Here is a 115,343-nt window from a genome sequence, read left to right on the forward strand (position 1 = left end):
AGGGAGCTTAGCTCAGCTGGTTCAGAGCATCTGCCTTACAAGCAGAGGGTCACTGGTTCGAATCCAGTAGCTCCCACACTACACACAAACAAGAAGGTCCTGCAGAAATGCGGGACCTTTTTGCGTTATAGCTGTTACCGGAACGGAGATGATGCCGCCTCCGCTCCGGTAGTTATTACTTCTTAAATATCCGCTTCACCGCTTTACCCAGTTTATTCAGGTTGGCAATCTGCTCCTGTATAGGCGCCAGCGTCAGATCTTCTGATTGCAGGCCCGCTTCCAGCGATTCAAACTCCCTTTGCTCCGGATACAGCAGGATCACATTATTATCTTTGAAATGACGCTCTAATTTCGCAGGAATGCCATCCATATAGGCATGATACGAGAGGGTACTTTTACGGGCTGTTACCACCACTACGAGATCATCCCGTGTGATTTCTCTCGACAGCACCAGGAAATCTTCTATGGTATCAAACTGACGGAAACTCAGGTCTACACTCATCTTGGTCTGCTCTGCAAAACCGGCGGTAATGGTTTGTGTTTTCTCATTACAGAACACGAGCAATCTTGCGCCCGCCTGCTTGGCCAGCATAAACATTTTCTGCATGTAGTGAAGGAAGCCCAGTTCATATTCCGCATTGGGCGGCATTACCAGCACCATCTTTTTGGTGGTATTCAGCGGTGAATGGAAGTTACAGACATATACTGTTTCCCATACCCGTTGTAATACGTTATCGAGCGTAGTACCGAAGATGCTGCCCAGCCAGCGGTCGGTGGTACTGGTTTTATCGGTCCAGCCCAGTATCACATCGCTGATCAGCAGTTCTTTGGTAGCGCGGGTGATACCATCGGATACGTTGAGATCTACGCGCGTTACCACCTGCACATTGCTTTCCGTAGCAGCGGCATGGATCACGGCTTTTTCCAGCATCTTGTTGTTGAGATGTATTTTTTCTTTGGCCTCTGCGTTATCCTGTACTACAGCCAGCGGATAAATGGGCGTAGGAGCGTGGTGATCCTTGATCATCACGGCAAAGTCGAGCAACGCTTCTATACGGTCGGGGTTAGAAACCGGCACCAGGATGCGTTCCGGCTGATCCGGTACTTCCGGTTTGTTTTGTGCTTCCTGTATGGCCATTCTTCTGCCGGCATTTTCGGTTACGAAAGAACTCACCAGGCAGGTAATCAGTATGAGGATCACGGTACCATTCAATACAAACTTATCCACAATACCCATGTTATACCCAATGAGGATCACCGCAATGGTGGCTGCCGCATGGGCGCTGCTCAGCCCGAAGATTACTTTCCGCTGATCTGCGCTGTATTTGAAAATCAACTGGGTAAACAGTGCTGCCAGCCATTTGCTGCACAGTGCCATGAGTGTGAGGGCGGCAGCAATATACCTGGCTTTGGGATCCTTATCGAGCAGTACATTCAGGTCTACCAGCATTCCCACACTGATCAGGAAAAAGGGAATGAAGATGGCGTTGCCGACAAATTCGATACGGTTCATCAGTGGCGAAGTATGCGGAATGAGCTGGTTCAGTGCCAGTCCGGCGAGAAACGCTCCAATGATACCTTCTACCCCGGCCAGTTCTGCCAGAAATGCGGAGGCAAATACCAATGCCAGCACAAAAATGAAATGCGAAGTTTTATCGTCCTTTATTTTCTTGAAAAACCACCTGCCAAGCATGGGCATCAGCCAGAGGATGATAGCGGCAAAAATGGCCAGGGAAATGCCAAGACGCACCCAGAAATAAGTATCCAGGTTGCCGGCCTGTGCGCCGGTAATAATGGCCAGGATTAACAACACGGCGGTATCGGTGATAATGGTACCACCCACAGCGACTGTTACGGCTTCATTTTTCGTGATACCCAGTCGGCTGGCCAGCGGATAGGCCACCAGCGTGTGTGTGGCAAACATGCTGGATACCAGTAGCGTGGCCATGAAATTGAATTGCAGCACATAGGTACAGATTGCAAACCCCATCGCCAGCGGAATAAAAAAAGTAAAGGCTCCGAAAACCATGCTCCGGTAGCGGTTCTTGAAAAATTCCGTCATATCCAGTTCCAGCCCCGCCAAAAACATAATATATAAAAGTCCTGCCTTGGCAAACAGGTCTATACTCTCTTTCTGAATGATCTGCAGCCCGTGATCGCCTATCAGCATCCCGGCAATGATCAGCCCTATGATGCTGGGTATCCGCAGCTTGCGCAACAGGATGGGCGCCAGCAGGATGATAAACAGCAACAGGGCAAAGATCGGCACCGGATCTTTCAGCGGTAAATTCGTATCCATCAATAAAACCAGTCCTTTCATTATAACCATTTTAAATCAGTAGCTCTCTGCTAAATATGGATAAATTAACGAATAATCCATGTAATTTTGCGTAAAGCTTTAATTAAAGATGAGCGATCGTACAAGTACAAAAGGATTACCGGAAGAGGAGATAGATGTGCTGGTGGCGGAAGATGAACAGTTTCCGTTTAGCCTGGTAGTCTGGAACGATGAAGTGAATACATTTGACTGGGTGATTTCTTCGCTCATGGAAGTTTGCGGGCATACCCATGAACAGGCCGAACAGTGCGCACTGATCATTCATTTTAACGGAAAGTATGCCGTAAAACAGGGCGAATACCTGAAACTGCGTCCCCTGTGTGAAGCCCTGCAGGAAAGAGGACTGAGTGCCACAATTGAAGAAATGGCAGGTAGCTGATTTCTCATATGCCCGTTTTTCGTCTTAACAAACAACTGATTTTTCCTCCTGTACAGCTTTCTGAGCCGGACGGACTCCTCGCGGTTGGCGGTGACCTGTCTGTAGAAAGACTGCTGCTGGCCTATCGTTCCGGCATTTTTCCCTGGTACGATGAGCCGCCTATCCTCTGGTGGAGCCCCGACCCCCGCTTTGTACTTTTTCCCGATGAACTGAAAGTATCTGCCAGCATGAAACAGGTGCTGCGTAAAAAGCAGTTCCGCATTACCTTCAATGAAGATTTTGCCGGTGTTATTGCCCGTTGCAGCAGCATTCCCAGAGCCGGACAGGCAGGCACCTGGATTACCCCGGAGATGCAGGAAGCCTATATCCGTTTGCATAAAGCCGGCTATGCCATGTCGGTAGAATGCTGGCAGGAAGATGAACTGGTTGGGGGCCTCTATGGCGTGAAAACAGGCGCCTTCTTTTTCGGAGAATCGATGTTTGCGACCGTGAGCAATGCTTCCAAAGCCGCTTTCATCACGTTTGTACAGACTTATGCACATGAGCTGGAAATGATCGACTGCCAGGTGCATACCGAACATCTGGCCTCGCTGGGCGCCGCATTTATTACCCGTGAAGAATTTCTGGAGATCATCGGTTTTTCGTAACTTACTTCCCTTCTTATTAACTCCAATTTCTGATTCTTAAATTTATCCACGATGAAAAAGCTAACGCTTTTGCTAATGGTTGCTGTCCTTTCGGGCATCACCGCGTTCCGTCCTGTTCCCCAAGCTACGCAGGAAGACAGAACCCTTCTCATCACTCAATTGCAGCAAACAAGAGATGCCCTCCTGAAAGATGTACAGGGGCTCACCGACGCACAGCTGGAATATAAACCCGCAGCAGACCGCTGGTCTGTTATAGAATGCGTGGAACATATTACGCTGATAGAAAAGGCGATCACAGAAGGGGAGCAGCACCTGGTGCAGCAACCTGCCAACCCGGAAAGGAAAAAGGATATTAAAGCTACGGATGAACAGATCCTGAAAAATGTGGAAGACCGCAGCCACAAAGTAAAAGCGCCCGAATATGGCGTGCCCAAACACACTTATGGTTCCAATGCGGAAACCATCAAAGCCTTTACAGATCAACGGGATAAACTGATTGCGTATGTAACGGATACGAAAGATGAACTGCGGGCGCATATCATGGATCATCCTGCACTCGGTCCTGTAGATGCGTACCAGTTGTTATTGCTGGATGCAGCACATACCAACCGGCATACACAGCAGCTGGAGGAAGTAAAAGCAGATCCCGGTTTCCCTAAATAGTTATCTGAGCTCCCAGTCTATCAGCTGGTTGTGCCATTCCTGGCGGAAAGGAGTGGTTACCTTGATGTAATTATCGGTGTAACCCTCCATCATGCCGTCTTTGCCCAGTGATTCAAACAACACTTTCCTGGTTTGATCCAGGTGTTGTTCATTGAAGAACTGTTGTTTTTTATGGCTGAGGTTACGCAGCATTTTGTTGCGTTCATTCCGTATGTGAACAGGCACTACCGGCTTGATATCCAGGGCAGCGGTATTTGCTCTTTCAGAATAGGTGAACACATGGAGATAGGACACATCCAGTTCATGCAGGAAGTTATAGGTTTCCTGGAAATGCGCATCGCTTTCTCCGGGGAAGCCTACGATCACATCCACGCCGATAGCGCAATGTGGCATAAACTGTTTGATGAGGGCTACTTTTTCAGCATACAGTTCACGACGGTAACGGCGGCGCATAAGCCCCAGGATTTCGTTACTGCCGCTTTGCAGCGGAATATGGAAATGAGGCATAAACCTGCGGCTGTTGGCCACAAATTCAATGATCTCATTGGTGAGCAGGTTTGGTTCTATGGAAGAAATACGATAGCGGGAGATGCCTTCTACCTTATCTAATTCCTGTGCCAGTTCAAAAAACGTTTCTTCTCTTTTCTTACCCCCTTCAAAGCCTTTTCCAAAGTCACCCAGGTTTACGCCGGTGAGTACAATTTCTTTCACACCGGTGGCAGCCAGGTCATTGGCGTGTTTTACCACGTTTTCAACACTATCGCTGCGGCTTTTACCCCTGGCCATGGGAATGGTACAGAAAGCACAGGTATAGTCGCAGCCGTCCTGCACTTTAAGGAAGGTACGGGTGCGGTCGTTTAAAGAATAGGAAGCATGGAAACTATTGACATCCTCAATATCGCAGGAGCAGATTTTGGCGCTGTCTCCTTTGGTGAGTGTTTTGAGGTGTTCTGCGATGTTGAATTTTTCAGCAGCACCGAGTACCAGGTCCACCCCTTCAATGGAGGCAATTTCCTGTGGTTTGAGCTGCGCATAACAGCCGGTAATGACTACCATGCTGCCGGGCGCCCGGCGTTGGATACGGCGTACCAGCATACGGCACTCCTTATCGGCATTGTCTGTTACAGAACAGGTGTTGATCACATACACATCTGCCGTTCCGTCGAAATCCGTTTTTACAAATCCATCCTGTTCCAGCAACCTGCTTATTGAGGAGGTCTCTGAAAAATTCAGCTTACAGCCGAGTGTATGAAATGCTACTGTTTTTACCTGTTCCATAAAGGGAGGCAAAGGTAGGAACTTTTTATGTCATAGTTGGGTAAGGAATTTTTGACTATTTTGCGCCGCGTTCTATGGTTTTATGAAATCAATGCAAAAATATCTCCCGGTGCTGTTGTTATCCATCTTGTTGCTGGCCGGTTGGCAGCAAAAGTGGTGGAAAAGTGCGCCTGTGCCGTCTTCCCCTGGCAGCAGGCCTGTGTTGGCCCCCGGCAGTAACGTCAGTGATAGTGGGGTTATCAACAACGCGGTTATTAACCGGCATTCCCATTTGGAATATACAAAACATGCCATCTGTCGGATGGGGTGCCGTCAGGTGACAACCGCCGAAGTAGAAGAAATTCTGGCAGCAGGCAAAATAAATATGGAGAAGTCCAACCCGGCAGATCGTCCCTGTCCTACCTATGCGCTGGAAGGCTATTCCAGTGAAGGCCAGCACCTGCGTGTGGTTTTTGCCCCCTGCGATGCCAACAATGCCAAGGTGATCACCTGTATAGACCTGGACAAAGACTGGAGCTGTCATTGCGATTAACAAAAGCTGCAGGCGATGGTCGGCCACCAGCGCCCTTGCGATTAATCCACGTCCTGTTCCGTATAATTAGTAATTTTCTTCGTAGTTTTCCGCCAGATTAAACCTTCAGAGGCGTTTATGAATTTTTTATTGAAACCGTTGCGTGTTATTTATGTGATATACGCCGCTGCTACTTTCCTGGGCATTATGTTCCTGATATTGCCGCCTATTTTCCTGGCCTCTTTACTGGGCCGGCAAAAAGGGGGAAACATTATATTTTATTTCCTGCGTTTCTGGGCACATACCTGGTTCCCGCTGGTAGGCATGTGGGTAACCCGCAAATATGAGTGCGAACGTGATGAAGAACCCTGTATCTATGTGGTAAACCATCGCTCCTATCTTGATGCCGCCATTGCCGTAAAAGTAATGCGCCTGCCTTTCCGCCCGCTGGGTAAGGTGGAGATGTCTAAAATACCTTTCTTCGGATTTATCTATAAAAACTCTGTGGTGCCGGTAGACCGCTCCAGCGCAGCCGCCAGGGCCCGCAGTGTCAGGGAAATGATGACTGCCCTCAAAGCAGGAATTTCTATCCTGGTATTCCCCGAAGGCACTACCAACGAAAGCGATCAGCCGTTGCGTCCCTTCCATAACGGTGCATTCCGGATGGCCATCGAATTACAAAAGCCCATTAAGCCGGTACTTTACCTGGATGCAGGCCACCGCTTACCTCATAAAGGGCCGATGCATATTTCACCCGGTAAATGCCGCGTAGTATTTCTGCCTCCCATTCCTGTTACAGGACTGACCCTCGATGATATCAATACCCTGAAACAACGGGTGTTTGATGTGATGGACACCGAATTACGTAAATATCATAAATATCCAACCCTGCAGCCCATAGGATGAAGTACGCAGATGTAATATTGCCATTGGCGTTACCTAAAAACTATACTTACGCGGTTCCCGAAAATATGTCTGCCCTGCAGGTGGGTAGCCGGGTAGCTGTACAATTAGGAAAACAAAAAAAGTATGCCGGTATCGTGAAAGCCATTCACGAGCAGGCCCCCCCGTATAAAACAAAGCCACTGCTGGATATGCTGGATGCTGATCCAATCGTATATCCGACTCAGTTAGCCTTCTGGACCTGGGTAGCGGCTTACTATATGTGTACGGAAGGAGAAGTGCTCAATGCCGCTCTTCCCGCTCACCTCAAGCTTTCCAGCGAAACATTGCTGCTTTTTAACGATGCCTTTGGCGATGATTTCACCGCACTTGATGATGATGAATACCTCATCGCGGAAGCCCTGCATATCCGCAAGGAACTGCGCATCGAAGAGGTACAGATGATCCTCGATAAATCAGAAGTATACTCTGTTATCAAAAAACTGATCGAGAAAAAAGTATTGCTGGTATACGAAGAGCTGAAAGAAGTATACCGGGAGAAGCAGGAAAATTATGTGCAATTACACGCCGATTATCACGAAGAATCTCAATTGGCTGCACTCTTCAATGATATGGGCCGCGCACCCAAACAAATGGAACTGCTGCTGGCCTACCTGCACCTGCAAAAAACGCAGGGTGAAGTATTGCAAAAGGAACTGCTGAAAAAATCCGGCGCCACCACTGCGCAACTGAAAGGACTGGTAGATAAGAATATCCTCTGGGTGGAGAAACGCACGGTAGACCGCATTCCTACCGGTAAAGTAGATACACAGATCGATTTCAACCTGAGCCCGGCCCAGCAAACCGCACTCGGAGAAGTACAGACCCATTTTAAAGATAAACAGGTAACCCTGCTCCACGGCGTTACTGCCAGCGGCAAAACACAGGTATATGTGAAGATGATGGAAGAATGCCTGGCCAGCGGAAAACAGGTATTGTATCTGTTGCCGGAAATAGGCCTCACGGCTCAGATCATCCGCCGGCTGCAGAAACATTTCGGCGCCAGCATCGGCATCTACCATTCCCGCTTTAACAACAACGAGCGCGTGGAAATATGGAACAAGGTAAAAACCGGCGAGATACAGATTATACTGGGCGCCCGTTCCAGCCTGCTGCTACCTTTCCGCGACCTGGGACTCATTATCCTGGATGAAGAGCACGATGCCTCCTATAAACAACAGGATCCCGCTCCCCGTTATCATGCCCGGGATGCAGCAATTTATTACGCGGGCCTCTTTAAAGCAAAAGTACTGCTGGGTTCTGCCACTCCTTCCCTGGAATCGTATTTTAACGCCCAACAGGGAAAATACGGACTGGTAGAACTGAATGAACGCTTCGGCGGCGTAGAAATGCCCGCTATTGAAGTGGTGGATATCAAAAAGGAAATGGCGGAAAAAACGATGGACGGTCATTTCACCTCCGCACTTAAAGCCGCTATTACGCAGAGTATGGCAGACGGTAAACAGGTGATCCTGTTCCAGAACCGCCGTGGCTATGCGCCTTTCCTGCTTTGCACCACCTGCGGCTGGATACCGCATTGCAAGCAATGCGATGTATCACTCACGTATCACAAAAACCAGGATAAGCTGCACTGCCATTACTGTGGTACCCGCTATCCCTATGTGCATACCTGCGCTGCCTGCGGCTCACAGACGATTGAACCCAAAAGTTTTGGTACGGAAAAAATAGAAGATGACCTGCAGGTGGCTTTTCCCGAAGCCCGTATTGCCCGCATGGACGTGGATACCGTCAGGAATAAAGACAGCCATAATAAACTGATCCAGCTGCTGGAAGAGCGTAACATCGATATTCTCGTAGGTACCCAGATGGTAGTAAAAGGACTGGATTTTGAAAATGTGAATCTTGTCGGCATCCTGAGCGCCGACAACTTGCTGGGCTTCCCCGATTTCAGGGTTAATGAAAGAGCCTTCCAGATGATGGAACAGGTAAGTGGTCGTGCCGGTCGTAAACATGGAATGGGGAAGGTGCTTATTCAGGCCAGCAATACCCGGCATCCGGTGTTGCACTACGTAATGGCGCATGATTATAAAGCCATGTTTGAAGCAGAAATAGCAGAGCGGCAGGTATTCGGTTATCCGCCATTTTTCCGCCTGTTGAAATTAACCATCCGTCATAAAAACCAGCAGGTGGCAGAACAAGCCGCGCAAATTCTTGCCAGCTGGCTGCAACCACATATAGGCGCACAACTGGTAGGCCCCGCCGCGCCACTCGTGGCCCGGGTACGTAACAACTACCTGCAGGAAATGCTGATTAAATTACCCCGGGAGGCCCGGTTAATTACCCATATCAAACGCGTTTTGATGGAGTTCATCATCCAGCTGAAAACGGAAAAAAGATTCCGTTCGGTAGTGATTATTCCGGATGTTGATGGCGTGTAGCCATGAACGTTACTTGAAATACGGGTCTCTATTTTGACAGGATCAGCTGCTGTTGCTGCAACACATGAATCCTTTTTAACAGTTCCGCGAATACGGCTTTGCTGGCGCCGGTATAGTCCGTTTGTTTATACCACTCCAGTACGAAAATGCGTAATTCATTTCCGTCCTGTTCACAGCGCATCTTAAAGCCTAATGCAGGATCGTTACTCTTATCGATGATTTCTGCCGTAAAATCTTCTTTATTGACTACTTTAAAACCAGCAGGTATGGGTACAATAATCCGTTTTTCCTGGTAGTAAGGAAAAGTAACCTGTATGGGCAGATCGCCCGGAGGAACGGTTGCATCTGTAGGCATATTCCCGCCCAGTAAAGGACCCACATGAATAATGATGCTATTGCTGGTATTTTCTACGGAAGATGTGGTGAGCAAGGTGCTGGTCAATACCACGGGCTTATCCAGCGTGCGGTTATTGAACACCTCGTTTTCCACTTTTACGTTAGTCGGTTTTCTCATGCCGGGTTCAAACGGGAGAATGGCATTGAATACCTTGAGCTTGCCTTCCGGCGTACTACCGGTACTACTAAACGCTGTTTTCAGCGCTGAACCCGGGTAGCCGCCAAAAGATTGTTTCACCTCCCAGGTGGGATCGGTAACAGACCGGAGGGTAGCTTCTGTGGTAATATTACTTAAGGTATAAGCCGGTAAAGGGGTTTGAATAAAATCGGTCAGCACTTTGCTGGTGCCGTCTACCAGTGTATCGCGGCAGCGTAAAGCCGGGATGGCTGCCCACAGGGATGGATAGCAAGGAAAACGTGTATCCATTTCCGTTGGTGCCAGCGCCTGTTGCAGTGACGGGAAATACAGCAACACATGCGAAGGCAATTGCGGATATAATATCTGCGGATCCATCAGGATGCTATCGCGGGAAGTAGTGAATAACACCTGTGTGGGAATTCCCAGGATGTAATAGGCGCCGCTTATGAACCGGGTCATACCCTGTTTGTCTGCCCGTTTGGTGCGCAGGATGAACGAAATATCGGATGTTTCGCCACCCTCCGAAGGTCCGGTGAGCACGTAATTTGATTTTACATACTGCTCTACCAGGTAAATCATCTGCGGCAACGGTAAACGTTGTGAAGTAAAGGGCCATTGCCTTACTTCTTTCTCCAGTTGTTTGTATTCGTTTTTGGAGATAGCCACAATAGGGATATATCTTTGATCTCCAAACTGCTGCCAGCTTAAACGTGCGGTATCTTTTCCTTCAATAGCCTGTTTGAGACCAAAATCAATCCGCTTCAGCTGCGGCAGATAAAAATACAGGTCGTTGTTTTCCAGCGGTGGTATATTTTGCTGGTGCAGGCTGTAATATCGTCTGTCGCTGACGCTGCTGTCGGTCAGTGCGGCTAAACCCGGACTGGCTTTAAGGGTAAACTCCATAGCTTTAGGTGCCACCAGTAAAAAGGTAGCGTTGCTGGTAGGAATACCGGATTGGAAGTATTCCGTACCGCCATAGTCGAACAGTATTTTCAGGTTCAGTTCATATTCTATTTCGCAACCCGCCTGCAACACCAGGTTATTGGCCACAATTGCTTTGCGGTCATCATTCATGTCTATCATCCGCACCTGGTCATTAAGCGCCGTTACTTCTCCGTTTGGATGAATGAGACGGATCCGCATGCTCCGCAATGCTTCATTGGGTTCAATAGCCATCACGAGCCGGGTAAGACTATCGGCTGCGCGTTGGGTATTGATTCTTATAATTTTATACAGCGTTTTATAATGGGAAATGCTTTGTGCCCTTTCGCGGGTACCAATATTAAAATCGCGTACCACCCGGTAATCCAGGATCGTATACGGTTCGTTGGCAGATGGAATGGAATGCAGCTGGGGCACGTCTTTCCATACATCAGGAAAGTAGTTGTTTACCTGTGCCTGTATAGATAACGGTAAGGTTGCAATACCTGCAACAGCCAGAAGAAGGAGCCATTTTTTCATACGCGCTAAAGATAAGACGCAATTCCGGATTTTTAAGAGACGCCCATGCGCTGGATGGCATCTGATTCGAATATACTTACTCCTTCATCATGTTCTTTTGCCGCTATTATCATGGCATTGGCAACGGTTGCTGCTTTGATGCCCCGGTATTTTTTCCATCTCCCCTGTAACAGAAAATAAAATAGCTGGATAAGATATTTTCCCAGCCATTCGCCCAGTCTGAATTCCTTACGCGATCCGATGAGCACAGAGGGACGAAAGATGCTTACGCTGTGAAATCCGGCAGCCTGTACGGCGAGTTCCGTTTCTCCTTTGGTACGCAGGTAAAAGTTGCGGGATTGAGGATTAGCACCGATGGACGACATCAGCAGAAATTGTGTAACCCCCTGTTCTTTTGCGATCCGGGCGCATTTCACCGCGATACCGTAATCTACTGCCCTGAAACTTTCCTGGCTGCCGGCTTTTTTGATGGTGGTACCGATACAGCAAAAGAGAACATCTCCCTGTAGTACCGGAGCCAGGCTGTCGTCATCCTCAAAGTCCACGATAATGCTTTCCAGCTTGGGCCTGGGATGTGCCCAGGGCTGGCGGATCAGTATTTTCACTTTGCTGAAGGCGGGGTCCTGCAGCAAAGCTGCTACCAGGTGGGTACCTGTTAGCCCTGTTGCACCTATAACAATCGCGGTTTTATTCATGAAACTGGATTTCTAAATGATTTGCGGCTATCTTTGCTCACCATAAATTTAAGTTATTATGCAGGTATCAGAAAATGTTCTGCTCAAATCATATAATACTTTTGGTATCGCTGCTACTGCACGTTATTTCGCGACTTTTTCCTCTGCAGAAGAACTGAAAGGGTTTACGGAAGAACAGCATAACAGCGGCCTCCCACAGATGATCCTGGGTGGAGGCAGCAACATCCTCTTTACACAGGACTTCAATGGCTGGCTGTTAAAAAATGAGATCAAAGGTATCACCATTACCGGTGAGGATAACGATTACGTATATGTGAAAGCGGGCGCCGGTGAGAACTGGCATGGGTTTGTACAACACTGCATCGGCCTGAACCTGGCCGGCCTGGAAAACCTCTCGCTGATTCCCGGCAATGTAGGCGCCAGCCCTATGCAGAATATCGGCGCCTACGGTGTGGAAATCAAAGATGTTTTTCATGAGCTGGAAGCCCTGCATCTGAAAGACCACAGCATTGTTACGTTCAATAACGCCGATTGCCATTTTGGTTACCGGGAAAGTGTTTTCAAAAAAGAATACCGGCAACAGTTTGCCATCTTATCTGTAACCTACCGCCTGCGTAAACAACCGCTGTTTAATACCAGCTATGGCGCTATTAACGAGGAACTGCAACGGATGAACGTACAGGAATTGTCGATACAGGCCATCAGCCAGGCAGTGATCAATATCCGTTCTTCCAAACTGCCGGATCCGGCGCAGATCGGCAATGCAGGCAGCTTCTTTAAAAATCCCACTATCGCGAAAGTTGCCTATGAATCACTGCACGCGGCTTTCCCGCAACTGGTGGCTTATCCTGTAGCGAATGAACAGTATAAACTGGCAGCAGGCTGGCTCATTGAGCAATGCGGCTGGAAAGGCTACCGCAAAGGCGATGCCGGCGTACATGCCAAACAGGCGCTGGTATTGGTGAATTATGGAAATGCGAAAGGAAGCGACATTTACAATTTGTCGCAGGAAGTAATGGACAGTGTGAAAGAGAAATTTGGCGTAGAACTGGAAAGAGAAGTGAATATTGTATAACATCTTTAGCGGTGACTGTGTTTCAGTCACCGCTAAAGATGACTCAGGCATTGTTCTTTATATGCCCAATAATTTTTTCCGCATGATCGCGTGAGTTTTCAATAAACCACACATGTGTGTTCATCCCGCCACATACCACGCCGGCTAAGTAAATGCGCGGCATATTGGTTTCCATGGTAATGGGATTATAAGCGGGCAACCGCAGGTTATCGTCCGACAAAGCAATCCCTGCTTTCTCCAGTAAAGAAAAGTTAGGCTGATATCCCGTCATGGCAATTACAAAATCGTTAGCAATGGTAATAGCGCCGTTGGGCGTATCAATATCCACTTCCCGCTCGCGGATAGCGGTGAGGGAAGAATTAAACCATGCTTTGACAGATCCTTCCTTGATGCGGTTTTCAATATCCGGTTTTACCCAGTATTTCACACGCGAACCAATGTCGGCCTGGCGGATCACCATGGTTACCCGGGCGCCTTTGCGATAGGTTTCCAGCGCGGCGTCCACGGCAGAATTATGCGCGCCTATCACCACTACATCCTGGGTGGCGTAGAAGTGAGGATCTTTATAGTAATGGGTTACTTTCGGCAGGTTTTCACCTGGTATCTGCAGCAGGTTGGGAATGTCGTAAAAGCCGGTGGCAATTACCACATGACGGGCGTGATACAAGCCTTTGGTAGTGGTGACCGTATATTCGCCGGCGTTAGGTGTTACCTGTGTTACTTCTTCAAAAAGCTTTACATTCAGTTCGTGGGAGATAGCCACTCTTCTGTAGTATTCCAGCGCTTCCGGCCGCGTGGGTTTCGGATTGATAGATACAAAAGGAACATTACCAATTTCCAGTCTCTCTGAAGTAGAAAAAAAGGTCATGTACAACGGGTAGTTGTACAGGGAATTTACCACACAACCTTTTTCGATGATAACATAACTAAGCCCGGCTCTTTTGGCTTCCAGTGCACAGGCCAGGCCAATAGGGCCTCCACCTACAATCAATACATCAAACGCAGCATTCATACAATCAGGTTTTAATTACAGCGCTGCCATATAATCCAGCAGGCGGTGCATGGTTTCGTTATTTTGTGTCAGCAGGTTCAGGTGCTGATGAATTTTTTCTTCGCTCTGTACAAAGTTGCCACCGGCCATGATATCGCTTGCGCAATGTGTGAGCATGCCTTGCAGGCTTTCCGGTGTCAGTTCCATATGAAACTGTAATCCGATAACCCGGTCGCCGTAAATGAATGCCTGGTGGCTACAGGCTGCGGAAGCCGCAAAACGTGTAGCACCGGCCGGTACATCAAATGTGTCGCCATGAAAGTGAAAGGTGCTGAAATGCGATGGAAACACGGTTTGCAGCGGGGCGGCCTGTTCCTGGAAGCTCGCATCCAGTGGGAACCAGCCGATCTCTTTTTGCGTATGCGGGTACACGTTAGCGTCCAGTGCGGCCGCGATCAGTTGTGATCCGAGGCAGATGCCCAATACTTTTTTCTTTTGCTGAATCGCTTCCCGGATCAGGGCAATTTCTGTGGACATCCATGGATGATGATCCTGCTCATATACCGCCATGGGACCACCCATGATGATGAGCCAGTCGGCATCCTCCAGCCCGGTAGTATCTGTGCTTTCATACCAGTGGGTATGCGTGAGGGAGTGTCCCTGACGGGCTGCCCAGTCTGCAATGCAGCTCAGGCCTTCAAAGGGGACATGCTGGAAATAATGAATATGCATATGCGGCGCGCTAAATGACACACCGAAGATACGCCTGCTATTTCACTTCTGCTCTTACTACGCGGAAATATTCATAGCCTTTCATCTGCCGGCTTTTTGCGCCGAAATACTTTGCGCGGTAATCTGCTGCACCACCATCATAATGAAGTTGCAGCTGATGGGATTCGAGATAGGCATGCAGTTCCGCCGGGCACATGCCAAAGTCCCAGTTCTCGCCGGCACGGCGTAACAAACGATTGATCCGAACAAAGCCATGAAATGCGGTTGGGTTTTCCAGTACAGCTTTCTCTGCATAGGTGAAGATGATCTGTGTACCGGGACGGAATTTTTTTACGTGATGAAAAATCGTTTCTCCCTGTTGCGCTTCTGCCAGGGTAGTGAGTCCTTCCCAAAGAAATAAGGTCTTGTAATGCTCACCATAAAAGAGGTCGGGGAATACATCGGAAATCTGCTGCTGATTCATATCCACCTGTACGTAGTCTACGTGGATAACCGGCAGTCCTACTACTTTGGAAAGTATTTTCTGTTTGCTGCGCTGTAATACCGGGTGATCCATTTCTACATAATGCAGGGGAACGCCTGCATTTAGCCGGTGTGGCCGGGTATCATAACTGGCATTCAGAATGATGACCTGGTTAATTCCCTGCGATCTGACCGCATGCAGGATCATGTCGTCGATGAGTTTTGTTCTTGCTACTGCGGCTGTGAAAGAACCCGGCCAACGGAACTGGATACAGCCGGTTACTATTTTCCGGATAAAGGAAATGCTGCATGCTGCTATCACGGTCTGGTAAAATCCGGAGAGGAAAGCCGCCGCAAACGGATCAGGAAACAGGCGTTCGTTCTCCGGTTTTGTGTTTTCTATAGCACGGAAAGCAGCCATATAGGTGCCGGATTTTTTGGCAGGGAACCGGCTCATGGATTACGTGTAGTCATGGGAGTGATAATGATAATCTGGTTATTTTGGTCGTATTGCCTGATCTGTGACCAAATATATGTAAAAATGAGAATAAGATTATCATGGGGTTTTCCCCGGTATACTACACGAAACAACAGATGGCCAGCAGGGTGCCTACACTGATTAATACCCAGAGCAAAACGCCGTGTATCAAAGGTTTGCGGCCGATACCCCGCAATGCTTCCCGGCTAAGATGGGTACCTATCAGGAACAGGGTAAGGGATAAACCGGTTTTGGCGCTTTTTACGAAAAGCGGGCCTATTGTCTGAAACAAGGGGACCCAGGTATTGAGCAACATGGCGAGGATGAACACACCGATAAACCAGGGGATCTTTATTTTTCCGGTATCTGTTTTAAAGAGCAGGGTGGTGATAAAGGCAACCGGCACAATCCACAGGGCGCGGGAAAGCTTTACAGTAGTAGCGATCTGCAGGGCTTCTTCACCATATTTATTAGCGGCTCCGATTACAGAGCTGGTGTCGTGAATCGCGATAGCGCTCCACAAACCAAATTGTTGCTGGGATAAATGCAAGCCATGTCCTATGGCCGGAAAAATAAACAGGGCGAGGGCATTGAGGAGGAAGATAATGCCGAGGGCCACGGATACCTGTTTTTCTCCGGCTTTCATCACCGGGGCAATGGCAGCGATGGCACTACCGCCGCAGATGGCGGTACCGCAGGAAATGAGGTGCGCTGTTTTTTTATCGATACCCAGCAGTCTGCCCAGCACGGCGCCGGTTAACAGGGTGCCGGCAATAGCCGTGATGGTAAAGAGGAACCCCTCGCTGCCGGCTTTCATGGCTGCGTGTACATTCATGCCGAAGCCCATGCCTATGATGGAGCCTTGCAGCAGCCAGTGGGTGATACGTGGCGTTACTGCCGGGAAAGGGTTGCCGCTGGTCTGTGCCAGTGCAAAACCCAGCAGCAGCGCTACAGGGGGCGTTACTATTGGCAGCAGCGTGATGGCGGCAGCGGTGAGGAATATAATTTTTTGTGTATTCTCTGGTAGCAAAACGGCACTTGTCTTCTCTTGTTGCATACGAATCGGTTTGTAATTGGATAACAAAGGTCCGATCCGTAGCCCCGGAAGTCAAATGGTGATAAGTGATCCGTGATAACTAAAAGTTATGCGCTTAATCAACAGAGAGAATGAACTTGTTGAATTTCTTTGCGAAGTCTTCTTTCAGGCTGTTATCGATGCCATGGAGATAGTTGACGGTAAATCCGCGCTGGAGGCGGCGTGGTGTGCCATCCTGTACCTGAACGGGGCGGGCATGGAGTACGCCGATCAGTTGTTTGCCCTGGAAGACAAGGGCCAGCCGGTACAAGGGGCTGGGATCATCAATGCCGCTTTCATAGTTGAAATAGAGCACATAGGGTTTGAGGGTGGTTTCTTCTTCCAGTTTGAAATTGTGGATAAAGGGTTCCATATCAGCGGTGCTCCGGCCGGTATGCTGTTTCAGGTAGCTGCTTAAAGCGGTTTCTATTACGGTGCCGCTGCGGATGCTCTTTTTCTCCGTATAGCCGTCAATGGTAGCCCACATCCTTTCGCCGTTGGTGGACACGGGGAACTTCATGTCACGTTGTAATACACCGGCATCTACGCCATTGACTTTTATTTTGCGGCCTTTATGAAAAATGGGCTTGCTGTATTCTTCTTTTGTAATATCAAAATCCACGCTTACCGGGTACCAGTCTTTTTTAACGGGTGCACAGCGCAAAGGAATATAGTCGAGTAAAGAAACGATGGGATCTCCGCCGGGCGCTGTCATTACGGTAGCTGCGCCATTAATGCGTTCACCTACAACGGGAGCGGTAGTACGGGGTGTTTTAGCGGTAGTTTTTGCCGGGGAATTTTTGCTTTCGCGTTTGGCGACGTCTTCTTCGTTATCGTATTTGCTTGTTTTGTTTTTCAGATCGCACGATACCAGTAATACTGCCAGGATCAGGCAGGATAAATGTTTGTTGAGATGCATATGGTAAAATTACTGTTTTATGGGAAATGGAAGGACTCCGGCTTCCACCCATGCTGCATCTGCACAAAGATTGGGCCTAGAATTCAGCGTATATAACGCTGTCGGCTATCTGCAGGCGGTGAATCTGTTTCATACTGGAAAACGGATCGAGGGGTGACCAGTCCTGTACGGTGTACAGCTGTACGTTTTTACCGGACAGTTGTTGTTCCAGGTTAGTAAAGGAGAGCGTAGTACTGTTTTTACGGGAGATATAATAAATCCGTGGATCATCTTTCAAATGGATCATAATACCCGGGGGACCCTTTTTGATTTGCTGCACCATGCCACTGGTGGGTACACAGTTTTTCTTATTTGCCTTGCGGGCAGAAGGAATACCGGAAATGAGCAATACCAGTATCAGTGTAGCGGCCAGCAATAATGCTGCAGGGCCTTTTTGGTTGGCTTGTTTTTTCATAATCCGTTGGCGTAAGTAGGTTTGGCGTTGGTATAGTAAGTCCAATTTACGAAATAAATACATAAAAAAAGCAGGCTGTAAGCCTGCTTATATTCAGAGTATTATTTTCCCTTTTTGTCGTCGTTCCCTTCGTCTTCTTCCCATTCGTCGCTGTCTTCCCAGTCTTCATCTTCTTCCCAGTCCTCGTCATCGCCGTCCTCGTCTATAAGCAGACTTTGTTCAGAGCCGGGTTCCACGTTGTTTTCGCGCCAGTGGGTCACTATTTCGTCGGCTTTTTGTTGTACCGGGCTAAAGTCGCTGATGGTAGCGCCTTCGAAGTCAATTTCCACATCGGGCAGGGCTTTAATGGCATTAAAGCAGTCCTGCAGGAGGCTGATATTGACGGGAGCGTTGCGCAATGCACTGTATGATAACCTGATAGCATCGAAGGGACCGCCGTTATGAAATACTTCTTCTCCATTGATCATGGGAAAAAGCCATACCAGCACGTCGTCGCCCGACTCTTCGCTGTTGAGGATACCAAAAAAATCATCGAGTTGTTCAAAACCCAATGGCGCCAGTTGCGCGAATGCTTTGTTCCTGGCAGGAAATTTAGGATGCTCTTCTCCTGTAATTAAGAATAATTCACCGAACCTGGGCTTCTCTTTTGCAGCAAACCTGAAGTCAATGAGGATATCGTTTTCCATTGATGGCTATTCTGTTTTCTACTGTAATTTAATAGTTTAATCGGAAGGTATTGAAAAAATATTCTACTGGATAACAGCTGCAGCGATTCTGCGGTAGGCGTGCAGGTATTTATTCAGGCGGGCAATATCTTTTTCTTTTACGTCTGTCATACGCCTGATATCCATATTATCGGTCAGATCATTGAGTTTAACCATACAGGCCAGGCGGTTCTGGAGGGTACGGTCTACAAAGTGCTCATAATCTTCGTCTTCATCCAGTTTGGTTACACAGTAAAGGGCTGCCAGCAGTTGTGGCGCGAGGCCTTCCTGTTCGAGGGCTTCAAAGGTCCAGTCAGTATCTTCTACAATATCATGCAGTACACCTACTATCTTTTCTTCTTCGGTACGGCCCATTTGCATCACACGGAGTACATGCCCTATATAGGGTTGTCCGTATTTGTCTACCTGGCCTTTATGGGCATCAGTAGCTATTTCGATCGCTCTGCTCAGATTCATGGTAAAAAAGAAGGGGACTGCGATGATACTCACAGTCCCCCGGTTGATAATTTATTTACATAAAGTGATAACGTACGAATGCTTCCATCGCGGCGTATTTCTGTAAGCCTAAGCGGTCATACATATCTGCGGTGTTGGCGTTGCGGTCTTCAGCACGTTGCCAGAACTCGCGGAGATCGGTACCCTGGAAAGGCACCACATCTTTCTGACTCTGGTGGATGAAGATGCCGAGGCGTTTCTGCATTACCTGGTCAGGGCTCATTGGCACTGCCATTTCAATCTCATGCATTTCCCACTCCTGCCATGCACCTTTGTACAGCCATACCCAGCAATCTTTTGCCCATGGTTCTGATTTCACAATGTCCAGTGCAGCGAAGATCACGTCCAGGCACACTTTGTGGGTACCATGCGGATCGGCGAGGTCACCGGCGCAGAAGATCTGCTGTGGTTGCAGTTTGCGCAGTAATTCAACAGTCAGTGCCACATCTTCAGGACCCATTGGTTTCTTTTCCACCAGGCCGGTTTCATAGAAAGGCAGGTTCTGGAAATGGGCGTTTTCTTCCGGAATACCTACATAACGGCAGGTAGCTTTGGCTTCGCAACGACGGATCAGACCTTTAATAGCGCGGATTTCAGGTGTATCTTTCTGGCTGGGTTTCTTGGTACGGATGAAAGCTTTTGCTTCGTCCAGTATCATGGAACTTTTGCTCTTGTCGATGTCGAACATACCTTCAAAGCCTACGGCAAAGTCGATGAAACGCAGCAGGAACTCGTCTGTTACGGCGATGTTGCCGGAAGTCTGGTAAGCTACGTGTACATCATGCCCTTGTTCGTGTAAACGGATAAAGGTACCACCCATAGAGATGATATCATCATCAGGATGCGGAGAGAAGATCAGCGCACGCTTTTTAGCGGGTTCTGAACGTTCCGGATGGTTCGGTAACTGCGGACCAGGTTTACCGCCAGGCCAGCCGGTAATGGTATCACGGATCGCATTGAATTCTTCGATATTCAGCTCATACGCAGAACCATATTGTACGATCAGGTCGTTCAAACCATTTTCGTTATAGTCTTTATCGGTGAGCATCAGGATGGGCTTATTCAGCTTCAGCGCCAGGCTGCATACTGCTTTGCGGATCAGACCTGGTGTCCATTCGCAATCGCCGGTGAGCCATGGTTCGTTGAAACGGGTCAGCTCAGCAGCTGCCTGCTCATCGATGATAAATTTGCAGTTAGGATGCTGTTGCAGCAGGGAAGCAGGCACCTGGTCGGTACTGTGTCCTTCCACAGAGCGGCGAACGATCTTTGATTTGTGGGAACCCCAGGCCATCAGTAAGATACGTTTTGCTTTGAAGATGCTGCTCAGGCCCATGGTAATCGCCAGACGGGGCACCTGGCTCATATTTGGGAATTCGTACGCATTGGCCAGACGGGTGCTGTTGTCCAATGTAACGAGACGGGTATGAGAGTTCATATTGGCGCCTGGTTCATTGAAGCCGATATGGCCGTTGTTACCGATACCCAGTACCTGGATATCAATACCACCTAATTCTTCAATGCGTTTGTCGTAGGCTTCGCAATATTTTTTGATCTGATCTTTCGGGATGGTACCATCCGGAATGTTGTACTGTCCTTCCGGGATATCCACGTGATTGAACAGGTGTTCTTTCATAAAGCGGTTGTAGCTCTGTAAAGCATCCGGCTCTATAGGGTAATATTCATCCAGGTTAAATGTGATGACATTCTTGAAGCTGAGTCCTTCTTCTTTGTGCAGACGTACCAGTTCTGCGTACAGATATTTAGGGGTGGAGCCGGTGGCCAGTCCTAAAATACAATTTTGTCCGGCAGCCTGCCTTTCGCGGATCAGCGCGGCAATTTCCTGTGCTACTGCTTTGGAACCCTCTTTGGCAGAAGGATGAATTTCCACAGCAATTTGTTCAAAGCTGTCGATCAGTTCGATTTCCTGATGATTAATCGTCATTTGTAAACGTTTTTGATTAGATGCGGTTTAAAAACGAGCCGGAAAATTAAAGAATTTACTGCTAATGCACATTATTATTTAGCAATATTTAAATTATATTTCTTTAGCTTGTAGTGAACCATTTAATATTCGATCTCGTTAATATGTTTAGCATACAGCGGTTGAAGGCCGTATCATATATTTTGGTGTAGGAGTCATAAAAATGAAAACCGTTCCGCAATTTGCCGGGACGGTTTTCTCTTTTTTACTCTATAATAAATTCATCTGCAAACAACCAGGCGCCATTGCCGGCTCCAGCTGCACCCGCAGGGATCTTACCAAAATTCTGCAGCTGCACTTTTACAAAGCGGCCACGAACCGATTGCAGTTTACCTCTTACCTTGTTAATTCCCTGTTGTGCAAAAGTATTTTGCTTAAATATTTCTTTATAGGTTTTTCCGTCGTCGGATACTGAAAACACCACCTGCTTCGGCGGATAGATCCAGTCGCCCTTTACATTGATCGTATTAATACCAACGCCGTGAATATCCTGTATACTATCCAGTTCTACTATTGCTTCCATGTCTGTTCCTTTAAAGCCAAACCACTCGCTGTCGTTATAGGCGGCATTTCCTTCCACGCCATTTACCAGGGCAAAGTTGGATTCCGGCCGGTGGCTGGCATCCGCTATGGAAGCCATGGTCACCTTTTTGCCTAATCCTTTGTGATACACGAATGCCTGGCTGTATTCGTTACCAAAAGGCTTTCCGTCCTGGAATACCTGCGCACGGAGGGTGCCGGTGCGGGTAACAGAAACGGGCGCCGTGTAAGGAGTCGCAGAAGGGGTAGGAGCAGTACTATCCGTGGTGAAAAATATTTTGCCACCACTCAGTTTACTGTTTAATACCACATCCACGCCGCCTTTACCATTATCGGTTACTTTGCCGGTTACTTCAAATACATGTTTGGCGTAGTTTACTTTTTTGAGGTCCAGTCTTTTTACATGTACTTTCAAACGGTCTACAAAGTTGTCGTAATTGCGCTTGTCTTTCGGAGACCATAACACTTCTGACAATGCGCAGGCACGGGGATATACCATGTATTCCATGTAGTCGTTGTTACCAATGTATTCTGACCACAGATTGGCCTGTGCGCCTTTGATGTATTTCGCTTCGTCGGCGCTCAGTTCTGTTGGCACCGGCTCGTAGGAATATACTTTGCTGACCGGCAGGAATCCGCCGATGGCCAGTGGTTCGTTCGCACCCCTGGACTGATAATGATCAAAGTAGCAGAATTCGCCTGGTGTCATGATCACATCATGTTTTTGTTTGGCGGCGGCAATGCCTCCTTCAATTCCTCTCCAGCTCATAACAGTGGCGTTGGGAGCCAGACCGCCTTCCAGGATTTCATCCCAGCCTATGATCTGCCGGCCTTTGCTGTTCAGATATTTTTCCATGCGCTGAATGAAGTAACTCTGCAGGGCATGTTCATCTTTCAATCCTTCCTGTTTCATGCGCAGCTGGCACTTCGGACATTTCTCCCAGCGCACTTTCGGCGATTCATCGCCACCGATGTGGATATATTTGCTGGGAAACAGTTCCATTACTTCATCCAGTACATCCTGCAGGAAAAGGTATACGCTGTCGTTGCCGGCGCAGTATACGTCGTCATAAACGCCCCAGCGGGTGCCTACTTCGTAAGGGCCACCGGTACAACCCAGGTTTGGATAAGCGGTGAGTGCAGCGAGGGAGTGACCCGGCATTTCAATCTCAGGGATCACGGTAATAAAATGATCTGCCGCATATTTCACCACTTCTTTTACCTGCTCCTGTGTATAATAGCCACCATAGGGCTTGCCATCATATTTGTTGTCGGCATAGCGACCTGCCATGGTTTCCTTTCTTTTGGAAGCCACTTCCTGCAGGCGGGGATACTTTTTAATTTCTATCCGCCAGCCCTGGTCTTCTGTGAGATGCCAGTGAAAAGTATTCAGCTTGTGCATCGCCATCAGGTCGATATACTTTTTTATAAAATCGACGGAGAAGAAGTGACGGCCCACATCCAGGTGAAGACCACGGTAAGCGAAGCGGGGGGCATCGGTGATGTTAACACCGGGTACATACATCGCTTTTGCTTTTTCTACTGGCAGCAGCTGGATCAGTGTCTGCACGCCATAGAAGGTACCGGCGCCGCTATTGCCTTTGATGGTAATGTTATCGTGACCGGCAGTTAGCGTGTAGCCTTCTGCGTTAGCTGTGTCTTTACCTGTTTCCAGTATAATCACATTCTTATCGCCCTGGTCTTTTACCGCCAGTTCGTAGCCGGTGAGTTCTTTCAGCCACGCGTTGAATAAGGCGGCGGTTTTTTTATCGTTATCATTGGTGGCAACGATCACAGTTTGCTTATCCAGTAAAAAGGAATCGGCTGTTTCGCTGACGCTGGCAGGCATAGGAATGATGCTCACGCTGCCTTTGGGAGCGGTGGTCTGTTGAGAGCCGGAGCAGCTCCACAGGCCACCTGCAGCCATCAGTAAGCACAGGTGAATTACTCTTTTCATTGTCATATAAAGGATTGTTTTTTTCGCTTTTGCTTATTAACAACAGGGTGCCGGCAATTACCGGCACCCTGTTGTTAATAACTTATTTCATTTCAAGTTCGCATAGTACCGGACGGTGGTCCGAAGCCACTGTTTCTTCAATGATGCGGGCGCCGGTAACAGTCCACCGGTGCCTGGGCGCTACCAGGATATAGTCCAGTTTTATTGTTGGTGAATCAGAAGGAAAGGTAGGTCCCATTCCATGAGTGGCGTCGGTAAATATTTGCTTCAGCACATTCACTTCTTTCGAGGAGGGAATGGCATTGAAATCGCCCGCCATAATCACGGGTGTGGACGTATTCCGGAAATAGTCTGCCAGTGCGTTTGCCTGTGCAATGCGGTCTGCCGGTTTTTTACCTGCATCCAGGTGTGTAGTAACAAACTGCAATGAGCTGTCTCCGGGAAGTTTGATGGTTACGATGCCTGCCGCCCTGGCTTCATTTCCTTTTCCGGAAGGCAAAGGCAGGGTGGTGGTGCTGCTGATGGGAAAACGCGAAAGGATACCGGTACCATAGCCGCCGCCTTCCAGGTCGATGGCTTTCACGAAATAGGTATACATGCCTGTGATGGATGCCAGTTCTTTCAGCTGATCTGATTGCTGGGTGCGGGAAGTGACGCTGTCTACTTCCTGCAGGGCTACCAGGTCAGGATTGGTGGCCAGTATTACATTGGCGATTCCTTTCAGGTCAAGCGCCTGTTTCATGTTTTCCCCATGGTGAATGTTGTACGTTAATACTTTTACTTTCTGTGTTTGTGCACAAAGTGAAAAGCTGGTAAAACATACCACCGTAATAAGCAGCATTTTTTTCATATCCATATCATTTAAACGCGTCCTTCACTGGTCTTCCGATCCAAACCTGCGGTGTTTTCAGACCAAAGATCCAGGCCAGCGTAGCAGCGGTGTCATAGGTCATCACGCTACTGCTGATCTCTTTGTTTTTTGCCACACCAGGGCCACGTATGATCCAGGGAATCTGCATTTCTTCCATGGTTTTGCCGCCATGTCCTTTCTTGATACCGCCATGATCCGCAGTGAGCAGGATAATAGTGTTATCCCACATGCCGGCGTCTTTTACTGCCTGCAGAATTTTTCCCAGTAACACATCATTCTTGGCTACCTGGTCGAAGTAAGGTTGAATATTATGACCAATATTATGCCCGGTTCCATCAGGCTCATCAAAATGGATGAACAGGAAATCCGGTTTCTTTTCTTTGATATAGGCTACAGAAGCGGCGGTAGCAAGACTATCATTGTCGTGTGTACCCAGGTCTTTATTTACCGCAGCTTTTGGGAAAAGGTAACCGATACCATCCCAGCTGTAAATAACGCCTATTTCTGCTTTTGGTTTTTGTTCACGCAACAGGGTATAGATCGAGGGGAACATGCCATATTGATCCAGTTCACGGGAAGGTAATTCCGGCTTCCTGCTGTCCCACTCTGTATAACCGTGTATTTCCGGACCGGCGCCCATCACCATGGAAGCCCAGTTTACAGCACTTGAAGAAGGCAGTACGCTGCGGGCTTTCAGGGTCCACGCACCGTCGTGCATCATTTGTTTCATGTTGGGGTTATCCACATGTGGAAAACAGTAGGCACCAAAGCCATCCATGCCAATCAGGATAACGTGCTTTACCCCTTTGACCTGTGCTTGCGCGAGGAATCCGCCAAGCAACAAGCCTGTTGCAATGATCAGTTTTTTCATTTCGTTGTTCACTTTGTAGGCCGGCCAGTTGCCGCCTTTTATTAATAATGGGTGTAAATGGAATTCTAGCTAAACATGAAGAGGCTAAGATAGTAATGTTTTTTCGCCTATTTCACGGATTAATATGACTTCTTTTTTTTGTGTGGCAGAGATGCCATACTCAGGTACGCCAGGAATGCCGCCCATACTCACATTGGGATTTCTGTAGATCATCCCGCTTTCTTCATAGGCTTTGGCAGAGGTATGGAATTCAGTGACGCCGGTGCTGGTAATTAATTGGGCAATATTGTTGGCACGAACACCCGAGCCAGCCATGATGGCGATGCGGCCATCGGCTCTTTCTACCAGTTCTTTCAGCAGGGAAGCGCCTTCCAGGGCAGTGTTGCGTGCGCCGGAAGTGAGGATACGCTCACACCCGATTGCAATAATATCTTCCAGTGCTTCAAACGGATTATCCGTCATATCGAAGGCACGGTGAAAGGTAACGCCCATGGGCCATGCCAGGTCTACCAGTGTTTTGCAGCGTGCTTTATCTACCCGGCCATCCGGTGTGAGAATCCCTATAACTACACCATTACAACCCAGTTGTTTGCAAAATTCAATATCACGTTTCATCACTTCAAATTCCAGGTCGGAATAGAGGAAGTCGCCGCCACGTGGACGGATAATAGGGTAGAGGTCTATTTTTACTTTTTCCCTGGCAATGGCAATGGTGCCATAACTGGGCGTGGTACCACCTTCCAGCAGGTTGTCACACAGTTCTATCCGGTTGGCGCCCCCTTCTGCGGCAGCAATGCAGGAGGCTACGGATGCAGCACATATTTCGAGGGTGAATGACATAGCGAATAGTTTTTTATAGTAGTAGTCATCCGCCGTTAACGGTGTATAGTCAACGGCGGTTCAACTAAAAATGATGTTTTCCGTCAATTAAAATATTGCTGGTGTCGCTGGTACACACGGCATAGCTAAAGCCTTTCTGGAGGCAATATGCGCCGTGTTCTCCTTTTTTATTGAGGGCAAGGAAGCCTACCTGGATTTCTTTTGCTTTGGAAGGACTGCGTTTTACGATGCGGTCTACCGCTTCTTTACAGGCTTTTTCCGGTGGGTAGCCCTGACGCATCAGTTCTACTACGAGGTGGCTGCCTACAATTTTAATCACTTCTTCTCCTACACCGGTGCTGGTGGCAGCGCCAATTTCATTATCTACATATAACCCTGCGCCGATAATGGGAGAATCGCCGAGGCGGCCATGCAGTTTAAAAGCCATACCGCTGGTAGTGCAGGCGCCGGACAAATTGCCGTCGGCATCCATGGCTACCATCCCGATGGTATCGTGGTTATACACATTTCCCGGCAGCATCAGCGGATTGAATGCAGTAGCGCCGTTGGTGGGTGTGTAAGATTTATTTTCTATGTTGATGATCGGTTTGTATTCCGATGTTTTTAGCCATTCTTTCCAGGCTTTTTCTGATTCCGGTGTCAGCAGGTTTTCTTTTTCAAAACCGTTGGCCAGTGCAAACTGCAGGGCGCCATCGCCTACCAGCATCACATGTGGTGTTTTTTCCATCACCATACGGGCTACAGAAATAGCATGGGTGACGTGTTCCAGCGCACCAACGGAGCCACAGTTGCCATGTTCGTCCATGATACAGGCATCCAGGGTAACACGGCCATCGCGGTCAGGATAACCCGAGAAACCCACCGTGTGGTTGTTGGGATCGGCTTCGGGTACTCTTACACCTGCTTCTACAGCATCCAGTGCGCGACCGCCTTTTTTCAGGATCTCCCAGGCGGCTGCATTGGCAGCGCGGCCAAAATCCCATGTAGACACTACAATCGGCTTTCCTTTTACAGGTCCACGTTTGCCCTGGGAACGTGCAGGCGTTCCGGTTACTCCATCCAAAGAGAAAACAGCGGCACTGAGGGCCGCTGTTTTCAGGAATGATCTTCTATTACTCATATAAAGTAGTTTGTACTTTTCAACCTTTACCTAGTCCTTCATTTCCCAGGCCAGTGCGCTGGCACCCAGGATCGCCGCATCGCTTTCTTTCAGTTCGGAGAACAGCAATTTAACTTTATTCTGGAAAATAGGCAGCAGGTTTTGTTCCATATGCTCCCGCACCGGTTTCATGATAAGATCTCCTGCTTTGGTCAGACCACCGAACAGCACAATGGCTTCGGGGCTGGAGAACATCACGAAATTGGCCAGGGCTTCACCGAGTATTTTACCGGTGAACTCATATACTTCCATGGCCAGCGGATCGCCTTTCATGGCAGCTTCGTAGATGAGTTTGGAGTTGATCTCTTCTTTGGAATGCTCCCGCATGATGCTCGGGGTATCCGGACGTTCTGCCAGGAATTCCAGGGCTGTATTGGTTACACCGGTAGCAGAAGCATAGGCTTCCAGCGATCCGTGTGCACCGGTGCCCGCATGATGACGGCCACCCGGAATAACAATACAGTGACCCAGTTCACCGGCAAACCCATCATGACCATAGATAAGCTGGCCGTTGGCAACAATACCGCTTCCTACGCCTGTACCCAGGGTGATCACGATAAAGTCTTTCATACCACGTGCCGCACCGTAGATCAGTTCTCCCAAAGCCGCTGCGTTGGCGTCGTTGGTGAGTACAGTCGGTAAACCGAACTTCTGCTCCAGCAGGCTGGCTAAGGGTATTACCCCTTTCCAGCGCAGGTTTGGCGCATATTCTATGTTACCGGTATAGTAGTTGCCGTTAGGCGCGCCTACACCGATTCCTTTTATATTTTCAATACCACCGGCCTTTTCAATCAGCTCAGTTAAGTGACCATGCAATTCATCGAGGAAACCGTTTACTTCCTCATGCTGGTTGGTCAACATACGACCATCACCTATAATATTACCTCTGCGATCTACAATACCAAATTTGGTGTTCGTACCTCCGATATCAATGCCCACCACTAACTGCTGACTCATAATCAATTCCTTGAGATTTTAAAATGGTTTTAACTCTAAATGCGAAGAACGCGAGATAAGCAAAGCACAGCGCCGGAATAATGTAAGAGGCGTGAATACCAATGCTTGCGATGTCTGCCAGACCACCCTGCACAGGAGGAATCAGCGAGCCACCGAGGATCATCATTACCAGGAATGCAGAACCCTGACCGGTGTACTTGCCAAGACCGGCAATAGATAATGCAAAAATACTAGGCCACATAACAGAGCAGAATAAACCACCGCTGATAAAGGCGAAAGTAGCCAGCTGACCACTTGTAAATAATCCGATCAGTACAGATGCCACACCCAGTAAACCGAAGATGGTGAGGGTTTTGGCAGGTTTGTCCTGGCCGGCAAAGAAACCAACGATCTGTACAGCGATACAGATAGCATATGGATATAACACGCTGATATCATTACCCTTGATGCTGTTGGCGCCGAGAATTACGCCATAGGCTACAAAAGGAACGATTACGCAGAGAATGTTACGCGTTGTTTTGGATACGTTGAATACGCTGATGGCACCTGTCCAGCGGCCAATCATCATACTGCCCCAGAACAGGGATACATAAGGATCCAGTTCAGATTCTGCCAGACCTTTCACGGTCAGGAAGCCAGGATGTTTCAGCAGGGCGCCGAGGTTACTGGCAATGGATACTTCCACCCCTACATAAATAAAGATGGCGAGCATACCCAGGATCAGCTGCGGATATTTCATCGCACCCCATCCTTCACTGTTGCCGGCAGATGCCGTTTTAGTATAGAACAGGATACCGATAATACCCACGATACCAGCGATAAACATCGGTAATTCAAATTTCAGTATCAGACCCATGAGGATCAGTACGAACATGAACGTGATACCCAGTAATGACCTGGTAGCTTTTGGAGAAGATTCAAAACCTTCTGTATCCTGGCTTTCCGGCATCTTCACAAAAGCAAAAATGGCAGCAGCAATCAGGAACAGGGCAATTAGCAGGAAATACAAGGTGTTGATCTTGCTGATATCGGTGCTTACTTCGCCGCCTTTGATATTACCGAACAGCAACATGCTCACGATAATGGGCCCGATGGTAGTACCGAAAGAGTTGATACCACCAGCCAGGTTCAGGCGGTGAGTACCTTTGGCAGGATCTCCCAGTAAAATAGCAAATGGATTGGCAGCGGTTTGCTGCAGTGAAAAACCTAAGGCCACAATAAATAAGGCCATCAGGATAAGGGCAAAATAACCGAAAGTAACCGTTTGTTTAAAGTCTGTATCCAATACCGTAACCACCTTTTCCAGGTTGGCTTTGGTGAAGATGGCCGCATACTGGTGATGCTCTTCATCTTTTGTGAATCCGCCGGAAACTGCGGAAATCAGCTGAGGATTGGTCGTATACTTTTCAGCAGATTCATTGTTGCTGATCAGTAATGAATAAGTTTCAGGATCCTTCTCACGGCGGATTTTTACCTGCCTGTCAGAAGTCTGTAATTGCTGCTCTACCTGGAAACCGCTGATGTCGGCAATGGTTTCTTTAATAGGAACAATCTTTTCCTTATTTACACATGGAATCATAATTACTGATCCCAGCACGGAGATCAATAAACCGTAAATAATACCCTTCTTGTACCCGATCTTGTTAAGAATGTCCACTTTCCTTGCAGTGGAGGCCAGGTAAAGAATCAGTGAACCAATGAAATAGGCACTGTAAAAGGAGAAGTCAATCAGTTGTGACTCCAGTTGGGTAAGGTTGAAATGTGATTTACAGAAAGGGATAAAGATACTGTTGGATGCAGCCAGAAACCCCCAGAAAAAGAAAACCAGAATAAGCACAAAGAACGAAGGATGGGTGCTTTGTGCGCTTTGTTTAGATTGCTGAGTCATAAACGTGTTAAGTTACGGTGAAATTTTGCCGGTTAAATGTATAATTATTTTTTTAAAAATTTTTAAAAAGTCAAATTAATCTTGCAATTTAGTAATTAGATAAAACGTTTTAGCAAAAATAATTGCGAAATATACAAGAAATATAAGAGAAGTTTAATTATGTTCGTGCTTATCAAAAAAAATAATTCTGACAGCTTATGTCCAACCAAACAGTAACAATGAATGTACCTTCCAAACAGGCCGGGTATGCGCAATCAATGGCCATCATCGGCATATTGTTTTTCGTATTCGGTTTTGTTACCTGGCTCAATGGAACACTGATCCAGTTTTTCCAGATCGTGTGTGAACTGAATGTTTCACAGGCGCTGCTGGTTACCATGGCCTTCTACATGGCCTATTTTTTCCTCTCTATTCCCTCTTCCTTCATTCTGAACAAGACAGGATTTAAAAACGGGATGGCTTTAGGACTCCTCATCATCGCCATCGGTTCCCTGGTTTTTATCCCTGCTGCCAACGCACGTAGCTTCGCCATGTTCCTGACCGGCCTGTTTATCCAGGGCGCAGGATTGTCCCTGTTGCAAACCGCTTCTAATCCTTACGCCAGTATTATCGGACCAAAAGAAAGTGCCGCCAAACGTATCAGTATCCTCGGGATCTGTAACAAAAGCGCCGGCGCCCTGGCTCCGTTGATCCTCAGCTCTATTGTACTGAAAGGTGCAGATAAACTGGAAAAGGATATTGCAGCAGCAGTTGATGCCGTGCAGAAAAATGCTTTACTCGATAGCCTGGCTTCCCGTGTTATCGGACCTTATGTGGCTATCGCTATTATATTAACCATCCTGGCGTTCCTCCTGAAACGCTCTTCTTTACCTGAAATTGATACCAATACGGAAGATGCGGCTACTGCAGCAGCTACTACCGGTAAAACAAGCGTATTCCAGTTTCCGCAACTGGTGCTGGGTGTACTCTGCATCTTCGTATATGTGGGTGTGGAAGTAATGGCCGGCGACGTGATCGGTCAATATGGTAAAGCGCTCGGTATGAGTGTGGACGATACCAAATACTTCACCACCTTTACCCTGGTAGCAATGCTGGCAGGATATGTAATAGGTATTGCCACCATCCCGAAATTTATTACCGGAAAGAAAGGCCTGCAGATTTCTGCCATCCTCGGCATACTGTTCACCGTAGCCGCTTATGCTACTACCGGTTTCTCTTCTGTAACTTTCATCGCCCTGCTCGGCCTGGCAAATGCCCTGATGTGGCCTGCGATTTTCCCGATGGCCATCGACGGACTCGGTCGTTTTACCAAGATCGGTTCCGCCTTGCTGGTAATGGGTATTGCCGGTGGTGGTGTGATTCCACAGATCTACAGCGGTATGTTTGACCAGCATAGCATGTTCAGCTTCCTGTACAGCAGCAGCATCGATTTCAGACATGCGTTCCTGTACTGCATGGTGCCCTGCTATGTATACATCCTGTTTTATGCCCTTGTTGGGGATAAGTTAGGTAAGAAATAAATAAATATCTGTATCATAAAAGAGGAGGGCTGACCATATGGTCGGCCCTCCTCTTTTATGAATACAGGAAAAATGCCCTGATGTTAACTTCCCGCTTTTTGCACCTTTTTTGCCGTCCCCTTTTTATTTCTAAATCATTTTTATATTTTTAGGTGTAAATTTTACGTTTAATAGCCTTTTAATGATACAAGAAACCAGGGAGCAGTTTATCCACTTATTTGAAAAAGAGCCACTGATGGTGGTTTCCCCAGGAAGAATCAATCTGATTGGTGAACATACGGATTATAATGATGGTTTTGTTTTACCCGCCGCTATCGATAAAAAGATTGTATACGCCGTGGCATTGAACAACACACAGCAATGTAATGCCCATGCCGTTTTTACGAATGAAACAGTATCCTTCCAGCTCAATGATGTAAAACCAACCCCGGGATGGATCAATTATCTCATGGGAGTAGTGAACCAGTTGCAGGAGCGTGGTTTACCGGTAGAAGGATTTGACTGCGTAGTGACCGGCGATATTCCTGTTGGCGCCGGCATGTCCTCTTCCGCTGCGGTGGAAGGTGGCCTGGTAATGGCGTTGGACCGGATTTTCGGCTACGGACTCGATCGTATGGAAATGGCCCTCATCGGCCAGAAGGCGGAGCATACCTTCCCTGGTGTAAAATGTGGTATCATGGACCAGTTTGCCAACCTGCATGGTAAAAAGGACCAGGTAATGCGGCTCGATTGCCGCAGCCTGGAATTTGAATATTTCCCTTTTAAGTTCCCTGATTATAAAATAGTACTGTGCAATTCCATGGTGCATCACTCCCTGGCTTCCTCCGAATATAATGTACGCAGACAGCAATGCGAGGAAGGCGTAAAAGCCATCCAGGCCAATCATCCTACGGTGAAATCCTTGCGGGATGCGGATATGGGCATGCTGAATGAAGTGCGCTCACAGCTCTCTGGCAAAGTATATGACCGTTGTCATTATGTGATTGAAGAAATACAGCGGGTGCAGGATGCCACTGCCTTGCTGAAGAAAGGCGACCTGCAGGCCTTCGGTGAACTGATGTATGCTACCCACGAAGGGCTCAGCAAGCTGTATGAAGTGAGTTGCCCTGAACTGGATTTCCTGGTGTCACTGGCACGGGAGAGAGCAGAAGTGGCCGGCGCCCGCGTGATGGGCGGTGGTTTCGGCGGTTGCACCATCAACCTGGTAAAAGCGGATAAGGTAGACGAGTATGTGGCTTTTATCAAATCAAGATACCAGGACCAATACGGCAAGGAGCCGGAAGTATATGTGACGGTGATCGAAGATGGCGTATCTGTGATAGATGAAGTCATCCCTGCATAAAAACAGTCATCATCTCTTTATATAAAAAAAGCAGCGGAAATTTTCCGCTGCTTTTTTTATAGCTAACATCGTTATGATTAGTACTGGTCGTCCAGTGCAAAGATCGGTGTTCTGTTCATCCAGCGGCCACGGGTGAAGTCCGGAATGAACTGCACGCTGCCACTTTCTGCTACAGATTGCTCACTCAGGGGAGTGATGGCATACCAGGTAGCCATGTCGTAAACGTCCAGTGGGTATGGTGTACCGCGCTTGATACACTCCAGGAAGGAGTTGAGTACAAACCAGTCCATACCGCCGTGACCAGCACCTGCAGCATCATTGGCATACTTCTTCCACAGCGGGTGATCGTATTTACCAAAGTAGCTGTTGGGATCTTTAAAGTCGCCGGTTTTTTCCCACTCGTCGTATTTACTTTTCTTCTCTACGTAAACAGATTCCTGGTCATCCATCCACAAACCGTTGGTACCCTGTACGCGGAAGTTCAGGGAGTAAGGGCGTGGAGAGTTGGTATCGTGCGACAACATAATGGTTTCACCATTGTTGGTTTTGATCAGGGTAGACACGATATCGCCCAGTTTGAATTCTACTTTCGCGTTCGGATGGTTTTCACCACCGTTATCCACGATGTATTTATGCAGGCCACGGGATTTGGTAGCCACTGAAGTCAGCGACAGCAAACGGTTACCTCTGTTGATATTGATCATGTTGTTGATCGGACCCAGACCATGGGAAGGGTAGAGATCAGCGTTGCGGTGAACAGAGTGATTGGTTCTCCATTTGGCTTCAGACAGCGCTTTTTCACCAAATTCAACCCCACCACCGTAATATTGCTTGCCGTTGTTGAACTTCACGGCACGCAGATCGTGCTGGTAGCCACCCTGCAGGTGCGTGAGTTCGCCGAACAGACCCTGGCGCACCATGTTCAGTACGGCCATTACATCTCTCCGGTAACACACGTTTTCCATACCAAATACAGGGATACCAGTTTCTTCACTGGTATTTACCAGTTCCCAGCATTCCTGGATATCGGAAGCACCACATACTTCCACGGCGGGTGTTTTACCTGCTTTCATACAGGCCACGGCCATGATGGTATGCCATTCCCAGGGAGTAGCAATGATCACTGCGTCAATGTCGTCACGTTTCAGCATGTTGCGGAAATCTTCCGGACCATTGGTATACTCGGCTACTTTCTTTTTGCCGCCATATACTTTTTCGATCATGGCTCTCACCTTTGGCAGGGTGTAGGCCGTGTCCGGGTCAGCGAAAGCAACTACTTCCGCGTCTTCACGATGGAGACAGAAATTCAGGTGACCAAGTCCACGGGCGCCAACGCCAATCAGACCAATTCTAACTTTGGGTTTCTTCTCGTTAGCAAATAATTTGGCAGAGGAGCCGAGCATAGAAATACCTACGCCAGCTGCTACCGTGTTTTTCAGAAAACTTCTGCGATGCAGTGGTTGTTTATTCATTGTTCAAAGTTTATGCGTATACTGTTATACGTCTTAGGAGGCTCTAAATTTATAAAATTTGATCTATCAAAAGCAACCTAATTTGTAATAATCTTACATTTTTGTGATAAACGGTGTATAATCAGGGGGGCATTTAGCAAGATAAAAATGACAGGAGCCGCTTCTGATGCGGTCAGATCGATTTTCCCCCGGTTAAAGTGAATATTCAATTAGCAATAGACAATTTGGGATTGAATCCTTTTAATTATTGGCTCTATCTTCGCTGACATCTGTAATCAGTAACTTTTATTTCCGGCAATGAAAAAAAACACGTTACTCCTCGCGGGGCTGCTTGGCTTCAATATGGCTATGGCCCAGGACATCAAGCCTTACGGCGCCTTACCATCCAAAGCACAGGTAGCATGGAATGATATGGAATATTATATGTTCATTCATTTCGGCCCTAATACCTTTACCAACAAGGAATGGGGACATGGGGATGAAGACCCGAAAGTATTTAACCCTACTCACCTCGATGCCCGTCAGTGGGCGCGTACCGCCAAGGCGGCTGGTATGAAGGGTATTGTAATCACGGCCAAACACCACGACGGTTTCTGTCTGTGGCCAAGTAAATACAGCACCCACACCGTTCGGGAAAGCGCCTGGAAAAATGGCAAAGGCGATGTGCTCGCAGAGTTATCAGCCGCCTGTAAGGAATACGGCCTTAAGTTCGGCGTATACCTTTCTCCGTGGGACCGCAACCATCCGGAATATGGCAAAGAAGGGTATAACCAGGTGTTCGCTAACACACTCAATGAAGTGTTATCTGGATACGGACCTGTATTTGAACAGTGGTTCGACGGCGCCAACGGCGGTAATATCAAGCAACCGTATGATTGGAACCTGTTTCACAGCGTAGTATATAAAAACCAGCCCAACGCAGTTATTTTCAGCGATGTAGGTCCGGGTTGCCGCTGGGTAGGCAATGAAAATGGCATTGCCGGTACCACTAACTGGAGCACCCTCAATGTAAAAGGATTCGGACCAGGCGTAGCAGCACCAGCTACCAAAGTCCTCAATGAAGGTAATGAGGATGGCGAACAATGGATCCCTGCCGAGTGCGACGTATCCATCCGGCCAGGATGGTTCTACAGCCCTGAAACAAATGACAAGGTGAAGTCGGTTTCTTCCCTGCTCGATATTTACTACGGTTCTGTAGGCCGTAATGGTAACCTGATCCTCAACGTGCCGGTAGACCGTGACGGATTGATCCATCCCAACGACTCTACCCGCCTGATGGAACTGCGCCGGGTGCTGGATGCCTCTTTTAAAGATAACCTGGCAAAGAAGGCGGTGGTAACGGCAACGAATACACGTAACGGCAATGCGGCGGTGAAGGTTGCTCATCTCAATGATGGTACCAACACTACCTACTGGGCTACCGGCGACGATGCCACTACTGCTACTATCACACTTACTTTCAAACAGTCGGTTACCTTTAACCGTATTGTGCTGCAGGAATACATCGCACTGGGACAACGGGTAAAAGCCTTTAGTGTAGAAGTGCTGGAAAAGGGCGCCTGGAAGGAGATAGCGAAAGAAACCACTATCGGGCATAAACGCATTTTACGATTGAGCGATTATACCGCCACACAGGTGCGGATCAATATACTGGATGCCAAGGCGGCGCCGGTGATCAGCGAAGTGCAGTTGTACAAAGCGCCGGGATTGCTGACTACACCGCAGATTACGCGTAAGGCAAACGGACAGGTGATCATCAGCAGTGAGTCGACCGACCCGGTGATCCACTACACCCTGGATGGAAGCGAACCAACGTTGAAATCACCGCAGTACACATCTACCGGAAAAGAAATACTCCTCCCGCAGGGCGGCCTGGTAAAAGCCAAAGCCTTCCTGAAAGGAACCGGCAGTGAAACCACCAAAGCCAGTTTCGACGTAGCGCCCGCCAAATGGACAATCGTTTCCGCCGGTGAAGCTGCCAAAGATCACGACGCTGTAAACGCGATCGACGGTGATAATGCTACCTTGTATGTAACAAAGGATAAAGCTTATCCACATGAGCTGATAGTAGATCTGGGTGAAACACTTTCTTTGAAAGGCTTTACCTACACTCCGGCCGGCGAACGGGGCATTATTTACGACTATGAGTTTTACACCAGCGCAGATGGCAAGAGCTGGGGTACGCCCGCTGCCAGCGGACAGTTTGCCAATATTAAAAACAGTCCTGTGCTGCAAACAGTTCCTTTCAAAGCAAGGAGTGCCCGCTACATCCGCTTCGTTGCCGTATCGCCGGCAGACGAAAAGCAGGTGGCTGCCGCTATTGCTGAACTGGGTGTGGTGACACGGTAACAATACAAGGCGGGCAAATATCCCGCACTGCCAGGCTGACCATCCTGTCCGGATGACACCATTAAGCGGGAAGCTGGTTCAGCCGGTGGCTATATCTAATAAATAAGGGAGATAAGAATGGATATTCCATTTTTATCTCCCTTATTTATTATATTATAATTTAATGTCTTTGGTCTGTCAGAATCAAGGTAATCCAGCTGCTTTTACAGCTGTTTACCCGCTAATCTTTTAATTATCAGTATAAAAAATGACAATATATAATTAGTCGGATCTTTACAATCAGTTTAATCCCGGGAAAGCCGCCCTTCGCGTTTGTTAAAATTCTGTCTTCCCCAAAAAAAATTCGACCATTTAAATGGATATTATTATAACTTTGCGGATAATCTAAAACTAAAGACAATATTTATAACAATTTAACGCTGAACTGAAGTTGGAAAAAACCGCAACTCATACCAACATTTCTGCATATCATCCCGCTTTAAACGAAGGGGTATATTCTGTTGGGTTCAATGTCTTTAGATTTCTTTCCCGACGACCTAGAATTTGATAGCGCTTGTCTAAATATAACCGCTATCGCACCGTGATTCCCCAATCCTCCGGTGATCTTTTCCATTAATGGAATTTCAAGTTAGTTTATTGATTCACGATTTCAATTTAAAAAGTTGGAAAATCAACATATCATCGTTAGGGTAGCCACTCCTGACGATATTCACTATTCAAATATCATCACCGACGAGATGGAGTCATCTGCAAAGGCAAGAGGAACCGGCATTGCGAAGCGTTCCCCTGACTATGTAGAGCTGAAAATGAAAGAGGGTAAGGCCGTGATCGCGCTTACTGAAAAGGGTGATTGGGTAGGCTTCTGCTATATCGAGGCCTGGGGTCATGAGAAATTTGTGGCGAATTCAGGGCTGATCGTTAACCCTGCCTTCAGAGGACATGGTGTAGCCAAGTCGATTAAGCATAGAATATTTGAGTTGTCCAGGGAGAAATATCCCGACGCCAAGATCTTTGGTTTAACAACTGGTCTTGCTGTAATGAAGATCAACTCCGAACTGGGTTACGAACCGGTAACCTATTCCGAACTTACCGACGACGAGGAATTCTGGAAGGGCTGCAGAAGCTGTGTAAACTTCGATATCCTCACCGCCAAAAACAGGAAGAACTGCCTGTGTACCGCCATGCTGTACAATCCGCTGGAGAAACTGAAAGAAGCAGAAGAAAAAGCGATGGCTGACAAAGCCGCCGCAGAAGCAGCGCAGCCGGCACCACAGCCACAGCTCTCCGTAAATGCCAGCGGACACATTCATCACGCCAGACGCCGCCGGAGATTTAAAGGAAATATAAAGCTCTATGAGCGATGGTTACGTTTTAAAAGATTTGTTTTGCTGAAAAGCAAAAAAGAAGGTGGCGCCACCGGATCTAAAAAGAAATTTTTCCTGTTCTGACTACAGGGTTGTCAATATTGTTATCTGGATTTATAAAAAAAGATGTCATAATGAAAAAAGTAGTACTGGGATTTAGCGGAGGACTTGATACTTCCTATTGCGTTAAATATCTGACCGAAGAAAAAGGATATGAAGTGCATTCAGTGATCGTTAACACTGGTGGTTTTTCTGAAGAAGAACTGCAGGAAATAGAAAAGCGCGCTTACAGCCTGGGCGTTAAAAGTCATAAAACTGTTAATGCGATACGTTCTTATTATGATGGCGTTATCAAATACCTCATCTTCGGAAATGTACTGAAGAATAATACCTACCCGCTGAGCGTAAGTGCAGAGCGTATGAGCCAGGCACTGGCCATCGCGGAATATGTGAAGGAAGTGGGAGCAGACGCCGTAGCACATGGTAGCACCGGCGCCGGCAACGACCAGGTTCGTTTCGATATGGTTTTCCATATCATGATCCCGGGCGTAGAAATCATCACCCCGATCCGTGACCTGAAACTGAGCCGTGAAGAAGAAATTTCTTACCTGAGATCCAAAGGTGTGGAAGTAAACTTTGAAAAAGCCATGTACTCTATCAATAAGGGTATGTGGGGTACTTCCGTAGGTGGTAAAGAAACCCTGACTTCCAATGGTATGCTGCCGGAGGCCGCATGGCCTACCCAGCTCACCAAAAAAGAAGAAGAGCAGGTGAAATTAACTTTTGAAAAAGGAGAGCTGACTGGCGTAAACGATAAAACTTTCGGTCACCCGTCTGAAGCCATTCAATATTTACAAACCATTGCTGGTCCGTTCGCTATTGGCCGCGATATCCACGTAGGTGATACCATCATCGGTATCAAAGGACGTGTAGGATTTGAAGCTGCTGCACCGATGGTGATCATCAAAGCGCATCATGCCCTGGAAAAACATGTATTAACAAAATGGCAGCTGAGCTGGAAAGACCAACTGGCACAGTTCTACGGTAACTACATGCACGAAGGACAGATCATGGATCCGGTAATGCGCGACATCGAAGCCTTCCTGCAGAATACCCAGGAGAATGTTTCCGGTGAAGTATTCGTTACCCTCATGCCATATCGTTTCCAGGTAACTGGTATCAGTTCCCCTTACGATCTGATGAGCAGCAAGTTTGGCAAATACGGTGAAATGAACACCGGCTGGAGCGGAGATGATGTAAGAGGATTCAGCAAGATTTTTGGTAACCAGACAATGATCTGGCATCAGGTTAAAAATTCTATCTAAATCAGCAGGCAATGGCAAATGATAAAAAGATAAAAGCAGGAATTGTAGGCGGGGCAGGTTATACAGGCGGTGAAATGATCCGGCTTTTATTAAATCACCCGGATGTTACTATTTCGTTTGTACATAGCCGTAGTAATGCGGGTAATCCGTTATACGCAGTGCATGCCGATTTGCTGGGTGAAACAGAACAACTGTTTACCGGCGAACTGAGCAACGATATTGATGTGATGTTCCTCTGCCTGGGTCACGGAGAATCCAAAAAATTCCTGGAAGCCACCGATGTAGCGGCACATGTGAAAGTGATTGACCTGAGCCAGGATTTTCGTTTAGGCGAAACCGTAAAAGACAGAGCTTTTGTATACGGCTTACCGGAAATGCAACGGGAGTTGATTAAATCCGCGCAGAACATCGCCAATCCCGGCTGTTTTGCTACCGGTATTCAACTCGGACTGCTGCCACTGGCCAAAGCCGGTTTGCTGAAAGAAGTACATACCACCGGTATTACCGGCTCCACCGGAGCGGGACAAAGCCTGCAGGCTACTTCCCACTTCACCTGGAGAGCCAATAATATTTCCACCTATAAAGTGCTCAATCACCAGCACCTGAAAGAAATACGACGAAGCCTGCAGCTGTTGCAGCCAGGCTACCAGGGAGACGTAAACTTTGTACCCGTACGCGGCGATTATCCAAGAGGAATCTGGGTAACCTCGTACCTGCAAAGCGACTTATCTCTGGAAGACGCTGTAAAGCTGTATAAAGACTTTTACGCCGGTCATCCGTTTACGCATGTGAGCGACAAACAGATCGACCTGAAGCAGGTAGTAAACACCAATAAGTGTTTGATTCAACTGGAAAAAACAGGCGATAAACTTGTCATCCATTCCATTGAAGACAACCTGCTGAAAGGCGCTTCCGGTCAGGCTGTGCAGAATATGAATCTCATGTGCGGACTGGAAGAAACGGCAGGACTGAAACTGAAGTCCATCGTGTTCTAAGTGATTCTTTCATCTTTTTAATTTGAGCCAACATGAAACTGTTTGACGTATATCCCGTTAACGATATCATTATAGATAAAGCCTTTGGTTCCCACGTGTGGGACGACAAGGGTACACAATACCTGGATCTGTATGGCGGTCACGCCGTGATCTCCATCGGTCATACGCATCCGCATTATGTAAAACGCCTCACCGATCAGCTGCATAAAGTAGGCTTTTATTCCAATTCTGTGAAGATGCCTTTACAGGAAGAACTGGCCGCTTTGCTGGGCAAGGTGTCTGGTAAGGAAGACTACCAGCTGTTCCTCTGCAACTCCGGTGCAGAAGCCAATGAAAATGCACTGAAGCTGGCCTCGTTCTACAATGGAAGGAAGAAGGTAATTGCCTTTAAGAAAGCATTTCATGGCAGAACTTCCCTGGCAGTAGCAGCTACCGATAATCCAAAGATCGTGGCGCCGGTAAATGAAACAGATAACGTGGTTTTTTTACCATGGGAAGATGAAGCCGCACTGGAACAGGCTTTCCAGCAGCATGAAGTTTCTTCTGTAATCATTGAAGGTATTCAGGGCGTAGGTGGTATCAACGTAGCCAGCGAATCTTTTCTGCGGAAAATCAGAAGTCTCTGCGACACCCACAACGCTGTGTTCATCGCAGATTCCGTACAGTGTGGTTATGGCAGAAGCGGTAAATTCTATTCACATGATTTTGCCGGTGTAAATGCAGATATCTACAGCATGGCAAAAGGAATGGGTAATGGTTTCCCGATCGGCGCTATTATCATTGCACCGAAGTTCCATGCGGTATACGGCATGCTGGGTACCACTTTTGGTGGTAATCACCTGGCTTGTGCTGCTGCACTCGCGGTACTGGAAACTATCCAGGCCGAGAACCTGGTGGAGAATGCCGCTAAAATAGGCGGTTATCTCATGGAGCAGTTACGGACTTTTGATAAAGTAAAAGAAGTAAGAGGCCGTGGTCTGATGATCGGCATCGATCTCCCGGAAGAATTATCCTTTGTGAAAAAAGAACTGTTGCACACGCATAAGATCTTCACCGGTGAAGCAAAACCAAACGTGATCCGTTTGCTGCCTTCCCTGGCGCTGACCCAGGCACATGCTGATCAGTTCCTGGAAGCATTCGGAAAAGCAATCAATAAATAAGTAAACAACCGTCAATGACAGGTAGTGTGCCTTTACATCTTTCCACTACCTGTTTAAAGCCTATAATCGAAATGAAACAATTTATTTCTACAGCAGATGTTCCCAGTGTCCCGCGGTTAGTGGACATTGCGTTGAACTACAAGAAAGATCCTTTCAGGGACAAGGAATTAGGGAAGAATAAAACAGTGGGAATGATATTCCTGAATCCCAGTTTGCGAACACGCTTAAGTACACAGGTAGCAGCAAAGAACCTCGGTATGGAAGCCATCGTATTTAACATTGATAAGGAAGGCTGGGCGCTGGAAATGAATGATGGGGCTATCATGAATGGTAACACCACTGAACACGTAAAAGAAGCAGCGGCGGTAATGGGACAGTATTTCGATATCCTGGCCATCCGCACTTTTCCGGGTTTGAAGAATAAAGAAGAAGATTATACCGAGAAATATATTAACCAGTTCATCAAGTATGCCGGTGTACCGGTAGTAAGCCTGGAAAGCGCTACCCTGCACCCTTTGCAGAGCTTAACAGACGTGATCACTATCAAGGAAAACTGGCCGCACGCCCGTAAACCTAAAGTGGTACTCACCTGGGCGCCTCACGTAAAGGCTTTGCCACAGGCGGTTCCCAACTCCTTTGCACAATGGATGAACGCATGGGGAGAAACTGATTTTGTGATCACACATCCGGAAGGCTACGAACTGGATGAGAAATTTTCCGGCAACGCACACATTGAGTACGACCAGGATAAAGCCTTGCAGGATGCGGATTTTGTGTATGTGAAAAACTGGTCTTCCTACAAGGATTACGGCAAGATCACCTGCACGGATCCTTCCTGGATGTTTACCAATGAGAAACTGGCGCTGACCAATTCTGCCAAAGTGATGCACTGCCTGCCTGTTAGAAGGAATGTAGTGATTGCAGACGAAGTACTGGATGGACCCAACGCCATCGTTATCCCGGAAGCGGGTAATCGGGTATGGGCTGCCCAGGCGGTTTTGAGTGAAATACTGAAAGGATAATGATGATCGACTTATTTATCATAAAAGTAGGCGGAAACGTCATCGATAACCCGGCATTGCTGCAAAGCTTCCTTGAGAAGTTTGCAGCAATTCCCGGTAAAAAGATTCTCATCCACGGCGGCGGTAAAATCGCTACCCGTATCGGTGATAAACTGGGGATCGAATCGAAATACGTAGATGGACGACGCATCACCGATGCAGATACCATCGACGTGGTAACCATGGTATACGGCGGTTTGGTAAACAAGCAACTGGTGGCCAAATTGCAGTCTCATGGCTGCAATGCGATCGGCTTAACCGGCGCTGATGCCAACATCATTCCCGCAGTAAAAAGACCGGTGAAAGAAATTGACTACGGATTTGTGGGCGATGTATATACGGAGAAACTGCATACCGGTCCGCTGAAAGCGTTACTGGATACTGGTGTTACACCGGTATTTGCACCGCTTACCCATGATGGGAATGGACAGATCCTGAATACCAATGCAGATACCATTGCGTCTTCCCTGGCCATTGCTTTATCCGAACACTACAGCGTGCGCCTGATCTATTGTTTTGAAAAGAAAGGTGTATTGCGTGATTCGGCAGATGATAACGCTGTGATCAATCTCATCAACAAAGAAATTTACCAGCAACTGCTGGCAGAAAAAATATTGACAGACGGGATCCTGCCCAAACTGCAGAATGCTTTCGGGGCAATCGATAATGGCGTAAAAGAAGTGCTGATAGGACATGCAGACGATGTGTTGAGTAATACAACTCCGAAAGTGGCAGGCACCCTAATATGCTAACCTATGTGGAACGAAAAACTATATGATGTGGCGGTGGCCCTGCTGAAACAGATGATCGCCACCCCTTCATTAAGCCGCGAAGAAGACGGCACCGCGCAACTGATCAGTGAATTCCTGACGGCCATGGATATTCCGCATGAGCGGCATCTCAATAATATCTGGGCCCTCAATAAACATTACGATCCCTCCAAACGTAATATACTCCTGAACTCCCATCATGATACCGTAAAACCTAATCCGCAATATACCCGCGATCCTTTTAGTCCGGATGTGGAAGACGGAAAGCTGTACGGCCTCGGTAGCAATGATGCGGGTGGTTGCCTGGTAAGCCTGATTGCGACGTTCCTGCATTTTTATCACCGGAGCGATCTGAGTTATAATATTATTTTGTCTGCTACCGCAGAAGAAGAAATCAGCGGCTCCAACGGCGTGGAAAGCATTTTATCGAAGCTGCCTGCCATCGAATTTGCCATCGTGGGAGAGCCCACGCTCACCCAGCTGGCGATCGCGGAAAAGGGCCTGATGGTACTGGATTGTACCAGCTATGGCAAAGCCGGTCATGCTGCACGTGAAGAGGGCGAAAATGCCCTGTATAAAGCATTGCCCGATCTGAACTGGTTTAAAGACTTCCGCTTCCCGAAAGTATCGGAAACACTGGGCCCGGTGAAGATGAGCGCCACGGTGATCAACACCTCCAATAAAGCACATAACGTAGTGCCGGCCGACTGCTCCTTCGTGGTAGACGTGCGCGCTACGGATCAATATACACTCGAGGAACTGCTGGAAATTATCAAAGCCAATGTATCCTGCGAAGTAAAGCCAAGGTCAATGCGTATGCGGCCTTCCTTTATCCCGATGGATCATCCGTTTGTACTGGCAGGCGTGAGCGTGGGTAAAACCTGCTATGGATCGCCTACCACTTCCGACCAGGCGCTGATTCCCGCTACCTCGGTAAAAATGGGGCCTGGCGATTCCGCCCGCTCCCATACCGCAGATGAATATATCCATCTGCACGAAATTAAAGACGGTATCCAGAGTTATATCCAGTTACTTGAAATGATCCAGTAATATGAATTTTGAGCCTGTTTTGGAAAATAAGCGCGTTTTGCTGCAACCTTTGCAGCTGGAACATGTGGATGCACTACTGCCGGTGGCATTGGATCCTTCCCTGTGGACGGTACAGCTGACGAAGCTGGAAACCCGGGAGGATCTGGAAAAATATATCCGGAAAGCATTGGCCGACCGGGAAGCCGGAGTGTCCATGCCTTTTGCGATCTTCGATAAAGAGGCGAACCGCTTTGCTGGGTCCACCCGTTATATGGAGATGGTATTGCCCCATAAACGCGTTGAAATCGGCTCTACCTGGATTACCCCTGCACTGCATGGTTCGGGGCTGAATAAAGCCATGAAATTCGCCATGCTGCAACATGCTTTCGAAGTGATGGAGCTGAACCGTGTCGAATTCAAAACAGACGAACTGAATACGCAGTCGCGTAATGCCATTCTCAGCCTCGGTTGTACCCAGGAAGGCATTTTCCGCCGGCATATGATCACCAGCACAGGAAGAGTACGCAACACCGTTTATTTCAGTCTTGTGAAAGAAGAGTGGCCGGAAGTAAAGCAACGTGTTTTTGGTAAATATGATTTTTAATTTCGCGCCGGCAACCGGCGTGGAAAAACTATAGTATTATGAAATTGTGGCAAAAAGATAAAGCCTCCTTAGCGGCGGTGGAACAGTTCACCGTAGGAAAAGACCGTGAAATGGACGCCTTCCTGGCCCCGTTTGATGTGCTGGGTTCTATGGCACATATCACCATGCTGCAAAGTATAGGATTGCTGGAAGCGGAAGAACTGACGATCTTAAAAAAAGAACTGAAAAATATCTACCAGGAAATCCAGGAAGGCAACTTCAAACTGGAAGATGATGTGGAAGATATTCACTCACAGGTAGAACTGCTGCTCACCCGCCGTTTGGGTGAAGTTGGCAAAAAAATCCACAGCGGCCGTTCCCGCAACGACCAGGTTTTAGTAGATCTGAAACTCTTCCTGCGTCATGAGTTACAGACCATGACAGAAGAAGTACTGGCCCTGTTCCATTTGTTACAACAGAAAAGCGAGGAATATAAAGCACACCTGATACCGGGTTACACCCATCTGCAAATCGCCATGCCATCCTCTTTCGGATTATGGTTCGGCGCTTATGCAGAGAGCCTGGTAGACGACCTCACCATGTTGCAGGGCGCTTATAAAGTAGTGAACAAAAACCCGCTCGGCTCTGCTGCCGGTTATGGTTCTTCGTTTCCCCTCGACCGTGAGTTGACCACCGCACTGCTGGGTTTTGATTCCCTCAATTACAACGTGGTATACGCACAGATGGGACGCGGTAAAACGGAAAAAATCGTCTCTTTTGCACTGGCAGGCATCGCGTCTACCATCGCAAAAATGGCCATGGACGCCTGTATGTTTATGAACCAGAATTTTGGCTTCATCAGTTTCCCTGATGAACTGACCACCGGTTCCAGTATCATGCCGCATAAAAAGAACCCGGATGTATGGGAACTGATCCGCTCTCATGGCAATAAATTACAGGCATTGCCCAATGAAATTGCGATGATGATCACTAACCTGCCATCCGGCTACCACCGTGATCTGCAGCTGCTGAAAGAAAACTTATTCCCCGCCTTCCAGACACTGAAAGATTGTATCCGCATGAGCCGCCTGATGCTGGAAAATATCCGCATCAAGGAAAATATCCTCAACGATGAGAAGTACCAATATCTCTTCAGCGTGGAAGTGGTGAATAACCTGGTACTCCAGGGCACCCCATTCCGGGAGGCTTATAAAAAAGTAGGTATGGATATCGAAAACGGTACCTTCTCTCCTGATAAGGACGTGAAACATACACATGCCGGAAGTATCGGTAACTTATGTACCGAACAGATTGCAGGCCAGATGGATGCGGTGGTGAAAGGTTTTCCTTTTGAAGCGGTGGATAAAGCACTGGAGAAATTGCTGAACAGCTAATATCATTATAGTAAAAAGAAAAAGGGTGATTGACTTTACAAAAGTCAATCACCCTTTTTCTTTTTATCTCCGGTAACTATAAACCGATCGTAATTCCTGCAAAGAAATTAATACCCGCCATTGGGTAATAATAACTGTAGTACGTCATTTTATTATTGTCGGTATCAAAACTGCTGTAAGTACTTCCATTCGGGGTGTACTTTACATCGAAAATATTATTCACCATAAATTGTAACCCGAGCTCACGGAATAACGGTTGCGGCACAACGTAATTGACGCGCAGGTTATTCACGAAGTATGGATCCAGGCTGCCTGCTTTATTGGAGGTATTGTCCATATACTGGCGGCTCACATATTTACCCAGTACGTCTACGTTCAGGTTCTTTATTGGTTTCACGGTCAACGTGAAACCACCCACGAAAGCAGGAGAGAAGGAGATATCTGTTTTATTGAATACTATGGTATGTTCGTGTTCTACTGCATCATAGCTCACTGCGTGATAGTCCAGTACTTTGTTCTGGCTCAGCGCCGCATTGGCGGCTAAACTCGCGATGCTGCCCAGTTTCACGGTACCATTTACTTCTACGCCCATGCGGTAACTTTTCGGGATGTTGGTGCGCACATAAGCGCCTACATCGGTGAGTTTACCGGTTTGCACAAGTTGGTTTTTGTAATTCATGTAATACACATTCGCCTGGATAGCGGCGATATTGTTATTCCAGGAATAACCTGCTTCCACATCGCGTAATATTTCCGGTTTAGGTTCCGCTACGCCATAGTTGCTTTCAAAGTCAACCCGGTTAGGTTCTTTATGCGCAATGGCGATGGAAGCAAATACGCGGTTGGTAGGATTCAGCTGATAGGAAATACCTGCTTTAGGATTTACGAAATTGTAATTCTTATGTGCAATGTATGTTGGTGCAGCTTCGAAGCCATCCATATTGTACATGATGTTACGGTATTGTACATCCGCGAAAATGCTCAGTGCAGTAGTGAGTTTATACTCTCCTTTCCAGTAGATATTGAAATCATTCTTGGCAGCCGGATAGCGATAGTATTCCTGGTCTTTATCGATGCCTGTTTGTGCCCAGATGATTTTGCCGTAGTGGTCGCCGGTATAGCGGTTCCAGCCGCCGCCCAGGCTCCAGTTGAATTTGTCGCCGGTACGGTTGATGGAAAATACGGAACCATAGAAGTAATTATCCAGCCACAGCTGGCGTACGAGATCAGTAGTGGCTAATGTATCGCCGTTGGTAATGGGGCCGATTAAACCGTAATCCTTGAACGCCTGGTTGTGTTTATATTGTTCGTAGTAGCCGCGCCCGCGTGTGAGATGCAGGGCTACGTTGAAATTGAGATGCGGATTAATTTCCTGGTTCAGGAACAGCTGGTAGTGATCCTGTTGATAATTATCTGTTTCGTTATTGTAAGGCGTACCAGATTTATCTGTTCCGGCAGAATTGTAGGTGCGGTCTGTTTCCAGGAGGTCCTGTGGCACACCGTTCCAGGCCTGGTAGGTTTTTTCTTTTCCGGAGAACACATTCAGCCTTATCGCTGTTTTTTTAGCGATATAGGCGGCGGATGTATAGAAAGAGCGGAGGTCGGAAGTGGCGCGGTCGATATAGCCGTCTGATGAAACTTTGGAGAGGCGTGCATCGATGGTGAAGTGATCATTGATGAGGCCGGAACCTGCTTTCACAGTATGTTTCCAGCTATTGAAAGAGCCGTAGCTGTTGCTGATTTCACCGTATGCTTTTTCGTTGAATTCGTTGGTGCTGAGGTTCAGCGTGGCACCAAATGCACCTGCGCCATTGGTGGAAGTGCCTACGCCGCGTTGCAGTTGTACACTGCTTAAGGAAGAGGCGATGTCCGGCATATTCACAAAGAAGGTGCCTTGTGATTCTGCGTCATTTATCGGGATACCGTTTACTGTGACATTGATACGGGTGATATCGGAACCGCGTACGCGCATGCCGGTATAGCCGATGCCGGTGCCGGCGTCTGAGTTGGTTACCACGCCTGGCTGCTGATCCAGCAGGATCGGCAGGTCCTGTCCGAGGTTCTGTTTTTTGATGTCTGCGGCAGTTAAAGTGGTATTCACAAATGGTGAATTTTTACCTGCACGGAGACTGCTGATTTCCACTGGTTTTACAAGCAGGGCCGTCGTTTCCAGTGAAATATCAGTTTGTTGGGTACCGTTGTGTGCACTGATGGAAGTGTTAAACGTTTTGAAACCGATAAAGCTGGCAGTTAAGGTATAGGTTCCCTTTTTAGGGAGAGGAATACGGTAGTGTCCTTTACGGTCGGTGAGTGCACCGGTTTGGTTGACAGAGATGGTAACTCCTTCCATTGGCTGGCCGCTGGTTTTATCGGTAACGGTACCGGTAACCACGGACTGTGCATGTAAAGCGCCCGCTATTGCTAGCAGCACTAATAACATTAGCTGTTTCATTTTAAATATCCTGTTTTCTGTTAGTTCATTCCTAACCAGCATTACCTGGTCCAGGTTCATTGGGTGTGATCTCAGCCTGAAAGTAAGGCACCCCATGTATTGCGTTATTGCAAAGGTATACTTGTCTCTTTTAATAAACAGAAATAATTTTTCCGGTAGCAGGAAATTTGCTAATTTCCGTAGATACTTCTCTCAGTCATCTTTTATAAATTTTTAATCATTTAAATCTTTATTTCTGATGATCAAACTTCAGTTTATCGGGCATCTTGGCCGCGATGTAGTGAAAAAAGAAGTCAACGGTACCACCGTGTACAATTTTCCGGTAGCGGTAAATGAGCGTTTCAAAAACGCGCAGGGCATACTGGAAGAAAGGACCACCTGGGTGGACTGCGCACTCTGGGACAAGGGAAACGTGGCGCCTTATTTATTGCAGGGAGTGATGGTGTATGTAGAAGGGGCTCCAAAAGTGGAGGCCTATGTAAGTACCACCACCGGTGCAATGGGATGTGCGTTAAGAGTCCGGGTGTTTTCGTTACAGTTACTCAGCCGTAAGGAAGAGGAAAAACGGAAAGCAACGGTCGCAGAAGTGCCCGTACCAGAGGCAGAGCTTGTTCAGGAACAGCCCGCTGACGATCTTCCATTCTAACAATGTATGAAGCATTCCAATATGAAAGCCAACCGTTTACGGTTGGCTTTTTATGTTTTTTCTAAAAAAGATTTGGAGCGAATCAAAATAATTGTATCTTTGCACCCTCATTGCGAGGTAGAGCAGAGGTAGCTCGTCGGGCTCATAACCCGAAGGTCAGTGGTTCGAATCCGCTCCTCGCTACAAAATAGTACGTCAGCGTACATAAAAAAATTAAGAGCCGAAGAAATTCGGCTTTTTTTATTTCGGTAAGTTTGAGTTGTGAACAACAACATCACCAGGTTTAATTGTCATCATGCATAAGGCAGGTTTTGTAAATATTTTTGGTAAGCCCAATGCGGGAAAAAGCACGTTGCTCAACGCCATCATCGGCGAGAAGCTGGCTATTATTTCCCCCAAAGTGCAAACCACGCGGCATCGTATCACCGGGGTATTAACAGACCCGGCGTATCAGATCGTTTTTTCTGATACACCAGGTATTATTGATCCCAAATACAAGCTGCATGAGAAAATGATGGGTGCGGTAAAATCGGCCCTTGAAGATGCAGATGTGGCATTGCTGATCATGGATTCGAAAGAATCTATGGAAGAAAACCTGGAACTGTTTGATTCACTGAAACTGAAAGTACCGATCATCCTCATCCTGAATAAAATGGATAATATCCTGAAAGAGGATATGGAGGTGTTGATAGAACGCGCCAAAGCCTGGGGCAAAGCAGCAGCGGTGGTGCCGGTGTCTGCTATGCAGAAAAAAGGTATAAAGGAACTGCTGGCAGAAATAGTGGCCCTGTTACCTAACGGCAATCCGTTCTATCCGGATGATACACTAACGGATAAGTCTACACGCTTTTTAGTGGCAGAAATGATCCGTGAAAAAGTGTTCCAGCTATTTGAAGAAGAAATTCCTTATCATACTACCGTAATTGTAACACAATTCCAGGAGAAGGAAACACTGACAAAAATTACTGCGGAAATAATCGTCACCCGGGACACCCAGAAAGGAATTATTCTGGGAGAAAAGGGCAAATCCATCCGTGAGCTGGGCACTTTAGCCCGGCAGGAAATAGAGAAATTTATTGAGCGGAAAGTATTCCTGGAACTGTTCGTAAAAGTACGCGGCAAATGGCGCGACAACGATACTTTCCTGAAGGAATACGGATATTAATCATTGAAAAATTCCTGGATGTATTATCCAGGTTAGTACGACAAAATATAATAATAAAATGGCAGGATTTACAGTAGCTATAGTGGGTCGCCCTAACGTAGGCAAGTCAACGTTGTTCAATCGTTTACTGGAACAACGCAAGGCCATCGTGGATGACCAGAGCGGTGTAACCCGTGATCGTCAATACGGTATTGCCGACTGGAATGGCAAAACTTTTAACGTAATTGATACCGGCGGATTTGTATCCAACAGCGATGATGTATTTGAGCGGGAGATCCGTAAACAGGCCAAAGTGGCCATGGAAGAAGCCAATGTGATCATCTTCATGTGTGATGTAACCACTGGCATCACCGACCTGGATGCAGATGTGGCAAACATTCTGCGCCGTACCTCCAAACCGGTTTTCCTCGCAGTCAATAAAGTAGATAACAGCCAGCGCCAGCTGGAAGCCACAGAATTTTACAGCCTGGGCTTTGAACATATTCACTTCCTGTCTTCCATGACCGGCAGCGGTACTGGCGAATTACTGGATGATGTAGTCAGCTACATCACACCGGATATGGAAGATGCAACATTGGAAACTGATATTCCAAAGATTGCGATCATCGGTCAGCCGAACGTGGGAAAATCTTCCCTGTTGAATGCACTCGTTGGTGTAGAGCGTAATATCGTTTCTGATATTGCCGGTACTACCCGCGATACCATTCACACCCGTTACAATATGTTCCAGAAAGATTTCATGCTGATAGATACCGCTGGTATCCGTCGTAAAACGAAAGTGCATGAAGACCTGGAATTTTATTCTGTGATCCGTGCCATCAAAGCGGTGGATGAATCAGATGTGGTGATGTTGCTGCTCGATGCAGAAAAAGGTATCACTGCACAGGATCTCAGCATTTTCAGTCTTGCTGCACGTAAAGGAAAAGGGGTAGTAGTACTGGTGAACAAATGGGATCTCGTAGAAAAGCAGACCAACACGGCGCGTGACTACGAGAAACAACTGAAAGAACGCCTGGCGCCATTCTCCGATGTGCCTATCATCTTTACTTCCGTAACAGAAAAGCAACGTATTTTCAAAGCCATTGAAACGGCGCTGGAAGTATATGACAACCGTCAACGCAGGATCCAGACTTCCGTACTGAATGATGTATTGCTGAAAGCAATTGAAGCATACCATCCTCCGGTAGTAAGAGGTATTCCTATCCGTATCAAATACGTAACACAGATTCCTACACATACACCAGCTTTTGCGTTTTTCTGTAATCTTCCGGATGATGTGAAAACACCATACCGTAACTACCTTGAAAATCAGATCCGTACGAAATTTAATTTCACAGGTGTACCGTTGAAGATCTTCTTCCGTAAAAAATAAATAATAGACCGAAAAGAAGGATTCAGATTTTGTATTTTATAAATTTTGCATACCTTTGCGGCGGTTTTAAAAAATAAAACAACTTAAAAATGAAAAAATTATTCGTATTCGCTGTTGCTGCCGGTATGTTCTTCGTTGCTTGTAACGGTGGTAGCACTCCTGCTACTGATTCCGTTGCTACTGCACCAGTAGACACTATGAACGCTGCTCCAGCTGCAACTGCTCCAGTTGATTCTGCTGCTCACGTTGATTCTGCTGCTACTGTAGCTCCTGCTGCTGATTCTGCTGCTGCAACTCCAGCTAAGTAAGAGTATTATAACACATAATATATCTTTCTTGCAAGAAATTAAAAAGGCCATCGCATATGCGGTGGCCTTTTTGATGTATAATGATCTTACAGATTAATCTTCCAGTATACTCGCCAGGTTCATTAACTCATCCTGTTTGTACGCATCTTTATCATCCCGGAAACATTTGGCCAGTTCTTCCAGCAGAAATTGCACAATACGTTTATTGGATTGCGGTTTAAAGTAGGAGGGAACCGATGGTACAGACACTCTTTTCAGGTAGGTATCCACATCCTGCTGGGTATAGATTTGCCCCTGTATAGGATCTATAAAAAACAGGATCCGGTGATCATCCGGTGATACCGGTGTGGAAAAATCGATGTAGCTGTCGAAATACGCCAGGATAAACTGACGGGGTATATTCACCGCATACACCGGTAAATCCAGCATGGCACAAAGGCTCTGGTAGATGATCCCGTTGGTAACAGGATTACCTTTTTTGGATTCTACCACCTGGTTAATAAAAAACTGATTTTTACGCTGGTAGGAAACCTCTTCGCCTTTCAGGCCGAAGTAGTTATAGATCATGCTGTTGAGCACATTGATCTGTTCCAGTGGTGTCAGGTAGTTATTGAGTTCCAGCCAGATATTGCGTTTAATACGGTCTATCTCTGCAATGATCTGTGCATCCATTAAATCAGGGAACTGGTACCTGGCCGCCAGGATGGCGCCCTGCATCAGGTCCTGCGTTTCTGAAAGTCCCCATACACGCAACGCTGCCTGTAAATCCTGGTAATGTACCCGATGTATCAGCAGTTCTATCCTTTCCTGGATAGACTCGTCTATTGTATTCTCCCACAAATTCTCCAGGTTCGGGATGATATCTTTACCGTACAGCAATATCTTACTGGCAACCGTATCAAATACCTCCAGATCCGGATCATCCAACAGGTGGAACAAAGCGTTTATTTCTCTGTTTTCGTTCATACCATTATTATGATCATGTGGCAATCATCAAATAATGTGATCCTGTTGGCAAATTAAATAATAAGCATATCAATCACACTGCAGTTATTATCATTGCCTCCATTTTTCAGCATATTCTTACCACTGCGTTATTCGGCTTTCTTCTTCCTCGGTGGCGCCTTTTTCTTTGGTGGATTGGCTTTGACGTCTTCTATGATCGCCTTGGCTTCTTCTACCGTTAAATCAGCCGCGTTATCAATTTTTTCTTTCGGTATTTTATAGTTCTTCAGACCTTGCTTGATGTAAGGACCATACGGGCCTTTCAATATCTGGATCTTTTCCTTTTCAAATATTTTGATGGTGCGTTCGTCCTTTGCAGTACGTTTCTCTGCAATCAACGGCGCTACTTCGTCCAGTTCCACGGTATAAGGGTCCATTTCCTTTTTCAGGGAATAGAACTTCTTATCATGCTGTGCATACGGACCAAAACGGCCAATGTTCACAATCACATCTGTATCCTCAAACTGGCCCAGGTTACGCGGCAGTTTAAACAGTTCCATCGCTTCGTCCATGGTGATGGTTTCGATGCTCTGTGTAGCCTTTAATTTGGCAAACCGCGGCTTCTCTTCATCTTCCACACTGCCTATCTGGATCATCGGACCATAACGGCCCATTCTCGCTACAATAGGTTTACCGGAAGCAGCATCCACACCCAGCGGACGTTCTCCTTTTACACGCTCTGCATTTTCCAGGGTGTTTTCCACATCTTTATGGAAAGGAGAATAGAATTCACTGATCATGGTATTCCACACTTTTTTACCGCTGGCAATTTCATCAAACTCTTCTTCAATCTTGGCGGTAAAGCCGTAGTCCATCACGTTATTGAAATACTGGTTCAGGAAGTCGGTCACAATCATACCCAGATCTGTCGGGAACAGTTTGGATTTCTCTGCGCCGGTATTCTCTGCATCCGTTAATTTGGTGATCTTATCTGCTTTAAGGGTCAGGATGCGGAAATCTCTTTTCACGCCTTCCTTATCTCTTTTTTCTACGTAGTTACGTTTCTGAATAGTAGTAATGGTGGGTGCGTAGGTAGATGGACGGCCGATGCCCAGCTCTTCCAGTTTCTTCACCAGGCTGGCTTCCGTATAACGCGGCGCCGGGCGGGAGAATCTTTCAGTAGCTTTCATTTCCTTCAGATCCAGGGATTGTTTTACAGCCAGTGGCGGTAAAGAACCTTCCTGCTCTTCGGTTTCGTCTTCATCATCATGGCTCTCCATATATACTTTCAGGAAGCCATCGAATTTCAGTACTTCTCCACTGGCGCTCAGCTCTTCATGGTTGGTAGAGATATCGATCTTAGCGATGGTTTTTTCCAGTTCCGCATCAGCCATCTGACTGGCTATGGTGCGTTTCCAGATCAGTTCGTACAGTTTGCGGGTATCGCTGTCATCTACCGTGGTGTTTTCCATGTAGGTAGGACGGATGGCCTCATGCGCTTCCTGTGCGGACTCATTTTTATTCTTGAACTTCCGGTGCTGGTGGTATTTATCACCAAAACTGGTTTTAATAGCTTTTTCGATTTCACTTACTGCGGTATCGGAGAGGTTGACGGAATCCGTACGCATGTAGGTGATATTACCGCTTTCATACAGCTTCTGGGCCAGCAACATCGTTTTGGAAACACTGTAGCCCAGTTTACGGCTGGCTTCCTGTTGCAGGGTGGAAGTGGTGAAAGGCGCTGCGGGCGATTTCTTACCCGGTTTTACCTGTATATCTTTTACGGTATAGGCGGCTCCTACGCATTGTTCCAGGAACTTCTCCGCGTCTTCGGCGGTTTTGAACTTACCAGGACCATCTGCTTTAAAGGAAATGCTCTTACCATTTATGTCTTTACCAGTGAAATAAGCTTCTACCTTAAAGGTGCTGACAGAGCTGAAATTGTTGATTTCCCTTTCTCTTTCAACGATCAGCCTTACTGCTACCGATTGTACGCGGCCGGCAGACAGGGAGTTACGCATGCTCATCTTACGCCACAGTACCGGGGAAATTTCAAAACCCACGATACGGTCCAGTATACGGCGCGCCTGCTGGGCGTTTACCCGGTCCATATCCAGTTTGCGTGGATGCTGTACCGCGTTTTCGATGGCAGGCTTGGTAATTTCGTGAAATACGATTCTTTTGGTAGTCTTGGGATCCAGGTTCAACACCTCACACAGATGCCAGGAAATAGCCTCCCCCTCACGGTCCTCATCCGTTGCCAGCCATACCTCATCGGTATCCTTCGCCAGCTTCTTCAGTTCCTTTACTACCTTTTCCTTGTCTTCCGGGATCACATACTTAGGCTTGAAGTTATTCGCTATGTCTATCCCCATGTCATCCTTCTCCAGATCACGGATGTGACCGAAGCAGGACTTGACTTCGAAGTCTTTGCCCAATATTTTTTCGATGGTCTTGGCTTTCGCCGGGGACTCAACTATAACTAAATTTTTTGCCATGTATGCTTCTTTAATATGCTGCTAAATACGCAAAATTCTGTAAAATAATTACTTCAATGAATTTCGCAATAATATAAAATTATATTGATATTGGTCAGTTTGCCTAAAATAGTTTATCTATCCTTAAAGGGGTTGATACGCATTTAAAAGTTTTAACCAGCTATCCGTTATCTGCCAATTGTCTGTTTTTGTCATAAAAAAAGATATAAAAAGGGATGGTGGTCCAGCGAATATACCTACTTTTCAAGGTGACAGGCCCGGGGGCAAACAGACATTAAGACAAATAAAGATAATGAAACTATATATAGATATGGTAAAAGTCCGGCCAGTTGACCTTTTCGGCCGGTTAACCGGGGAAAAGCATCCGGAGCGCCTTTAAAACACGTATATTAGAAACCACGAATCAGATCGATACCGGCGGTTTGTTATTTTAAAATAAATTATAATGGATATAGTTATTGTTGGCACTGGGAATGTTGCACATTGTTTCGGACATCTCTTAAAAATCCATGGTCACCAGGTAAAACAGGTGATCAGCCGTCAGAAGGAGCATGCGAAAGAGCTGGGCGAGATGCTTCATGCAAGCTATACAGACGATCTGCAGGATATCAGCATGGACGCGGATGTGTACCTGCTGGCGGTAAGCGACAGCGCCATCCCTGAACTGAACGATCAGCTCCGCCTGGGCAAACGTATGGTGGCACATACTGCAGGTGCAGTTCCCCTGAGCGCCATCTCCCGGATATCCTCCAACACAGGGGTATTATATCCTTTACAATCGATCCGCAAGGAGTTAAAGAGCTACCCGCCCATCCCCGTGATGCTGGAAGCCAGCAACGACGAAGTGCTACGGCGTCTGCAATCGCTGGCGCAGAGTATATCCGGCAGCGTCACCATCACTTCTTCCGAACAACGGCTGAAATATCACCTCACCGCTGTACTCTGTAATAATTTCACCAATCACCTCATCGCACAGGCAAAAGCCTATTGTGAACGGGAGCAGCTGGACTTCACCCTGCTGCAACCTATTATAAAGGAGACCTTCGACCGGCTGGAGAAATTCCCGCCGGAATCGGTACAAACCGGTCCGGCCCTGCGCCAGGATGAAACTACCATGAACCAGCACCGGGAATTATTGGCCGGTGATCCCTATCTGCAACTGGTTTACCAGGTGATGTCTGATGCTATTTACCAGTTCCATAATAAATAGAGAATAAGTGTTTGTTAATGCGTAATTGGCTATTTTTGGCCCCATGAACGTATTGGCTTTATTTAAATCTATCACCACCTTTGTGCTGGATGTGGATGGGGTACTCACAGATGGCACCCTGCAATTGCTGCCGGGAGGAGAAATGTCCCGCAGAATGAACATCAAGGATGGCTACGCTTTGCAACTCGCAGTGAAAAAAGGATACCGTGTAGTCATTATCTCCGGAGGAAAATCAGAGAGTGTGGTCAGCAGGTTACAGGGACTGGGCATAAAAGATATTTACACCGGCGTACATGATAAGCAGGAGAAACTGCAGGATTATGTTTTTGAGAATGATCTTCGCTGGGACGAGATACTATATATGGGAGATGATATCCCGGACTATCCGCCTATGCAACTGGTAGGCCTGCCCACCTGCCCCGCAGATGCTGCCGCTGAAATAAAGAGTATTTCCAGGTATATTTCCCCGTTGCCCGGAGGCCATGGATGCGTGCGGGAAGTCATGGAAAAAGTATTGAAACTGAATGGACATTGGTTAATGGACGAAGGAATAGCATCGAAATAATAAAAGGAAAACACTATGAAGCTCTGGGCTGCATTTTTTAAACTGATCAGGTATCCAAACCTGATATATATAGGCCTTACTCAGTTTTTACTGCAATACTGTGTAGTAGAACCGGTATTGCGCAGCTCCGGTGAAGAACCGTCTCTGCCCGTTCCCCAGTTTGTTTTACTCAGTTTGTCTACCATCCTGGTAGCAGCTGCCGGTTATATTATCAATGACTATTTTGATATCAACATAGACATTGTGAATAAACCAGACAAAATGGTGCTGGACAAAATTATCAGCCGGCGCTGGGCCATGGCCTGGCATACCATGCTGAACCTGGCCGGCGTATCCCTGGGTTTCCTGGTAGCCTGGAAAACCGGGCAGTTCTATCTTGGGTTTACCCAGGTGATCTGTTCCCTGCTCCTGTGGTTTTATTCCACCTCTTTTAAAAGACAGGTATTGATCGGTAATGTGGTGATTTCCCTGCTTACTGCGTTGGCCGTGGTAGTAGTAGGATTTTACGAAAAGCAGATCTATCATAGCTTTGAAGCCATTATGTCGGCCACCGGCCGGAAACTGATCCAGATTATCGGGGTGTATGCATTGTTTGCTTTCCTGATTTCTATGGTAAGGGAAATAGTGAAAGACCTGGAAGATATGATGGGCGACAGCAAAGACGGTTGCCGTACCATGCCTATCGCATGGGGAGTGCTGGCCGCGAAACGTTTTTGTAATGGGCTGTTGCTGGCGCTGATCATCATTATCCTGCTCGTGGAAATCCGTGTATGGATACTGGGTTGGTATGTGGCTATCGGCTATCTGTTCCTCTTTGTGCAGGTGCCTTGCGCTTACATCTACCTGCAGTTGAAAAAAGCCAGCTTACCGGAACATTACCACAAAGTAAGTTCTCTTGTAAAAGTGATCATGCTCACGGGCATTTTATCCATGATATTCTTTAAAATTTATTTATAGAGATGAATAACGCAACGGTTATCCTGGCTTCGCAGTCGCCGCGCAGAAAGCAGCTGCTGGAACAGGCCGGCATTCCTTTCGAAGTGAAGGTGGTAGAAACAGCAGAAACATTTCCTCCTGAACTGGCTATCCCGGAGATCCCCGTGCATATTGCCCGTCAGAAAGCAGATGCAGTAAAGGAACTTTGCAGCCAGACGGATATTATCATTGCAGCAGATACAGTGGTGGTGCTGGACGATACCATTATCGGCAAACCGAAAGACCGCGAAGATGCGATCGGTATTTTGTCGCGCCTGAGTGGCCGCGAGCATCGTGTCATCACGGGTGTGATTATCCGGCGGGGCACAAAGGAAGTGGCTTTTTCAAAAATTACAGCAGTACATTTCAAACCGCTGACAACCGCACAGATCACGTTTTACGTAGACCATTACAAACCTTTTGATAAAGCGGGGGCCTATGCGATCCAGGAATGGATTGGTGCGGTAGGCATCGACAGCATTAACGGTTGTTTCTATAATGTAATGGGGCTTCCGGTTAGCAGGGTGGTGGAAGAACTGGCTGCCTTTAACTGATTTAAATACGAACGGCGCAGGGAACTGCGCCGTTTTTACGATTGGTTTTTGCTTATTTACATATCTTTTATTCCAATACAAGAATATTCACGTCTTTGTTTTTCAGCCAGCCGGCATCTCTCAGTTTCTGTAAGTTAATCGTACCTACCACATAACGCCATTCTGTTGATTCATACTTCTCAGAGATGTTGAAGAACTGTGTCAGATCTACCTGGTCGGGTGTTTTGTAACGCAGGTATACTTTCAGTTTTACATCATTGGTGAAGGTAGGCTGGTTGTTTTGTTTGATCTTTTTGTACTCGTAGCGATAGTTGTACACCAGTGCAGAAATATCGGATAACACGGCACTACCGGTTGCGGTACCGCCTGCGCCTTTACCAACAAAGAATTGTTTATCGGTGAAAGCACTTTCCAGCAGGATACCATTGTACTCGTTGTATACATCGTAGAGCAGGTTGTGTTCTTTGATGAGGTGCGGCAATACATAAGAAAATACATGACCGTTCTGACGGCGGCATTGCGCAATCAGTTTAATGGTACAATTTCTTTGTTTGGCAAATTGTATATCGAAATCATTCAGGTGATGAATACCGAAGTTGAACACTTCTTCCGGTTTCACGAAGGTGCCGAAAGCATGCAGCAACAGGATAACGATTTTAAATTTCGGATCGTATCCTTCGATGTCGAGGGTAGGATCTGTTTCAGCAAAACCCAGATCCTGTGCCTGTTGCAGGGCGGTATCGAAGCTGAGGTTTTCTTCAAATATTTTAGTAAGAATATAGTTCGTAGAGCCGTTACAGATACCTTCTACAGCATTGAGCAGGTCATTGTCATAATATTCTTCCAGGTTGCGGATAATGGGAATACTGGCGCAGCTGGACGCTTCATACAGGAATGGAACTTTATTTTCTGCCTGTAGTTGATAGAGGGCGGGCAGGTTTTCCGCGATCATGCGTTTGCTGGCGCTTACTACTGCTTTACCATTGCGGAGCGCAGTGCTCACAATTTCAAAAGCAGCTTCTGTTTCGTTGATCAGTTCTACTACTACGTCAATGGTAGGATCTTCGAGGATTTCATTTTTATCTGTTGTAAAATAACTGCTATCGATAGGTCTTGATTTATTGGGGTCTTTAATACAGATTTTTTTGATCCTTGCATTAATACCTTTTGTTCTGTTCAAAACTTCATAGAGTCCTTGTCCTACGACACCGAAACCGAAAATACCTAAATTGATGGTCTTGTTTTCCATACTTTTTTTTGAGCTTTCCGCCTGCAGCAGTTAGTCTTTCGCAATGCAGAGTTGATCAGGCTCCGGATGGCGGAAGTGGTGGTAACCACTGAAGGCTATTGTAAAACAGTAATTTGCTTGCCTGCCGGATGGTTTAATTTATCCAGCGCCTGTTTCAGGTCGTTGATCAGGTCATCGGCATCTTCGATACCTACTGATAAACGGATGCAGGAATCCTGCAGACCTGTTTTTTTCCGGAATTCTTCCGGTATGTTGCGATGCGTCATGGTGGCCGGATGGGCCAGCATACTCTTCACGCCGCCGAAGCTTTCAGCGAGCTTAAACAGTTTGGTCGCGTTTACGATACGGATCGCGTTTTTGATATTGTCGCTTTTCAGGGAAAAGCTCACCAGTGCGCCATAATTTTTCTGTTGTTTACGGGCGATGTGGTGGTTTTTATGTGTGGCCAGTCCGGGGTAGAATACTTTATCTACTGCGGGATGTGCCGCCAGCCAGTTAGCTACGGCGCTGGCATTGCTGCATTGTTTTTCCAGCCGCAGGTATAATGTTTCGATACCGCGTATGGTGAGCCAGGCTTCAAACGGGCTGAGGATACTACCTGAAATATTCTGGTTGTACCGGATCTGGTCTGCCAGTGCTTTTGAGTTCACTACCACCAGGCCGGCGATGACGTCGCAGTGGCCTGCCAGGTATTTGGAAGCGCTGTGGATCACGAGATCTGCACCCAGCGTTAAAGGTTGTTGCAGTAAAGGTGTACTGAAGGTATTGTCTACCGCCAGGAGGATATTATGTTGTTTGGCGATTTTGCTGATAGATTTAATATCAGAAACGCGCAAAGTCGGATTGGTAGGCGATTCCAGCCAGATGATCTTTGTATTGGGCGTAATGGCTGCCAGTACTTTATCGAGGTTGCTGGTATCCACAAAATTCACTTTGATACCAAAGCGTTCAAACATGTGGTTAAAGATCTGGAAGATACCGCCGTAAGTGTCTTCCACGGCCATGATTTCATCGCCGGTTTTCAACAGCTTCAGTACTGCATCAATGGCCGACATGCCGCTGGCAAACGCAAATCCGGCAAACCCTTCTTCCAGGTTGCAGATCAGGTCTTCCAGCACTTTTCTCGTGGGGTTGTTTGCCCGCGAAAACTCAAAGCCTTTATTGATGCCGGGTGATTCCTGCACAAAGGTGGATGTTTGATAGATAGGCACAGAAATGGCGCCTGTCAGTTCGTCTACCGGAATGCTATGAATCAGTTGTGTAGCTGTTTTCATGTTATTAGTTAGGTTTAATGATGTTCAATGTGCACAATTGCCTACTGCAACTTTATCATTAAAGATCAACTTAAACAACAACAAATCCATGAAAGGTGGTGAGGAGGGGGCATAAAAAAAGCTCTCCCGTATGTTGGAAGAGCTCCTTTAGAAAGTTATATATATCTGTGAAGTATTATCTCTGCCAACTTATCTTTCCCCGATTCGCACCGGGGCAGGAATTAGCACCTTTTTCCTGATAAAATAATCAGGAAAGGTTGCTAAGGCATCGCAGGGCCAAGTCCCTCCGCCTTTCTGGATAAGTGATGTGTAAGAACTGGCGCAAAGGTAATATCACTTTCATCAGATTTCCAAATTGGAGTTGGAATTTATTTATTAAATGATGTTTTATTACCTTTAGATGATATTATTTTGTTACCCAACCATGTCTTTATGTTTGTTAACCCGTTGCTCTCAGAAGAGCTGTTCCAGCATATCTGGGCTTTCCGGCTGTTTAAGCAGGACCAACTGACTACCACCGGCGGAGAGCCGGTACAGATCCTTTATCCCGGGTTGTGGAATCACCACGGAGGCCCTGATTTTTCGGCGGCGAAGATCCGGATCGGCACTACTTTATGGGCGGGCCAGGTGGAGTTACATCTCCGTACGTCCGACTGGTTCCGGCATGGGCACCAGCACAATCCGCAGTACGGGCGTATTATCCTGCACGTGGTGTTCATTCATGATATGCCTGCCGTACAGATAGAGGAAGCGCCCTGCCTGGAGTTGCAGCAGCATATTCCGAAGCTGTTGTTGCAGCGGTATGAGCAGTTGCGGCAGTTGTCGCCCTTTGTACCCTGCGCGGCGCATGCACCGCAGGTGCCGGCGCTCACCTGGCTTAGCTGGAAAGAACGGCTGCTGGCGGAGCGCTGGGAGCGTAAAATCAGCAGCCTGCGGGCCTGGTTGCGGCATACCCGGTACAACTGGGAAGAGGTGTGCTACTGGGCGGTGGCACAGAGTTATGCCACCCCGGTCAATGCCCTGCCCTTCCTGCAGCTGGTGCAGTCGCTGCCCTATAAAACACTGCTGCGTTGCCGGCACCAGTTACTGCAACTGGAAGCCCTCTTGTTTGGCCAGGCCGGTATGCTGGAGGCGGTATTTACCGACGATTATGCGTTGCAGTTACAGCAGCTGTATGCGCACCTGCGGCATAAATTCCGGCTCAGTCCTATGGCGTCTCATCAGTGGAACTGGCTGCGTATGCGTCCTGCGGCCTTTCCCACTATACGGCTGGCAGCTTTTGCGACCTTGCTCCAGCAGCGCCCGCAGTTATTTGCCACTTTGCTGGAAGCCACTGATGTTACGGCGCTGGAACAGCTGTTTTTCGTGCAGCCGTCGGCGTACTGGCATACGCATTACCGCTTCGGCCGGCCGGTGGCGCGTACCCAACGCCCCGGGAAACAGGCCGTGCAGGGCATTCTGATCAACACGGTATTGCCGTTGCTGTTTCTGTACGGTCAGGATAAGAACCTGAAATATTACCAGGAGAAAGCGCTTTATTTTTTGCAGCAGTTACCGGCGGAGAAGAACCATATTACCAACAGCTGGCATGCGATGGGCATTTCGCAGGAGAGCGCCATGGAGTCGCAGGCATTGTTGCAGCTGAAACAGTACTACTGTGATGAGAAGCGTTGCCTGCATTGCGCAATAGGGGTGAAGATACTGAGTGGGAACTAAGAAAGACGCGCCTCCGTGGATTGCCAGGGAAAAGGACTGTTGGAATGTACCTGTACCAGTCTTTTTCCCGGACAATCGCCGGAGGCGCTCCCTTCGCTTACCAGTTAAAAGTTACATCCTGCACCAGGTCCGGATGCACACTCTGCGCCACGGGGCAGGTATGTGCTGCTCTTTCCAGGATGGTTCTTTCCTTTTCGCCCAGGTTATGACCGGCGGGAAAATCGAAAACGATGGTAACGCCGGTAATGCGGCGGGGTTCAGTACCCATGATTTTCTGAACGCTTACTTTGGTGCCTTCAATGGCCCAGTTGTTATCCAGCGCCTTGATGCCCATGATGCTGAGCATGCAGGAACCCAGGGCAGTAGCTACCAGGTCGGTCGGAGAAAACCTCTCGCCTTTACCACGGTTATCCACAGGTGCATCTGTTTCAATAACAGTACCTGATTGCAGGTGGGTGGCAGTGGTTCTCAGCTCGCCGGTATAGATGATGGATGCAGTTTGCATGGCTTTATTTTAAATGATTGATCCGTAAAATTAAATGTATTTTTAGTATAAGTGCAACACGGAAACTGCCAGCGCTGGTAAACTAAAAAAAAATTAGCTACGTTTGTAATATATACATAACAATACCTTTGTTCAAGCGTTTATTTATTATAATAATAGCCCACACTGTGAAAAAAATATACGTAATCCTGTTTTTAGCGACAATATCCGGCGGCTTGTTTGCGCAAACCACCACGAATCAGCAGCAAAGCTCAAAGAAAAGCGAAAAGGAACAGCGTAAGCTGAAAAAGATCTCTATTTTCCGGGAACAGGAAGAGGGCGAGAATGTGTTCCAGCGCGACTTTTCCATGGGCGCCCGGTTGAATACAGACGGATGGTCAGGCTTTGCAGAGTTGGGATACCGTAAGTCCAGGAAAAAAGTGAATTATTTCCAGTTTGAGTTCGGAGAGAAGAAAAGCAACAAGGAAGTAAAGGTAAACAGCGGCTATGCCTTTACCCAACGCCCTTATATATACGGTAAACAGAACAATTTTTACCAGGCGAAACTGGGTGTAGGTCAGCGTTACCTCATTGGTGGTAAAGCCAATAAGAACGGGGTAGAAGTGGATGCGGTGTACTATGGTGGCCTGTCTCTCGGTTTATTAAAGCCTTATTATCTGAACCTGGAGAACGACAACGGACAAAATGTGGATATCAAATACAGCCCGGAGAACGCAGACCTGTTCCTGAACAAGGACAAGATCAATGGCGCCGGAGGTTTTGGTAAAGGCTGGAATAATCTTAGTGTGGTACCGGGTTTACACGCCAAACTGGGCATGCGGTTCGACTGGGCCCATTTCAACGAGGTGGTGAGCGCCCTGGAAATAGGTGTGAATGCAGAATACTATACCAAAAAGATCCCTATTATGGTGGTAGCCGATGGCGTTGATCATAATAAACAGTTCTTTTTTAATGCATATGTAGGCATCCAATTCGGGAAGCGCTGGAATAAGAGATAAGTATTAACTTTGCTCTTCTAAAGAAAGGAATAAGCGATGCAAGAACTACCCGTAATAGCCGCCGAACCGGCTACAACAAGAGTAAAAAAGCCAGACTGGCTGCGCGTTAAGTTACCAATAGGCGAGAACTATAAGCAGGTGAGAAGCCTGGTAGATACCCATAAATTACATACGATCTGTGAAAGTGGTAACTGCCCGAATATGGGCGAGTGCTGGGGTGCCGGTACCGCTACTTTCATGATCCTTGGAAATATCTGTACCCGTAGCTGCGGTTTTTGCGCCGTAGCCACCGGCCGCCCGGAAGCGGTGGACTTTGATGAACCACAACGCGTAGCAGAAGCGATTTACCTGATGAAAGTAAAACATGCCGTTATCACCTCTGTAGACAGAGATGAACTGAAAGACGGCGGTTCTATCATCTGGGCAAATACCATTAACGCAGTAAGGGCATTAAACCCCGAAACGACTATGGAAACACTGATCCCGGATTTCCGTGGCCAGTGGGAAAACCTCCAGCGTATTATCGATGTGGCGCCTGAAATTGTATCCCATAACCTGGAAACGGTAGAACGTTTAACCAAACAGGTGAGGATACAGGCAAAATATCACCGCAGCCTCGAAGTGATCCGCCGCCTGAAAGAAGGTGGTATGCGTACGAAGAGCGGTATCATGCTCGGTTTAGGGGAAACAAAGGAAGAAGTGGTACAAGCCATGCAGGACCTGTATGACAACGGTTGCGATGTAGTAACGCTGGGTCAGTACCTGCAGCCTACACCAAAACATCTGCCGGTAGCACGCTTCGTTCACCCCGATGAATTTGCAGAATTACGCGAGATAGGTTACAACATGGGACTCGACTACGTAGAGTCCGGACCGTTAGTAAGATCTTCCTATCACGCAGAAAAACATATTGTCAGCGGTCGGAATAAAGGATGACCGGAACTGATTTTCACTTAATTGTTAAAATCCACCCAAAAGGGTGGATTTTTGTTTTCATAACGTTATCTTAGCGCCCGAATTCATTTTACCTAGCAACAGACAATCATTTGTTGTTCAACCTACTTCGCAGTTATACGTTGTTTTCAGATCCTGGGACTACCCTTGAAACCGTGCAGTTAAAGTTTCAGCCGATTTTGAATAAGCAACTCTCTAATCAACCTACCTGTTTGCTGTAACAAGATTACAGCCTGACATGTTTTTGCGGCAATTAAAAATGTTGTGGTGAATAACGCTATAACTAATACGGGATAGTAATGCTATGCCATGAAAAACGCCAACGCCTTTTTTATGCACATTATTTTCTTTCGATTGGTACAATGATGAACTGAATGTCAAAAGCCTTTTATGAAAAGAGCATTTTATTTGTTGGCTGTGGCTTGTGGGTTGTTTCTCTCCCCGCAGGTATTTGCACAGCAATCTACGGACTCTCTGTTAACCAGTGCTACCTTGCAGGAATGCGTCAGGTACGCCCTTTCTCATCAGCCGGTCATCAGACAATCGCTTATCGATGAAGCGATCACCGACAGAACAGTGAAAAGTAAACTGGCCGACTGGTATCCGCAGATTAACCTGGATTATAATATCCAGCATTATCTCGAACTGCCCACATCTATTTTTGGTGGTAATCCTACCAAAGTAGGGGTGGCGAATACATCTACCGCGCAGTTCGGACTCAATCAGAACCTCTTTACCCGCGATCTGTTGCTGGCCACAAATACGGCCAGGGATGTACGAAAACAGAGTCATCAGACCACTGCCCGCAACCAGATCGACCTGGTAGCAGACGTGAGCAAGGCCTATTATGATGTACTCCTCACTACAGAACAGATCAAAGTACTGAGCGAAGATATTACCCGCCTGGAACGTAGTCTGAAAGATGCGAACAACCAGTACGCCAGTGGTATCGTAGATAAAACAGATGCCAAGCGCGCTACCATCTCCCTCAACAATGCAAAGGCGCAGCAGAAATCTGCGCGTGAACTGCTCACCGCAAAACAGGCTTACCTGAAGCAATTGATGGGATACCCGCTGAACAGCGGCGATGTACCGCTTACTTCTGATTCTTCTTCCGTTGCCGCACAGGTTACCGGAGAAGATACCCTGCTCACGGCTGATTATAAAAACCGTATCGAGTACCAGTTGCTCGAAACGCAGCAGAGCTTGCAGCAGGCAAATCTGAAGTATAACAAATGGAGCTATCTGCCCACCTTGTCCGCATTTATCAACTACTCTTTTGCTTACCAGAATGAGCAGTTGAGCAAGTTGTACAGCACCGATTATCCGACCTCATTACTGGGATTGAAATTATCACTTCCCATCTTCCAGGGAGGAAAAAGAGTGCATAACATCCGCATGGCAGAACTACAGATCCAGCGGCTGCAATGGGATTTCTCGGCGTTGAGAAGCCAGATCAATTCCCAGTACGCACAGGCCATGGCCACCTACAAAAGTAACTACAACGACTATCTGACATTGAAAGAGAATGTGCAGATGGCCAAGGATGTATATGATATGTTGCAGTTGCAGTATAAGGAAGGGATCAAAACCTATCTCGATGTACTGGTATCTGAAACAGAACTGCGCTCTGCGCAACTGAATTTTTATAATTCCATGTATCAGGTATTATCCAGCCGGATAGACCTGCAAAAAGCATTAGGAACCTTAACCGCTAATTATTAAATGGTAACCGGAACGGATATGAAAAAAATGAACAATATTGTCTTAATCAGCGCTGCCAGTATCCTGGGCTTTACTGCCTGTAAAGGTCCCGCCCAGAAGGGAATGCCCGCTATGCCCCCTACACCGGTAAATGTTACGGAGGCATCCGTAGCACCGGCCGTTTATTATGATAAATATCCAGCCACTGTAGTAGCATTGAACCAGGTGGAATTGCGTTCCCAGGTATCCGGTTTTATTACCGGTATCTTCTTTAAAGAAGGGGAAGTGGTGCAGAAAGGAAAGCCGCTGTATGAAATAGACCGCCGTAAGTATGAAGCGGCCTATCTGCAGGCGCAGGCAAATGTGGCCAGTGCAAAAGCCACTTTCGACAGAGCCAAGAAAGATGACGACCGTTACCAGCGCCTGGCCGACCAGGATGCAGTAGCCCGTCAGATCCTCGATAATGCCAAAGCTACCCTGGAAACTTCCCGTAGCCAGCTGGCAGCAGCAGAAGCCAGCCTGGCGTCTGTTCGCACCGATCTGGATTATTCTCTCATCAAAGCACCGTTTACCGGCCGCATTGGTATTTCCCAGGTGAAACTGGGCGCCCAGGTGAGCCCCGGTACCACCCTGCTTAATACCATCTCCAGCGAAAATCCGATAGGGGTTGATTTTGTGGTAACAGAAAATGATATCTCCCGCTTTGCAGCCATGCAGGGCAATGGTAACGGCAGCGACTCTACGTTCCGTTTACAATTGTCTGATGGCACCGAGTTCGTACATGCCGGTAAAATCCTGGCCATTGATCGTGGCGTGGATAACCAGACCGGTACCATCCGCGTACGTATTGAATTCAATAACCCGGACGACCGCCTGAAAGATGGTATGAGCTGTGTACTGCGTGTATTGAATGAGCAGTCCGGCGAAAGACTGATCATCCCTTACAAAGCCATTACAGAGCAGATGGGTGAATACTTTGTATTTATTGCAAAAGATACCGTAGCCGCACAGCAGAAAGTACACCTGGGCCCGAAGATCGGCGACAGGATCGTGATCATGGACGGCGTACAGGCAGGCGATAAAGTGATCGTCGAAGGCTTCCAGCGCTTACGCGATGGCGGCAAAATACAGATAGGAATACCAGCCGCCCCAGCAGGCGCGCCGGCGAAGAAATAGTTTATCAGTTGAATCAATAGCAGCAGATCATGATTGCAGATACTTTTATTAAACGACCCGTAACGGCTATAGTTATCTCTATAGTACTGGTACTGGTGGGGATATTGGCGATGATGAACCTGGCCGTAGGCCAGTATCCGGAGATTTCACCCCCCACCGTACAGGTAACAGGTACCTACACCGGTGCGGATGCACAAACGGTGGAACAAACCGTAGCCACACCCGTGGAAGTGCAGGTGAATGGTACGCCAGGCATGACCTATATCAATACCAACAATACCAGCAGTGGTCAGATGAGTATGACGGTGAACTTTGAAGTAGGCACCGACATCAACATCGCCGCACTGGATGTGCAGAACCGCGTAGGGATTGCGCAACCCACCCTGCCACAGGAAGTACAGCGTTTAGGGCTCACCGTTAGAAAACGTAACCCCAGCATCCTGATGCTGGTAGCCCTGTATTCTCCCAAAGGCACACACGACATTACCTTCCTGGATAACTACACCAACGTATATGTAAAAGATGCGTTGCTGAGAGCAAAAGGAGTTGGTGATATCTTTACCCGTGCAGATGATTTCAGTATGCGTATCTGGCTGAAGCCCGATAAGCTGGCGGAAATGGGCGTGAGCGCCGATGATATCCGCGCAGCCCTGGCTGAACAGAATGCGCAGATCACCGCAGGTTCCGTAGGTGCCCCTCCGCAACAAACCGGGCAGACTTTTGAGTACAACATCTTTACAAAAGGACGTTTATCCACACCGGAAGAATTCGGACAGATCGTGGTGAAAACCCGTCCTTCCGACGGATCACTGGTATACCTGAAAGATGTAGCCCGTATCCAGCTGGGTAAATTCAACTACTCCGGTAACAACTTCGTAGATGGTAAACGTGCCGCTTACCTCCTGGTATACCAGGCGCCGGGCAGCAACGCCCTGGAAACAGCGGCCAACGTAACCGAAGCGATGGAACAGCTGAAGAAGCAGTTCCCGCAGGATGTGGATTACGTAGTACCATTTGAATCCGTATCCGTGGTGAAAGTGTCTATCGAAGAAGTGATACACACCCTCGTGGAAGCACTGATCCTGGTAGTGATCGTGGTGTTCCTGTTCTTACAGAGCTGGCGCGCTACGCTGATCCCCGTACTGGCGATTCCGGTATCCATCATTGCTACGTTTATCTTCTTTATCCCACTCGGGTTTACCATCAACACCCTTACGCTGTTCGGTTTCGTACTGGCTATCGGTATCGTGGTGGATGATGCCATCGTGGTGGTGGAAGCGGTACAGCATAATATTGATCACGAGAAAATGTCGCCGAAGGATGCTACCGCACTGGCCATGAAAGAGATTTCCGGGCCGGTAATCGCGATTGCACTGATCCTGGCTGCGGTGTTTGTACCGGTAGGATTTATACCTGGTATCGTAGGTCGTTTGTACCAGCAGTTTGCGATTACCATTGCCATCTCTGTAATGATCTCCGCTTTTGTGGCGTTGTCATTAACACCGGCATTGTGTATCCTGTTGCTGAAACCTATGCACCTGGATAAGGATTCCAAAGGCCTGAACAAGTTCTTCTTTAAATTCAACCGTTGGTTCGGACATACTACTTCCCGTTATTCTATGGGTGTGAAGAAAAGTATCCGTTACTTCCGCTTTGCCATGGTGATCCTGGTCTGCATTTTCGTAGGTACGATGATGTTATTCAAAGGCAAACCCACCGGCTTTATTCCTACGGAAGATGAAGGCCGTCTGATCATTACTTTCGATCTGCCGGAGTCTTCTTCTACAGAACGTACCGTGGATGTAATGACGCATATGATGAAGGACCTCGACAAAGTAGACGGTATTGCGCACTATGCAGCACTGGGTGGTTTGAACGCGGTGAGTTTCGCGACCAAATCCAACAGTGGTACGATCTTCTGTTCCCTGAAGCCATGGGCCGACCGTAAGGCCGATTCCCTGCAGATCACTGCCATGGTGGCCAAGGTACGACAGGTACTCAGCAAGTATAAAGAAGCCAATACTGTTGTGATTCAGCCGCCGGCTATTCCGGGTCTGGGACAAACTGCCGGTTTTTCTTTTGTGTTACAACAAAAAGGCGCCGGTGAAATCAAGGCTTTTGAAGGCGTGTTGCAGAACTTCCTCGCAGCGGCCAACAAACGTCCGGAAATTGCGCAGGCATTTTCCTTCTTCACCGCCCGTACCCCTGGTTACCAGCTGGATATAGATAGGGAGAAGGCGAAGAAAATGGGTGTGAAGATTTCGGACATTGCTTCTACTTTACAAACCTATATGGGTAGTGCGTATATCAACGATTTCACCATCTATGGCCGTAACTTCCGTGTGGTAACACAGGCGGATTCTACCTACAGAGGTGATATCAAAAACCTGAGCCAGTTATTTGTGCGTAATTCCGCTGGTTCCATGGTACCGTTGAGTACCCTCACTTCCTATAAAGTGATAGAAACCGCACCGGTAATTTCTCACTACAACCTGTTCCGTTCTGCGGAAATAAATGGTGGTCCGGCGCCGGGCTATAGTAGTGGTGATGCCATTAATGCACTGAAAGAAGTGGCGGCAGAAACATTACCCGACGGATATGGTTATGAGTTCTCCGGTCTGAGCCGCGAGGAACTTCTTTCCGGCTCCAAAACGGTGTACATTTTTGCCTTGTCTATCATCTTTGTATTCCTGTTCCTGGCTGCACTGTACGAGAGCTGGTCTGTACCGTTCTCCGTACTCCTGGCAGTGCCTATCGGCGCCTTTGGGGCCATTACGGTGCTGACCTTCCTGCCTAAGCTGAGTAACAACGTATATGCGCAGATCGGTTTGATTACCCTGATTGGTTTGTCGGCCAAGAATGCGATCCTGATCGTGGAATTTGCGAAAGAACGTGTGGACAGAGGTATGGACCTGGTAACAGCCGCCGTGGAAGCAGCCAAGCTGCGTTTACGTCCTATTATCATGACCTCCCTGGCCTTCCTGCTGGGTATCCTGCCACTGGTATTTTCCTCCGGCGCAGGTGCGGAAGCACGTAAAACCATGGGTTGGACTGTATTAGGTGGTATGTTTACCGCTACCTTCCTGGCCATCTTTATTGTGCCGGTATTGTATGTGGTGATCACCCGCCTGGCTTACGGTAAAGAGAAACTGCGTAAAATGAAAGAGAGCTATCAGGCTGTTCCTGAACATGACGTACAGGGAAGATTATAAAAGAGAAGGGTTTATAATTGTACATACACAGAGAGGCGTTGCGAAAGCAGCGCCTTCTTTGTTTTTATTCGGGAAGAATCCGTTTGCCATCCTTATCAAAATGACGGGTCAGTTCCCATTCCGTATCTCCCACGAGATACATGGTACCTGCTACTACAGCGCCCACGGTGATATACCAGAACCAATCCGACTGACTGGAAAAGATCAATGCACAGGCAACGCCGGTGGCTAGTAACACCACGCCTACACGCCGGGAAATATAAGCCGCATATTCATTGGCAGAACGCCACATTTCTGGTGTTTTGGTAGATAATACACTGCGGTAGCCATACCAGGATTTCGTGCTTTTTGGGGGAAAGCGATGGATGCAAAATCCCATGAGATAGAAAAGGATACCCGCAAAAATAGCCGCATTACAGTAAGTGGAATGAAAGAAGCTGAGCCACATGGTCCGGGGTTTTGGTTACCATAAGTTACGGAAAAAATGGCATTTGGCAGAAAAAGGTCCGGGGAGGCGCATACCTTATGAAGGCTGCTGTCTCCCCGGACCTGGTATCGATAACGATTAATGCTTTGTGGTATCCGCAGCAGGTTTCTTTTTACCGAATAATCCGTTCAGGGTATTCTTCACGGATTCTCCGGCCTGTTTACCTACATTTTCCAGTGGTTTGCTGCCGGCTGGTTGGGTAGAGTCTTTCTTGCCGCTGAGCTGATTTTTCAGTTCATTCTTCAGGGAATTCACTGCGGTATTTTTGATCTGGTTAAGACTGTCTTTCACCGTATTTTTCACGGTATCAATTTTATTTTTCACCAGTTCCGTAGCCTGTGCTTTCAGGTTATTGGCAGATTCGCGCAGGTCTGTTTTCAGACTTGGCTTCAGGATGTTGCCGGCCATTAACACCTGCAGGTGTACACTGTCGCCCAGGTTGATAGGGATACCTTTGCTTTGTGCCTGTGATGCGAGGTTATTCACCAGCGTGTTACCGGCGGTGCCCATCATGCTGCGTGGCAGCGCGAGTTGCAGGGTGTAATCGAGCGACTGGTCAAAGCCGTGTGAGCCGGCAATATCCATTCGTATACCGTTCACCGTTACCCGGAAAGGATTCACTTTTACACGACCGTTTTCAAACGCGAAATAGTTTTTAATATCACGCAGGGAGAAGTCTTTCAACTGCGACACATTCAGGGTGTTGGCCAATTGATCTACCGGGGCAAACTGTTTGAGGAAACCTTGTACCAGCAGCAGGCTGCCATCTCCCGTAAGGGTACTCAGGTCGGGAGACATATCCTTTCCGAGCTTACCGTGCATGGTTAACTGCGACGTGATTTTACCAGAGAGGAATTTACCGATCGGCATTAATTTCTGTACGGTGTTAAAGGTGTTGAAGGTTTGTTGCACATCCAGGTTCTGTACATCATATGCGAGGTTGATGTCCGGATTCAGTTTGCTGTTTTTAGTGCTGTAGCTACCGTTGATTTCCATGGTGCCTTGCAGGGCATTGGCTTTCAGCTGTTGCATGGTCACGGTTTCATCTTTCACCAGCAGTTTACCACCTACGTTGCTGAGGTCTGCTTTGTCGTAATGTATTTTATCTACATTGGCCTGTAAGGTTAAGTTCAGGTTGGCCGGTACGGCAAATGGCGTAGCGGCGGCAGAATCTTTTTTCGCGGTAGCAGCATCGGTGGCAGTAGAAGGAGTGGTCCCCATCCATTTATCCAGGTTGATGTTGTCTGCTTTGAAATTCAGTTGCCCATCCAGCGGTGCATTTTTAAACGTATAGGCGAGCAGGTTATTCACTTCTCCGTTGGCCTGGAAGTTGGTACCCAGGTATTGTCCGTTGAGATCTTTTACGGTTACGTTTTTAGGATTGAACTGTAAGGAGAGGTTGTTCACTTTTACCCCATCGGGATAGTCCTTGCTTTTATAGAGCATATTGCTCAATTGCAGGGTACCCGCGGCATAGAAGCGATCGTACTGTTGTTTTTCGATAGCGCTCATATTGCCTTTGGCGCTGATATCGGCATCCAGTAAACCGGATAGGTTGGTCCCGGCTTCCAGTTTTACAAACTGGGTAATTTTAGAAAGATCCAGTTTGCCTTTGGCGGCGGCATCCACGTACAGATCAGAGATCGGCGTTTTCACAATCATACGCAGATCCAGTGGGGTATTATCCATCTCCAGGTGGCCGGTAGGCATATCTATAATCGTGTGATCAGGCACGCCATCGGGGTTGCTGATCTTCATGGCGATCTGGATATTTTTTACAGGCTTTGGCAGATCAGGATATTGGAAGAAACCATCTTTTACGGAGAGGTCCAGACCAAAGGCCGGCATCTGGACCGGAGAGTAATTGCCTTTTACGAACCCACCAAAAGCAGCGGTACCACTGGTTTTTATCTTGTCGAAATCTGTTTTATATACAGCAGGCACCAAAGACAGTAAATCTTTAAAGTTGGTAGACGGTGCTTTGAAACTCAGATCCATACCGTAGGTAGAATCGTTGACCAGTTTGAAAAAGCCTTGCAGGGCCAGTTCCAGGTTGTTGAGTGCTGCTTTGCCGTTTTTAAACGTATAGGTATTACTGTTATTATCTACCTGTATATCGGCATCCAGGGAAGTTTTTACCTGGGACAGGTAGGGCACCAGTCCATACCTGAAAGTGATACCGGTGGCATTGGTACTGGTTTGCAGCAGGAACTGATCCTGGGTAAAGTCGCCTTTTCCCTGGTGGTTCAGTCCTGTTACCAGGAGTTCCATATTGCCCTGCCGGTCGTCGTAACTGATCCAGGCGTCTTCGATTTTGTATTGCTGCAGGCTGAGTGCAAACTTGCTTTTGCCGGTATCGGCAGGATTGGCGGCCGTAGTATCCGGTTTGGTGATGTTCCAGTTGGCGGCGCCGTCTTTATTTACAATAGCGTGTATGCGTGGCTGTAAGAGCGCGATATTATAGATCTCCATCTTCTCGCCTTTGATCACGCTCATCAGGTTGAGGGCTACATCTATCTTTTTTACCGCCAGCAGGGTATCAGCGGCAAATTCGCCGGTGCCGGTTACCTGTAAGTCTTCCAGGCCTACTGCCAGTCGCGGAAAGTGACGGAACAAACTGATATCCACGTCTTTAAAATCTACTTTGGCGGTCAGTTGTTTGTTGAGTTCTGATTTTACTTTAGCTACTATCTTGTCTTTGAAGAAATAGGGGATGGCAAAAGCGGCCAGTATCAAGACCACCATTGTGATACCCACAATTTTCAGGATCTTTTTCAGCATAGGTTTATTAATATTTTGGGGGTGAAGATAAGCATATTGTGTAAAGGAGGAAATGTGGGGTGCGGGACCATCTCTGCACTATTTCGTATTTTCGCGGCAATATTCAGCGTATGACACCAGAAAGAAGAGAAAAGTTATTGGCCGTATTAAACAAGCGGCAGGCGAATTTAACCGTAGTGCTGGAGGATGTACAGGATCCCCATAATGTGTCTGCCGTGATGCGTACCTGCGATGCCGTGGGTATACAGGATATTTATATCATCACCTCAAAAGCGCCACGGATCAAGAACTGGGGCCACCGGAGCAGCAGCAGCGCCAAACAATGGCTTACGATACATGATTTCGATAATGCAGCAGATTGTTTTACTGAATTGCGCAAGCACTATGATAAGATCCTGACCACCCACCTGGCAGCAGATGCGGTGAGTTTATACGATATCGATTTTACCGGCTCCGTAGCCCTGGTATTCGGCAATGAACAAAACGGCGTCAGCGATGCTGCCCGTGGCATGGCAGATGGTAATTTCATTATTCCGCAGATGGGTATTATCCGGTCGCTGAATATTTCGGTGGCCTGCGCGGTAAGCATCTATGAAGCCATGCGTCAGAAAAACATAGCCGGCCATTATAACCAAACCGGTTTGCCGGAAGCACAGTACAATACTTTGCTGGAGGAATGGGGTTTTAAAGCAGAAGATCTGGAAGCCGAAAAATAATCACAGTTCATGGGAATAACAGGTACACATTTCGAAACCGTGCCGCCTTTGTCGGATATCGTCAATCACTTTTACGTGATACAATCCGGGCAGAAGGATGCAACTACTGTTGCGCGCCTGTCGCCCAACTATGAAATGATGCTGCTGTTTAACTTTAGCGCCCCAATACGGCTGTCTTTTGCAGCAGCCGTGTTAGATACCACAAAGATGGATAAAGTGGCTGTTTTAGGTCCTTTACGGAAGATGTTGAACTACGAGGTATTACCCGGCACCGATCTGTTGGTCGTTGTGTTTAACCTGGATGGTTTTTACCGCTTATTCCAGGTACCTGTAGATTCGCTGGATGGGGAACAATTACATCATCCGGATGATTTTATGGCGTCGCCGGTATACCAGGAGTTATGGGATGTACTGAAAAGAACGCCCTCTTCCGAAGAACGGGTAGCCATCCTGAAAGACTACATCAATACCGCCACCCATGCTGCGGAAGACGGCGCACAGCCACTGCTGGAAGGAGCAGATTACTTCAACGATCCGCAACTCCAGCCTGCTAAAGCCATCGCCGCTGATGCGGAGCTTTCCGAACGCACCGTACAACTGCGGTTCAAGAAATATGTAGGTTACTCTCCCAAAGAAATGTTGCGCTTCCTGCGTTTCAAACAGGTGATCAACGCTATCGAACATGGCGCAGATGCTTCCATTGATTGGTTTGACCTGATCCATGATTTCGGGTACCATGACCAGAGCCACTTAATCAAAGATTTTCAGCATTACCTGGGTACCACTCCGGAAACGTTTATAAAACAGATAGCAGGCAAGGAATTCTGCACAACGAGGCCCGGTAAGAATTACTAACAGCTTTTCATGTAATTATCATTTCCACAGACAGGGAATCCTGTGCTGTGTACTGACTTATGCTATATACCCTTCCCTGGCAACAGGTTGTATAGCCGATATTCACTTATAGATAAGCCGTATCTTATAGGTGGGGGATATATGGGGCTATAATGGCGGTATACTAGGGCTATACTAGGGCTTATCTGACACTGGTATGACAAAAAAGGGACTTTGTACCCATTTTGGGAAGCGATATAGCCGGGCAAATAAAAGCCCTGAACGGGGTGATTATTCACCTCCGTTCAGGGCACAAAAAAATCCCTGGCTGAAAGGCCAGGGATTCGCATTTATACTTACATAAACCCTTATGCGCTACAAGTAACACAACCTTCTTCCATGGTGCAAACAGCGCCTACGATCATTTCTTCCGGCGCGCTGTTGTTGCCGGTAGCCACCATTGGCTGGATTTGCTGACCACCTTGTTTTTCCACGGTAAACTGTACTGCTTGTGTAGCAGCCTGTGTACGCAGGTAATACATCCCTGTTTTCAAACCTTTCTTCCAGGCGTAGAAGTGCATAGAAGTGAGCTTGGCATTAGTAGGAGTATCTACGAACAGGTTCAGTGACTGCGACTGGCAGATGAAAGCACCGCGGTCGGCTGCCATGTCAATGAGGTTACGTTGTTTGATTTCCCAGACTGTTTTATACAGTTCTTTGATATTTGTTGGTATTTCGGCAATGTTCTGGATAGAGCCATTGTGCGAAATAATTTTAGTTTTCATTTCATTATCCCACAGGCCGAGTTCTACCAGGTCTTTCAACAGGTGTTTGTTTACGATCACAAACTCACCACTCAGTACACGACGGGTGTAGATGTTGGAGGTGTATGGTTCAAAACACTCGTTGTTACCCAGGATCTGGGAGGTAGATGCGGTTGGCATTGGCGCCAGCAGCAGGGAGTTACGGATACCGTCCTTCACGATTGCTTTCTTCAGTTTATCCCAGTTCCAGCGTGCAGAAGGTGTTACATTCCACATATCAAACTGGAGGATACCTTTGGAAGCAGGGGAGCCAGGGAACGTTTCGTAGGCGCCTTCTTTTTTAGCGAGATCGTTGGAAGCGTTTAAGCCGGCGAAGTAGATGGTTTCAAATATTTCGCTGTTCAGTTTTTTCGCTTCATCGCTTTCAAACGGATAACGCATCAGGATAAACGCATCAGCAAGACCTTGTACGCCTAATCCTACAGGGCGGTGGCGCATGTTACTGCGTCTGGCCTCTTCGATAGGGTAGTAGTTATTGTCGATGATTTTATTCAGATTCAGGGTCGCCTGATAGGTTACTTCGTATAATTTATCGTGGTCAAATTTACCATCAATAACGAAGCGGGGCAATGCGAGGGAAGCCAGGTTACACACGGCTACTTCATCCGCATCGGTGTATTCGATGATTTCGGTACACAGGTTGGAGCTCTTGATGGTGCCCAGGTTCTGCTGGTTGGATTTGCGGTTGGCAGAATCTTTATACAGCAGGTAGGGGTTACCGGTTTCGATCTGTGCATCGAGGATGGCAAACCAGAGGTCCTGTGCTTTTACTGTTTTACGGGCACGTCCTTCCTGTTCGTATTGTGCGTACAGGGCTTCGAATTCTTCACCCCAGCATTCGTGCAGTCCTGGTGCTTCGTGCGGGCAGAACAGTGACCAGTCGCCATTTGCTTCCACACGTTTCATGAACAGGTCTGGCATCCAGAGGGCGTAGAAGAGATCGCGTGCGCGCATTTCTTCTTTACCATGGTTCTTACGCAGGTCCAGGAATTCGTAGATGTCGGCATGCCATGGTTCGAGGTAGATGGCAAAAGCGCCTTTACGCTTGCCACCGCCCTGATCTACATAGCGTGCAGTATCGTTGAATACGCGCAGCATAGGAATGATACCATTGGAAGTACCGTTGGTACCGCTGATGTAAGATCCTGTTGCACGGATATTATGAATGCTTAAACCGATACCACCGGCGCTTTGAGAAATCTTAGCGGTTTGTTTCAGGGTATCGTAGATGCCTTCGATGCTGTCGTCCTGCATGGTGAGCAGGAAGCAGGATGACATCTGTGGTTTTGGAGTGCCTGCGTTGAACAGGGTTGGCGTGGCATGTGTAAACCAGCGCTCACTCATCAGGTTATACGTTTTGATGGCAGACTCAATATCTTCTTTGTGAATGCCAACGGAAACGCGCATCAGCATATGCTGCGGACGTTCCTGTATTTTACCGTCTGTTTTCAGCAGGTAAGAGCGCTCCAGGGTTTTGAAACCGAAGTAGTCAAAAGCAAAGTCGCGGTCGTAGATAATGCTGGAATCCAGGAGGTCTGCATTTTTAGTAATGATCTCCCAGATTTCATCAGACAACAGTGCGGCTGATTTACCTGTTTTAGGATCAATATAATCATACAGTTTCTTCATCGTTTTGGAAAACGACTTGATGGTATTCTTGTGCAGGTTACTTACTGCTATGCGGGAAGCCAGCAGGGCGTAATCCGGATGTTTCGTGGTAAGGGAGGCGGCTGTTTCGGCAGCCAGGTTGTCGAGTTCGCTGGTGGTTACACCATCGTACAAACCTTGTATCACTTTTTTGGCAACGTCTATCGCATCTACATATTCCGTATTGAAACCGTAACATAGTTTTTCAATACGCGCAGTGATTTTATCAAACTTCACTGCTTCTTTCCTTCCATCTCTTTTGATTACGAACATGGGTTTGTGAATTTAAGAGGTTAGTAATTCAAAATGTTTTAAAAATCTTCTTCCAGGCTGAATGTCTGTGATTCTTTGGTACCACCCATTACGCCGGATTTCTGGTAATCTCCCACACGTTTTTCAAAGAAGTTGGTCTTACCCTGTAAGGAAATCATTTCCATGAAGTCGAACGGATTAGACGCATTAAATATCTTGGTATAGCCCAGTTCACCGATCCATCTGTCTGCTACAAATTCGATGTATTGCGACATCAGGTCAGCGTTCATACCGATCAGTCCAACCGGGAGGGCTTCTGTGATAAATTCTTTTTCATAGCTCACTGCATCACGGATGATGTTGTGTACCTGTTCTTCACTCAGTTTGTTTTCCAGCATACTGTAGAGCAGGCAGGCGAATTCGCAGTGCAGGCCTTCATCCCGGCTGATCAGTTCGTTGGAGAAGGTTAAGCCGGGCATCAGTCCTCTTTTCTTTAACCAGAAAATGGAGCAGAAGCTACCACTGAAGAAGATACCTTCTACGGCAGCAAAGGCTACGAGGCGCTCTGCGAAAGTGCCGTTTTCAATCCAGCGCAATGCCCATTCTGCTTTTTTCTTTACAGCAGGAACAGTATCGATGGCGTGAAACAGGCGATCTTTTTCTGAAGGATCCTTTACATAGGTATCGATCAGCAATGCATATGTTTCAGAGTGGATGTTTTCCATCATGATCTGGAATCCGTAAAAACAACGGGCTTCCGGAATCTGTACTTCACTCATAAAGTTAACCGCAAGGTTCTCATTGACGATACCGTCACTGGCAGCAAAAAATGCCAGTACATGAGAAATAAAATGACGTTCACCGTCATTCAGGGCTGCCCAGTCTTTCAGGTCACTGCTTAAGTCTATTTCTTCAGCTGTCCAGAAACTCGCTTCGTGTTTTTTGTATTGCTCCCAGATTTTCGGGTATTTGATCGGCAATAGCACAAAACGGTCCTTGTTCTCTTTTAGAAGAATTTCATTCTCGTTACTCATCTTGTAATTATTTTATGGGTACTGTCGAAGGTTTTTGGTTTTTCTATTTGGGGTCAGCATCTTGAAATCCTCACTTCTCTCTCCCACAAATCTGTTTCAACATTTCTGTTTCCTAAAATCCATACGCTCAGGATTACAAATGTAAGCATCCGGTTAAGGGATGGAAGATATAGTTTTCAACAGGTGTGGAAAAGATATACAACTTTAATGGGAGTATAGTGGCATCGCGTGTTTCACGGGTTTTGCACCTTGTGCATATGCAATATCCTTGGCATGTGAAAAATTCCCCCGGAAAAGTTGGCTTATATGATAATTTTTTACCTGTTAAGCCTAAACGCATGATGGTCAATACAAAAATGTCCCGGAAAATTTTTTGTTAAAAAGTTCCGCTTTCGTAGATATATATGCGTTAATTTTTCATATTTACATTTTTAAGCTTGTCATATGCCCGAACCGGTTATTGCCCTCCGTGAGGTGAAGAAGAACTATCAGGATGTAAACATCCTGGATATTGCCCGACTGGAGCTGCCAGCCGGCATCTACTGGCTGCAGGGCGAGAACGGCGCAGGTAAAACCACCTGTATGAAAGTGATGGCCGGCCTGATCCCCTTCAAAGGAGAGATCCTGCTCCAGGACAACGTGAGCAGCCGCCAGCACCCGGTACAATTCCGCCGCCTGATCAATTATGCTGAAGCCGAACCCTTTTACCCTTCTTTCCTGACAGGCCGCGACTTGCTGGAACTATACCTCCGTACAAAAGGAGGCGACCCGGAACAGATCCGCGCCATCAGCGAAAAACTGGGCGTACATGTCTTTGTGAATAACCCGGTGAGCAGTTATTCCAGCGGTATGCTGAAAAAACTGTCCCTGCTGCTGGCTTTCACCGGTAACCCCGCACTCATCCTGCTCGATGAACCACTGATCACCATAGATACCCGCGCACTGGCTGTTTTATACGATCTGATCCGTGAATACAACGCCAAAGGCGTATCTTTTATTATCACTTCCCACCAACCACTGGATGCGGAAGAAGTAACCATTACGGGCACACTGAAAGTAGCTCATAAAAACATTACGCTCAATTAATATGCGTACCACCTCCGCTATACTCAGTAAAATATTTACCCGTCGCTTCTATGTGCAGAATACGGGCTTTTTCCTTGTGCTGTTCTATTTACTTTTCGGCGTGGTAAATGGCGCTAACCTGCTCGCCTATCATAAAGGTCTGCTGCTCGGATTCCTTGGTAATTATAGTTTCCTGTTCCTGGTACTCCTGCTGTGGACTTCCTACGCCCTGAAATGCGTGGGCTTTATCCTCAAAACATTCCAGACCCAGGGATATGATTTCCTGTATCCTACTATGGGCAGTATTGATAAAGCCACCCGGCGCGGCATCTGGTTCCGGCTGCATACCGCTATTTATATGCCGGTGCTGGTGTATGCCGGTATCGCAGTAGTGATCGCTATTCAGCATCAGTTTTATATATCTGCCGTAATTGTGGCGGTACTCAATATTGCCAATTGCATATGGCCGTTGAGGTTATATGAAAGGAAACTGGAACAACCGGATGTGATTTTCTTTACCGGTCACCTGCAACGCTGGCTCAACCAACACTTTACCAAACCACCGGTATTGTATTTCCTGTATGAACTGCTGACGAATTTTCCGAGGCGCATTGTGAGTACGAAAATATTTTCCGCCGCTATCCTCTGGCTTACTTTCCTGATCATGACAAGGGGAGAATATTTTGATCTGCGCGGACTGCAGATTGGCGTCATGGTGAGTGTGCTTACGCATATGCAGCTGATGGTGCATCACCGCGCATTCGACGATACGTATCTCAATTTCATGGAAAACCTGCCCATCAGGTTAGTGACCCACTACCTGCGGCTCATCGGTGTATATGTTATTTTATTTTTACCGGAGATGATCATCATTACCGTGAATGCATATACGAAAACGACGCCCTGGGGTTTAGTCACGGTTTTCTGCACGGCATTATCATTACTGATCCTTTTCCGGGTGATGCTGTTCTTCCCGAAAATGAATCCGGAGAAGCATGTACGTAATACCATGCTTACTTCTTTTATCGTATTGTTCATGGTACTCGGACATTATGAATGGCCGGCTATCCTGTTGTTACAGGCAGCATCGGCCATTATTTTCTTTGTAAAATACCGTCAGTACGAACCTTATATTGAATCGGCGTCGTAGCCCAGTTTATCACTCAGCTTTGCGAGTGAAATCAGTAGCTGCGGCAATTGTTTGATCAGGAATTCATCTGTAAGATTACCGGATGCATCAAATTTATGCTGCGCACTGCCTATCATGATTTCGGGTTTGTTGATCACAAATGCATTCAGAAATACCATGATCTGCCGCAGGTGATACTGCATTCTCGCGGTACCGATCTGTCCCTGCGATGCCCCCATAATCGCCACCGCTTTTCCGCTGAAAGGTTTGTCGGCATGACGGGATACCACGTCTATCGCGTTTTTCAGCGCACCGGGCACTGAGTAGTTATACTCCGGCGATACAATGATCACGCCATCGGCTTCTTTAATTTTGTGTACCAGTGGCGCCACTTCTTCCGGTAATTGCTCTGTATGCAGGTCTGCATTGTACATCGGAATCTTGTCAAAAAACACCTGCTCCACTGTGATATTGGAAGGAGCATGTTGTTGCAGCGCTTTCAGCGCCATCGTATTGTAGGAACCTTTTCTCAGACTGCCGGAGATGGCAATGAAATGATAGTGTTTTTCGCCAGACATACGCGCTATGGTTTTATGTTAGATACGTTTTTCCTTATTCACAAATTTGCGGTGAATGACTTCCTGCACCGGTATGCTCTCAATCTTACTTTCCAGCCAGGAAATAATATCCAGGTAGAGGAAGGAACGGCGCTCATAAGGATCTTCTGAAATTTGTTCCAGCCGGTCTTTCAGGTCTACGAACGCACTGCGTAAAGCTTTGGGATTCGCATAAATGTAGCGGCGCAGGAACTTCATGATTTCTTCCATCACCAGCCCGAGATCTTTATGTTTGGAGATGAAGTGATACACAGATTTGATCAGGTATTCCACCAGGCTGTAGTTCTCCAGTTCATAATGCGCAATGAGGTGCAGGATACGGGCGAAGCATTGTATATCTGCCCGCAGGTTACCGATTTTTAAATTGATGATTTTATTGAGATAGACAATGGCTTTGCTGTTATCACCGCTACCAAAATACAAACAGGCTATCTTGTAATAGAATACCAGCACCCGGTGCTGATCTATTTTCAATGTATGCCGGCTGATCTCCGTTTCCAGTTCGGGCACCATTTCCAAACCCTGGCTGAACGTGCCTTCCAGGAAGTAGCGGTTGATCTTCGCGGTATACAGGTACACAAAAGCAGACGTGCGGGTATTCTCATGAAAATTGTCCTGGTTATCCCGGATAAAGTCTTCCAGGTCGATCAGCGCTGCTTTGAACTTCTCAAAATTGGAAGTGTAGAAATGCGCCGTGAGCAGGTTGTGCTGGGCTTTGATGAATAAGTCCATATCCGTTTGCTGTAACGACGGATACTTTTTGAACAGGTCCACCCATTTCTGGGTGTAGCGGTAATACATCACAAAGTCCTGCAGGATATAGTAATACCAGCTGGATGCCTGGTACATATACACCTTTTCATAAAAGCTCATGTGAACATGCTGCAGTGGCGGTAACTGGCTTTCGAAGAAAGATTTCACCATTTCGGCGTCCCTTTCGTTGCGGGCATGGCCCAGTTTCAGGTACAGGCCGTACATCCGCAGGGAAAGGGTAGAGAGGCGGCTGATGTTGGTCAGCTGCTGTTCTATTTGGCGGGACTCCGCACTCAGCACTTCCGCCCGGTTTTCCAGGCTGCGGGTAATATGCCGGGATTCTATCAGCTTTTCAAACTCCACAATCTCGTAGGTGAGCATCACCTCTTCCTGCTCCAGGGCCATGGTTTTGGCCTTGGCCAGAATTTTCAGGCTCTGGTTGTATAATCCTTTATTGTAAAGTACCCGTGCATGATCCAGCTGCTCCCGCAGGTCGATCAGGGGGTCTTTTTGTTTATATAGCTGCCGCAGGCTGGATAACAGGTGTTTGTAAAGATGTGCTTTTACATTCGACAGCTGCTGCTTTTTGATATCGGTGATTTTCTTCAGTATCTGCTCCTCATCGTAGTCTTTCATCTTGTCCAGCGTAGTGAACAATTGGATGAAAAGCACGTCCTCCTTGGTATTGTTTTTATTAAACGCCAGCTGAAAACTGCGCTTTTCGGCTTTTGTTAAGGTTTTTATTAATATGAATAAAGCATCACTTTGGCTGTTGGGCATCGTTAATAAAGTCTTGTAAATTATTGATAAACAATGTTTTAATGTATATCTGAGGCGTTTAAAGGTTGTAATTAAAGCAAATTTAGCGATATGGCAATTAATTAATGACCATTAGATTTGAAGGTATAAACAATTATAAAAGGAAGCAAAAGGATGGGAAAAACGTTATTTGATAAAATCTGGGATGGCCACATAGTGGTGAGCAAGCCGGGGCATCCCGATGCAGTGTACATCAACACGCACTTTATTCACGAGGTGACGAGCCCCCAGGCATTTGACGGGTTGCGGAAGCGGGGTATCCCGGTATTCCGTCCGGCTAAAACCCGGGCTACCGCAGATCACAACGTACCAACCTTACACCAGGACCAGCCCATTAAGGAAGCATTGAGCCGCCACCAGGTGGAAATGCTGACAAAAAATACCAGCGAATTCGGGGTAGAACTGTATGGTCTGGGCCATCGTTTTCAGGGTATTGTGCATGTGATCGGACCAGAGCTGGGCATCACCCTGCCGGGTATGACCATCGTGTGCGGCGACAGCCACACCAGTACCCATGGTGCTTTTGGCGCCGTGGCCTTCGGTATCGGTACCTCCGAAGTGGAACAGGTACTGGCCACCCAGTGTATCCTGCAATACAAGCCTAAGCGGATGAAGATCGAAGTGAACGGGAAATTGGGCAAGGGCGTACTCTCGAAAGACATTATTCTTTATATCATCTCCCAAATATCCGCTTCCGGTGCTACCGGCTACTTTGTGGAATATGCGGGGGAAGCTATCCGCAGTCTCAGTATGGAGGCGCGCATGACCATCTGCAACATGAGCATCGAAATGGGTGCCCGTGGTGGATTGATAGCACCAGACGACATCACCTTCGATTATATCAAAGGCCGTGAATTTGCTCCGAAAGGAGCCGATTGGGATAAATCCCTGGAATACTGGAAAACCCTGTACTCCGACAACGACGCCGAATTCGATACCGTACTCACCTTCGATGCCGCCGATATTGAACCACAGATCACCTATGGTACCAATCCCGGTATGGGCATGGGCGTAACCCGCCACATCCCGGCACTGGATCAGCTGGAAGAGAAAGAAAGACCTTCTTTCAAAAAATCACTTGAATACATGGACCTGCAACCCGGCGCTGAACTGCTGGGCAAAAAAGTGGATTACGTATTCATTGGCAGCTGCACCAACTCCCGTATCGAAGATTTACGCCTCGTGGCCGATTTCGTGAAAGGACGGCACAAAGCAGATGATGTAGTGGTATGGATCGTTCCCGGTTCCAAACAGGTAGAAGCCCAGGCCCAGGAAGAGGGGATCGACAAGATCTTCGCCGAAGCCGGTTTCCAGCTGCGTGAACCCGGTTGCTCTGCCTGCCTGGCCATGAACGAAGACAAAGTGCCGGCCGGTATGTACTGCATCTCTACCTCCAACCGCAACTTCGAAGGCCGCCAGGGACCGAACGCCCGCACCTTCCTCGCCAGTCCGCTTACCGCCGCCGCCGCTGCCATTACCGGCAGGGTAACCGATGTGAGGGAACTGCTGGGGTAAAAAGAACGGATGGGAAACACAAATGCTTAACGCTAAAAGCCTACTGCTATGTCTGATCAATGGAATGCCGACTTATATAAAGAAAAACACGCCTTCGTGTTTGAATATGGTAACAGCCTGATAGATTGGTTACAACCACAATCCGGTGAACAGATCCTCGATCTGGGCTGCGGTACCGGCGAACTGACAGCACAGCTGGCACAGAAAGGAGCCATCGTTACCGGGATAGACGCTTCCGCCGCTATGGTGGAAAGCGCCCGCCAGCACTTCCCGGATATTACCTTTGAAGTACACGACGCCACCACTTTCTCCCTGCCCCAACAATTTGATGGCATCTTCTCCAATGCTACCCTCCACTGGGTGCGCGAAAAGGAAAAAGCCATCAGCAGGATGTACGCCCAGCTGAAAAAAGGCGGCCGCCTGGTCATTGAAATGGGAGGTAAAGGAAATGTACAACAGATCCTGACCTACCTGGAAAAAGCCATGCAGCAACGCGGATATACCTACGAACCATTCTGGTACTTTCCTTCTCCTGCAGAATATACTACCCTGCTGGAAAAGGCAGGTTTTAAAATAGACCGGGTACACTTTTTTGACCGTCCGTCGAAACTGGTGGATCCGGCTACCGGCATCAGCGACTGGCTGGAGATGTTTGGCGCTCACTTTTTTGGCAGCATTCCCGAAAAAGATAAGAACGCTATCCTGGAACAGGTGCAGCATGAACTGGCGCCACAGCTGATGAAAGACGGTGAGCTGTATGCGGATTACGTCCGCCTGAGAGTAGCCGCCACAAAAATTTAAACTGTAAAATCATCATGAGTAAAATATTTCAACACCTCGTTTCTTCTGCGGTACCTGTACCCATCGAAAATATAGACACCGATCAGATCATCCCGGCACGCTTTCTGAAAGCCACCACCAGAGACGGTTTTGGAGAAAATCTGTTCCGCGACTGGCGCTATGAAGCAGATAACACACCCAAGCCGGATTTCGTGATGAACAATCCCATCTACAGTGGACAGATCCTGGTAGGAGGCAAAAACTTTGGTTGCGGCTCCTCCCGTGAACACGCCGCCTGGGCCATCGCCGATGCCGGCTTTAAAGTAGTAGTGAGCAGCTTCTTTGCAGATATCTTCAAGAATAACGCCCTCAATACTTTTATCCTGCCTATCCAGGTATCAGAAGATTTCCTGGACCAGATCTTCACCGCCATTGAAGCCGATCCGAAAGCACAGCTGGAAGTAGACCTGGAAAACCAGTTCATTAAGATTGTGAGCACCGGCGCCAGGGAAAATTTCGATATCAACCAGTACAAGAAAACCTGTCTGCTGAACGGATACGATGATATCGATTACCTGCTGAGTCTCCGGAAAGAAATTGAACAATACGAAACCACAAGAACATATAATTTCTAACATCAAACCAGCTAAATACTAAAAGCTACACACAAATATGGGCGTTGAGAAGAAAATACTAGTTATACCCGGAGATGGGATCGGACAGGAAGTGACGGCATGGGGACAAAAGGTGCTGATGGCCATAGCCAAAAACTATCATCACACATTTACCTTTGAAGAAGGGATCATGGGCCACGTAGCCATCGAAGCTACCGGTGATCCACTACCGGAAGAAACATTGCAGAAAGCAAGAAATTCCGATGCTATCCTGTTCGGCGCTATCGGTCATGCTAAATACGATAACGATCCTACCCTGAAAGTAAGACCAGAACAAGGTTTGCTGAAAATCAGGAAGGAGCTCGGATTGTATGCCAATCTTCGCCCCATCAAACTGTTTGATGAACTGCTGGAAGCTTCCAGCATTAAGCCTGAAATATTACGCGGTTCAGATATCCTGTTTTTCCGGGAGCTGACCGGGGATGTATACTTTGGTGAAAAGATCAGAACAGCCGATCGTAACACCGCGTCTGATCTGATGATCTATCACCGTTATGAAGTAGAACGTATTGCCCGCAAAGCTTACGATGCTGCGCGTACCCGCCGCAAGAAACTCTGCTCTGTTGATAAGGCCAACGTACTCGAAGCCAGCCGTCTGTGGAGAGAAGTAGTACAGGAAGTAGCCAAAGAATACCCTGATGTGGAAACAGAACATATGTTTATCGATAACGCAGCCATGCAGCTGATCAAAGATCCGAAACGCTTTGATGTGGTAGTAACCGGCAACCTGTTTGGTGATATCCTCACTGATGAGGCTTCCCAGATCGCCGGCTCCATGGGGATGCTCGCTTCTGCCTCTATCGGCGACAGCACCGGGTTCTTTGAACCTATCCACGGATCTGCGCACGACATTGCCGGTAAGGGCATTGCCAACCCGCTGGCTTCTATTTTATCTGTAGCCCTGATGCTGGATATTTCCTTCGGCCTGAAAACAGAATCACAGCGTGTGATCAAAGCCGTGGAAGCTACACTCAGACAAGGTTTCAGGACAATGGATATCGCGAACAAACACACCGAGAACCATTGTATTATGGGCACTGACGCCATGGGCGCCAAAGTATTAGAGAACCTGAATTAATCATTCAATAAAATTATTACACTATCATGGATAAAAATCGTGTATACGTCTTTGATACCACCTTGCGTGACGGAGAACAGGTCCCTGGCTGTCAGCTGACCACTGTAGAAAAAATTGAGGTAGCAAAGAAACTCGAAGCATTAGGCGTGGACATCATCGAAGCAGGTTTCCCGATTTCCAGCCCGGGCGATTTTCAGAGCGTGGTGGAAATATCCAAAGCCGTTACAGAACCGGTTATTTGTGCGTTAACCCGTGCCAATACCAAAGATATAGATGCAGCTGCAGACGCATTGCGTTTTGCAAAACGTGGCCGTATTCATACCGGTATCGGATCTTCCGATATGCACATCAAATATAAATTCAACAGTACCCGCGATGAAATACTGGAGCGTGCCGTAGCCGCTGTGAAATATGCCCGCAAGTTTACTGATGATATCGAATTTTATGCAGAAGATGCCGGCCGCGCAGACAATGAATACCTGGCCCGCATGATCGAAGCCGTGATTGCGGCCGGTGCTACCACCGTGAACATCCCGGATACCAACGGTTACTGCCTGCCCGATCAGTACGGTGCAAAAATAAAATACCTGGTTGATCACGTTTCCAACATCGATAAAGCCATTATTTCTGTTCACTGCCATAATGATCTCGGTCTGGCTACCGCCAACACCATTGCCGGTGTAATGAATGGCGCCCGCCAGGTGGAATGTACGATCAACGGTATCGGAGAGCGTGCTGGTAATACTTCCCTGGAGGAAGTAGCCATGATCCTGAAAACGCATCATGCTTTGGGTTATCATACGCAGATCAACTCAAAAGGGATCTATGAAATCAGTAATCTCGTAGAAACCATGATGCACATGCCGGTACAGCCTAACAAAGCCATTGTGGGCCGTAACGCTTTTGCACACAGCTCCGGTATTCACCAGGATGGCGTGCTGAAACACCGCGAAAACTACGAAATCCTGAACCCGGAAGATGTAGGGATCAATTCCAACTCTATTATCCTGACTGCCCGCAGCGGCCGTCATGCCCTGAAACATCACTTATCACGACTGGGTTATAACCTGGAAAGAGTAAACATCGATGAAGTGTACCAACGCTTCCTGCTGATGGCAGATACCAAAAAGGAAATTACCGATGCGGATCTGCTGGAACTGATGGGAGATGGAGATGCCAAAACCTACGACGATAATGCGATCAAAGTAACATTGCTGCAGGTGGTGTGTGGAGATCCGCTGCGTCCGATGGCGACGGTGAAACTGCGGATTAATGGCGAAGAAAGAGAAGCCAGTGCTGCAGGTAACGGCCCGGTAAATGCTACCATCAACGCGATTCATAATATTATCAAAGATGATATCGAACTGGATGAATTCAACATTCAATCCATGCGCGGTGGCAGTGATGATGTCAGCAAAGTAAATATGCGTGTAAAACACAACGGCCAGTCGTATTACGGTTTCGGTATTTCCACCGATATCGTGAATGCTTCTGTGCATGCGTATGTGGATGCACTGAACAAAATATACTAGTATAATTTTCTGCACCCGCCTTGTCTTGCCCGATCAACGCCGGGCAGGCAGGGCGGGTGTAACTTTTTTGTCCCCGCTTCGTTCTACAGGTGACAACAATTTCCCTGATGAGAACAATTTCGTTACTCCTGATCTTTTTATTGTTTGCTGGTTGCAAGAAAGAAACAGACCGCTGTTCACAATACGGATGGATAGATATCAACAGTGTCCGGTATATGGGTAAAACGCCCGCCAGTTCCCAGGGCGCAGGTGGTGTATTTTATGATGTATATACTACTTTCGCTACTTCCTGTTATTCCCTGAACAGGCTGGTGGAAACCAGACAGGCGGATACCATACTCATTAAAGCCGAGTATATATATAATAGTTGTGCTACCTGTACCCAGTCCAGCAGCGTACAATCCAAAACCTATTCTTTTATCACCGCCACTCCCGGCACCTACTATTTAAAATGGGAGGGTATTCCCAGCCGTGTAGATACTGTTCATATTCCCTGACCTAAAAGAATATATCCATCAGTGGATATTTTTTATAGTCTGGCAGATAAAAATGCCACCATTCGGTGGAACTTCCCTTAAAGCCATGCTGAAACATGGCGTCCCGCAGTATTTTCCGGTTAGCTGCAATGACCGGATCTGACGGCATATAATTCTGATGTGCTTTCCTGGTAAAATCATCAAAGTCCGTAGGCATGGCCACGGGCTTATTTGTTTTAAGATCTACCATACTCAGGTCTATCGCTACGCCACGGTTATGGCCGGAGCCCTTCCGGGGATCGGCGGCGTACAGGTCGTTCGGCACTATTTTAAACATAGCCTCCGTTACATGATAAGGACGGTAGGCGTCGTAGATCAGCAGGCCATATCCTTTTTTGCGTAGCGCTGTTTGTACGGCTTTCAGGGCTTTGGCAGCCGGTAGCCGGAGATAAATATCCGTGCGGGTATATAACTGTTGTTTGGTGAAGTTGTTGGTAGTGGCATACCGCACATCTTTCTGAATACCGGGAATATAGTGTTCCAGGTTTACCAGTTGCTGGTTGCTGTCTGCTTTTACCAGCTGGTCATATTGCTGGCGGGTAGTTAATACGGGCAATCCATATTTATTAACGGGTATTTTCTGGGCGGCTGCCCGGGCGGAAATGGCCCATAGGAGCGTTAGTAACAGCATTCTTCTCATGCGCTTAAAATTGCAGAAAAAGCCCCGGATTTGAGCCTGATTATTGAATTTTGCAAAAATTAGGCAAGAAAGTATGAAATACAGTGAAAATACAATTGCAATCACCTTATATTAATAGGTATTTTAGAACCCTTAAATTTTTTAATGATGGAACTGTTCAGATTAGATAACAAAGTGGCAGTTATCACAGGTGGTGGTAGCGGTATAGGACAGGCAATAGCGAAGACATTTGGCTCCCAGGGCGCGCAGGTGCATATCCTGGAGTTGAATGAGGAAGGTGGAAAATCCACTGCCGATGAAATCAGGGCAGCAGGTGGCCAGGCCACGGTGCATGCTTGTAACGTAGCCGACCAGGCAGCCGTGATTGGTGTAATGGACGGTATCGTAAAAGCAGCCGGTAAACTGGATATCCTGGTGAACTGTGCAGGTATTGCACATGTGGGTAACCTGGAGAACACCGCTGAACAGGACTTTGACCGGGTATACCAGGTAAATGTAAAAGGTAGTTACAACTGCATGTATGCAGTGATCAAACAAATGAAAGCACAGGGTGGCGGGGTGATCCTGAATGTGGCCTCCATCGCGGCCAGTGTGGGTATACCAGACAGACTGGCCTACTCCATGAGTAAAGGCGCGGTACTGACTATGACATTATCTGTTGCGAAAGATTACCTGGGCGCCAATATCCGTTGCAATTGTATATCGCCGGCAAGGGTACATACGCCTTTTGTAGATGGATTTATTGCGAAGAATTATCCGGGCAAGGAAGCCGAAATGTTTGATAAACTGAGTAAAACACAACCGATCGGCCGCATGGCTAAACCAGTGGAAATTGGTAACCTGGCGTTGTATCTTGTTTCAGATGAAGCAGGATTTATTACAGGCACCGACTACCCGATTGATGGTGGTTTTATCCGCCTGAATAATTAAGAATTAATGTGATGTGTGTTTTAAAGTGCGGACGATTACCCGTATCTTTCAAGTTATTCATTCATTAATTTTTAGTTATATCATGCAACAATTTCGAATGGGGCTGGCCATAGCAATAGCCGTATTATCTGCCTGTAATTCCGCGAGCAACAAAGGTGGCGCCAGCGGGGATTCCACCGTTATAAAACCGGCAACTCCGGATGGAACGGTGTCTGTTACATTTGCCGACAAGCAAAAAGATACTTCGCTGATCACTATCAAATTTCAGCTGAAGGGTGAAACCAAAGAGAAAACTTTTGAACAGGCGTTATTGAAAGATGCACCGGAATCAGACCTTTATAAAGTGTTGTGGAATGAGCCCAACAGTTGTTATATCGGGGTGTTGAAAGCGAATCACCAGCCACGTTATTACCACGCTTTTATCGACAGTAAAAAAGATCTGAAAGTATTATGGGCAGCTACGCCGCCGCAACCGATCTGGGAGTACATGGAAAATACCATGGGGCTTGGTAAGGTATCTGCCGGAGGCGAACTGGTACAGAAATATAAAAAAGGTATACAATCAGGTCAGATCCTGGCAGATTTTATCGCAGAGATCAGACCGGATAATTCACCAGACAGTCTCGAACTGTATGTTGAATTTGGAGGCCTCCGTAAAAGTATGTTTATGGCCGTGCCAGCGGGCGCCAAAGGTGTTATCCAGCCAACAGGGCAAGATGACCATGTGTATTTCTCTTTTGTAAAAGATGGAAAAGCAGAACCGGTGATTGACCTGAAAGTGGAAAGCGGACGGTTGAAAATAAACACATTAAAAGAAATCAAGTAAGACTAATAAAAAAATAATATTGATATGAAACTGATCAGGTTTGGTTTACCGGGACAAGAAAAACCGGGTGTTGTTACAGCAGCAGGAATGTTTGATGTGAGTGCATTCGGTGAAGATTTTGGAGAACAATTCTTTGAAAACAACGGACTGGCGCGTTTGTCTGAATGGTATGCTGCGCATGCCGGTGAATGTCCGCAGGTGCCTGCAGATACCCGTTTAGGTTCGCCTATTCTTCGTCCTTCCAAAATTATCTGTATCGGTCTTAACTATGCTGATCACGCCCGTGAAACCAACGCGGCGATTCCGGCAGAGCCAATCGTATTCTTTAAAAGTACCAGCGCACTGGTGGGTCCGAACGACGACCTGGTGATTCCACGTAACAGCGTGAAAACCGACTGGGAAGTGGAACTGGCCGTTGTAATTGGCAAAAAGGCCAGTTATGTGGAAGAAAAAGACGCTTTGGACTATGTAGCAGGTTACTGTTTACATAACGACTACAGCGAAAGAGCCTTCCAGATCGAGAGAGGTGGACAGTGGGTAAAGGGTAAAAGCTGCGATACTTTCGCGCCGTTAGGTCCGTGGCTGGCTACCAAAGAAGAGATTGCAGATGTCAATAATCTTCGTTTATGGCTCACCGTTAATGGTCAGAAAATGCAGGATGGCAATACTTCCAATTTCATCTTTAACGTACCATTTGTAGTGGCTTACCTGAGCCAGTTTATGACCCTGCTTCCGGGAGATGTGATCTCCACCGGTACGCCAGCGGGTGTAGGTCTGGGTATGAACCCACAGGTATACCTGAAAGCAGGAGATGTGATTGAACTGGGTATTGATGGTTTGGGTACTTCCAAACAAACGGCAGTAGCGTATAAATAGTCATTATGAAAAGATATTGTCTGGCGCTGGATCTGGTAGATGATCCACAATTGATCAGCGAGTACGAAGGGTATCACCGCAACGTATCCGCTGAAATAAAGAAGAGTATCACAGACGCAGGTATTACGGTCATGGATATTTACCGTGCCGGTAACCGGTTGTTTATGATCATGGAGGTAGACGATACTTTCTCCTTCGAACGTAAAGACGCTATGGATGCTGCCAACCCGGCTGTAAAAGTATGGGAGCAGCTGATGTGGAAATACCAGCAGGCATTGCCGGTAGCGAAGGAAGGGGAGAAGTGGATTATTATGGACCAGATTTTTGCATTGTAAAAGTAAAGCGGATGCTACGGCATCCGCTTTACAAAAAATAGTTACATGGTTATTGACGCACATCAGCATTTCTGGCAATACGATCCGGTCCGCGATGCATGGATTGATGAATCCATGGAAGTAATCCGCCGTGATTTTTATCCGGAACACCTGGCGCCTGTACTCGAAGAAAACGGGGTGCATGGCTGCGTGGCTGTTCAGGCGGACCAGTCGCCCGATGAAACCGCGTTTTTGCTCTCGCTGGCAGCACAGCATACCTTTATCAGGGGCGTGGTGGGCTGGGCAGATCTGCGCGCTGATAACATTCACGAACAACTGGAACAATATGCGGCGCATCCGAAGCTGAAAGGTTTCCGTCATATTGTACAGGGCGAACCCGATAGCCGCTTTATCCTGGGAGAACATTTTTGTCGTGGTATCAAAGCATTGGCACAACACGGATTTACCTACGATATTCTCGTATATCCGAAACAGTTAGCTGCCGTAGAAGAATTTGTACAGCAGTTTCCGGAGCAGGCGCTGGTGATAGATCACCTGGCCAAGCCGGATATCAAAGGTGGTGAACTGGAAGCATGGGCAGCACATATGCGCCGTATTGCACAGTCGCCCAATGTATACTGCAAGCTGAGTGGCATGGTTACAGAAGCAGACTGGCAGCAATGGGAACCCGCACACTTCCGGCCATTCCTGGAAGTAGCGCTGGAAGCCTTTGGCCCGGGCAGGTTGCTGTATGGCTCCGATTGGCCCGTGTGCCTGGTGGCGGCAAAGTACCGTGAGGTAAAAAGCCTGGTCACTGACTTTATCAGCACCTTATCAACAACAGAACAACAGCAAATAATGGGAGGCAATGCCATCTCATTCTATCATCTATAAAAAATAACATTACACGTACTATGGATTTAGGATTACAGGAGAAAGTGATGATCGTTACCGGTGGCGCAAAAGGAATCGGGGAAGCAATTGCCAGGCTGATTGCAGCAGAAGGCGGCATTGCCGTTATTGCCGGCAGAAGCACCGCAGACAATGAGAAAACCGCGAACGACATTATCGCTGCCGGCGGTCAGGCACTTGCCATTACAGCCGAGCTGGGAAAAGTGGAGGATTGTAAAAAAGTAATCGCTGAAACTGTAGCCAAATATGGTAAAATAGACGGCCTGGTAAATAATGCCGGCGCCAATGATGGAGTGGGACTGGAAAGTGGCAGCCCTGAAAAATTTATGCAGTCGCTGCAGAATAATTTATCACACTATTACAACCTGGCACATTTCGCGCTGCCTTACCTGAAAGCATCGAAAGGAAATATTGTGAACATCGGCTCTAAAGTAGCCAATACCGGTCAGGGTAACACCAGCGGCTATGCCGCTTCCAAGGGAGCCATCAATGCACTGACCCGCGAATGGGCGGTAGAAATGCTGCCATACTCTGTACGGGTAAATACCGTGATCCCGGCCGAAGTATGGACACCACTGTATGAAACATGGATCAATTCCCTGCCTAATCCACAGGAGAAGCTGGCATCTATTACTGCCAACATTCCATTTGAAAAAAGAATGACCACTGCTGTAGAAATTGCCAACGCAACCGTGTTCCTGTTGTCACCACGTTCATCTCATACAACCGGACAAATCGTATATGTAGATGGTGGTTATACCCATCTCGACAGATCCATCAGCTAAGGATAAAGAGCCAACACCAGTTATCAACATTCATCACCTGAAACATTAAATTCTTCGTTATGGCCGGAGGCGCAGTAAGTAATTCCACCTATGCTAGTAAAGATACCGGCGTGAAGCCTGGTAGTTACCTTTTCCCGTTGATCCTAGTCACCAGTTTATTTTTCCTGTGGGGACTCGCATACGGACTGCTGGATGTATTGAACAAACATTTCCAGGAGGTTTTGAACATCACGACCAAACGTTCCACCTTATTACAGGGCGCTTATTTCGGCGCTTATTTCCTGATGGCTTTGCCGGCAGGGATGTTTATGAACAAGTTCGGCTACAAGAAAGGAATTATCCTGGGCTTACTGCTGTATGCTACCGGTGCTTTTCTCTTTTTTCCGGCAGCAGGGGCATTGAGTTTTGATTTCTTTTTATTGGCCTTATTTATACTTGCCTGCGGATTAGCCTGCCTGGAAACGGCTGCCAATCCATATGTTACGGTACTGGGAGATCCGGGTACCTCTGAACAGCGCCTGAACTTATCACAGTGCTTCAACGGACTGGGATCTTTCCTTGGTCCTATCATTGGTGGTAAATTATTTTTCGGCAGCGGCAATGGCGATCTTACTACCGTAAAGCTCACCTATATTGTTATTGGTGTGGTGGTATTACTGATCGCAGGTTTCTTCTACAGAACACCGTTACCTGAAATCAAAGAAGCAGAACAGGAAGGAGAAGCTGTGATGGCCGATACCCGTCCGCTGTTTGCACACCGTCACTTTGTGCTGGGCGTGGTAGCACAGTTCTTTTATGTAGCGGCACAGGTAGGCGCCGGTGCGTTATTTATCAACTATGTAACTACTTACTGGCATGGCATTACCACAGAAAACGCTTCTTACCTGTTGTCTGTAGCCCTCGCTTTATTCATGGGTGGCCGGTTTGTAGGCACAGCCCTCATGCGTAAAATAGCGCCCAATAAGTTGCTGGCACTATATGCGTTTATCAACATATTATTGAGTTTATTTGTAATGACCGGCAGCGGTGCTCCTTCTGTATATGCACTGATTACCATCTTCTTCTTTATGTCGATTATGTTCCCGACGATTTTTGCGTTGGGCGTAAAAGACCTGGGGGTACACACCAAACGCGGTGCATCTTACCAGGTAATGTCTATTGTAGGTGGTGCTTCTGTACCTTACCTGATGGGCGTGGTAACGGAGTGGCAATCATTATCCGCCTCTTTCGCGATTCCTGCTTTCTGCTTTGTGATCGTGTTCCTGTACGGCTGGAAAGGCTATAAAAGAGTTTAGTTCTTTTTAATATTTAATCCGCAAAATCATTGTAACTTTCTTTGAATAAAAGAGGATACCATGATTTTGCGGATTTTTTCTTTCTGTGCAGGCGGGTTCCTGGTGCTCACTTTGTTGCTGGCCGGGAAGCCCCTCGTTTCCGGGCCTGCACCTTCGTTGCAGCTATCACTTACCCATCTCATGGGACAGCAACCGCTCGTCAGAAAAACCGTTACCTACACCAACGCCTCCGGAGAGGAATTTACCATCAGCCGTTTCCGTTATTTCCTCAGTAACTTTTCGTTGGAAAGTGTGGATGGTCATGTAGTGACATTGCCACCTGCTTATTATCTCGTGGATGACGCCATTGACAGTACAAAAAATATCCGTCTTACACCTGTTCCGGCAGGAAAATATAAAAGTATCCGTTTCCTTGTAGGAGTAGACAGCATCCATAATGTGAGTGGCGTGCAATCGGGCGCACTGGCCGTGGAAAGCGGTATGTTCTGGACCTGGAACAGCGGCTATATCATGGCGCAGATAGAAGGACATTCACCCGTGATCAATACGCCTTTGCAGGAATTTATTTTTCATTGCGGTGGTTACAAAGAGAAAGACCAGGTGCTAAAATATGTTACACTGCCATTTTCACAACCGATTACGATAGGAGAAAAGCAACCACCACATATTCAACTCAGCGCTGATGTGGAAAAATGGTTTTTACCGGATACCGTCAGTTTCAAAAAGATAGCGGTCATTATGGCGCCGGGCGTGAAAGCCAGACAAGTAGCCGGTAATTACCAGCATATGTTTAATATTACCGGCATTACGGAGTAATGTTATCAGATTCCATCACCGCGTACCGTTTTTAGTGGCCGTATGAAACATAAAGCCGCCTATATCATCGGGGCATTTTGCCTGTTGTTGCTGCTGGTACATGCCGGTACGAAAAAGCATGTCCCAAAAGGGCCGGAGCCGTTTTTCCTGCAGTTGCCCGCGCATTTTCCACGGCCGGTATATGATTTTACGCGTAATCCACTTACCAAACCAGGTGTAGCATTGGGGCGTTTTATGTTTTATGATTTCCGTCTCTCGCAGGACAGCACGGTTTCCTGTGGCTTCTGTCATCAGCAGTTCGCGGCCTTCGGGCATTTTGATCATGCGTTGGCACATGGTGTAGCCGGACAGCAGGGAACGCGCTCTGTGCCGGTACTCTTCAATATGATCTGGCAAAAAGCGTTCATGTGGGACGGGGGCGTAAACCACCTGGAATTGCAACCGCTCACCCCGTTAACAGACCACAACGAAATGGCGGTAGATCTGAAAGAACTGCTGCAGAAAATGCAGGCAGATCCTAAATATCGCGCAATGTACAAAGCCGCTTTTGGTTCCACCGAAATTACCAGTGAGCGGATGTTCAAAGCCTTTACACAGTTTATTGCTACCATGGTATCTGCCGGTTCCAAATATGACAGCGTGATGCAGAAAGTGCCGGGAGTAGTCTTTACCGCAGAGGAAAGTGCAGGGTACCAGGTTTTCCAGGAAAAATGTGCTGCCTGTCATAAGGAGCCGCTGTTTACAGATCTTACCTATCGCAGCAACGGGTTACCTTACCTGCCGGCGCTGAATGATGTGGGAAGAATGAAGATCACAGGAAGCACCGACGATAATCTGCGTTTTAAGGTGCCTTCCCTGCGCAATATCTTAAAAAGCTCCCCTTATATGCACGATGGCCGTTTCTTCGATATTTACCAGGTGTTTGACTTCTACGACCATGGTGTACAGGTAACTCCTACCACCGATCCGCTGGTGAAGTCGGGGATTAAATTATCAGCACAGGAAAAAAGGCAGTTGTATTTCTTTTTGAATACGCTGACAGATTATTCGTTTCTTAACAATGCGGGGTTGAGTGAGGTGAGGATAGAGTAAAAAGGCCTCGGGAATAATCGGTGGACCTGAGTTTATTTATTCGCATTTTTATCTGCTTTGTCCGCTCTGGTAATATCTGCAGGATTGACGAGTGGCAGAAGAACCTTTTCTAAAAAGCTGTTTTTACTTTTTTCCCGCATAAGACCTCTTAGGGAATCATATGAAATGCCGATCAAATAGGTTTCCAGAGCAGCATTTATTATGAAATTGCCGTTCTCTTTTTTTACACGGGCATCCCAAACTGGTCCGGACAAACTAAAGATCGTTTCACTGGTGATCTGTCCAATATTAATCAGATTCTTTACATTGTTCTCCAAAAAAATTGTTGCATCTACTCTTACTGTTATTCTTTTTAGCTCATCGTTTGCGCCTATATCAGCAATTAGTGAAATTTTTCCATTGTAGTTGATCCCTTGAGTGATGCTTTCAGGTTTGTTAGCCTGATAATCTGTAATTTTTAAATCCAGTATTGTTACGCCTGATTCCATAGCAGTTTAGCGAATTTCTAATGATACATTTAGCTCTTTACTATATTTCTTACTGTAAACTACTGTGTAGTTTTGTAAGGTTTCTTCTTTGGCAGAACTTCCTCCTTTTCCGAGCACGAGGTTAAAATACATTTGATGAGTGGTGTCGGCAAAAATAGACTGAGGGGTAGCTTTGGCAACCTGTAAGATTGTTTGGCCCAATACAATTTCAATCTTGGCAATTGTTTCCAAAGTGAAATTATGCGTCCCTTTCATCCATTTACAAATTTCAGATTCTCTTTTGCCCAATAGTTGGGCAAAGTCCTTTTGTGTCATTCCGCGTTCATCCAGAATATCTAAAATCCTTTCGCTTATATCAAAAGATTTTGACACCATTAAACTGGTTTCTGGTGGTATTTCTTTGGATATTTTATCAAATTTTGTAGACATAACTATTATAAATTATTCGCAATCTCCGATTTCAAAACTTAAGTTTCCATTGAGTTTATCCTGTCCTTTAGTCTTCTGCCAGGTAATTTCTTTACTCAACAAACGTTCCTGGATTTCCTTGTCAAGTAAAGTCAAAAATTTCCAATGTGGTCCACAATTAGGGCAGTCTTGTACTCTCAAAGTACTTTTAACATCTCCATTTCCAATTAAAATTGCATGTTGCCCATATGGAACACAGTATAATCTGAGTTTACTGATTCCAGAAGGCAATGCTTCAATTGCTCGCTCTACTTTTGGCCTGAATCTCCTTGGGTCAATACCACGTTTCACAAATTCACTGACTGCCGCAAGAATTTTATCAAGACAGGGCCGGTAAGCTTTATTGTTTTCAAACTTGCCGATAAATTGATCGAATAGACATTCCTCACCATCAGGTTTGAAAGTATATATCGTTAATTTAGAATATGTCTTGTACGTAACCAGCTTTCCTTTTTGACAATTCACTTATAAGTTAATTCAAAGTTATGGTAATTCTATGTTATTTCACTTCAGCAGATGAAATAAGTTGTACTAAAAGCTGCTATACACGAGTTTGAGGATTGATAGTTATTGACATGTATAACTATATACTAACAGAACTCCCCGCAAAGGATGTAGTGTTTTTTATTCTCGCCAGAAAAAAATGGTTAAGGGTAACAACTTTTAGTAACAAGGTAGGAAAGCCAGATTTTATTCTGGAAAGGACAAGCGCCGAAGGCGCTTGTCCTGATATTATTTACGCTTCTTCTTAAAGCAATCTTCCATATGATCATCCACCATGCCGGTAGCCTGCATGTAAGCATAACAAATTGTTGAGCCTACAAACTTAAACCCCCGTTTCAGCAGATCCTTACTCATGGCATCGGAAATAGCTGTTTTGGCAGGAACGCCGGCCATACCATTCCGGTAATGATTCACGATGGGTTTGTGATTCACAAAAGACCAGATATATTTATCAAAACTACCGAACTCTTTCTGGACGGCGAGATAAGCTTTGGCATTCCCGATCACTGATTTTATTTTGAGGCGGTTACGGATAATGCCTTCATTCTGCATCAGTTCCTCCACCTTTTCCTCGTTGTATTTCACTATTTTTTTAACGTCCCAGTTATCAAAGGCTTTGCGGTAGTTCTCTCTTTTGGTGAGTACGGTATACCAGCTGAGGCCCGCCTGTGCACCTTCGAGGCACAGCATTTCAAAGAGGTGTTTGTCCTCATGATTGGGCGTGCCCCATTCCTGATCGTGGTAATCCTGGTAAAGCTTGTCTTTGTTGGACCAGCTGCACCTTACCTTTTCTATAGTTCCCATTCGCCGATAGTTTGTTGTACCTGCAATTTATACATTTCCAGGTCTTCTGCGGTTTGTTTGATGAAACTATTATCTTCCAGGCTGCCCACTACGGCATTCATTTCTTTTTCGCTTTCATATGCCAGCTGGCGGAATGGATTTTTGTAGTCCTTTTCGCGGGAGCGTTTGATCTGGGCGGTGATCCATTCCATGGTGGATACGGAATCGTTCATCCATTGTGCCAGGTCTGTTGTGGTCATATTTTTCAGTGAGGAATCCTTTATTTCCAGCAGGCAGGCAACGGCGTGCTGGAGTTTATCTGCGGCGTATTCGCTGCCTATTTCTTCGTAGGCGCTGTGTACCTGTGTCCAGCTGCTGATTTTGTTTTTCTTAATCTTAGTTTTGAGTGTGGCTACGGTATCGGCTTTCATTAACTGTCCGCCTATATTGAGCCAGTCACCGCGTTTGGCGGTCTTTACTGCTGCCTGCAGCGCCAGGAAAGAGGGCTTTCCGGCGGCCAGGATATTTTTTACAGCGTAGAGCACAATCATTTCCAGGAAGAGGGGATAGGCCCTGTGTACTTTCAGGAGTTCTACTTCGCGGGAACTATTTTCAAATCCTTTGGAGAGAATAGTGAGTTTAGCTACTTCATCCAGGTTGTTTTTCAACAGGTCTTTTCCTTTTTTGCGTATATCCTTTTCCGTGAGTTCCTTTTTCGGTGCATTTTCCGGTAATGCGTACCATGCCTTTCCGGTAGCGGTTTCCATGATGGCGAGTGCCTGGAATATTTCTTCTACAGAATCGGGTGCGAGGTAATCGTATTCGATGAGTTGAAGTTTATCGGTACGTTTATCGCGGTCTACATATTTCCAGGAGTTTCTGGCAATGGCATACATGTTATAGAGGAACCAGTAGCCCGGCATTATTTTCAGGCGGTTTTCATGTTCATCATTTACCACGAGGCTGAATGGGATGGAGATATTCAGCTCCGACATATAGTTGCCTTTGGAGATGAGGGTAAAGCTGGCGAAGCGGGAGTTATGTTTCAGACTCACACAGAGACCAGGCCAGAACCCTCTGCCTGCAATGATTTCACCGTCGGCGCCCCGGGAGTTGTGATTGGAACCGATGGTGGCGCCTGCCGCCATATTGCTTTGTCCCATAATGAGGGCGGCACAGAGGAAAGAGTTATTGTGGTGCTGCTCGTGTGCCGGGAAGATCAGTGAATTCAATACTTCGCAACAGGAAATAGTGGCATTGTTACCGAGGTAGGAGTTGATGAGTCGTGCGCCATATTTCAGCTGTGAATGTGAGGCCATCACGAAACGTACTGCCTTTACACCATAGAAAACACGACAGCCGAAGCCTACTACACCATTCACCATTTCGCAGCCTTCTCCAATCTGGGAAGAAGCTTCGCTGTTACTGTTGATAGTGAGATTTTTCAGCTTGTTGGCGCCTTTCAGATAGGCATCGGTACCGATGGTCACGTCTTTGATCATCTTACAGTTTTTGATAACGGTACGGTCGCCTACCATGCCGTAGTAACCGCGTCTTTTATCAAATTGTTTTTCTGTAAATGATTTGAATTGTTGCTGCAGTTGTTCATCGTCGCGGTAGCGGGTCCACAGGTAAGCATCTCCGGGGAGCATGCCATCAAACGGCATGACGCTTCTGCCTCCGTTTTCATTGCAGAGTTCCATCCAGATACGGCCGCTTTCATTTTCACCTTCCTTCAGGATACCGTTACCAAATTTGGCGTAGTCGGTGGTGGCCATTTCGTTTACGTTGGCTACAATCACCTCGTTGCCGAGTATATAATGCGATAAATAATTCACGTTGTGTACTACCACGTTGTCTCCGAAATCGCAGGCGCAGATGGTGCTGTTGTACAGTCCTACCGGCATGCGCAGGTTATGGAATTCGAGGTAGTAAGGTTCCAGTTTGCCGATGCGCACCATTCCGAAAAAATGGCAGTGCTGCACCAGTTGCGGATCAAATTCGTTGGATACAAAAATAATATTCCAGTCATCGGAGGTATTGTCATTGCGTACCAGCGCTTCAATTTCGTATGCGGTTAATTTTCTGTACTGATCCTGTCTGCTCCATTGTTCATTACGGAGATAATATTCGTCTTTGCCTTTCGGTAACGTGGTTTCAATGAAATTATACCCCAGATCAGAGAGGGGTCTTTTTTGGATATTATTCATGAGGATACATCATTTAGGGAGAAATAACCAGCTGGTTATTCTATTATAGCGTGCGTATAATAAAATAACCAGCGCGGGTATTTTCCAGTTCGTTATTCTACTGTAACTGATTTCGCCAGGTTCCTGGGTTTATCAACATCCAGGCCTTTTAATACACCAATATGATAAGCGAGTAGCTGTAATGGTATGACAGAAATGATAGGTGCTACCATTTCATCTGCCGCAGGCACAAAAATAACATCATCCGCCATTGGAGGGATGGTGTTGTCGCCTTCTGTTACAACGGCAATCACTTTACCTTTACGGGCTTTGATTTCCTGGATATTGGACACTACCTTTTCGTAGTAGCTGTCTTTTGTAGCTACGATCACTACCGGCAGCTGGTCGTCTACCAGTGCAATAGGACCGTGTTTCATTTCCGCAGCGGGGTATCCTTCTGCGTGGATGTAGGAAATCTCTTTCAGTTTCAGTGCTCCTTCGAGGGCCACCGGGAAATTGTATCCACGGCCGAGGTAGAGGAAGTCACGTGCATCTTTATATTTAGCAGCTATCTGTTTCAGCTGATCGTCCAGTTTAAGGGCAGTGGCTACTTTTTCAGGTACCTGTTCCAGCTCATCGAGCAGGTGCTGGAATCTTTGCGGTGTAATGGTGCCTTTGTCGGCCGCCAGCTTCAGACCTACCAGGCAAAGCACGGCCAATTGTGCCGTAAAGGCTTTGGTACTGGCTACGCCGATTTCAGGACCGGCATGCGTATAGGCGCCGGCGTGTGACAGGCGTGCAATAGACGATCCCACCACGTTACAAACGCCAAGAATGATTGCTCCTTTTTCTTTGGCGCTTTCAATAGCCACGAGGGTATCGGCGGTTTCACCGGATTGGGAAACGGCAATGATTACATCACCTTCTCCTACCACCGGGTTGCGGTAGCGGAACTCGGAAGCGTATTCTACTTCCACGGGAATGCGGCATAATTCCTCGATCATGTATTCTGCTACCAGACCGGCATGCCAGGAGGTACCACAGGCTACAATGATGATACGTTTGGCATTGCTGAGTACATCTGCATACTCGCGCATACCACCCATTGTAAGCGTACCTTTTTTAGCATCCAGGCGGCCGCGTAAGCTGTCGAAGATAGTTTGCGGCTGCTCAAATATTTCCTTCAGCATGAAGTGATCATAGCCTCCTTTTTCGATGGCGGCCAGTTCTATGTCGAGCTTCTGGATGTAGGGTGTTTGCCTTTCGTTCGAAATATTTTTCAGGATCAGTTCATCCGCTTTGATGATCGCTATTTCGTAATCATTCACGTACACTACTTCTTTCGTGTATTCAATGATGGGAGATGCATCGGAGGCCAGGAAATGTTCGCCTTTGCCTACACCGATTACCAGCGGACTTCCTTTGCGGGCAGCAATCAGTGTATCAGGATTTTCTTCATCGATGAGTACAATCACATAAGCGCCTACCACTCTTTTCAGCGCAATACGCAGGGCTTCTTCCAGTGAACACTGGTTTTGTTTTTTGATTTCTTCGATGAAGTGAAGTAATACTTCTGTATCCGTGTCGCTGTGAAAAACGTGTCCCTGGTTAACAAGTTCCTGTTTCAGTTGAACATAGTTTTCAATGATGCCATTGTGGATCATGGCCAGTTTACCATCGCCGGATAAGTGGGGGTGCGCGTTGCGGTCGCAGGGTTCTCCATGTGTGGCCCAGCGGGTATGCCCGATGGCGATATGACTCCGCAGATCCTTGCCTTCAACGAATGCTTCGAGGGCGGCTACTTTGTCTTTTTTCTTGTATACCTGCAGCCCGTTGTTGATCAGGGCTACTCCCGCGCTGTCGTATCCGCGGTATTCCAGTCTTTTGAGGCCTTTTAATACTACCGGGTAGGCTTCTCTCTGCCCGATATAAGCTACTATTCCACACATAAGGTTTTTGGATTTGTGCTAAGGTTTATCATTGCAATATCGCATTAAATGTTAAAATCACATCAGTAAATGTGAATATTGATTAAGTAAAGATATGGTCAGCATAGCATTCTACAGGTCTCAATGTAAAATGAAAAAGGGAATACGGGAAACGATCCGGATGAAAATTAAGATTCCTTAACATTCACCTGCATCATTCACCGTATCCCCTTTTTTAGTTTTTTTATTAAGCCGTAACTAAATAAAAAAAATTAAAATGACTCATCTCTTCAAGAGCGTACTCTCGAAGAGCAAAAGTATTCTTTTATATTCATCTGTCCAGCTGCTGGGCGTAGTAAATCCGTGATCTTCCACGGGGTATACGGCCAGCTCCCAGTTATTTTTTCCAAGTTCAATCAAACGTTGTGATAAACGTACAATATCCTGGAAGTGAACATTGGTATCTACCATACCATGACACATCAGCAGTTTGCCTTTCAGTCCATCTGCAAAATAGATGGGAGAAGAGCGGCGGTAAGCAATACTGTCAGTGAATGGTTCATTGAGAATATTGCTTGTATAGCCATGATTGTAATGTGCCCAGTCTGTTACAGAACGCAGTGCAGCGCCGGCTGCAAACGTTCCTGGCTTTGTAAACATGGCCATCAGGGTCATGAACCCGCCGTAACTGCCTCCATAGATGCCGATACGGTTCGCGTCCACCTGCAATTTTTCTGCCAGATATTTTGCGCCATCCACTTCATCATCCAGATCTTTGCCGCCCATGTAGCGGTAAATGCCGGTCCGCCAGTTGCGGCCATAGCCTGCGCTGCCCCGGTAATCCATGTCCAGTACGGTGTAGCCTTTATCCGTAAGCAGGTTGTGGAACATGTATTCGCGGAAATAGGTGCTCCACCATTTATGTGCATTTTGCAGATAACCTGCACCATGAACAAAGATAACAGCCGCGCCGTTGTTCTTTGCCGGATCAGGTGTGTAGAGGCGTGCATACACTTGCTGGTTATCCCGTGCGGTAAAGGTGATCACCTGGGCATCACGCCATGGATAGGATTTAAACTCGTCCGACTGTGCCAGCTGCGTCACCTGTACAGCTTTGGAGCCGGGTGTATTCGGCTGCAGGTACAGCTCCCATGGCTTGTTGGTATAAGAGTAGCGGAATGCGAGCCACTTGCCATCCGGTGAAACCGTGACTTCATTGGCCCCGGGCATAGTGGTGATCCGTTCTGTCTTTCCACCGGCAATGCCTATACGGTAAAATTGTTTTTCGCCGGGATGTACTTCGTTGGTGGTGATATAGAAATATTTTTTATCGGGAGATAGCTGTGCTTCCTGTACTTCGTAATTTCCGCCCGTGAGCGCCTTTACCTCGCCGTTGTTTACATTGGCGGTATAAAGGTGGGAGTAGCCACTGGCTTCCGACTGGAACCAGCAGGTGTTTTCATCTATCCAGCCTAAATTGCCGCCGCCTTCGGTCCAGCCGATACCCGGACCGGCTACCCAGGCTTCATCGCGTTGACGGTTCAGCGTTTTTACCGTGCCGGTAACGGCATCAAGCAATACGATCCAGCGGTCTTTATTGTCCTGCGAGCGGATGTCCGCGATAGCATGACTTCCCTGGTCCGACCAGTAAGGACCGTTTACGATCACTTCACGGATCTTTGGCGTATCTTTTTTCGTGTAGTCTTTTACGTAATCGGGCTGATCTTTTATACCGGTCAGGTCGTTGGTTTTGATGGGCAGTACCGTGTCGCGCTGGCGGTCGTAAATAAAGCTTTCATAGCTGCCCTGCGGTGTACCTACTTTCTCGCGGGCCGCAATATCTGTGGTGAACCCGGAAGCGGTTACGAACTCCGGTACAATGGTATTGGAGGCGTCATTAGGTGCGGTGAAAAGCTGGTAAGTGATGAAACGTCCGTCGGGACTGATCTGCAGGTCTCTCAACCTTTTGCCCTGAAGATATAAGGAACGCAGGGGTTTGGGATCATATGTTTTATCGAATGCAGTTGCGGCGTCTCTCTTTGCCTTTTTATCCCTGATCACCTGCATCAGTTCCAGTTGTTGTGCTTTGAGGTACTGTTCCGCTGCATTTCCTTTTTCGTCGCTGTTGCCGGTGGGTTTGCTGCCATTTTCAAAGTTGGTGAGCTGGCTGATCAGACCAGTGGTTTTATCCCATCCGTAGAGATTACGGCTTTGCCGGAACACTACCTGTTTTCCCCCGAAGCTGAATACCGGGTTGGATTCATCCGCGGTGGTATTGGTGATACGGGTGGTTTTCCCGGTTTTTATCTCCAGCAGATAAATATCGCCCTGGTGGGCATATGCCAGTAATGTTTTATCGTTGTTGTAGGTACCTGCGGCTCTGGCGGAAAGGAGTGCCCGGTCTGCCGCAGCGGTTTTAAGGGGTGTATGATTTTTAATGCCAGCGTAATAAAGGGAGTCGCTCAGTTGCTTTTCCGGGTTCCAGCTGAAGTACACGGTTTGGTTGTCGGGGGCCCAGAAAATGTTATCTGGAGAAGTTCCTATCCATTTTGGATCGCGCATGATCTTTTCTACCGTAAGCGGCACGGCCTGCTGGGCACTGATGCGGTTGGCTGATAAAAAAATAATGGCGGGTAGTACCCATTTTCTCATAGCGGTTCATTATTTTGTTGGGGAATAAATGTAACGGTTTAATCATAAATTGCCGTAAGTTTTGGATGGACGTGATGCGCCCATCTTTTTTAAACCCGCTCTATGCGCATATTGCCAATACTGCTTTCCCTCCTGCTTTTTGTGGCCTGCAAGCCCAAACACGCTGCCAGGCAACCGGTGCCGGTAGAAGAAGATAGCACCTTCCTCACGGGTACCTTTTATGTGGTGCGTCATGCGGAGCGGAACCCGGGCCCGGACTCTACGCTCACGGCGGCCGGAGAGGCAAGGGCAGGGGCGCTGTACCGCCTGCTGAAAGATTCCGGTCTCAATAAAATTTACATTACTCCTTACAAAAGATCAATCGGCACGGCAGACAGCATCCTGGCGCATGTACGTGTGGATACCTGTTTTTATCAACCTGATACCACCGGTGAATCGTTTATTTACCAGGTAACACGGCACGACGACTGGGGCAAACGGCTCCTGGTAATAGGGCATTCAAATACCCTGATCCCTATACTGCATAGTCTGAAAGCGAAGCCGCATACGGATTCTATCGGGGAAAATGAATATGACAGGTTGTTTATTGTGCGGAAAACGAAGGAAGGAACTACGCTGAAGGAGATATGCTATTAGCGCATTTCCCTGTCTCCCGTTTTTTCGGGAGACAGGGAAACATCCACTATAATAAAATGCCTTTCATTAATGTATAGGCTACTGTAAAGTAGATCAGCAAACCGGTTACATCTACCAGTGTGGCTACAAAGGGCGCAGAGGAAGTGGCCGGGTCAGCGCCGCATTTTTTGAGTACCAGTGGCAGCATGGAGCCGGAGAGGGTTCCCCACAGCACTACTCCCACCAGGGAAATGCCTACGGTAGCGCCTATCAGTACGGTGTGTTCGCCGTAGGTATTGAATAAACTATTCCAGAGCAGGATACGCAGGAAACCGATGGCGCCCAGTGCGCCACCCAGCAGGAGGCCGGAGGTGATTTCCCGGCGCATTACCCGCCACCAGTCGCTCACGGTGATTTCACCGAGGGCCATGGCCTGTATAATAAGGGTAGAAGCCTGTGAGCCGCTGTTACCACCGCTGGAGATAATGAGCGGTACAAACAGCGCCAGCACTACGGCTTTGGCTATTTCATCTTCAAAAAATCCCATGGCAGTAGCGGTCAGCATCTCCCCGATAAACAATACTACGAGCCAGCCTACGCGCTTTTTTACCAGTTTCAGCAGGGGCATATCGAGGTAAGGCTCATCCAGGGCCTCGGTACCACCAATCTTCTGGATATCTTCCGTGTGTTCTTCGTTGGCAATCCATAACATATCATCGATGGTCACGATGCCGAGCAGGATGCCCTGGTCGTCGGCCACGGGCAAGGCTACCCTGTTTTCCATCCGGAATACCTGGATGGCCTCTTCCTGGTCATCGTTGGCATGAAGCGATACAAAGCGGTCATCCATCAGGGTATGCACCACCGTATCGGGCGATACCAGCAGGAATTCCCGGATCCGGAAGTCGTCCAGCAACTGCCCTTTTTCATCGATCACATAAATCACATCAATGGTTTCACTGTCTTTCCCGTGTTCCCGGATATAGTCCAGTACTTCCTTTACGGTCCACTCTTCCCTGACAGCAATGTAGTCGGGCGTCATGATACGGCCTACACTGTTCTCCTTGTAGCCGAGGAGCGAGAGGGTGATACGGCGTTCTTCCGGGTCGAGCAGTTTAATGAGTTCTTTTACCGCTTCACTGGGAAGCTCTTCCAGGAAGGCGGTACGGTCATCCGCAGGCAATTCATTCATCAGCTCCGCTATTTTGGCGGGCGATAAGCTGCGGATCACATCTTCCTGGAGGGGAAAATCCAGGATACGAAAAGCCGCTGCCGCTCTGCTGATCGACAGGTTATTGATGATTATTCCGGCCTCGTCGGGGTCCTCGTGAATCAATTCGGCTATATCCGTAATCAGCTGGTCGTCCAGATATACTGACAGTTCGCGGTAATTTTTCTCTTTTGCCAGTGTCTGGAATTTTTCCAGTAAAGCTTCATTTTCCATGTACAAATTGCCTCTATCTGCGAAATTAAGTTAAAATAGCACGCTGCCGGGACAGTCGTTATAATAATTCTGATACATGCAGGCGGATATTGCCGCAAATACTATCCAGTGGCAGGTCGTTGGCGTCGTTGCCAAACGGGTCCTCAATTTCTTCTGCAATCAGTTCCAGGCTGGCCAGTACAAAGAATACGAATACAATCATGGGGATAATGAGGTAACCCAGACTGAATACATATCCAAACGGCATGGACATAACATAGAAGAATATAAATTTTTTGATAAATACGCTGTAGGAAAAAGGGATAGGGGTATTCCGGATGCGCTCGCAGGCGCCGCATACATCTGCAAAGGTCTGGAGTTCATTGTTGAGCAGGATCAGCTGGTCGCCGGTGATCTGCCCGCTGCGGTACAGTTCCATGGTTCTGGTGATGATCTGCTGCGACAACTGGTTAGGCACATGTTTGCTGATATCTGTGTGCAATGGTTCCGCGCCTGGTATAGCTTCCATCTCCTCATGCAGGTAAGTTTTGCGGAGATGGTTTTTCAGGCTGAACGCAAAGTTCGGGATCATGACCCGGAAAAAGGCCCGGTCGGCAGTGTTCTCCACAGGCAGGATGGCCTGGATCTTCATAGCCAGGTTGCGGCTGCTGTTTACCAGCGTACCCCATTGGCGCCGCCCTTCCCACCAGCGGTCGTAAGCCGTATTAGTGCGGAACACCAGCAACAGCGAAATCACAAACCCCAGCAGACCGTACATCAGGGTGATATTCTTCAACTCATTTTTATCAGACAGCTTCCACACCTCTAATTCCAGCCAGGCTACAATACCGGAATAAATGGATAGGGCCACGAACATCGGGAAAAGCTTTCTTACCGTATCCGCTTTATGAATGCGGAAAATGAACGTAAACCACTCTTTTGGATTATAATTGATCATATCAACAGGTTAATGAACAGCAAAAAAAATATTTTCCGGGCCGCAAACCTAAATTTTTTAAACATGATTTTGATAACTTCCTGCTTTAACTTTACTTTACGTCTTCTTTTATTTGAAATAGCGCTATGATAAAGCCGTACTTGTACATTGATAAGTCGAAGGGAAGAGGCAGGGGAGTTTATACAAAAGAGAAGATTCCTGCCGGAACAAGAATAGAGACATCGCCCGTGCTCGTTCTCTCTTATAACGACACCGAAATTGTGGATAAAACACATCTGCACAACTACATTTTCCTCTGGGGACCGAAAGAAACCAAGTCCTGCGTGGCACTGGGTTTCTGCTCTATCTACAACCACGATTACAAACCCAATTGTGAGTACGAGATGGATTTCAAGGAAGAAACCATGAGCATCATCACCCTCCGCGATATCAAGAAAGGTGAAGAACTCTTCATCAACTATAACGGCGATGTAGAAGATACCTCCCCCCTTTGGTTCGATATCAAAAAGAAACAAACAGCCACGAAGTAATCAGCTATACGGATAATAGCACTGCGGGCAGCTTTACAGTGAATAATAATTCCTGCCCGGAGTTGCAGTTATTCGTATTTCTTTTGTAATATTGTATAAGTGCTTATATAAATTGTATTTGTATAAGCACTTATACAATATTAACATTAATCTTTTCCCATGTCATTCTATCCATCACTTGGCTATCTTGTTTTTGGCAGCCGCCTGCGCAGACTGAGCGAGTATTTTCTCATGGAAGTAAATAAAGTATACGAACAGGCAGGTATTCCTTTCGACGCCAGCTGGTTCCCGGTATTTTACCTGCTATCCAAACAACAGCCGGTACCTATGATAGACATTGCGGAGCAATTGGAAATATCCCATTCCGCCGTGAGCCAGATGGTCACCAACCTGAAAAAGAAAGGACTGCTGAAAACCACGCCCTGCAAGGAAGACGGCCGCCGTCAGCTGGTGGCGTTCTCCAAAAAAGGAGAAGAACTGCTGCAACAGATCCAACCAGTATGGGACGCCATTACCACCGCTATGGAAGCCCTGGCCATGGAAAATAAACAAAGCCAGCAGGTGCTGGCCGCTATCGCACAGATTGAACAATCTGTTCAGCAAAAGCCTTTATCAGAAAGAATCAAAGAACAACTATAATACTTCATACACCAGAAAAATCTATTGACCATGAGTGATATTTTTAAGTACGGTATCGACCAGCTCACTGTTGCCACCGCCATCAATATTGCGGCCGGCAAAGTGAAAGGAATACTTGTACCGGAAGTCATTACACGTGTACAAACCAGCTTCGGGTATGTACAAACCATCGTAGCACAGCATACTACGGTATATGGTATCAACACCGGTTTCGGTCCCTTGTGTGATACCAAAATTTCGGAAGAAGATACCCGCGCCCTGCAATACAATATCCTGCAAAGTCATAGTGTAGGCGTAGGAGAAAGTATTCCGGAAGAAATTGCCCGCATCATGCTCATCACCAAAGTGCAGGCACTGGCACAAGGTTACTCCGGCGTGGCATTGTCTACCCTCGAAAGAATCATCTGGCATATCGATCACCAGGTAACACCCCTGGTACCGGAGAAAGGCTCTGTGGGCGCCTCCGGCGACCTGGCGCCGTTATCGCACCTGTTCCTGCCGCTGATAGGACTGGGGCATGTGATGTACCACGGCCAGAAAACCGCTACTGCCGATATGATGCAGCAGGAAGGCATTCAACCGGTGGTATTAGGTCCTAAGGAAGGACTGGCGCTGATCAACGGTACACAGTTTATTCTCTCTTTTGCCGTAAAAGCAGTACAACGCCTGCATAACGCGCTGGAAGCTGCTGATATCATCGGCGCCTTATCGCTCGAAGGACTGATGGGTACCGCCAAACCATTCGATCCCCGCTTACACGCCATCCGTCCGTATCCCGGCAACCAGCTGGTAGCGCATCGTTTAAAAACATTGCTGGATAATTCGGAGATCATGTCTTCGCATGTAGACTGTGGCCGCGTACAGGACCCTTATTCCCTGCGTTGTATGCCACAGGTACACGGCGCTTCCCGTACCGCCTGGCAGCACTTGCAGGAACTCACTACGATCGAACTGAATGCCGTGACTGATAACCCGATCATCTTCAGCGCGGAAGATACCATCAGTGGTGGTAACTTTCACGGGCAGCCCATGGCATTGCCCCTGGATTACGCCACCGTAGCTGCTGCGGAACTGGGTAATATTTCCGACCGCCGTTGTTATATGATGATTGAAGGGAGATATGGCCTGCCTAAATTACTCATCCAGGATGCCGGTCTCAACTCCGGTTTCATGATACCGCAATACACCACCGCTGCCCTGGTTACCGAAAATAAAACACTGTGTTTCCCTGCCAGCGCAGATAGCGTGCCTACTTCCCTCGGACAGGAAGACCATGTATCCATGGGCTCCATCAGTGGCCGTAAGCTGAACCAGGTGATTGGCAACCTCGAATATATTCTCGCGATAGAATTACTGTATGCCGCACAGGCAGTGGATTTCCGCCGCCCGCTGAAATCCAGCCCGGTACTGGAAGCCGTGCATCAGTACACCCGTACTCATGTTGCCTTTGCAGATAAGGACCGCATCTTCGCCAATGATATTGCAGCCCTGCACCAGATCGTGAAAGATCAGTCACTCGTACGCGTAGCCAATGAAGCAGCCGCTAACCATCAACTTAACTTAAACGGACTTTATAATGACCAGTTTGGACTTTATTAAAACATATGCAGCGCACCCGCATTATAAAGCGCCTCATGGTGCACAGCTGCACGCCAGATCCTGGCAAACCGAAGCGCCCCTGCGCATGTTGCTCAACAACCTCGATGCAGAAGTAGCCGAAAACCCCGATGAACTTGTGGTATACGGTGGTATCGGTCAGGCAGCGCGTAACCGCGAATCCCTGCAAAAAATTATAGAAATATTACTGACGCTGGACGACGAGCATTCTTTGCTGGTGCAATCCGGTAAACCCGTAGGTATTGTACGCACACATCCACAGGCGCCGAGAGTAATGCTGGCCAACAGTAACCTGGTGCCGAAATGGGCCACCTGGGAGCATTTCAACGAACTGCGTTCCAAAGGTCTGATGATGTACGGACAGATGACAGCCGGTAGCTGGATCTATATCGGTACACAAGGCATCCTTCAGGGTACCTATGAAACCTTTATGGAGTGCGGACGTCAGCATTTTAATGGTAGCCTGGCCGGTAAACTGCTGGTTACTGCCGGCATCGGCGGTATGGGCGGCGCGCAGCCACTGGCGGCTACGATGGCCGGTGCGGTATTTATCGGCGCCGATATTGATCCTACGCGCATTCAGAAACGCCTGGATACCCGCTATATCGACCGCATGACTTATTCTTATGAAGAGGCTATCCAATGGGCAAAAGAAGCCCAGGCCAAGGGTGAGGCATTGTCGATCGGGCTGGTGAGCGATGCCGGCGATATGCTGGAAAGAATGCTGAAAGATAACCTCATCCCGGATATTCTTACGGACCAGACTTCTGCACATGATCCGCTGAATGGCTATGTACCTAATGGCATGACGCTGCAGGCCGCACTGGACC

The 115,343-nt window shown here is 47.3% G+C and carries 99 protein-coding genes, 2 tRNA genes, 1 pseudogene and 1 riboswitch (1 of these 103 running past the window's edge); of the genes and pseudogenes, 59 read left to right on the plus strand and 43 right to left on the minus strand.

Annotation, left to right across the window (positions count from 1 at the left end; genetic code table 11):
• Position 1: 1 nt before the first annotated feature.
• Positions 2-76: transfer RNA gene (locus tag BMW79_RS09800), tRNA-Val, on the plus strand.
• Between the two features lie 99 nt (positions 77-175).
• Here BMW79_RS09800 and BMW79_RS09805 read toward each other — a convergent pair.
• Complete coding sequence (locus BMW79_RS09805) at positions 176-2,320, minus strand: cation:proton antiporter (protein WP_245752448.1); 2,145 nt, start codon at positions 2,318-2,320, stop codon at positions 176-178.
• 88 nt (positions 2,321-2,408) lie between these two features.
• Here BMW79_RS09805 and BMW79_RS09810 point away from each other — a divergent pair, with 88 nt between their 5' ends.
• Genes BMW79_RS09810 through BMW79_RS09820 form a run of 3 tightly spaced genes read left to right on the plus strand, consistent with a single transcriptional unit; the run spans position 2,409 to position 4,027 of the window.
• Positions 2,409-2,717 (plus strand): ATP-dependent Clp protease adaptor ClpS, encoded by a 309-nt coding sequence (locus tag BMW79_RS09810; RefSeq protein ID WP_089893841.1) that lies wholly within the window; start codon positions 2,409-2,411, stop codon positions 2,715-2,717.
• An 8-nt stretch (positions 2,718-2,725) separates the two neighbouring features.
• A complete protein-coding gene (gene aat / locus BMW79_RS09815) occupies positions 2,726-3,364 on the plus strand; it encodes a leucyl/phenylalanyl-tRNA--protein transferase (RefSeq protein WP_089893844.1) in 639 nt (212 codons plus the stop codon).
• 51 nt (positions 3,365-3,415) lie between these two features.
• Positions 3,416-4,027: a DinB family protein gene (locus tag BMW79_RS09820; protein WP_089893847.1), complete on the plus strand. Its 612-nt coding sequence runs from the start codon at positions 3,416-3,418 to the stop codon at positions 4,025-4,027.
• Here BMW79_RS09820 and mtaB read toward each other — a convergent pair whose 3' ends face one another.
• The gene (mtaB, locus tag BMW79_RS09825; protein ID WP_245752450.1) at positions 4,028-5,317 is read right to left on the minus strand and encodes a tRNA (N(6)-L-threonylcarbamoyladenosine(37)-C(2))-methylthiotransferase MtaB; all 1,290 of its coding nucleotides are present in this window, start codon (positions 5,315-5,317) and stop codon (positions 4,028-4,030) included.
• A 79-nt stretch (positions 5,318-5,396) separates the two neighbouring features.
• Here mtaB and BMW79_RS09830 point away from each other — a divergent pair, with 79 nt between their 5' ends.
• The 3 genes from BMW79_RS09830 (at position 5,397) to priA (ending at position 9,157) form a co-directional block, all read left to right on the plus strand.
• Complete coding sequence (locus BMW79_RS09830) at positions 5,397-5,837, plus strand: DUF4258 domain-containing protein (RefSeq protein ID WP_177192104.1); 441 nt, start codon at positions 5,397-5,399, stop codon at positions 5,835-5,837.
• A gap of 117 nt (positions 5,838-5,954) precedes the next feature.
• The gene (locus tag BMW79_RS09835; RefSeq protein ID WP_089893856.1) at positions 5,955-6,722 is read left to right on the plus strand and encodes a lysophospholipid acyltransferase family protein; all 768 of its coding nucleotides are present in this window, start codon (positions 5,955-5,957) and stop codon (positions 6,720-6,722) included.
• Positions 6,719-9,157, plus strand: coding sequence for a replication restart helicase PriA (gene priA, locus BMW79_RS09840; RefSeq protein WP_089893859.1), 2,439 nt, complete (start codon positions 6,719-6,721; stop codon positions 9,155-9,157). The genes BMW79_RS09835 and priA overlap by 4 nt, the downstream gene beginning before the upstream one ends.
• A gap of 28 nt (positions 9,158-9,185) precedes the next feature.
• Here priA and BMW79_RS09845 read toward each other — a convergent pair whose 3' ends face one another.
• Together BMW79_RS09845 and BMW79_RS09850 are read right to left on the minus strand one after the other, a co-directional pair.
• Positions 9,186-11,153: a DUF3857 domain-containing protein gene (locus BMW79_RS09845; RefSeq protein ID WP_089893861.1), complete on the minus strand. Its 1,968-nt coding sequence runs from the start codon at positions 11,151-11,153 to the stop codon at positions 9,186-9,188.
• Between the two features lie 32 nt (positions 11,154-11,185).
• Positions 11,186-11,848: an oxidoreductase gene (locus BMW79_RS09850; protein ID WP_089893864.1), complete on the minus strand. Its 663-nt coding sequence runs from the start codon at positions 11,846-11,848 to the stop codon at positions 11,186-11,188.
• 58 nt (positions 11,849-11,906) lie between these two features.
• On the opposite strand from BMW79_RS09850, the gene murB reads away from it, so the two are divergent.
• Positions 11,907-12,923, plus strand: coding sequence for a UDP-N-acetylmuramate dehydrogenase (gene murB, locus BMW79_RS09855; RefSeq protein ID WP_089893867.1), 1,017 nt, complete (start codon positions 11,907-11,909; stop codon positions 12,921-12,923).
• Between the two features lie 43 nt (positions 12,924-12,966).
• Here the strand turns inward: murB and BMW79_RS09860 are convergent, their stop codons facing one another.
• The 16 genes and pseudogenes from BMW79_RS09860 to BMW79_RS34090 all read right to left on the minus strand — a co-directional run bounded on the left by BMW79_RS09860 (position 12,967) and on the right by BMW79_RS34090 (position 30,318).
• Positions 12,967-13,935, minus strand: a complete 969-nt coding sequence (locus tag BMW79_RS09860) for a YpdA family putative bacillithiol disulfide reductase (protein ID WP_089893870.1) — start codon at positions 13,933-13,935, stop codon at positions 12,967-12,969.
• Between the two features lie 15 nt (positions 13,936-13,950).
• Positions 13,951-14,646 carry a type 1 glutamine amidotransferase gene (locus tag BMW79_RS09865; RefSeq protein ID WP_143059119.1) on the minus strand — a complete coding sequence of 232 codons (696 nt, stop codon included), beginning with the start codon at positions 14,644-14,646 and terminating at the stop codon, positions 13,951-13,953.
• A gap of 37 nt (positions 14,647-14,683) precedes the next feature.
• Positions 14,684-15,529 (minus strand): class I SAM-dependent methyltransferase, encoded by an 846-nt coding sequence (locus BMW79_RS09870; RefSeq protein ID WP_177192105.1) that lies wholly within the window; start codon positions 15,527-15,529, stop codon positions 14,684-14,686.
• 157 nt (positions 15,530-15,686) lie between these two features.
• A complete protein-coding gene (locus BMW79_RS09875; RefSeq protein WP_089893879.1) occupies positions 15,687-16,643 on the minus strand; it encodes a YeiH family protein in 957 nt (318 codons plus the stop codon).
• A 94-nt stretch (positions 16,644-16,737) separates the two neighbouring features.
• Complete coding sequence (locus BMW79_RS09880) at positions 16,738-17,580, minus strand: hypothetical protein (RefSeq protein WP_089893882.1); 843 nt, start codon at positions 17,578-17,580, stop codon at positions 16,738-16,740.
• Positions 17,581-17,656: 76 nt separating this feature from the next.
• The gene (locus tag BMW79_RS09885) at positions 17,657-18,034 is read right to left on the minus strand and encodes a hypothetical protein (RefSeq protein ID WP_089893887.1); all 378 of its coding nucleotides are present in this window, start codon (positions 18,032-18,034) and stop codon (positions 17,657-17,659) included.
• A gap of 101 nt (positions 18,035-18,135) precedes the next feature.
• Complete coding sequence (locus BMW79_RS09890; RefSeq protein WP_089893890.1) at positions 18,136-18,720, minus strand: hypothetical protein; 585 nt, start codon at positions 18,718-18,720, stop codon at positions 18,136-18,138.
• Positions 18,721-18,783: 63 nt separating this feature from the next.
• The gene (locus tag BMW79_RS09895) at positions 18,784-19,248 is read right to left on the minus strand and encodes a phosphohydrolase (RefSeq protein WP_245752452.1); all 465 of its coding nucleotides are present in this window, start codon (positions 19,246-19,248) and stop codon (positions 18,784-18,786) included.
• Between the two features lie 22 nt (positions 19,249-19,270).
• A pseudogene (gene nagB / locus BMW79_RS09900) lies at positions 19,271-21,202 on the minus strand (glucosamine-6-phosphate deaminase); the annotation flags it as partial.
• A 238-nt stretch (positions 21,203-21,440) separates the two neighbouring features.
• The gene (locus BMW79_RS09905; protein ID WP_218150298.1) at positions 21,441-23,738 is read right to left on the minus strand and encodes a beta-N-acetylhexosaminidase; all 2,298 of its coding nucleotides are present in this window, start codon (positions 23,736-23,738) and stop codon (positions 21,441-21,443) included.
• A 76-nt stretch (positions 23,739-23,814) separates the two neighbouring features.
• The gene (locus BMW79_RS09910; RefSeq protein ID WP_177192106.1) at positions 23,815-24,582 is read right to left on the minus strand and encodes an endonuclease/exonuclease/phosphatase family protein; all 768 of its coding nucleotides are present in this window, start codon (positions 24,580-24,582) and stop codon (positions 23,815-23,817) included.
• A 7-nt stretch (positions 24,583-24,589) separates the two neighbouring features.
• Positions 24,590-25,474 carry an alkaline phosphatase gene (locus tag BMW79_RS09915; protein WP_089893899.1) on the minus strand — a complete coding sequence of 295 codons (885 nt, stop codon included), beginning with the start codon at positions 25,472-25,474 and terminating at the stop codon, positions 24,590-24,592.
• An 84-nt stretch (positions 25,475-25,558) separates the two neighbouring features.
• Positions 25,559-26,314, minus strand: a complete 756-nt coding sequence (locus tag BMW79_RS09920) for a copper homeostasis protein CutC (protein ID WP_089893902.1) — start codon at positions 26,312-26,314, stop codon at positions 25,559-25,561.
• A 64-nt stretch (positions 26,315-26,378) separates the two neighbouring features.
• A complete protein-coding gene (locus BMW79_RS09925; protein ID WP_089893905.1) occupies positions 26,379-27,434 on the minus strand; it encodes a N(4)-(beta-N-acetylglucosaminyl)-L-asparaginase in 1,056 nt (351 codons plus the stop codon).
• Positions 27,435-27,464: 30 nt separating this feature from the next.
• Complete coding sequence (locus tag BMW79_RS09930) at positions 27,465-28,430, minus strand: ROK family protein (protein WP_089893908.1); 966 nt, start codon at positions 28,428-28,430, stop codon at positions 27,465-27,467.
• Positions 28,402-30,318, minus strand: coding sequence for an MFS transporter (locus BMW79_RS34090; RefSeq protein ID WP_218150299.1), 1,917 nt, complete (start codon positions 30,316-30,318; stop codon positions 28,402-28,404). Before BMW79_RS34090 ends, BMW79_RS09930 begins: the two co-directional genes overlap by 29 nt.
• Positions 30,319-30,515: 197 nt before the next feature.
• Here BMW79_RS34090 and BMW79_RS09940 point away from each other — a divergent pair, with 197 nt between their 5' ends.
• Both BMW79_RS09940 and galK read left to right on the plus strand, forming a co-directional pair.
• The gene (locus BMW79_RS09940; RefSeq protein ID WP_089893911.1) at positions 30,516-31,838 is read left to right on the plus strand and encodes a sugar MFS transporter; all 1,323 of its coding nucleotides are present in this window, start codon (positions 30,516-30,518) and stop codon (positions 31,836-31,838) included.
• A 181-nt stretch (positions 31,839-32,019) separates the two neighbouring features.
• Positions 32,020-33,180 carry a galactokinase gene (galK, locus tag BMW79_RS09945; protein WP_089893914.1) on the plus strand — a complete coding sequence of 387 codons (1,161 nt, stop codon included), beginning with the start codon at positions 32,020-32,022 and terminating at the stop codon, positions 33,178-33,180.
• A 77-nt stretch (positions 33,181-33,257) separates the two neighbouring features.
• Here galK and BMW79_RS09950 read toward each other — a convergent pair whose 3' ends face one another.
• Complete coding sequence (locus BMW79_RS09950) at positions 33,258-34,652, minus strand: Gfo/Idh/MocA family protein (RefSeq protein WP_089893918.1); 1,395 nt, start codon at positions 34,650-34,652, stop codon at positions 33,258-33,260.
• Between the two features lie 297 nt (positions 34,653-34,949).
• Here BMW79_RS09950 and BMW79_RS09955 point away from each other — a divergent pair, with 297 nt between their 5' ends.
• From BMW79_RS09955 to argH, 10 genes are all read left to right on the plus strand, one after another.
• Positions 34,950-37,001 carry an alpha-L-fucosidase gene (locus tag BMW79_RS09955; RefSeq protein ID WP_089893921.1) on the plus strand — a complete coding sequence of 684 codons (2,052 nt, stop codon included), beginning with the start codon at positions 34,950-34,952 and terminating at the stop codon, positions 36,999-37,001.
• A 662-nt stretch (positions 37,002-37,663) separates the two neighbouring features.
• Positions 37,664-38,449: a GNAT family N-acetyltransferase gene (locus BMW79_RS09960; RefSeq protein ID WP_089893922.1), complete on the plus strand. Its 786-nt coding sequence runs from the start codon at positions 37,664-37,666 to the stop codon at positions 38,447-38,449.
• A gap of 50 nt (positions 38,450-38,499) precedes the next feature.
• Positions 38,500-39,690, plus strand: a complete 1,191-nt coding sequence (argG, locus tag BMW79_RS09965) for an argininosuccinate synthase (RefSeq protein ID WP_245752453.1) — start codon at positions 38,500-38,502, stop codon at positions 39,688-39,690.
• An 11-nt stretch (positions 39,691-39,701) separates the two neighbouring features.
• Positions 39,702-40,685 carry an N-acetyl-gamma-glutamyl-phosphate reductase gene (gene argC / locus BMW79_RS09970; RefSeq protein ID WP_089893926.1) on the plus strand — a complete coding sequence of 328 codons (984 nt, stop codon included), beginning with the start codon at positions 39,702-39,704 and terminating at the stop codon, positions 40,683-40,685.
• A 32-nt stretch (positions 40,686-40,717) separates the two neighbouring features.
• Positions 40,718-41,845: an aspartate aminotransferase family protein gene (locus tag BMW79_RS09975; protein ID WP_089893929.1), complete on the plus strand. Its 1,128-nt coding sequence runs from the start codon at positions 40,718-40,720 to the stop codon at positions 41,843-41,845.
• A 71-nt stretch (positions 41,846-41,916) separates the two neighbouring features.
• Positions 41,917-42,867 carry an N-acetylornithine carbamoyltransferase gene (locus tag BMW79_RS09980; RefSeq protein ID WP_089896852.1) on the plus strand — a complete coding sequence of 317 codons (951 nt, stop codon included), beginning with the start codon at positions 41,917-41,919 and terminating at the stop codon, positions 42,865-42,867.
• A complete protein-coding gene (gene argB, locus BMW79_RS09985) occupies positions 42,867-43,658 on the plus strand; it encodes an acetylglutamate kinase (RefSeq protein ID WP_317042878.1) in 792 nt (263 codons plus the stop codon). The genes BMW79_RS09980 and argB overlap by 1 nt, the downstream gene beginning before the upstream one ends.
• Before the next feature lie 3 nt (positions 43,659-43,661).
• The gene (locus BMW79_RS09990) at positions 43,662-44,726 is read left to right on the plus strand and encodes a M20 family metallo-hydrolase (RefSeq protein ID WP_089893932.1); all 1,065 of its coding nucleotides are present in this window, start codon (positions 43,662-43,664) and stop codon (positions 44,724-44,726) included.
• Positions 44,727-44,763: 37 nt separating this feature from the next.
• A complete protein-coding gene (locus BMW79_RS09995; RefSeq protein WP_177192107.1) occupies positions 44,764-45,309 on the plus strand; it encodes a GNAT family N-acetyltransferase in 546 nt (181 codons plus the stop codon).
• 38 nt (positions 45,310-45,347) lie between these two features.
• Entirely contained in the window at positions 45,348-46,682 is a 1,335-nt protein-coding gene (argH, locus tag BMW79_RS10000; RefSeq protein ID WP_089893938.1) for an argininosuccinate lyase, read from the plus strand.
• Between the two features lie 76 nt (positions 46,683-46,758).
• On the opposite strand, the gene BMW79_RS10005 is transcribed toward argH, so the two are convergent.
• Positions 46,759-49,134, minus strand: coding sequence for a TonB-dependent receptor (locus tag BMW79_RS10005; RefSeq protein ID WP_089893941.1), 2,376 nt, complete (start codon positions 49,132-49,134; stop codon positions 46,759-46,761).
• A gap of 238 nt (positions 49,135-49,372) precedes the next feature.
• Between BMW79_RS10005 and BMW79_RS10010 the strand changes: the two genes are divergently transcribed.
• The 5 genes from BMW79_RS10010 (at position 49,373) to BMW79_RS10030 (ending at position 52,625) form a co-directional block, all read left to right on the plus strand.
• Positions 49,373-49,780 (plus strand): single-stranded DNA-binding protein, encoded by a 408-nt coding sequence (locus BMW79_RS10010; protein WP_089893944.1) that lies wholly within the window; start codon positions 49,373-49,375, stop codon positions 49,778-49,780.
• Positions 49,781-49,891: 111 nt separating this feature from the next.
• Positions 49,892-49,963 (plus strand) — tRNA-Met (locus BMW79_RS10015).
• Positions 49,964-50,075: 112 nt separating this feature from the next.
• The gene (gene era, locus BMW79_RS10020) at positions 50,076-50,945 is read left to right on the plus strand and encodes a GTPase Era (protein WP_089893947.1); all 870 of its coding nucleotides are present in this window, start codon (positions 50,076-50,078) and stop codon (positions 50,943-50,945) included.
• A gap of 58 nt (positions 50,946-51,003) precedes the next feature.
• Entirely contained in the window at positions 51,004-52,317 is a 1,314-nt protein-coding gene (gene der / locus BMW79_RS10025) for a ribosome biogenesis GTPase Der (protein ID WP_089893950.1), read from the plus strand.
• Between the two features lie 89 nt (positions 52,318-52,406).
• A complete protein-coding gene (locus BMW79_RS10030) occupies positions 52,407-52,625 on the plus strand; it encodes a hypothetical protein (protein WP_089893953.1) in 219 nt (72 codons plus the stop codon).
• A gap of 93 nt (positions 52,626-52,718) precedes the next feature.
• On the opposite strand, the gene BMW79_RS10035 is transcribed toward BMW79_RS10030, so the two are convergent.
• Both BMW79_RS10035 and topA read right to left on the minus strand, forming a co-directional pair.
• A complete protein-coding gene (locus BMW79_RS10035; RefSeq protein WP_089893956.1) occupies positions 52,719-53,591 on the minus strand; it encodes a transglutaminase-like domain-containing protein in 873 nt (290 codons plus the stop codon).
• 128 nt (positions 53,592-53,719) lie between these two features.
• Positions 53,720-56,068, minus strand: coding sequence for a type I DNA topoisomerase (gene topA, locus BMW79_RS10040; protein WP_089893959.1), 2,349 nt, complete (start codon positions 56,066-56,068; stop codon positions 53,720-53,722).
• A 445-nt stretch (positions 56,069-56,513) separates the two neighbouring features.
• Here topA and BMW79_RS10050 point away from each other — a divergent pair, with 445 nt between their 5' ends.
• Genes BMW79_RS10050 through BMW79_RS10065 form a run of 4 tightly spaced genes read left to right on the plus strand, consistent with a single transcriptional unit; the run spans position 56,514 to position 59,372 of the window.
• Positions 56,514-57,278, plus strand: coding sequence for a Rossmann-like and DUF2520 domain-containing protein (locus BMW79_RS10050; RefSeq protein ID WP_089893965.1), 765 nt, complete (start codon positions 56,514-56,516; stop codon positions 57,276-57,278).
• Between the two features lie 43 nt (positions 57,279-57,321).
• Positions 57,322-57,843: a KdsC family phosphatase gene (locus BMW79_RS10055; protein ID WP_089896854.1), complete on the plus strand. Its 522-nt coding sequence runs from the start codon at positions 57,322-57,324 to the stop codon at positions 57,841-57,843.
• 15 nt (positions 57,844-57,858) lie between these two features.
• Entirely contained in the window at positions 57,859-58,800 is a 942-nt protein-coding gene (locus BMW79_RS10060) for a geranylgeranylglycerol-phosphate geranylgeranyltransferase (protein ID WP_089893978.1), read from the plus strand.
• 2 nt (positions 58,801-58,802) lie between these two features.
• A complete protein-coding gene (locus tag BMW79_RS10065; RefSeq protein WP_089893981.1) occupies positions 58,803-59,372 on the plus strand; it encodes a Maf family protein in 570 nt (189 codons plus the stop codon).
• Between the two features lie 67 nt (positions 59,373-59,439).
• Here BMW79_RS10065 and BMW79_RS10070 read toward each other — a convergent pair whose 3' ends face one another.
• On the minus strand, positions 59,440-60,621 hold the full coding sequence (locus tag BMW79_RS10070) for a homoserine dehydrogenase (protein ID WP_089893984.1): 1,182 nt from the start codon (positions 60,619-60,621) through the stop codon (positions 59,440-59,442).
• Positions 60,622-60,716: 95 nt separating this feature from the next.
• Complete coding sequence (locus BMW79_RS10075) at positions 60,717-61,895, minus strand: trans-sulfuration enzyme family protein (protein ID WP_089893986.1); 1,179 nt, start codon at positions 61,893-61,895, stop codon at positions 60,717-60,719.
• Between the two features lie 186 nt (positions 61,896-62,081).
• Positions 62,082-62,200: riboswitch (SAM riboswitch) on the minus strand.
• 127 nt (positions 62,201-62,327) lie between these two features.
• On the opposite strand from BMW79_RS10075, the gene BMW79_RS10080 reads away from it, so the two are divergent.
• Positions 62,328-63,611, plus strand: coding sequence for a DUF2851 family protein (locus BMW79_RS10080; RefSeq protein WP_089893989.1), 1,284 nt, complete (start codon positions 62,328-62,330; stop codon positions 63,609-63,611).
• A gap of 97 nt (positions 63,612-63,708) precedes the next feature.
• Here the strand turns inward: BMW79_RS10080 and BMW79_RS10085 are convergent, their stop codons facing one another.
• Complete coding sequence (locus BMW79_RS10085; protein ID WP_089893993.1) at positions 63,709-64,116, minus strand: OsmC family protein; 408 nt, start codon at positions 64,114-64,116, stop codon at positions 63,709-63,711.
• Between the two features lie 167 nt (positions 64,117-64,283).
• Here BMW79_RS10085 and BMW79_RS10090 point away from each other — a divergent pair, with 167 nt between their 5' ends.
• The 5 genes from BMW79_RS10090 (at position 64,284) to BMW79_RS10110 (ending at position 72,160) form a co-directional block, all read left to right on the plus strand.
• On the plus strand, positions 64,284-65,114 hold the full coding sequence (locus BMW79_RS10090) for a hypothetical protein (RefSeq protein ID WP_089893996.1): 831 nt from the start codon (positions 64,284-64,286) through the stop codon (positions 65,112-65,114).
• 36 nt (positions 65,115-65,150) lie between these two features.
• A complete protein-coding gene (lipA, locus tag BMW79_RS10095) occupies positions 65,151-66,050 on the plus strand; it encodes a lipoyl synthase (RefSeq protein ID WP_089893999.1) in 900 nt (299 codons plus the stop codon).
• Positions 66,051-66,458: 408 nt separating this feature from the next.
• On the plus strand, positions 66,459-67,793 hold the full coding sequence (locus BMW79_RS10100) for a TolC family protein (RefSeq protein WP_089894002.1): 1,335 nt from the start codon (positions 66,459-66,461) through the stop codon (positions 67,791-67,793).
• Positions 67,794-67,811: 18 nt separating this feature from the next.
• Positions 67,812-68,948: an efflux RND transporter periplasmic adaptor subunit gene (locus tag BMW79_RS10105; protein ID WP_089896855.1), complete on the plus strand. Its 1,137-nt coding sequence runs from the start codon at positions 67,812-67,814 to the stop codon at positions 68,946-68,948.
• A 29-nt stretch (positions 68,949-68,977) separates the two neighbouring features.
• On the plus strand, positions 68,978-72,160 hold the full coding sequence (locus tag BMW79_RS10110; protein WP_089894005.1) for an efflux RND transporter permease subunit: 3,183 nt from the start codon (positions 68,978-68,980) through the stop codon (positions 72,158-72,160).
• A gap of 64 nt (positions 72,161-72,224) precedes the next feature.
• Here BMW79_RS10110 and BMW79_RS10115 read toward each other — a convergent pair whose 3' ends face one another.
• Positions 72,225-72,608 carry an SdpI family protein gene (locus BMW79_RS10115; protein ID WP_089894008.1) on the minus strand — a complete coding sequence of 128 codons (384 nt, stop codon included), beginning with the start codon at positions 72,606-72,608 and terminating at the stop codon, positions 72,225-72,227.
• Between the two features lie 117 nt (positions 72,609-72,725).
• Positions 72,726-75,428, minus strand: coding sequence for an AsmA family protein (locus tag BMW79_RS10120; RefSeq protein ID WP_089894011.1), 2,703 nt, complete (start codon positions 75,426-75,428; stop codon positions 72,726-72,728).
• Between the two features lie 110 nt (positions 75,429-75,538).
• On the opposite strand from BMW79_RS10120, the gene BMW79_RS10125 reads away from it, so the two are divergent.
• Both BMW79_RS10125 and BMW79_RS10130 read left to right on the plus strand, forming a co-directional pair.
• Entirely contained in the window at positions 75,539-76,144 is a 606-nt protein-coding gene (locus tag BMW79_RS10125) for a TrmH family RNA methyltransferase (protein WP_089894014.1), read from the plus strand.
• 9 nt (positions 76,145-76,153) lie between these two features.
• Positions 76,154-76,999, plus strand: coding sequence for an AraC family transcriptional regulator (locus BMW79_RS10130; RefSeq protein WP_089894017.1), 846 nt, complete (start codon positions 76,154-76,156; stop codon positions 76,997-76,999).
• A gap of 347 nt (positions 77,000-77,346) precedes the next feature.
• Here the strand turns inward: BMW79_RS10130 and BMW79_RS10135 are convergent, their stop codons facing one another.
• Both BMW79_RS10135 and BMW79_RS10140 read right to left on the minus strand, forming a co-directional pair.
• Positions 77,347-79,722, minus strand: a complete 2,376-nt coding sequence (locus BMW79_RS10135) for a ribonucleoside-diphosphate reductase subunit alpha (RefSeq protein WP_089894020.1) — start codon at positions 79,720-79,722, stop codon at positions 77,347-77,349.
• A 38-nt stretch (positions 79,723-79,760) separates the two neighbouring features.
• Positions 79,761-80,735: a ribonucleoside-diphosphate reductase small subunit gene (locus tag BMW79_RS10140; RefSeq protein WP_089894023.1), complete on the minus strand. Its 975-nt coding sequence runs from the start codon at positions 80,733-80,735 to the stop codon at positions 79,761-79,763.
• A gap of 444 nt (positions 80,736-81,179) precedes the next feature.
• On the opposite strand from BMW79_RS10140, the gene BMW79_RS10145 reads away from it, so the two are divergent.
• Together BMW79_RS10145 and BMW79_RS10150 are read left to right on the plus strand one after the other, a co-directional pair.
• Complete coding sequence (locus BMW79_RS10145) at positions 81,180-81,821, plus strand: ABC transporter ATP-binding protein (protein ID WP_089894025.1); 642 nt, start codon at positions 81,180-81,182, stop codon at positions 81,819-81,821.
• A 1-nt stretch (position 81,822) separates the two neighbouring features.
• Positions 81,823-82,950, plus strand: coding sequence for a hypothetical protein (locus BMW79_RS10150; protein ID WP_089894028.1), 1,128 nt, complete (start codon positions 81,823-81,825; stop codon positions 82,948-82,950).
• Here BMW79_RS10150 and BMW79_RS10155 read toward each other — a convergent pair.
• Positions 82,929-83,507: an NADPH-dependent FMN reductase gene (locus tag BMW79_RS10155; RefSeq protein ID WP_089894031.1), complete on the minus strand. Its 579-nt coding sequence runs from the start codon at positions 83,505-83,507 to the stop codon at positions 82,929-82,931. The two genes, BMW79_RS10150 and BMW79_RS10155, sit on opposite strands and share 22 nt — an antisense overlap.
• A gap of 18 nt (positions 83,508-83,525) precedes the next feature.
• Positions 83,526-84,971, minus strand: coding sequence for a hypothetical protein (locus BMW79_RS10160; RefSeq protein ID WP_245752455.1), 1,446 nt, complete (start codon positions 84,969-84,971; stop codon positions 83,526-83,528).
• A gap of 261 nt (positions 84,972-85,232) precedes the next feature.
• Between BMW79_RS10160 and leuC the strand changes: the two genes are divergently transcribed.
• The 6 genes from leuC (at position 85,233) to BMW79_RS10190 (ending at position 91,194) form a co-directional block, all read left to right on the plus strand.
• A complete protein-coding gene (gene leuC, locus BMW79_RS10165) occupies positions 85,233-86,633 on the plus strand; it encodes a 3-isopropylmalate dehydratase large subunit (protein WP_089894037.1) in 1,401 nt (466 codons plus the stop codon).
• A gap of 48 nt (positions 86,634-86,681) precedes the next feature.
• Entirely contained in the window at positions 86,682-87,434 is a 753-nt protein-coding gene (locus tag BMW79_RS10170; protein ID WP_089894040.1) for a methyltransferase domain-containing protein, read from the plus strand.
• Between the two features lie 14 nt (positions 87,435-87,448).
• On the plus strand, positions 87,449-88,048 hold the full coding sequence (leuD, locus tag BMW79_RS10175; protein WP_089894043.1) for a 3-isopropylmalate dehydratase small subunit: 600 nt from the start codon (positions 87,449-87,451) through the stop codon (positions 88,046-88,048).
• A 37-nt stretch (positions 88,049-88,085) separates the two neighbouring features.
• A complete protein-coding gene (leuB, locus tag BMW79_RS10180) occupies positions 88,086-89,165 on the plus strand; it encodes a 3-isopropylmalate dehydrogenase (protein WP_089894046.1) in 1,080 nt (359 codons plus the stop codon).
• Positions 89,166-89,191: 26 nt separating this feature from the next.
• Complete coding sequence (locus BMW79_RS10185) at positions 89,192-90,697, plus strand: 2-isopropylmalate synthase (RefSeq protein WP_089894049.1); 1,506 nt, start codon at positions 89,192-89,194, stop codon at positions 90,695-90,697.
• Positions 90,698-90,804: 107 nt separating this feature from the next.
• Positions 90,805-91,194: a hypothetical protein gene (locus BMW79_RS10190; protein WP_089894051.1), complete on the plus strand. Its 390-nt coding sequence runs from the start codon at positions 90,805-90,807 to the stop codon at positions 91,192-91,194.
• Between the two features lies 1 nt (position 91,195).
• On the opposite strand, the gene BMW79_RS10195 is transcribed toward BMW79_RS10190, so the two are convergent.
• Complete coding sequence (locus BMW79_RS10195) at positions 91,196-91,873, minus strand: M15 family metallopeptidase (protein ID WP_143059120.1); 678 nt, start codon at positions 91,871-91,873, stop codon at positions 91,196-91,198.
• Between the two features lie 147 nt (positions 91,874-92,020).
• On the opposite strand from BMW79_RS10195, the gene BMW79_RS10200 reads away from it, so the two are divergent.
• From BMW79_RS10200 to BMW79_RS10240, 9 genes are all read left to right on the plus strand, one after another.
• Positions 92,021-92,803: an SDR family NAD(P)-dependent oxidoreductase gene (locus tag BMW79_RS10200; RefSeq protein ID WP_245752457.1), complete on the plus strand. Its 783-nt coding sequence runs from the start codon at positions 92,021-92,023 to the stop codon at positions 92,801-92,803.
• Between the two features lie 82 nt (positions 92,804-92,885).
• The gene (locus tag BMW79_RS10205) at positions 92,886-93,629 is read left to right on the plus strand and encodes a hypothetical protein (RefSeq protein ID WP_143059121.1); all 744 of its coding nucleotides are present in this window, start codon (positions 92,886-92,888) and stop codon (positions 93,627-93,629) included.
• 24 nt (positions 93,630-93,653) lie between these two features.
• Positions 93,654-94,505, plus strand: a complete 852-nt coding sequence (locus BMW79_RS10210; RefSeq protein ID WP_089894061.1) for a fumarylacetoacetate hydrolase family protein — start codon at positions 93,654-93,656, stop codon at positions 94,503-94,505.
• Between the two features lie 5 nt (positions 94,506-94,510).
• Positions 94,511-94,840: an L-rhamnose mutarotase gene (locus BMW79_RS10215; RefSeq protein ID WP_079468948.1), complete on the plus strand. Its 330-nt coding sequence runs from the start codon at positions 94,511-94,513 to the stop codon at positions 94,838-94,840.
• Between the two features lie 45 nt (positions 94,841-94,885).
• The gene (locus BMW79_RS10220) at positions 94,886-95,713 is read left to right on the plus strand and encodes an amidohydrolase family protein (protein WP_089894065.1); all 828 of its coding nucleotides are present in this window, start codon (positions 94,886-94,888) and stop codon (positions 95,711-95,713) included.
• Between the two features lie 20 nt (positions 95,714-95,733).
• Positions 95,734-96,516 carry an L-fucose dehydrogenase gene (locus BMW79_RS10225; protein ID WP_089894069.1) on the plus strand — a complete coding sequence of 261 codons (783 nt, stop codon included), beginning with the start codon at positions 95,734-95,736 and terminating at the stop codon, positions 96,514-96,516.
• A 59-nt stretch (positions 96,517-96,575) separates the two neighbouring features.
• On the plus strand, positions 96,576-97,811 hold the full coding sequence (locus BMW79_RS10230) for a sugar MFS transporter (protein WP_089894072.1): 1,236 nt from the start codon (positions 96,576-96,578) through the stop codon (positions 97,809-97,811).
• A 60-nt stretch (positions 97,812-97,871) separates the two neighbouring features.
• Entirely contained in the window at positions 97,872-98,627 is a 756-nt protein-coding gene (locus BMW79_RS10235) for an MbnP family protein (RefSeq protein WP_089894075.1), read from the plus strand.
• Positions 98,628-98,669: 42 nt separating this feature from the next.
• The gene (locus BMW79_RS10240) at positions 98,670-99,719 is read left to right on the plus strand and encodes a cytochrome-c peroxidase (RefSeq protein WP_089894079.1); all 1,050 of its coding nucleotides are present in this window, start codon (positions 98,670-98,672) and stop codon (positions 99,717-99,719) included.
• A 32-nt stretch (positions 99,720-99,751) separates the two neighbouring features.
• On the opposite strand, the gene BMW79_RS10245 is transcribed toward BMW79_RS10240, so the two are convergent.
• The 7 genes from BMW79_RS10245 to BMW79_RS10275 form a co-directional block, all read right to left on the minus strand.
• Complete coding sequence (locus BMW79_RS10245; protein ID WP_089894082.1) at positions 99,752-100,207, minus strand: hypothetical protein; 456 nt, start codon at positions 100,205-100,207, stop codon at positions 99,752-99,754.
• A gap of 6 nt (positions 100,208-100,213) precedes the next feature.
• Positions 100,214-100,636 carry a helix-turn-helix domain-containing protein gene (locus BMW79_RS10250; protein ID WP_089894085.1) on the minus strand — a complete coding sequence of 141 codons (423 nt, stop codon included), beginning with the start codon at positions 100,634-100,636 and terminating at the stop codon, positions 100,214-100,216.
• A 12-nt stretch (positions 100,637-100,648) separates the two neighbouring features.
• Positions 100,649-101,140: a hypothetical protein gene (locus BMW79_RS10255; RefSeq protein WP_089894088.1), complete on the minus strand. Its 492-nt coding sequence runs from the start codon at positions 101,138-101,140 to the stop codon at positions 100,649-100,651.
• A gap of 267 nt (positions 101,141-101,407) precedes the next feature.
• Positions 101,408-101,983, minus strand: a complete 576-nt coding sequence (locus tag BMW79_RS10260; protein WP_089894091.1) for a DNA-3-methyladenine glycosylase I — start codon at positions 101,981-101,983, stop codon at positions 101,408-101,410.
• Positions 101,971-104,172, minus strand: coding sequence for a DUF4954 family protein (locus BMW79_RS10265; RefSeq protein ID WP_089894094.1), 2,202 nt, complete (start codon positions 104,170-104,172; stop codon positions 101,971-101,973). The genes BMW79_RS10260 and BMW79_RS10265 overlap by 13 nt, the downstream gene beginning before the upstream one ends.
• 92 nt (positions 104,173-104,264) lie before the next feature.
• Positions 104,265-106,100, minus strand: coding sequence for a glutamine--fructose-6-phosphate transaminase (isomerizing) (gene glmS / locus BMW79_RS10270; protein WP_089894097.1), 1,836 nt, complete (start codon positions 106,098-106,100; stop codon positions 104,265-104,267).
• Between the two features lie 261 nt (positions 106,101-106,361).
• Positions 106,362-108,731 (minus strand): S9 family peptidase, encoded by a 2,370-nt coding sequence (locus BMW79_RS10275; RefSeq protein ID WP_089894100.1) that lies wholly within the window; start codon positions 108,729-108,731, stop codon positions 106,362-106,364.
• Positions 108,732-108,833: 102 nt separating this feature from the next.
• On the opposite strand from BMW79_RS10275, the gene BMW79_RS10280 reads away from it, so the two are divergent.
• Positions 108,834-109,367 (plus strand): histidine phosphatase family protein, encoded by a 534-nt coding sequence (locus BMW79_RS10280; RefSeq protein ID WP_089894102.1) that lies wholly within the window; start codon positions 108,834-108,836, stop codon positions 109,365-109,367.
• Positions 109,368-109,413: 46 nt separating this feature from the next.
• Here BMW79_RS10280 and mgtE read toward each other — a convergent pair whose 3' ends face one another.
• Entirely contained in the window at positions 109,414-110,790 is a 1,377-nt protein-coding gene (mgtE, locus tag BMW79_RS10285) for a magnesium transporter (protein WP_089894105.1), read from the minus strand.
• 58 nt (positions 110,791-110,848) lie between these two features.
• Complete coding sequence (locus tag BMW79_RS10290; protein WP_089894108.1) at positions 110,849-111,727, minus strand: bestrophin family protein; 879 nt, start codon at positions 111,725-111,727, stop codon at positions 110,849-110,851.
• Positions 111,728-111,852: 125 nt separating this feature from the next.
• Here BMW79_RS10290 and BMW79_RS10295 point away from each other — a divergent pair, with 125 nt between their 5' ends.
• The 4 genes from BMW79_RS10295 to hutU form a co-directional block, all read left to right on the plus strand.
• On the plus strand, positions 111,853-112,257 hold the full coding sequence (locus tag BMW79_RS10295) for an SET domain-containing protein (protein WP_089894111.1): 405 nt from the start codon (positions 111,853-111,855) through the stop codon (positions 112,255-112,257).
• A 159-nt stretch (positions 112,258-112,416) separates the two neighbouring features.
• Complete coding sequence (locus BMW79_RS10300) at positions 112,417-112,896, plus strand: MarR family winged helix-turn-helix transcriptional regulator (RefSeq protein WP_089894114.1); 480 nt, start codon at positions 112,417-112,419, stop codon at positions 112,894-112,896.
• Positions 112,897-112,926: 30 nt separating this feature from the next.
• A complete protein-coding gene (gene hutH / locus BMW79_RS10305; RefSeq protein WP_089894116.1) occupies positions 112,927-114,495 on the plus strand; it encodes a histidine ammonia-lyase in 1,569 nt (522 codons plus the stop codon).
• Positions 114,473-115,343 carry the 5' portion of a urocanate hydratase gene (gene hutU, locus BMW79_RS10310; protein ID WP_089894118.1) on the plus strand. It continues 800 nt past the right edge of the window, so 871 of the gene's 1,671 nt are visible here — the first part of the coding sequence; its start codon is at positions 114,473-114,475; the stop codon falls past the right edge of the window. The genes hutH and hutU overlap by 23 nt, the downstream gene beginning before the upstream one ends.

Origin of the sequence: Chitinophaga arvensicola, from assembly GCF_900110835.1 — a bacterium.
Classification (GTDB): Bacteria; Bacteroidota; Bacteroidia; order Chitinophagales; family Chitinophagaceae; genus Chitinophaga; species Chitinophaga arvensicola.

Excerpts from the sequence above, each read along its gene's own strand:
- BMW79_RS09805 (WP_245752448.1), bottom strand. The coding sequence starts at position 2,320 with ATGAAAGGACTGGTTTTATTGATGGATACGAATTTACCGCTGAAAGAT.
- BMW79_RS09810 (WP_089893841.1), top strand. The coding sequence starts at position 2,409 with ATGAGCGATCGTACAAGTACAAAAGGATTACCGGAAGAGGAGATAGAT.
- aat (WP_089893844.1), top strand. The coding sequence starts at position 2,726 with ATGCCCGTTTTTCGTCTTAACAAACAACTGATTTTTCCTCCTGTACAG.
- BMW79_RS09820 (WP_089893847.1), top strand. The coding sequence starts at position 3,416 with ATGAAAAAGCTAACGCTTTTGCTAATGGTTGCTGTCCTTTCGGGCATC.
- BMW79_RS09830 (WP_177192104.1), top strand. The coding sequence starts at position 5,397 with ATGCAAAAATATCTCCCGGTGCTGTTGTTATCCATCTTGTTGCTGGCC.
- BMW79_RS09835 (WP_089893856.1), top strand. The coding sequence starts at position 5,955 with ATGAATTTTTTATTGAAACCGTTGCGTGTTATTTATGTGATATACGCC.
- priA (WP_089893859.1), top strand. The coding sequence starts at position 6,719 with ATGAAGTACGCAGATGTAATATTGCCATTGGCGTTACCTAAAAACTAT.
- BMW79_RS09845 (WP_089893861.1), bottom strand. The coding sequence starts at position 11,153 with ATGAAAAAATGGCTCCTTCTTCTGGCTGTTGCAGGTATTGCAACCTTA.
- BMW79_RS09850 (WP_089893864.1), bottom strand. The coding sequence starts at position 11,848 with ATGAATAAAACCGCGATTGTTATAGGTGCAACAGGGCTAACAGGTACC.
- murB (WP_089893867.1), top strand. The coding sequence starts at position 11,907 with ATGCAGGTATCAGAAAATGTTCTGCTCAAATCATATAATACTTTTGGT.
- BMW79_RS09860 (WP_089893870.1), bottom strand. The coding sequence starts at position 13,935 with ATGAATGCTGCGTTTGATGTATTGATTGTAGGTGGAGGCCCTATTGGC.
- BMW79_RS09865 (WP_143059119.1), bottom strand. The coding sequence starts at position 14,646 with ATGCATATTCATTATTTCCAGCATGTCCCCTTTGAAGGCCTGAGCTGC.
- BMW79_RS09870 (WP_177192105.1), bottom strand. The coding sequence starts at position 15,529 with ATGGCTGCTTTCCGTGCTATAGAAAACACAAAACCGGAGAACGAACGC.
- BMW79_RS09875 (WP_089893879.1), bottom strand. The coding sequence starts at position 16,643 with ATGCAACAAGAGAAGACAAGTGCCGTTTTGCTACCAGAGAATACACAA.
- BMW79_RS09880 (WP_089893882.1), bottom strand. The coding sequence starts at position 17,580 with ATGCATCTCAACAAACATTTATCCTGCCTGATCCTGGCAGTATTACTG.
- BMW79_RS09885 (WP_089893887.1), bottom strand. The coding sequence starts at position 18,034 with ATGAAAAAACAAGCCAACCAAAAAGGCCCTGCAGCATTATTGCTGGCC.
- BMW79_RS09890 (WP_089893890.1), bottom strand. The coding sequence starts at position 18,720 with ATGGAAAACGATATCCTCATTGACTTCAGGTTTGCTGCAAAAGAGAAG.
- BMW79_RS09905 (WP_218150298.1), bottom strand. The coding sequence starts at position 23,738 with ATGACAATGAAAAGAGTAATTCACCTGTGCTTACTGATGGCTGCAGGT.
- BMW79_RS09910 (WP_177192106.1), bottom strand. The coding sequence starts at position 24,582 with ATGAAAAAAATGCTGCTTATTACGGTGGTATGTTTTACCAGCTTTTCA.
- BMW79_RS09915 (WP_089893899.1), bottom strand. The coding sequence starts at position 25,474 with ATGAAAAAACTGATCATTGCAACAGGCTTGTTGCTTGGCGGATTCCTC.
- BMW79_RS09920 (WP_089893902.1), bottom strand. The coding sequence starts at position 26,314 with ATGTCATTCACCCTCGAAATATGTGCTGCATCCGTAGCCTCCTGCATT.
- BMW79_RS09925 (WP_089893905.1), bottom strand. The coding sequence starts at position 27,434 with ATGAGTAATAGAAGATCATTCCTGAAAACAGCGGCCCTCAGTGCCGCT.
- BMW79_RS09930 (WP_089893908.1), bottom strand. The coding sequence starts at position 28,430 with ATGAGTCAGCAGTTAGTGGTGGGCATTGATATCGGAGGTACGAACACC.
- BMW79_RS34090 (WP_218150299.1), bottom strand. The coding sequence starts at position 30,318 with ATGACTCAGCAATCTAAACAAAGCGCACAAAGCACCCATCCTTCGTTC.
- BMW79_RS09940 (WP_089893911.1), top strand. The coding sequence starts at position 30,516 with ATGTCCAACCAAACAGTAACAATGAATGTACCTTCCAAACAGGCCGGG.
- galK (WP_089893914.1), top strand. The coding sequence starts at position 32,020 with ATGATACAAGAAACCAGGGAGCAGTTTATCCACTTATTTGAAAAAGAG.
- BMW79_RS09950 (WP_089893918.1), bottom strand. The coding sequence starts at position 34,652 with ATGAATAAACAACCACTGCATCGCAGAAGTTTTCTGAAAAACACGGTA.
- BMW79_RS09955 (WP_089893921.1), top strand. The coding sequence starts at position 34,950 with ATGAAAAAAAACACGTTACTCCTCGCGGGGCTGCTTGGCTTCAATATG.
- argG (WP_245752453.1), top strand. The coding sequence starts at position 38,500 with ATGAAAAAAGTAGTACTGGGATTTAGCGGAGGACTTGATACTTCCTAT.
- argC (WP_089893926.1), top strand. The coding sequence starts at position 39,702 with ATGGCAAATGATAAAAAGATAAAAGCAGGAATTGTAGGCGGGGCAGGT.
- BMW79_RS09975 (WP_089893929.1), top strand. The coding sequence starts at position 40,718 with ATGAAACTGTTTGACGTATATCCCGTTAACGATATCATTATAGATAAA.
- BMW79_RS09980 (WP_089896852.1), top strand. The coding sequence starts at position 41,917 with ATGAAACAATTTATTTCTACAGCAGATGTTCCCAGTGTCCCGCGGTTA.
- argB (WP_317042878.1), top strand. The coding sequence starts at position 42,867 with ATGATGATCGACTTATTTATCATAAAAGTAGGCGGAAACGTCATCGAT.
- BMW79_RS09990 (WP_089893932.1), top strand. The coding sequence starts at position 43,662 with ATGTGGAACGAAAAACTATATGATGTGGCGGTGGCCCTGCTGAAACAG.
- argH (WP_089893938.1), top strand. The coding sequence starts at position 45,348 with ATGAAATTGTGGCAAAAAGATAAAGCCTCCTTAGCGGCGGTGGAACAG.
- BMW79_RS10005 (WP_089893941.1), bottom strand. The coding sequence starts at position 49,134 with ATGAAACAGCTAATGTTATTAGTGCTGCTAGCAATAGCGGGCGCTTTA.
- BMW79_RS10010 (WP_089893944.1), top strand. The coding sequence starts at position 49,373 with ATGATCAAACTTCAGTTTATCGGGCATCTTGGCCGCGATGTAGTGAAA.
- era (WP_089893947.1), top strand. The coding sequence starts at position 50,076 with ATGCATAAGGCAGGTTTTGTAAATATTTTTGGTAAGCCCAATGCGGGA.
- der (WP_089893950.1), top strand. The coding sequence starts at position 51,004 with ATGGCAGGATTTACAGTAGCTATAGTGGGTCGCCCTAACGTAGGCAAG.
- BMW79_RS10030 (WP_089893953.1), top strand. The coding sequence starts at position 52,407 with ATGAAAAAATTATTCGTATTCGCTGTTGCTGCCGGTATGTTCTTCGTT.
- BMW79_RS10035 (WP_089893956.1), bottom strand. The coding sequence starts at position 53,591 with ATGAACGAAAACAGAGAAATAAACGCTTTGTTCCACCTGTTGGATGAT.
- topA (WP_089893959.1), bottom strand. The coding sequence starts at position 56,068 with ATGGCAAAAAATTTAGTTATAGTTGAGTCCCCGGCGAAAGCCAAGACC.
- BMW79_RS10050 (WP_089893965.1), top strand. The coding sequence starts at position 56,514 with ATGGATATAGTTATTGTTGGCACTGGGAATGTTGCACATTGTTTCGGA.
- BMW79_RS10055 (WP_089896854.1), top strand. The coding sequence starts at position 57,322 with ATGAACGTATTGGCTTTATTTAAATCTATCACCACCTTTGTGCTGGAT.
- BMW79_RS10060 (WP_089893978.1), top strand. The coding sequence starts at position 57,859 with ATGAAGCTCTGGGCTGCATTTTTTAAACTGATCAGGTATCCAAACCTG.
- BMW79_RS10065 (WP_089893981.1), top strand. The coding sequence starts at position 58,803 with ATGAATAACGCAACGGTTATCCTGGCTTCGCAGTCGCCGCGCAGAAAG.
- BMW79_RS10070 (WP_089893984.1), bottom strand. The coding sequence starts at position 60,621 with ATGGAAAACAAGACCATCAATTTAGGTATTTTCGGTTTCGGTGTCGTA.
- BMW79_RS10075 (WP_089893986.1), bottom strand. The coding sequence starts at position 61,895 with ATGAAAACAGCTACACAACTGATTCATAGCATTCCGGTAGACGAACTG.
- BMW79_RS10080 (WP_089893989.1), top strand. The coding sequence starts at position 62,328 with ATGTTTGTTAACCCGTTGCTCTCAGAAGAGCTGTTCCAGCATATCTGG.
- BMW79_RS10085 (WP_089893993.1), bottom strand. The coding sequence starts at position 64,116 with ATGCAAACTGCATCCATCATCTATACCGGCGAGCTGAGAACCACTGCC.
- lipA (WP_089893999.1), top strand. The coding sequence starts at position 65,151 with ATGCAAGAACTACCCGTAATAGCCGCCGAACCGGCTACAACAAGAGTA.
- BMW79_RS10100 (WP_089894002.1), top strand. The coding sequence starts at position 66,459 with ATGAAAAGAGCATTTTATTTGTTGGCTGTGGCTTGTGGGTTGTTTCTC.
- BMW79_RS10105 (WP_089896855.1), top strand. The coding sequence starts at position 67,812 with ATGAAAAAAATGAACAATATTGTCTTAATCAGCGCTGCCAGTATCCTG.
- BMW79_RS10110 (WP_089894005.1), top strand. The coding sequence starts at position 68,978 with ATGATTGCAGATACTTTTATTAAACGACCCGTAACGGCTATAGTTATC.
- BMW79_RS10115 (WP_089894008.1), bottom strand. The coding sequence starts at position 72,608 with ATGTGGCTCAGCTTCTTTCATTCCACTTACTGTAATGCGGCTATTTTT.
- BMW79_RS10120 (WP_089894011.1), bottom strand. The coding sequence starts at position 75,428 with ATGCTGAAAAAGATCCTGAAAATTGTGGGTATCACAATGGTGGTCTTG.
- BMW79_RS10125 (WP_089894014.1), top strand. The coding sequence starts at position 75,539 with ATGACACCAGAAAGAAGAGAAAAGTTATTGGCCGTATTAAACAAGCGG.
- BMW79_RS10130 (WP_089894017.1), top strand. The coding sequence starts at position 76,154 with ATGGGAATAACAGGTACACATTTCGAAACCGTGCCGCCTTTGTCGGAT.
- BMW79_RS10135 (WP_089894020.1), bottom strand. The coding sequence starts at position 79,722 with ATGTTCGTAATCAAAAGAGATGGAAGGAAAGAAGCAGTGAAGTTTGAT.
- BMW79_RS10140 (WP_089894023.1), bottom strand. The coding sequence starts at position 80,735 with ATGAGTAACGAGAATGAAATTCTTCTAAAAGAGAACAAGGACCGTTTT.
- BMW79_RS10145 (WP_089894025.1), top strand. The coding sequence starts at position 81,180 with ATGCCCGAACCGGTTATTGCCCTCCGTGAGGTGAAGAAGAACTATCAG.
- BMW79_RS10150 (WP_089894028.1), top strand. The coding sequence starts at position 81,823 with ATGCGTACCACCTCCGCTATACTCAGTAAAATATTTACCCGTCGCTTC.
- BMW79_RS10155 (WP_089894031.1), bottom strand. The coding sequence starts at position 83,507 with ATGTCTGGCGAAAAACACTATCATTTCATTGCCATCTCCGGCAGTCTG.
- leuC (WP_089894037.1), top strand. The coding sequence starts at position 85,233 with ATGGGAAAAACGTTATTTGATAAAATCTGGGATGGCCACATAGTGGTG.
- BMW79_RS10170 (WP_089894040.1), top strand. The coding sequence starts at position 86,682 with ATGTCTGATCAATGGAATGCCGACTTATATAAAGAAAAACACGCCTTC.
- leuD (WP_089894043.1), top strand. The coding sequence starts at position 87,449 with ATGAGTAAAATATTTCAACACCTCGTTTCTTCTGCGGTACCTGTACCC.
- leuB (WP_089894046.1), top strand. The coding sequence starts at position 88,086 with ATGGGCGTTGAGAAGAAAATACTAGTTATACCCGGAGATGGGATCGGA.
- BMW79_RS10185 (WP_089894049.1), top strand. The coding sequence starts at position 89,192 with ATGGATAAAAATCGTGTATACGTCTTTGATACCACCTTGCGTGACGGA.
- BMW79_RS10190 (WP_089894051.1), top strand. The coding sequence starts at position 90,805 with ATGAGAACAATTTCGTTACTCCTGATCTTTTTATTGTTTGCTGGTTGC.
- BMW79_RS10195 (WP_143059120.1), bottom strand. The coding sequence starts at position 91,873 with ATGAGAAGAATGCTGTTACTAACGCTCCTATGGGCCATTTCCGCCCGG.
- BMW79_RS10200 (WP_245752457.1), top strand. The coding sequence starts at position 92,021 with ATGGAACTGTTCAGATTAGATAACAAAGTGGCAGTTATCACAGGTGGT.
- BMW79_RS10205 (WP_143059121.1), top strand. The coding sequence starts at position 92,886 with ATGCAACAATTTCGAATGGGGCTGGCCATAGCAATAGCCGTATTATCT.
- BMW79_RS10210 (WP_089894061.1), top strand. The coding sequence starts at position 93,654 with ATGAAACTGATCAGGTTTGGTTTACCGGGACAAGAAAAACCGGGTGTT.
- BMW79_RS10215 (WP_079468948.1), top strand. The coding sequence starts at position 94,511 with ATGAAAAGATATTGTCTGGCGCTGGATCTGGTAGATGATCCACAATTG.
- BMW79_RS10220 (WP_089894065.1), top strand. The coding sequence starts at position 94,886 with ATGGTTATTGACGCACATCAGCATTTCTGGCAATACGATCCGGTCCGC.
- BMW79_RS10225 (WP_089894069.1), top strand. The coding sequence starts at position 95,734 with ATGGATTTAGGATTACAGGAGAAAGTGATGATCGTTACCGGTGGCGCA.
- BMW79_RS10230 (WP_089894072.1), top strand. The coding sequence starts at position 96,576 with ATGGCCGGAGGCGCAGTAAGTAATTCCACCTATGCTAGTAAAGATACC.
- BMW79_RS10235 (WP_089894075.1), top strand. The coding sequence starts at position 97,872 with ATGATTTTGCGGATTTTTTCTTTCTGTGCAGGCGGGTTCCTGGTGCTC.
- BMW79_RS10240 (WP_089894079.1), top strand. The coding sequence starts at position 98,670 with ATGAAACATAAAGCCGCCTATATCATCGGGGCATTTTGCCTGTTGTTG.
- BMW79_RS10245 (WP_089894082.1), bottom strand. The coding sequence starts at position 100,207 with ATGGAATCAGGCGTAACAATACTGGATTTAAAAATTACAGATTATCAG.
- BMW79_RS10250 (WP_089894085.1), bottom strand. The coding sequence starts at position 100,636 with ATGTCTACAAAATTTGATAAAATATCCAAAGAAATACCACCAGAAACC.
- BMW79_RS10260 (WP_089894091.1), bottom strand. The coding sequence starts at position 101,983 with ATGGGAACTATAGAAAAGGTAAGGTGCAGCTGGTCCAACAAAGACAAG.
- BMW79_RS10265 (WP_089894094.1), bottom strand. The coding sequence starts at position 104,172 with ATGAATAATATCCAAAAAAGACCCCTCTCTGATCTGGGGTATAATTTC.
- glmS (WP_089894097.1), bottom strand. The coding sequence starts at position 106,100 with ATGTGTGGAATAGTAGCTTATATCGGGCAGAGAGAAGCCTACCCGGTA.
- BMW79_RS10275 (WP_089894100.1), bottom strand. The coding sequence starts at position 108,731 with ATGAGAAAATGGGTACTACCCGCCATTATTTTTTTATCAGCCAACCGC.
- BMW79_RS10280 (WP_089894102.1), top strand. The coding sequence starts at position 108,834 with ATGCGCATATTGCCAATACTGCTTTCCCTCCTGCTTTTTGTGGCCTGC.
- mgtE (WP_089894105.1), bottom strand. The coding sequence starts at position 110,790 with ATGGAAAATGAAGCTTTACTGGAAAAATTCCAGACACTGGCAAAAGAG.
- BMW79_RS10290 (WP_089894108.1), bottom strand. The coding sequence starts at position 111,727 with ATGATCAATTATAATCCAAAAGAGTGGTTTACGTTCATTTTCCGCATT.
- BMW79_RS10295 (WP_089894111.1), top strand. The coding sequence starts at position 111,853 with ATGATAAAGCCGTACTTGTACATTGATAAGTCGAAGGGAAGAGGCAGG.
- BMW79_RS10300 (WP_089894114.1), top strand. The coding sequence starts at position 112,417 with ATGTCATTCTATCCATCACTTGGCTATCTTGTTTTTGGCAGCCGCCTG.
- hutH (WP_089894116.1), top strand. The coding sequence starts at position 112,927 with ATGAGTGATATTTTTAAGTACGGTATCGACCAGCTCACTGTTGCCACC.